The following is a 115,343-nucleotide window of genomic DNA, read 5'->3' on the forward strand; positions in this document are numbered from 1 at the left end:
GATGGGACCGGCGCACGAGTCGGTGCGCCGGTTCCTGCTCGGAGTGTTCGACCTGGCCCTGGCGCGTGAGATCGTCGCGGACGCCGTGTGGGCCGTGCTGAAGCCCTGACTGGCCATAGAACACACGTTCGATTATTCTGCGGTTCATGCGCCAGGGATCACTGTTCGACCTGGACGCGGAGCCGGAACTGGCTCCGCTCGCCCCTCGACGCACCGAGCTCGGCCACGGCGCGTGGATCGACGTCCAGCCCGGTTGGCTCGCGGGCGCCGACGCGCTGTTCGACCGGCTCGTCGACGAGGTGCCGTGGCGCGCCGAACGCCGCCAGATGTACGACGCGGTGGTCGACGTGCCGCGCCTGCTCTGCTTCTACAGCGGCGCCCTGCCGTTCGACGTCCTCGCCACGGCCCGCGATGTGCTCTCGAACCACTACCTGGCCGAGCTGAACGAACCGTTCACGACCGCAGGCCTCTGTTACTACCGCGACGGCCGCGACAGCGTGGCCTGGCACGGCGACACCATCGGCCGTGGCCAGACCGAGGACACGATGGTCGCGATCCTGAGCGTCGGCACGCCCCGCGCCCTGCTGCTGCGGCCACGAGGTGGCGGCGAGACACACAAGTACGCGCTGGGGCACGGTGATCTGCTCGTGATGGGCGGTTCCTGCCAGCGCACCTGGGAGCACGCCGTCCCGAAGACTTCGAAGGTCGTCGGGCCGAGGATCAGCGTCCAGTTCCGCCCGCGCGGAGTCCGCTAGCGACCAGCTCTTCGGAGACCTGCCACACGCGCCGGGCCTCGTCGGTGCTGCGCAGCCGGCTGTAGAGGGCCTGCTCGGCGGGCGGGCCGCTCAGGTGGCCGACGCGGCTCGGACCGTAGAACACGCCGGCCTCGGGCGCCGTCGCGGCGAGCAGGGCCGGGAGCTGGGCGGACTCGACGGTGCCGAGGACGCCCACGGACGACAGGACCCGGATCGCGCGCTCACCGGCGACGCGACCCGGCACACCGGTCCGGCGAGGAGCCTCGGCTACCGGTGGTTCACCGACCCGGCGTCCCGCGCGCTGTACGAACCCGCCGACCACGAGTTCCTGGGCAGGATGTTCGCCTCGGGCCTGCGCGAGGCCCTCACCCGGCGCGGCCCGGGCTCCCGGGCCGCGCGGTACTGCGAACTCCTGCTCGCCTGCAGCGAGGAGTTCCGGCGGGTGTGGGACGCCCAGGAGGTCGGCATCCGCCCCAAGGAGGTCAAGCGCTACGTCCACCCGAGCATCGGAGCGCTCGAACTGCACTGCCAGACGTTGCTCGACCCCGACCAGCACCACTTCCTGCTCGTCTACACGGCCACGCCGGGCACCGAGAGCTACGAGAAGCTGCAACTGCTGTCCGTCCTCGGAGCCGACGCACCAACGGGCTGAGCAGAGGTCAGATCACGTCGACGAACACCGGGTTGGCGTAGAACCAGAGGTCGGCCCACGGGTCCGAGTCGGCGATCACGTCGATCATCGGGTCACCGGCCGAGGTGAGCCGGTTGCCGTCGCTGCCCCGCAGCCGCAGGTAGAACGACCGCTCGACGTTCTTGAAGGTGTACGAGAACCGGATCTTGCCCGTGCGCGGCACCTCGAACGTCTTGGCGACGGTGGTCTCCGGCGCGAGGAACAGGTCGCGGTCGGCGGACGGACCGGTGACCGGGCCGGCGATCAGGTCGACCTTGGCCAGCACCGGCCTGGTGCCCGCGAAGTTCGGGCCGGACGCGCGGTCGACCTCGATGGTGACCTCGACGTCGCTGCCCCGGCGCACGAACGTCCGCCCGCCCAGCGTCACGCCGCGCAGGTCGTCGCGCGAGCGCACGCGCAGTTGCAGGCCGTCGATCAGGCGCCCGTGCACGGTCAGCACCTTGCCTGCCTGCAGGCCGCGCATGATGTCCACATAGGACTTCGACCGGGAGCCGACGATGTTCGAGCCGTACTGGCCGGGGAAGAAGTCGCCGTAGGTGGTCTGCTTGACCCCCGAGTCGATCGGCGCGCCCTTCGAGCCTGTCGTGGCGTAGTCCTGCAAGCCCTGCGTGAGGGTGTCGTTGAAGACCTGATGCACGTCCGAGTTCGCGGTGATCCACCACGGGCGTCCCTCGGCGAGCAGGGAGTCCCACAGGCCACCGACCTTGGCGGTCATCCAGTCGAACCCGCCGTGGGTGCGGTAGGACTCCGGCGGGTAGCCGGGGAACGACTCCGGGCCCGGCGCCGCCGTGTCGTAGTAGCCGCGCGCACGGCCGGAGCCGCCCGCGGACTTCGGCGTGCCGGCGGCCTGGTGACCGGGCGCGCCCTCCATGCCGACCGCGACACCGGGAGCCGCGTCGCGCCAGCCGCGGATCTCGTGCGGGCTGTCGACGCCACGCCGGGACGGGTGGTTCGCGAACATCAGCGCGATCTCGGTCCGTCCGGAGAGGACCTGCGCCTCCAGGTACCGCAGGGCGGCCAGGGCGAGGGACTCGGTGTTGTTCGCGATGCGGCCGTCGTAGGACAGCTCGAACGCCTTGAGGATGTCGACGGTGTGCTTGCCGGGCGGCATGAACACGGTGGCGTGCTCCGCGCCGGGGATGTTCCACTCCAGGCCCTGGTACACCAGCACGTCGCGCTGCGACCGGCGGACGCGCTCGATGTCCGGCGTGATCTGGTCGATCGAGAACTTCTGGTGCGCGACGCCACCGTGGTCGGTGATGACGACCCAGTCGAGGCCGAACTCGTGCGCCTTCTGCACCTGCTGCGCGATCGTGTACTGGCCGTCGTCGGAGTACTGGGTGTGGATGTGGTGGTCGCCCGCGTACCAGCGCTCACCGCCGCCCCAGGGGTTGACCGGGACGTGCGCCTCGGCCCTGCCGGTACCGGCGGCCACGGCGACACCGGCGGCGCCGGCCGCGATGCCCAGGCCGGCCAGGAACTTGCGGCGCTCGACTGACGACGGGCGGTCGTCCGCGGGGTCGAGCCAGCTGCCCTCGACCGGCTCTACCTCGTGGTGGTGGTGCGTGTGATCACCGTGCGAGTGATCGTGAGAGTGGGACATGCGCAGATCTCAACCGGTCAAGCTGTCCAGGGAAACGAACGGAGCATGAACCCTTGTACCGGGAACTTCACTCACACGGCCTGGACGGCCAGCAGGGCAAGGTCGTCGTGGTCGTCCCGGTCCAGCCACTTGAGCACGGCCTGCTCGCAGTGCCGCGCGATCTCCTCCGCCGACAGGCCCTTGCACTCCTTCAGCACCGCCTGCAGACGCTGCTCGCCGAACAACTCCGTGCGGTTCGTGTGCGCGCGGGCCTCGGTGAAGCCGTCGCTGTACAGCACCAGCGTGTCGCCCGGCGCCAGCGTGATCTGCTCGCCGGAGAACCGGACATCCGCCAGGATTCCGACGATCGCCCCCGTGGCGCTCACCTCGTCCACGCTGCCGTCCGCCCGCAACACCAGCGGCGCGGGATGGCCACCGGACGCGAGGGACAGCCGTGCTCCCCCGTTGGCCAGCGGCACCAGTTCCCCGACGACGAGCGTGGTGAAGAGCTTCGAGCCGGTGGCGCGCAACGAGGTGTTCAGCAGGTGCAGCAGCCGCACCGGGTTCGTCTCGACCAGGGAGAGCGCCTGCAGCGACTGCCGGACGCGTCCACTGTGGACCGCGGCTTCCAGGCCGTGCCCGCAGACGTCGCCCAGCACGAACGTCGCCGAGCCGTCCGTGCGCGGGTGGACGTCGTAGAAGTCGCCGCCGACGAGCGCCCGCTGGTGGGCGGGGATGAACACCGAGGCCAGCGTCACACCGTGCACCTCGGGCAGCGGCAACGGCAGCAGCGCCGACCGCAGCACCTCGATCGTCCGCTGCTGCTCCGTCAGCTTCGACGACGACTCCAGCGCCACGGCGGCGTGCTTGCCGAACAGCCGGATCCGTTCCACGTCGTTCGGCGCGAAGTCGCCCTTCCGCACCACGACCAGCGCGCCGCCGACGCCCAGCGGCACGGCCAGCGCACAGCCGAAGTCCTCCGGCACGCCCCAGCTGCCTTCACCCAAAGAGGTGATCCTGAGCAGGCTGGACGTGCCGGTCAGCACCTCGGAGATCTCCGAGACACGGCGAGGCGTGCGCGTGACCGTGGGCTCGCCGCCATCGCAACGCCACCACTCCAGCCGGTCACGGGTGGCGGGCACGACGGCGACGCAGTGCTCGCCCAGCAGTTCCGCCGCGAGCTGCACGATCGTCTTCAGGGTCAGTTCGCGCGACCCGCCGCCGGCGAGCCGCAGATGCGCGTGGTCGAGCGTGGAGTCCGTGAAGTACCAGGCACTCCAGCCCTCGCCGAGGTCGTGCCGGCGGCCCACGACGTGCTTGTCGAACTGCGCGCCGAGGCCGAGGCGGGGGAACCTGTCGGCGGCCGCGGCGTTGCGCACGCGCACCACTCCGGCCGCGTCGACGACGAAGACGGCTTCGCGCAGCCCGTCCACCAGGCGCTGCCAGCCGTCGAGGTCGATGCCCACGACGCTGCTCATCCGCTCTTGTCCTGCGCAGACGGCCGGGTCATCACGGCCTCCTGCGGGTCGTTTGCGTGCATCGCGGCTTCAAGTTACCTCGCTCCAAACCTAACGTGGCAGTCTTGGCTGTGACCACCGAGGCACGGAGGCTTGGAGTGACCACGGCCAACGAAGAGACGGACGCGACCCTCGAACGGGTCCTCTCCGCCATGAGAGACCTGCGTGACGGCAATTTCCGCCGCAGGCTCGTCGTGCCGGGGAACGGGCCTGTGTCAGCGCTCGCGGACGTTTTCAACGAGATCGCCGAACGCAACCAGTGGCTCGCTGGTGAACTGGGCCGGGTCCGCCAGGCGGTGGGCCAGGAGGGCCGGCTGACCGAACGGGTGGCGCCCGCGGGCACCGCCGGCGGCTGGTCGCTCATCGCGGACTCGGTGAACGGCCTGGTCGAGGACCTGATGCGGCCGACGACGGAGCTGAGCCGCGTGCTGGCCGCCGTCGCCGAGGGCGACCTGACCAAGCGCATGTCGGACCAGACGCTGCGCGGCGAGTTCGCGACGCTCGGCTCGACGGTGAACGGCCTGGTGGACCAGCTGTCGTCGTTCGCCGACGAGGTCACCCGCGTCGCCCGCGAGGTCGGCACGGACGGCCGCCTGGGCGGTCAGGCGAAGGTGCCCGGCGTCGCCGGCACGTGGCGCGACCTGACCGACAACGTCAACTCGATGGCGAACAACCTGACCAACCAGGTCCGCAACATCGCCCAGGTCGCGACGGCCGTGGCCACCGGCGACCTGACCCAGAAGATCACGGTGGACGTCTCCGGCGAGATGCTGGAGCTGAAGAACACGCTGAACACCATGGTCGACCAGCTCAGCTCGTTCGCGGACGAGGTCACCCGCGTCGCCCGCGAGGTCGGCACGGACGGCAAGCTCGGTGGCCAGGCGAAGGTGCCCGGCGTCGCCGGCACGTGGCGCGACCTGACCGACAACGTGAACTTCATGGCGGACAACCTGACGACCCAGGTCCGCAACATCGCCCAGGTCACGACCGCGGTGGCGCTCGGCGACCTGACCCAGAAGATCACCGTCGACGCGCGCGGCGAGATCCTGGAGCTCAAGTCCACGATCAACACGATGGTCGACCAGCTCTCGTCGTTCGCCGACGAGGTCACGCGGGTCGCGCGTGAGGTCGGTTCGGACGGCCGCCTGGGCGGGCAGGCACAGGTGCCCGGCGTCGCCGGTACCTGGCGCGACCTGACCGAGTCGGTGAACGTCATGGCGAACAACCTGACGACCCAGGTCCGCAACATCGCCTCGGTCACCACCGCCATCGCGCGGGGCGACCTGACGCAGAAGATCACGATCGACGCCCGCGGCGAGATCCTCGAGCTCAAGACCACGATCAACACGATGGTCGACCAGCTCTCCTCGTTCGCCGACGAGGCCACCCGCGTGGCCCGCGAGGTCGGCACCGAGGGCCGCCTCGGCGGTCAGGCGACGGTGCCGGGCGTCGCCGGCACGTGGCGCGACCTGACCGACAACGTCAACTTCATGGCGAACAACCTAACCAACCAGGTCCGCAACATCGCGCACGTCGCCACCGCCGTCGCGAACGGCGACCTGTCGCAGAAGATCACCGTCGACGCGCGCGGCGAGATCCTGGAGCTCAAGTCCACGCTGAACGTGATGGTCGACCAGCTCAGCTCGTTCGCCGAGGAGGTCACCCGCGTCGCCCGCGAGGTCGGCACCGACGGCCGGCTGGGCGGTCAGGCCCGCGTGCAGGGCGTCGCCGGCACGTGGAAGGACCTGACCGACAACGTCAACCTGATGGCGGACAACCTGACCAACCAGGTCCGCAACATCGCCGCCGTCGCCACCGCCGTCGCGAACGGCGACCTCTCGAAGAAGATCACCGTCGAGGCCAAGGGCGAGGTCGCGGCCCTCGCCGAGACCCTGAACGGCATGGTCGACACGCTCCGCGCGTTCGGTGACGAGGTCACCCGTGTCGCCCGTGAGGTCGGCACGGAGGGCATCCTGGGCGGCCAGGCCCGCGTGTCCGGCGTCGCCGGCACGTGGAAGGACCTCACCGACTCGGTGAACTTCATGGCGGACAACCTGACCAACCAGGTCCGCAACATCGCCCAGGTCACCACCGCCGTGGCCCAGGGCGACCTGACGAAGAAGATCGACGTCTCCGCCCGCGGCGAGATCCTGGAGCTCAAGACCACCATCAACACGATGGTCGACCAGCTCAGCTCGTTCGCCGACGAGGTCACGCGGGTCGCCCGCGAGGTCGGCACCGAGGGCAAGCTCGGCGGTCAGGCCGAGGTCGACGGCGTGGCCGGCACGTGGTCGAAGCTGACCGACAACGTCAACCAGCTCGCGTCGAACCTGACCACCCAGGTCCGCGCCATCGCCGCCGTCGCCACCGCCGTGACCGCGGGCGACCTGACCAGGCAGATCACCGTCGACGCGTCCGGCGAGCTCGCGGAGCTCAAGGACAACGTCAACCAGATGATCGCGAACCTCAAAGAGACCACGCGCGCCAACCGCGAGCAGTACTGGCTCAAGACCAACCTGGCGCGCCTGTCCGGTCTGATGCAGGGCCACCGCGACCTGCGCGCGCTGGCCTCGTTGATCATGAGCGAGCTGACGCCGCTGGTCAGCGCCCACCACGGCGCGTTCTTCCAGATCGAGGAGGCCGACTCCAAGCAGTCCCTGGAGCTGACCGCCACCTACGGCTTCCGCCTCGACGCCGCCCGCACCACCCGCGTGGCCATGGGCGAGTCGCTGGTGGGCCAGTCGGCCCTGGAGAAGAAGACGATCCTGGTCACCCAGGTCCCCGGCGGCTACCTGACCGTCTCCTCGGCACTGGGCGAGTCGGCCCCGGTCAACCTGGTGATCCTGCCGGTCCTGTTCCAGGGCGAGACCCTCGGCGTGATCGAGCTGGCGTCCCTCAACGAGTTCTCCGACGTCCACCTCGACCTCCTGGACCAGCTCAAGGAGGCCATCGGCGTCAACGTGAACACGCTGCTGGCCAACTCCCGCACCGACGCGCTGCTGGTCGAGTCCCAGCGCCTCACGACGGAGCTCAGGGCCGGTTCCGAGGAACTGGAGGACCGCGCGCGCCAGCTCCAGACGGCCTCGAAGTACAAGTCCGAGTTCATGGCCAACATGTCGCACGAGCTCCGGACGCCGCTGAACTCGTTGCTGATCCTGGCCAAGCTGCTCGCCGACAACCTCGACGGCAACCTCAACCCCAAGCAGGTCGAGTTCGCCCGCACGATCCACTCGTCCGGCTCGGACCTGCTGCAGCTCATCAACGACATCCTCGACCTCACCAAGGTCGAGGCGGGCCACATGACGCTGCACGAGGACCCGGTCCGCTTGGAGGAGCTCGTCCGCTACGTCGAGACGTTGTGCCTGCCGCTGACGGCCGAGAAGAACCTCGAGTTCTCCGTGCGCGTGGACCCGAACGTCCCGGAGACCCTGCACACCGACGAACACCGCCTCCAGCAGATCCTCAGGAACCTGCTCTCGAACGCGGTGAAGTTCACCCATGACGGTGGCATCCGCCTGCACGTGCGCATGGACGACCCGTCCACCGTGGCGTTCGACGTGCACGACACCGGCATCGGCATCCCGGCCGAGAAGCTGGCCGTCATCTTCGAGGCCTTCCAGCAGGCGGACGGCACCACGTCCCGCAAGTACGGCGGCACGGGCCTGGGTCTGTCCATCAGCCGTGAGCTGGCACAACTGCTCAACGGCGCGCTACGGGTCCGCTCGGAGCCGGGTATCGGCTCGACCTTCACCCTGTGCCTCCCGCTGGGCAAGGTCACCCCGGACACGATCGTCCTGCCGGAACCGACCCCGATCGTCACCCCGGCGCCGGTGCTGGCCGCCTCGGGCTCGATCCGCTTCCACGGCGAGAAGGTCCTCGTGGTGGACGACGACCTGCGCAACGTCTTCGCTCTCACGAGCGTGCTCGAGCTGGTGGGCCTGGAGGCGATCTTCGCCGACAACGGCATCACGGGCGTGCGGGCCCTCGAACAGTACGACGACGTGGCCATCGTCCTGATGGACATCATGATGCCCGAGCTGGACGGCAACGCCACGATCTCGGCGATCCGCGCGATGGAGCGCTACGCCGACCTTCCGGTCATCGCCGTCACGGCCAAGGCCATGAAGGGCGACCGCGAGAAGTCCCTGGCCTCGGGTGCCACCGACTACGTCACCAAACCGGTGGACACCGAGCACCTCATCCGCCTGATCGCCTACTACCTGGGCGTGTCGGCGGAAGCCTGAGGGCCCTACCCGCGCGGACGGGGCGCAGCCGAAGACCGGCCGCCCTTCCGCGCGCACCGGCTGTCAGTGAGCCGAGTCCACCGCCTCCTGCACGGCCACGTCCACCGACTCGTGCAGGCTCAGCACCTCGGCCACGTCGGCCAGCTCGAACAACCGCCGGACCGGCGCCTGAGCAGCGGCGATCCGCAGCTGCCCGCCGGCCTCGGCCAGCCGGCGGTGCCAGTCCAGCACCAGCGCCAGCCCGGTCGAGTCCATGAACGCGAGTCCGGCCAGGTCGAGCACCGCGTGCGCCCCGGTCACGTCCTCGTCGAGCCGGGCGGACAACAGGGGGACGGTGTCGATGTCCAGCTCACCGGCGACGGCGAGCACTCGCCATCCCCGCTGGACCTCGCTGCCGACGTTGAGCTCCATCGTCGCCGTTTCCCTTCGCCACGCCCGACTCGTGCGACCCAAATCGTGCAGCACGACGTCCGACCATGCGACCACCGGGGGGCTGAAAGATCCGGACGACGCGCCGGATGTGCGACGATGCGTCCTGTGTTGAACGACCCACTGGCAGAGGTGCGGGTGATCCTGACCGCCGAGGGCGGTTCCTGCGCTCGCGCACGTCAGGTGGTGCGCGAGGTCGCGGCGTCGTGGGAGCTGTCCGAGGACCTGGTCGACGACGCGCAGCTCGTCGTGACCGAACTCGTGTCCAACGGCATCGACCACGGTGAGGGACCGATCACACTCACGGTGAGCCGGAAGGCGGGCGGCATGCTCGTCGAGGTGCACGACGAGTCGTCGAAGCTGCCCGAGCTCAGACCGGTCGATCCCAGCAGCCCACGCGGGCGCGGCATGCAGCTCGTGCGGGCGCTGAGCGTGAAGTGGGGCACCACGCCGCAAAGCGGCGGCAAAGTGGTCTGGGCGCAGCTAGAAGCGTGAAAACGGGGTACCTCAACCCGTATGACCGCCCTTCCGCCCGACCCTGAACCCGACCTCACACCTGGGCCAGAACCCGGCGGCGGGGTGAATCCAGGAGAAACCCCTCCGGACTCCGGATCGACCACCACGGGCCTGTCCCACCACGAACGGACTCCGCCCAAGGCGACCGCCGGACGCATCGTGATCGCGATCATCGTGCTGTTCGCGCTGCTGGTGGCCGCGATGCTCCTGACCCGCGCTTTCCTGCTGGTGTAGCCGCGGCTCCGAACGTTTCAGGTTGTGAGCGTCCGGCGATGGCGCGTACGGTCGGTGCGGACGGGAGTCCTATGAACCAGCTTCGGCAGAGAACCACCTACGTACAGTCCATCCCGATCGTCGCTCTCACCGGCGAGATCGACATGATGTCGTCGGCACCGGTGACCAGCAGGCTCGCCGAACTGCTCGACCGCAAGCCCCCCGCGTTGGTCCTCGACCTGCGGGAAGTGCGCTTCTTCGGCTCCGAGGGCATCCGCACGCTGGTGGAGACGCAGCACCAGGCGGACGAGCTCGGCGTCAGGTTCGGCGTCGTCAGCGACAGCAGAATCGTGCTGCGTCCGCTGGAGATGACGGCCGTCGACCAGTTGTTACTGTTGTTCACCGACATCGACGACGCTGTCGCCGCTCTACGCGGCTGACGAGCTCAGCGCTCGGGAGCGTTCCACCAGGGAGAGCAGCAGGCCTTCCTTGGTGGACCACGGGGAGATGTCCACGACGTCGTGGCCCGAGACCTTCATCAAGCCCTCCGCGACCACCGCACCCGCCAGCGACTGCTGGGCCCGGTGGCGTGAGATCCCCGGCAGAGCCGCGCGTTCGCGCACCGAGAGCTTCGCAAGGCGCGGAATCCACTTCTCCAGGTCCTTGAGCCGCAGCTGGCGCGGCGCGTAGGTGCCGTTGCGGGCGCCGGCGAGGCGGGCCAGCTGTTCGAACACCTTCGAGCACCCCACCGCGTGCGCGCTCTCGCCCCACGGGAACGCGGACTTCAGGCGCTGCGCCACCTCCACGCGCATCTCCGTGACGGTCAGGCCGGTGCGCGTCAATGTCCTTGCCCCCAAAGGCAACGACACCGCGCGTTCGGGTTCGGCGCCGGATCCCGCGGCGAGTTCGACGGTGCCACCGCCGACGTCCAGCACCACCATGGGCCCCGCGCTCCAGCCGAACCAGTGCCGGGCCGCCGCGTACGAGAGGCGCGCTTCTTCCTTGCCAGACAACACCTTCAGCTCGACGCCGGTGCGTCTGGCCACCTTGCGGATGACCTCCTCGACGTTCGCCGAGTCACGCACGGACGACGTGGCGAAGGGCAGGAACGAGACGTCGCCCGCCTTCTTGCGGGCGGCGAGCACGGCGTCGCAGAGCGAGTCGACACCGTCGCGGCTGATGGCCCCGTCCGCGTCGAGCTCCCGGTCCAGCCGCAGCCGGACCTTGTGGGACACCAGCGGACGCAGCAGGTCTCGTTCCACGACCACCAGGTGTGCGCTGAAGCACCCGACGTCCAGAACTCCGACCGCCATCCGCCACCTTCCTTCTGCCAAGTCTTCTTTACCTTATCGGCAGCCATTGTGCGGAACTCAGGCCCCGAACGAGCAATCTTGACCCGATGAGATGCGTTACAGTCACCGAATGTCACTGGCGGAGATACCTTCCCGGCTCGAACGCGCCCTCGGCAAGGCACATTCCGGCGTAATCGTGCTGGCGGTGGACGGTCTCTCGTCGGACGTGGCCAAACAGTCCTGGTTGTCGGCTTCCGTCTCCACGCTGTCCTCGACCGTGCCGCCGACGTCCGCGACGGCGTTGCTGACGGCGCTGACCGGCGTTCCCGCCCACGTCCACCGGGTGCCGGGATCGGTGTACCGCAACGGATCCGGGCTCGTGCACGCCATCAACGGCATGCCCGCGATCCCGGCCCTGCCGACCGTGCTCGAACGGCACGGCGCGACTGTGCTCGCCCGCGAACTCGACCTCCTCGAAGGAACCTGGGCGCAGGCACTGCTTCGAGGGTGCATTCGGATACCCGCGCCCGCGAAGCACAAACTGGTGGCACAGTCCGAGGACCCGCCGCTGCTCGTCGCCAACGTCGTCGCCGATCTGGACAAAGCGCTCAAGGACGCCCGTTTCCTCTGGACGTACGTCAACATCGACGACCACGTGCACCGTCACGGTTACGACGAGTCGGTGTACGAGGCCATGCTCCGCCTGGACGCGCACGCTTCCCGTTGGGCCGCACAGGGTTGGACCGTCGTGGCGCACTCCGACCACGGCATGGTCCCCGTCGACCCCGATCCGGAGCTCACCGAGGCCTGGGACGCGATCGTGCGCGAGGAGTGCGTGATCCCCTCCGGTGGCGCGGGACGCATGCGGTGGCTCTACCCGAAGGCCGACCGCCTGGAGGTCGTTTTCGACCGCGTGGCAACGGCTCTGGGCGACACGGCGACCATCCACCACGCCACCGATCTCGGTCTGCCGCAGCCGGAGGCCGGCCCGGTCGTCGCGGTGGCCGCGTCGCCGCGGTTCCCGGTGCCGGACCCTTCGGTGCGCTACGAGCACGGTGGCCTCAGCCGCGACGAGATCGACGTCCCCTTCGCCGTCTGGCAAGCCGTACAGTGAGCGCGTGCACGTCGAATTCTCCAACAGTATAAGGGAAATCGATTCTGCCGATTGGGATTCGGTGGTGCACCAGGCAGGTGCACCGGTGTTCTACCGGCACGCGTACGTCAGTGCATACGAGCAGTCGCCGCTGACGGCCGTCGACGCGTTCGCGTACTTCGTGGCGCGCGACGGCGGCAAGCCGGTCGCCGTCATGCCCGCCTACCTCCAGACGGCCGTGAATCCGTTGTGCCGCCTGCACGAGGTCTACCCGGAGGCGGTCGGCGAGCCAGCGCTGCTCAGCCACACCTGGCACTGCTACGACGCGCACGTACCCGCCACCGCGCAGGTGCTGCCGAGGTTGCTGGACGCCATGATCCGCACGGCGTCGATCTTCGGGGCGCGCTGGTGCGGGTTCACGAACGTCCAGCGCGGCGGCACCCTGTCGCAGGCGTTGCGCGCGGCCGGCCTGCCCGCGCGCCACCTGACGGACAGGTGGGCCACCGGCCTCACCACCTACGAGCAGTACCTCGCGAGCCTGAGCCTGCGAGCCAGGGCGAACCTGCGCCGCAACGAACGAAGATCGGCCGAGGCCGGCGTCACCATCGAGGCCCTCCCCGTCGACCACGCCTCACTCGACGAGATCACCCTGCTGTGCGTCAAGACCGCCAGCCGCTTCGAGAACAACGGGTACTACCCCGGTACCACCTTCGCGAAGTTCGTGACGGCGCTGGGCGACCTGGCGCACGTGATCGAGGTGCGCCAGCACGGCAAGCTCGTCGCGGCCGGCGTCTGCCTCACCGACGCCACCCGCTTCCACACCTGGACCTGCGGCGTCGACTACGCCGTGGACGGCAACTACAGCCCGTACGGCGCGCTGTTCGCCGAGTCGGTCCGGCTCGCGATCCGCCTGGGCCTCTCCACGCTCGAGGGCGGCCGGGGCAACGCTTCGTTCAAACGGCGCCACGGCCTGAGCCCACGCCATCTCGACGCCGTTCTCTTCCGCGCCTGAACACCGAATTGTTCACAAGGGTGAACAATTCTCTTTACAACGTCGGAATCCAGGAAGTTCATATATCTGATCATCCGCGACAGCGCTCTTTACGCTGTTCAGCGGCATCGGACAAGACCACGGAATCAATTCTCGACGCACCTTTACACGCCTTGATCCGATCTGGCAGTGTGGCGCCGGGCGCAAGACGAAGAAAGGGACTGGACGGTCTCGTGAATCTGTCTCGACGCACCCTTCTGGCGACCGCGGCGGCCACTCCCCTGCTCACCGGAGCAGGTATGGCCATCGGTGCGGGAGAAGCCACCGCTTCGCCCGCGACCCTCCGTGCGGCCCTCGACTACGGCAACGCCAAGCTGAAGGCGGTCGCCCCCGGCATCACCTCGTTCCCGGAGATCACCAGGGCCGAGAAGTGGACCTACGTCGCCGACGGCGGCTGGGTCGGCGGCTTCTGGCCGGGCACCCTGTGGCTCGCGCACCTCGACAGCGGCGACGCGCGGTTCCGCGTGCTCGCCGAGGCCGCCAACGACCGGCTGGCACCACGGCGCCTGGATCCGCGCGACCACGACCTGGGGTTCCTCTTCTATCCGTCCTGGGTCACCGCGTACCGGCTCACCGGCGACACGAGGTGGCGTGACGGCGCGATCGACGCCGCGAACACGCTGATCCAGCGCTGGAACGCCACCGGCAGGTTCATCCGCGCGTGGGGCAGGCTCGGCACGCCGGGCAACGCGGGCCGCGTCATCATCGACACGATGATGAACCTGGACCTGCTCGCGTTCGCCACCGAGCAGACCGGCGACCGCAGGTTCCTGGACATCGCGATCGCCCACGCCAGGACCACCCAGACGCACTTCCTGCGCCCGGACGGCTCGACCCCGCACGTGTTCGACTTCAACCCGGACACCGGCGCGGCCATCGGCCCGAACACCGTGCAGGGCTACAGCCCGACGTCGTGCTGGGCGCGTGGTCAGGCGTGGGGCATCTACGGCTTCACGACCATGTACCGGCGCACGGGCCTGCGCGAGTTCCGTGACACCGCACGCAAGATGGCCGACTACGCGCTGTCGGTGCTCACCCCGGACAGCGTGCCGGTGTGGGACTACCGCTCGCCGCTGGGCGTCAACGACATCAAGGACTCGTCGGCGGGCGCGATCATGGCGTGCGGCCTGCTCGACCTGGCCAAGGCCACCGGCACGACCCGCTACCGCGACCGGGCGCTGAGGATCCTCGACGGCCTGGTCGCCACGTGCCTGACGAACAGGTCGACACGCGCCGAGGCGATCCTGGCGCGCGGCACCCGCAACCGCCCGTCCGAGGACGGTGTGGAGATCTCGCTGCCGTACGGCGACTACTACCTGTACGAGGCGATCCTGCGGGTGCTCAAGCCCACGCAGATCGCCAGGGCCATCGGCCTGTAGAGCCCTACTGCTCGATCACCTTCGCCGTCGGCCCGTTGCTCCAGGTCGCTTCCAGCCTGGACAACCGGCCGGCGGCGTTGCGGAAGTTCACCACCAGCGGCCCGCCGGGCTGTTCCACGGCCACCGAGTACCCGTCCGCGGGTGTGGCCGACAGCGCCTGCACCCCCTGCGGCCGGTAGCGCACGACCACGTCACCGCCCTGCAGGTGGAACGCGTGGACGTAGGAGCCGTCCGCCTGCCATTCCCCCTGCGGAGATTGAGCCGAGGTGGGACGCGCATCCGTACTACTGGGAGGAGCCGGAACAGATGACGTGGTGACGACAGGAGGCCTGGTGGACGAAGGCGCGACAGGCGGCGACGGGGTGTCGGCGGAGGCACCGGGCTCGGGCACCGGGACGGTCAGCGAGGTGACGGTCGGCATCGGCAGCACGGCCGAACCCGTCGTGGACCCCGCGGCGGCGACCGGCGCGGGTTCCATCGCCCACCGGATGCCGAACCACGACAGGCCGACGGCGACCGTGGTCACCACCGCCCAGGCGACCAGGTACCCGACGGACCGTCTCACTGCGGCAATCCTCCTGTAGCGGCTCATGGCATCAGTACTGCTGGTCGAAGACGACCCGGTGGTGCGGGCGGCGATCACCCGCGCTCTCACCGGCCAGGGCCACATCGTGCACGGTGTGGCGCTCGCGATCGAGGCTTTGCGGGAAGTCACCGCGAACGACTACGACGTCGTGGTGCTCGACCTCGGGCTCCCCGACCTCGACGGCGGTGACGCGCTGCGGATGATCCGGGGCGTCACGAACACCCCGGTGGTCATCGCGACCGCCCGTGACGACGAGGCCGGCATCGTCCGGCTGCTCAACGCGGGCGCGGACGACTACCTCGTCAAACCCTTCTCCAGCGAACACCTCGAAGCCCGCCTGCAGGCGGTGCTCCGGCGGGCCCGCGACAGCAGGCAGCTCGTGATCGGCGGCCTGGAGATCGACGTGAACCTCCGCAGGGCCACAGTGGACGGCCAGGAGCTCTCCTTGACGCACAAGGAGTTCGAGCTGCTCTCCTACCTCGCGGCACGGCAGGGGGAAGTGGTGCCGCGGGCGGAGATCCTCGCCAGCCTCTGGCCGTCCCACCGCGACGACCAGACGCTCGACGTCCACCTGTCCTGGCTGCGCCGCAAGCTCGGCGAACGGGCCGCGCAGCCGCGTTATCTGCACACGGTGCGAGGGGTCGGCGTGCGCATGGTCGCTCCGCAATGAGGCGGTCACTGGTGCTGGTCGCTCTCGCGGCGACCAGCATGGTGGCGCTGGCGTTCCTCATCCCGCTGGCGATCGTCGTGAAGGACTCCGCGTACAACCGCGCTCTGAGCGAGGCCGAGAAGCAGGCCGGCGCGATGACGCAGACGTTGCTGATCACCCGCAAGCCGCAGGAGATCCGCCAGGTGATCAGGAGCACCCGGTACGGCGGTCAGCAGCGGCTGGCCGTGCACCTCAGCGCGCCGGCCGGCACCTACGGCTACTCGCACATCACCGCGGCGGACCTGCAGGAGGCCCAGAAGCTCGCGACGGCGTCCACGGTCGAGAAGCCCGACGGTGTGGCCTATCTGCAGCCGCTGGCCACCAGCGAGAGCGGGATCGCGATCGTCGAGGCGTTCGTGCCGCACGAACAGCTGACCCACGGCGTGATCGGTACCTGGTGGGTGCTGGCGGGCGTCGCGGTCGGCTTGGTCGCCGGTTCGGTGCTCGTGGCCGACCGACTGGGCGCACGGGCCGTGAAAGCCACCAGGGCGTTGGCCGAGGGCGCGCGCCGGATGGGCCAGGGCGACCTCACGGCGCGTGTCGCGGTGAAGGGGCCGCCGGAGTTCGAGGAGGTCGGCAAGGCCTTCAATGCCATGGCCGAACGCGTCCGGCACCTGCTCGCCGCCGAACGCGAGGTGGTCGCCGACCTGTCGCACCGCCTCAGAACGCCTCTCACGGCCCTTCTCCTGGACGCGGACACTCTCGGACATGGACCGGGGGCGGACCGCGTCCGAGAGGCCGTCCAGGGCCTCGAGAGGGAGGTCGACGAGATCATCAAGATCGCCCGCTCCGGTCTGCAGCCCGACGACAGCGGCGCCGACGCGGCGGAGGTGGTGCGCGACCGGCTGGTGTTCTGGTCCGCGCTCGCCGACGACCAGGAACGGCCCTGGACCGTCCGCGGCGCCGATCGCCCCGCCCCCGTGCCGCTGTCCCGCGCCGATCTCGCGGCCGCGCTGGACGCGTTGCTGGGCAACGTCTTCCGCTACACGCCGGAGGGCACGCGCTTCGCCGTGACGCTGGTGCACCAGGCCGATCTGGTGGCGCTGGTGGTCGAGGACGCGGGTCCCGGCATCGCGGACTCCGCACGGGCGGTGCGGCGTGGCGCCAGCGGCGGCGGTTCCACCGGGCTGGGGCTCGACATCGCCCGCCGTGCCGCGGAGACCACGGGAGGTTCTCTCCACGTCGACCGCGGTCCGCTGGGCGGTGCACGCGTGCAATTGAGGCTCCGGAGGGTCTAGTGGTGTGGCCCGGAACGTTGCCGGGGGAATTCGGGGTCAGACGGGTGCATCGTGGTGTCGCCCCCACGTTCTCGTACTGGTAGTACGGGGGCGTGGGGGCGGCGCCGCGAGGTGCCCTGCTGAGCGTGGATTACCTCGCCAACGTTCCGGGTCGCGCCACTAGGTGGCGCTTGTGGGGCCGAAAGACGAACTCCGCCGGCGGCGCGGACCGTGGGACGGGTCCTGCGCCGCCGGCGGGCACCGGCCGGCTGCGCGGCACCGCTGCCGCACCACCGAGTCCCGAGCAGGAGGGAGGAACCCGATGAGCAGTGCGCGCTTGCCTTTCCCACACCGGTGTAACGAGGTGGATCAGCCGGGGCTCTCGGCGCCAGGTGTGGGGACCAGCGTATTCAGTCGGTCCGGGTCGATCTTTTGTGATCTGACATGAAGTTAGCCGACCACCGATCGTCGCCAATCCCCCATTTAGACGATTAATCCGTTTTAAATATATTTAAGTTCGCCCGGTCGGTCGTCCACGACTTAAGTGAATTTAAGATAAGGTCACCCGCACGCCGCCATCCCCGCACAATTCGGAAGGCAACTCATGCTCAGTGCGATGGCAGCCGCGGGTTTGGCACTTTCCCTCCTCGTCGCCCCTGAGGCGCCGAGCACGGCCGATGTGGTTCCGCCCGGCAAAATCACGGTCGACGTCGTCACGGTGAACGGTTCCGGCTGCCCCGCCGGAACGGCCGCGGTAGCGGCCTCTGACGACAACACGTCATTCACGGTGACCTACAGCGACTACACCGCCCAGGCCGGTTCCGGATCGACACCGACGCAGTTCCGCAAGAACTGCCAGCTGAACCTGCGCGTGCACTACCCGCAGGGCTTCACGTTCGGGATCGCGAAGGCCGACCACCGCGGGTTCGCGCACTTACCCGGAGGGGCACGCGGCATGCAGCGCGCGGGCTACTACTTCTCCGGCTCGTCGTCCACGGGAACGAGCACGCACGACATCGCGGCACCGACGAGCGACAACTGGCAGTTCACCGACACCACCGAGGTCGCGGAGATCGTGTTCGCGCCGTGCGGCGCGGTGCGGCACCTGAACGTGAACACCGAGCTGCGGGCTTTCACGAACTCGGCGAACCAGCCGGCGTTCGTTTCGATGGATTCCACGGACGGGAGCGTCAAGACCCGTTACCAGTTCGCCTGGAAGCGATGCTGACCCTTAGATGATCACGGAGGGGGCCCGGCGCTATACTCACAGTAAGCAACGGGCCTTCTCTTCGTGACCCACACGTGACTTTTGACGGGTGAGTCAACCGGACCATTGCTTCCCGCGTATACCCATGTAGATTCCCGCTCACCGTGACGGCCATTCGGGTGACTGTCACGGACTCGCGCGCCCACGCGAAACGGAGACAGCATGCAGGCGAACGCCCAGACCGCCCAGGTCGACGACCTGACACTCATCGCGCTGCCCACCGCGGTGAACTGCGCGGAGCTGTTCGTGCGATTCACCCTTGGTGAGTGGCGCCTGCGCAACATGACCGCGGAGTGCTCGGCCGTCGCCTGCGCGCTGGTCGAAGCCGCCATCGAGTCAGCCGATCCGAAGACCTCGCGGCTGATCACGCTGCGACTGCGACTGAGCGGCGACTACCTCGTCGTCGAGCTGGAGGCAGCCAGGTTCGTCATGCCGCCCACCTCCCCGGACCTGCGCACCGGCGAGTTGCAGCTCGGCAACGGCGTCAAGCTGATCTGGTGCGAGCTGGCCCTGCCGACGGGCGTGAACGCCAACGCGGTGCCGCTGCCCCGGCGCGAGAAGCGCCGCTCCCCCGCAGCCGAGGCGCTGGGCGACGAGCCGGAAGTCGATCCCGAGCTCATCCAGCGCATCCTGTTCGGCCTCGGTGGCTCGATGGGCAACGGCCACCAGCGCTAGATTTCCCCAGGTTTCACCCAAAGGCGCATCCAGCCACGGATGCGCCTTTGTCGTGTGCACGGCCGGTGGACGCTTCACCGATAGACTTCGCAACCCAGAAATAACCGCTTCCCGCCAATCCTGGGCGCCAATTCACCCCAGCACCGCGGAAACATTTCTTGGTGCTCTCGCCTGCAATGTTGGGCTGCTTGGCGGACGATTCGTCAACTACCTTTCCGATACGGTCACGTACCACGCCGCCCGAACTGTCCTGCACATTCGGAAAGGTGTAGCAATGATCAGCATGATGGCCGCAGCCGGCTTGGCTCTGTCCACCATCGTCATTCCCCCGGTCGCCGACCCGCCCCCGCCGGGCCAGATCACCATCGACGTCGTCACGGTCAACGGCTCCGGCTGTCGCGCCGGTACGGCCGCCGTCGCCGTCTCCCCCGACAACAAGGCGTTCACGGTCACCTACAGCGACTACCTGGCGCAGGTGGGCCCCGAGTCGCGGCCGACCGATTTCCGGAAGAACTGCCAGCTGAACCTCAAGGTGAACGTTCCCGGCGGATTCACCTACGGCATCGCACAGGCCGACTACAGAGGATTCGCACACCTCGAGAGAGGAGCGAAGGGCACGCAGAAGGCGAGCTACTACTTCCAGGGGATGTCCGACAACGACCAGCGGTCCAAGACCTGGAACGGCGCGTTGAGCGACAGCTGGCAGGTCACGCACAGGACCGACGTCGCCTCGATCATCTACCACCCGTGCGGTGCGAAGCGGAACTTCAACATCAACACCGAGCTTCGGGTGGACAAGGGCACGTCCGACCCGAAGAAGACCAGCTTCATGGCGATGGACTCGACGGACGGCTCGATCGAGACCATCTACCACTTTGCCTGGAAGAAGTGCCCCAGGTAGTCCGTCAGGTCAGCTGAACCGCGCCCTCGCACGGCAAGGCCGGAGCCCAGGAGGCATGGGCTCCGGCCTTGCCGGTTCTTCTGCTGCCGTAGATCAGATGTTCTGGTTCGCGAACCCCTTGGTCGCGATCTTCGACAGCATTCCCTGCCACACCGAGGAGCTGGTGTGCGGGTCACCGGTCACACCGAGCGCCGACTTGAGGCCGTTGAACGCGCTCGTCGTGGCAGGGCCCCAGGCGCCGTCGATCACGAGGCCGGAGCCGCGGAAGTTGTTGCACACGGCCTGGACGAACTTGGTGTCGGACTCGGAGGCCTTGACCGCGCGGACCGGCATGCCACCGAAGTCGGCGTGGATGTGGTCCTCGTGGGCGGCGTTGTACCAGCCGTCGAGCACGTAGCGGAACCGGCGGCGGCACACGGCCTCCGTTGCGAGGTAGCGCTTGCGGATCGAGGCGGTGCCCGACGCGTGGTGCCTGTCGAGCGGCGAGATGGTGTTGCCGCCGGACCAGCGGACGTGGTCGAGGTCCATCGCGGTGCCGGCGCCGTGCTGACCCGCCTTGTTGACGTAGAAGCCCGCCGAGACGATGTAGCTGATCGAGCCGTAGCCCGACGAGAGGGAGCGCAGGTCGCGGATCCAGGCGACGAGCGCGTTGTAGAACGCGTCGGTGGCCTGCCAGTTGCGCGCGGTCGTGTTGCCGCGGTTGGAACGCCAGTAGTAGACGGGAGTGCCGTCGATCTTCTGGAACGTCTTCAGCGCCAGCACGCCGGCCTCGGCGGCCTCGATCTCCGCGGGCGTGTGCTGGTCGTCGGGCGTGGGGGCGGCGCCGGCAAGCCCCGGCGCGATGGTGGACAGGCCGGCGAGACCGGCGACGGCCGCCGCGCCCGTGACGAAGCCGCGTCTGGTGACGTTGTTCTCGAACACCCCAGTACTCCCTCTGTGTCCAAGCCGGCGGCGGCAGGAGGAAGGGCCTGTCTCACCCACCGGCCCGAGGGAGTCTAGGGATCGCACGCGAACGGCGGAATCGGGCCTGACCTGCGTTTTTCCTTTGTCTTTACCGGCGTGGACGGCTGTCCGCGGTCTAGCGGACGGGCCCGAGCACGCGGATCAGGTTCTTCTCGGTGCCCGTGCCCAGCTTCTCCAGCGCGAGCTTCGCCACGGGCGCCCCGAACTTCGCGAGCCCGTTGAACTCCACGTGCGCGCGATAGGCGATCCTGGCCGTGCCCGGCGCTTCCCCCGCCGTGATCGAGATGTCGTCGGTCGAGGTGGCGGTGTCGTTGCGCCCCACGAACTGCAGGCCGCTCGCGTCGTCACGGGTCAACTCGTAGACGAGCTCGGTCTTGCGGCCGAGGAACGACGACACGTTGCGCCAGCGCGAGCCCACCTCGACCGGGCCGTCGTCCAGGCGCGTGCACGACACGGTGCCCGGATCCCACTGCTCGGCACGGGAGAAGTCGCGCAGGTACTCGATGACACCCTCGGGCGTGGCCGCGACGGTGAAGGTGCGCTCCACGTCCACCCCGGACACGTTCAGTGAGTTGAACGCCTGCGGCGTGAGGTCCAACCGGTACTGGTCGACGAGCTCGGCCTGGCTCTCCGCACGACGTGTCAGCCGCTCCAGCCGCGTCTCGTCGAAGCTGTTCAGCTTCAGCAACGTCCGCCACAGCACGGCCTTGCCCTCGATGCCGACGCGCAGGGTCTCCAGTTCGAGCACGTCGCTCAGCGGCGAACGGCCGAGCACCCTGCCGTTGAACTTGAGCCTGCCCGCCTTCTCGGTGAGCCAGCCGAGCGCCTCCCTGTGCGGACGCGGCTCGACACCGGCCTGACGCATGAAGTCGAGCAGCTCCTTGCGGTCCGCCTCGATGTCGTCCGCGAGCGCCCGCAGTTCGGGGTGCGTGCGGCTGATGCGGCGGGCGAGCTCGGTGCCCGCCATCGCCCCGGTCAGGTGGTCGTTGAGGTAGATGCTCAGCAGCTCCGTGTTCACGCCTTCCGGTTACCCGCCGCCAAACCTTCCCGGCGCTCGAACGCCCGCATCGGCTCCAGGATGATCGGCTGCGCGCGACGGCCGGTAAGCAGGTTCCACGTCCACTGCGCGAGCACCGCGACCCGGTTGCGCCAGCCCACCAGGAACGCGATGTGCACGCCGGCCCACGCCGCCTTGCCGATGATCCCCTTGAGCCGCAGCTTCCTGATGTCCGCGACGGCGTCACCGGGCGAGATCGTGGCCATCGTGCCGAGGTCGAGGTATTTGAACGGCTTGGCCCTGCGCCCGTCCAGGCGTGCCTTGATCACGCGGGCGACGTGGTGACCCTCCTGGATCGCGGGCTCGGCGATGCCGGGCAGGTCGTTCAGGTTCACCATGTCGCCGATGGCGAAGACGTCGTCGGCGACAGAGCAGTCGACGGGATTCACCACGATCCGGCCCTTGCGGTCGGTCTCGGTGCCGGTCGCCTCGGCGAGCTTGCGCGCCAGCTGCGAGGCCTGCACGCCCGCCGCCCAGATGATCGTGCGCGCCTCGACCCGGTCGCCGTCCTTGGTGGTGAGGCCTTCCGCGTCGATGGACTCGACCATGGCGCTCGTCATCACCGTGACGCCGAGCCGTTCCAGCTTCACCCGCGCGTGCTCGCGCAGTGGCGCCGAGAACGGCGGCAGTACGTGCGGCACGGCATCCATCAACGTAATGCGGACGTCGCGCGGGTCGATCTCCCGGAACTGGCCCTTCAACGCCCGGCGGGCCAGGTCGGCGAGCTGCCCGGCCAGCTCGACACCGGTCGGTCCGGCCCCCACGACCGCGAACGACAGCCACTGCTTCGGATCCTCGGCCGCCACCGCCGTCTCGAACGCCCGCAGCAGCTTCGAGCGCAGGGCGACGGCCTGTTCGAGGGTCTTCATGGGTGACGCGGACTCGGCCCACTCGTCATGGCCGAAGTAGCTGTCGCGAGAGCCGGCCGCCACGACCAGGGTGTCGTACCCGAGCTGGCGCGACCTCCCGTCCGGCAGGTCGACGTGCACCCGTTTGGCGGCCGTGTCGAAGCCGGTCACCTCGCCCAGCAGGACGTGCGCGTTGCGTTGCCTGCGCAGGATCGCCCGGAACGCCGGCGCGATGTCACCGGCGGGCAGCAACGCCGTCGCCACCTGGTACAGCAACGGCTGGAACAGGTGGTGGTTCGTGCGGTCGATCAACGTGACCTCGGCGTCCGCGCGCTTCAGGCCGCGCACCACGCCCAGTCCGCCGAACCCACCTCCGACAACGACTACCCGGTGCTTGCTCATGGGAGTCGCATACCCACTTGGGCGGGACGGTATCCAGCCGCCCTCGCATACTCGCCCGGAACGGGGGTATCCGCCGCCATGACCACCACCGCTGACCAGTCGCTCTGGCTTGCCGCCCTCCCAGCGAAGTCGCGTCCCCCGCTGACCGGACAGCACACCTTCGACGTGGCGGTGGTCGGCGGCGGCATCACCGGCCTGACCACCGCGTTGCTGCTCAAGCGCCGTGGCCTGAACGTCGTCGTGCTGGAGGCCGAGCGCGTCGCCTCTGGCGTGTCCGGCAACAACACCGCCAAGGTCACCGCGCTGCAGTCCACTGTGTACTCACAGATCCGGCAGGCCCACGGCCTGGCCGCCGCCACCGACTACGCCGCCGCGTCCGTGGCCGCCGTGGCCCAGGTCGCCGACCTGGCGAAGGACATCGACTGCGACCTGCGCCGCTCCCCCGCGGTCACCTACGCCTACAGCGAGTCCGAGGTGCGCGACGTCGACCACGAGCTGATCGCGGCTCGTCAGGCCGGCCTCCCGGTGCGCGAAGCCAAGAACGTCGACCTGCCGTTCGAGGTGCACGCGGCGGTCTGGCTCGACGACCAGATCGGCCTGCACCCGGTGAAGTACCTGCAGGGCCTGGCCGGCGAGATCGACGGCGACGGCAGCCGGGTGTGCGAACACAGCAGGGTCGTCGACGTGAGCGGGCACCGCGTGTCGACCGACGACGGTCACGTCACCGCCGACAAGATCGTGATGGCGACGCACTACCCGACGCTGGACCGGGGCCTGTACTTCGCCCGCCTCGAACTCACCCGCGCCTACTGCATCGCGGCCCGTGTCAACGCACCGACGCAAGCGCTCGCCATCAGCACCGGCAGCCCGTCCTGGTCGATCTCGGCGCACGAGGACAAGCTGATCATCGCCGGTCAGAGCCATCAGACGGGCAAGCCCGCGGTGGAACCGTTCCGCCGGCTGGAGGATTTCGCGCGCAGGCACTGGCAGGTCGAGGAGATCACGCACCGCTGGTCGGCGCAGGACCCGACGGCCTACGACCACCTGCCGATGATCGGGAGCTACACGCCGGGCAACACCACGCTGTTCACCGCCACCGGCTACATGAAGTGGGGCCTGACCAGCGGCACGTTCGCCGCGACCCTGCTCGCGGACCTGGTGACGGGCAAGCCGAACGAACTGGCCGATCGGTTCAGCCCGCACCGGCTGTCCCTGAAGTCGCTGCCCACGCTGGTGAAGAAGAACGCCGAGGTCGCGGCGGAGATGGTCGGCGACCGGATCATGCCCGCCGACGCCACCTCCAGCGAGCACCTGCCGCGCGGCCATGCCCACGTCATCCGCGACGGCCTGGGCAAGACCGGCGTCTACCGCGGCGAGGACGGTGAGCTGCACGGGGTGTCGATGCGCTGCACGCACCTCGGCTGCCTCGTCCGGTTCAACTCCGCCGAACGCAGCTGGGACTGCCCGTGCCACGGTTCGCGCTTCGACGTGGACGGCGCGGTGCTGGAGGGACCGGCGACCCGGCCCCTCCCCCGCAAGGAACCGCGTTAGCTCTTGGCCACGAGCGTCAGCACGTCGTACTTCGCGACCGACTCGCCCTTCTGGTTCGTCACGTCGGAGTCCCAGCGGACCTCGCCGTACTCCTGGTCCTCGCGCGGCGTGATCTGCTTGACCGTCAGGGTCACCGTCAGCTGGTCGCCGGGGAACGTCGGCGTGACGAACCGCAGGTTCTCCAGCCCGTAGTTCGCGAGCACCGGTCCGGGCTCCGGCGAGACGAAGAGCCCCGCCGCGAACGAGACCACGAGGTAGCCGTGGGCGACCCGGCCGCCGAAGAACGGGTTCGCGGCGGCGGCTTCCTCGTCCATGTGCGCGTAGAACGTGTCGCCGGTGAACGACGCGAAGTGCTCGATGTCCTCCAGCGTCACCTCACGCGGACCGGCCACGACCGTGTCGCCCAGGCGCAGTTCGGCGAGCGTCTTGCGGAACGGGTGCACCGCGTCCTCGCGGCGAGGCGCGCCCGTCACCCAGCGGTTCGTGATGGCACTCAACGCGCGCGGGCTGCCCTGCACGGCCGTGCGCTGCATGTGGTGCAGCACGCCGCGCATGCCACCCATCTCCTCACCGCCACCGGCCCGGCCAGGACCGCCGTGCACGAGCATCGGCAGCGGAGAACCGTGCCCGGTCGACTCGCCGGCGTCCTCTCGGTCGAGCACGAGCAACCGGCCGTGCCACGGCGCCGCGCCGATCACGACGTCGCGCACGAAATCCGTGTCGGCCGAGACGATCGATCCGACCAGCGAACCCGCACCGCGCGCGGCCAGTGCCACGGCGTCGTCCACGGAGGTGTAGGGCATCAGCGTCGACACCGGCCCGAACGCCTCGACCTCGTGCGGCTGCACGGCGTCGGCGGCGGCGCGCAGCAGCATCGGCGACATGAACGCGCCACGCTCGGCGTCAGCGTCCACAAGAGACAGAGCGCCGTCGCCGTAGACGACCGATGCGTTCTCCTGCAACGCCTTCAGCGACCGGCGGACCTCCTCGCGCTGTTCCAGTCCGGCCAGCGCGCCCATCTTCACCGACTTGTCGGCCGGGTTGCCGATGACCACCTCGGCCAGCTTCGCCGCCGTCGCCTCGGCCACGGCGTCCATCAGCGACTCGGGCACCAGCGCGCGCCGGATCGCCGTGCACTTCTGGCCGGCCTTGGTCGTCATCTCGGTCACCAGCTGGCCGACGAACAGGTCGAACTCGGGCGTGCCCGCGACGGCGTCCGGGCCGAGGATCGAGCAGTTCAGCGAGTCGGCCTCGGCGTTGAACCGCACCGACGACCGGATCACGGCCTGGTGCGTGCGCAGGTGCTGGGCGGTGGACGCGGACCCGGTGAACCCGACCAGGTCCTGCGGGGTCAGGTGGTCGAGCAGGTCGCCCGCCGAACCGCAGACCAGCTGTAACGACCCCTCGGGCAGCAGACCGGAGGCGAGCATCAGCTCGACCAGCTTCTCGGTCACGTACGCCGTCTGGGACGCCGGCTTGATCAGCGACGGCACCCCGGCGATGAACGCGGGCGCGAACTTCTCGAGCGGCCCCCACATGGGGAAGTTGTAGGCGTTGATCTGCACCGCGACCCCGCGCAGGGGCGTGCAGATGTGCTGGCCGACGAACGTGCCGCCCCGCCCGAGCGGCTCGACGGGCCCGTCGACGTAGACCTTGTCGTTGGGCAGCTCACGCTTGGCCTTGGACGCGTACCCGAGCAGCACGCCGAAGCCGCCGTCGATGTCGATCCACGAGTCGGACCTGGTCGCGCCGCTGCGGGCGGACAGCGCGTACAGCTCGGCCTTGTGCTCCTTGAGGTAGAGCCCGAGGGCCTTCAGCAGCTGCGCGCGCTGGTGGAACGTGAGCTCGCGCAACGCGGGCCCGCCGACCTCTCGCCCATGTCGCAGCGCCGCCCCCATGTCGACGCCCGCCGACGAGATCCGGGCGATCTCCTCGCCCGTCACGGCGTCGTGCAACGGCGCGCCCTCCACCGAAGGCGTGTGCCACCCACCCGACACGTAGCTGCGCAGCAAGCTCATCGAGCCAACCCTTCTCGCGGGGGTGCTGGATCCTCAGCAACCCGACCACCAGGCAACGTATCAGCCGCCGGGTAGCGTCGCGGGGGTGCAGGCTCTGCTCAGCGAGCTCGCCTCAGCGCGTTCCGAGGTTCTGCGTCCAGTACCCGGCCGGGCAGAGCTCCCTCAAGGACGCCGACCGGGTGACCGGTGCGGTCGAGGAGCGAGAATGGCAGTCCGACGTCTGTCCACTGAGGACTTCGGGTCGTCGCCCGCCGTCCAGCCGGGGGCTTTACGCCTGCCCGGCCGACTGTAGGCGGCCATCGCTGTTCAGCACAACGACGCCCGTCGTCAGGCCGAACAGCTAAAGTACGGCCCGAAATGAGCGACGAAGAGATCTCCGAACCCGCGCCGCCCCGGCTCCTCAGCGATCGGCGTTTCCGGTTCCTGTGGACGGCAGAGACCATCGGCCAGCTCGGGACGGCGATCAGCAGCGTCGTCATTCCCCTCGTGGCCATCGACGTCCTGCACGCCACGGCGTGGGAGGTCGGCCTGATCGAAGCACTCGTGTGGCTGCCGTGGTTGCTCATCGGGCTTCCCGCAGGCGCGTGGGTCGACCGAGGGCGGTCCAGGCGCATCATTCTCGCCGGCAACATCTCGTCGCTGCTGCTGACCGCCAGCATCCCGCTCGCCGCATGGGCCGGTGTGCTCAGCACGAGCCAGATACTCGTGATCGCCTTCCTGCTCGGCGTCTCAGCCGTCTTCACCCTCGTCGCGTTCCAGACGTTGCTGCCGTCTGTCGTGGATCATCGGCTGCTGCCTGAGGCGAACGCCAAGTTCTACATCAGCGAGTCGATCGCGCACATCTCCGGCCCTGGCATCGCAGGCCTGCTCGCACATGTCCTCGGCACCGTCTACACGCTGCTCAGCCATGCGGCGAGTCTCGCGATCTCCGTGTTGTGCCTCCTCCAGGTCAAGGTCGACGACAGGCCGCCCCCACGAGCGCCGAAGCAGTCATCGCTGGTTCAGGAGGTGAAGGAAGGCGTCCGCTTCACCGCCTCCGACAGCTATCTGCGGCCGATCGCCCTGTACAGCGCGGCGGCGAACTTCTGGTTCGCCGCCCTGCAAGCCGTGATCATGTTCTTCCTGGTGCGGACGGTCGGAGTCAGTGCCTCGACGGTGGGGGTACTGCTCACCGCGGGCGGGCTGGGCGGGATCACCGGCGCGTTGCTCGCGACGAAGATCGCCAGCCGGTTCGGCAACGCGAGAGCCCTGGTTCTCACCGAACTCTTCACGGCGCCGTTCGGCCTGTTGATCCCTTTCACCACCAAGGGAAGCGGGCTCGTCCTGTTCATCGCCGGCATGATCATCACCGGGCTGGGCGTATCGGTGTCCAACGTGATCACCAGCAGCTTCCGCCAAGCCTACTGCCCGCCGCACCTGCTGGGACGGGTCATCACGAGCACCCGCTTCCTGACCTACGGCGTCCTGCCCGTCGGCGCGATCACCGGCGGGACACTGGCGACCGCGCTCGACACCCGCACCGCTGTGTTCGTCGTGTGCCTGGGGCAGGCGCTGATCGTCAGCTTGCTCCTGGCGAGTCCCATCCGGAAGCACCGCTCGCTGCCGGAACGTCCCTCCTGAGCGTGTTCCGCCACGAGTCCAGAGCAGACGTCAGCGCGGACACGTCCGGACCGTGCCGCAGAACGCCTGTCGTGACGGTGAAGAGCGCCCGTCCCCCGATCACCTCGGCCGAGCCGATCACCTCGGCGCTGCTGCGGTCGGCCCGGCCGAGACCGGGTACTTCGACGAGACTGCGGCCGAGCCGGCGGTAGAGGGAGCCGGACTCGGGCGCACGGGCACCCACCACCGCGGCCACCGGTCCGGTGTGCACGCCGGGCGCGTACTCGGCGTTCCAGCCGGTCACCTGGTCCGCGATCACCGCGGAGACCGGCAGGCCGTCGTGGTCGGCGCACTGGACACCGGCTGCGGCGTGGTTCGACGTCCGCACGAGCACGAACACCGCAGCGCCGACCTCGTTCGCCCTGCGCAGCAAGGGATCGAGCGACTCGAACCCCATGAAGCAGTTCGCCGTGACCGCGTCGCCTCGAAGGACGCTGTCCGGTCCCAGGTAGAGCTGCGCGTAGGACTCCATGGTGTCGTCCGCGTCACCGATCTTGGTGTCGAGCAGGACGAGGGTCCCCGCGTCCCGCAACCTGCCGATGAACCACCGCAGCACCGCCACGCCCTCCTCACCGAAGCGGAGGAAGAAGGACGGCTGGATCTTGGCGACGGCGACCGACTCCCGCATCGCGCTGAGCACCACGTCGCAGTACTCGCGCGCTCCGCGGGCGTCATCGGGCAACCGCCAGTTCGCCAGCCACTTCCGCGAGGGCGCGACTCCCAGGCACAGCGGCGACCGGTGCTCGGACAGGTCGAACCACCGGTCCGCGAAGCTCGTCGAGGACCGGGTGCTCTGAGTCTTTCGCATCATGATCTCCCTTTCTGCCGGCTGTCCGCGAGAAGGCCCAGCAGCGGCGCGAGGCCCGCCAGGTCGCCGATGACCGGGAAGTCTTCTTCGGACGGTCCGGTGCGACCACGGTCCAGCCACACCCCCTGCAGTCCTGCCCGTGACGCGGCCCGCGCGTCAGCCTCCTTGTTGTCCCCCACGTACACCACGGCCGGGGCATCGACTCCCAGCGCGGCGCAGCCGGCCGCGAAGATGCGCGGATCCGGTTTGGCGACGCCATCGACGTCGTCGCAGCACACCAGCACCTCGAACCGGTCGCGAATCCCGAGCAGCCGGAGCTTGTAGTCCTGGTACTCGTGCTTGCTGTTGCTCAGCGCGCCGATCCGCAGGCCCCGCTCGCGCAGCAGGTCCAGTGCGGCGACCACGTCGTCGAAAAGAAGGAACTCCTGCTCGCAGTGCGACAGGTACTCCCCCACCCACGCATCCTGTTCCTCGACGCCCTCTCCCAGTTCCAGTCCGTGGGCCCGGCAGAAGTCGGCCGCCCTGGCCCGCCGTTGCCCCTCGAAGGTGGTCTCGCCGCGGAGATACCGTCCGAAGTGGACTTTCTCGACCGCGTGCCACGTCGCGGAAGCCGCCGTGATTCCGGCGTCGGTCCACTGGGGTGCGATCCGCGCGAGGTGGCGGACCAGCCCTCGCGTCATGGCGCCCTTGAAGTCCACCAACGTGTCGTCGATGTCGAACAGCACAGCTGTGATCATGTTTCCGTTCCCGTGCCTGCCATGGCGTGCGCACGCACCTCTACGGCGGCCGCAATGGCGACTTCGACCATCGCCAGGTATCCGCGCTCGCGGTCCTCAGCGGACCACCGGGCGCGGCTCTCGAGGTTGTCCGTCACCGTGAGCACCGCGAGGGAATGCCTCCGATAGCGGGACGCGACGGCGTACAAAGCGGCGGTCTCCATGTCGAGACCGAGCACACCCATGTCGGCCAGGTCGAGCATCCGGCCTGGGTCCGCGTGATAGAAGACGTCGCTGGTCATCACCTGCCCGACGTGCGCGCGGTGAGACCTTTCGCGCGCGATTCGCTCCGCCGCCACCAGCAGCGGGAAAGACGCCGTCGGCGCGTAGCTCAGGCCGGGCAGAATGTTGCTGACCACGGCCGAGTCAGTCACCGCGCCCATCGCCAGGATCAGGTCACCGAGCTCGATGTCCGCCCGCATCGCCGCGCAGGTACCGATCCGGACCGCCACCTGCACATTGTGTTGCTCGAACAGTTCCGTGGCGTAGATGGCCATCGACGGTGCGCCCATTCCACTGGCCTGCACGCTGATCGGCACACCGCCGGACTCGCCCGTGAAACCGAACGCATTCCTGATTCTGTTGTAGCAGCTGACATTCGTGAGCATTTCCTCCGCGATGCGCCGGCCACGCACGGGGTCGCCCGGCAACAGCACGATGTCAGCTACATCTCCGGGCTCGCCGTCGATGTGGAATGCCGCCATGTCTCTCCCCGTCCAGGTGATCGCAGTACCACCGCACTAGCCGGCCATGAATTCACGGACACTGCGCGGCCGCATGTCGGTCCACACCTCGTCGATGTGAGCGAGACATTCCTCCCTGGACCCGGTCTTACCTGCGGCCACCCATCCTGCTGGAATCTCCCGCCCTACCGGCCAAATGGAGAACTGCTCCTCGCCGTTACGGACCACGACATATTCGCGGGTGTCGTCCTGGGTCATTTCGAAGTGCTCCTCATCCGTCTCGGACCGAACCCGACCATAAGTCAATAGCCGACACTGTTGCAACGCCGCGCTCATCCTGTTTGACTGCCACTACCAGCACTTTTCTGGTTCGACGACCTCCCCGCGCCCAATTGGAGGCCAAGGTGCACTCAGTGCGACCATTGCCCGATTCCCTCTTCGCGAAGGTGGAACAACTCGCAGCGAAGAATCAGGTGTCCGTCGCCGGCGTACTCGGTGCGGCGTTCCGGGTGATGACGCTGCGGTGCGGGTCCGGCGAGCCGGTCGACATCCGGCTGACGGCCGATTACCCGGTCCGCCGGGCGTCGTGCCCGGCCCCCGGCTCCCCCTTCACGGTCCTGCTGTCGGAGCCGCACGCCGAGGCCGCGCAGGACGACACGGCCGGGGCTCGCTTCAGCGGGTATCGCCGCGGCACCGCGGCGCACGTCGACCTGCACCTGGAAGCCGACCTGTCGAACGGCGGGGCGGTGCTCCACTGGCACCAGGAAGGGGAATGGGGGAACCCCGTGCTGGCGCGGTTGCTGCCTGGCTACTTCGAGACTCTGCTGGCCGCCGTCGTCACCCGTCCTGAAGCGTGGGTGGCGGAACTGCCGCTGATGACCTCGGCACAGGAGGCCGCGCTCGAACGGATCTGCGTGCCGCTGGACCGGTTCCCGGTGACGACACCCGCCCACGAGCGGGTGGAAGAGCAGGCGCGGGAGCGGCCGGACGCCGAAGCGGCGGCCGACGGCGCCGAGTCACTGACCTACCGGCAGCTCAACTCCGCGGCGAACAGGCTCGCGCGGGTACTGCGGAGCCAGGGGGCAGCACCGCAACGAACGGTCGCGCTGCTGATGGACCGCTCGACCGACATGCTCGTCGCCTTCGTCGCGGTGATGAAGACCGGCGCGGCGACCGTGCTGCTCGATCCGGCGCACCCGGTGGCCCGGCTGGAGCAGGTTGTGCGGGACACCCAGCCGATCGCGGTGGTGTCGTTGGCCCGCTTGGGAATCGCCGCCTTCGCCGGGCAGGTTCCAGTGCTGTGCGTCGATGCCGAGCGCGACCGGATCGCGGCCGAGCCGGACGGCGATCTTGGTGTGCGGATCCATCCGGACATGGTCGCCTACGTCGTGCACACGTCCGGTTCCACGGGCGTGCCGAAACGTGTGGCGGTGACCCATCGGTCCGTTGCCCACTCGTTGCAGACGCACGAGGAAGGCCATCGCGCCGTCCCGGACGACCGGGCTTCGTGGTTGTCCCCTCCGGGATCGTCGGTCTCCGTCGGCGAGCTGTGGCCTTACCTGGCCGCCGGTGCCGGCGTTCACGTGGCCAAGCCCGACGTCGCGGCAGCACCGGAGGCGCTGCGGGACTGGCTCGTCGCCGATCGCATCACCAAGACGTACGTCAGCATGCCCATGGCGGAAAGCCTCTTCACGCTTCCGTGGCCGGACACCGCGGCGCTGCGTTTGCTCACAGTCGGCAGCGACACGGTCCGCCGATGGCCGGCTGCCGACCTGCCGTTCGAGGTCGCCGTCGCCTACGGCTCCTCGGAGGCGAACGGGATCACCAGTTGCCTGGTGCCGTGGGACGACCGGGTGACCAGCCGGACGGCCACGCCGGCTCAGCGGCAGGCCGTGCCGCCCGTCGGCAGGCCGTGGAGCGGTGTCCGCCTTCGGATCCTCGACGACGACATGCGGCCGGTGCCGCTCGGCGTGCTCGGCGAGGTGTACGTCGGCGGACCCGAACTCGCACTTGGATATCTGGGAGCACCGGGCCTGACGGCGGACCGCTTCGTGCCGGATCCCTTCGGACCGGACGGAGAACGGCTGTACCGCACAGGTGATCTCGGCTGGCTCGACGACGACGGCCTGTTCCACCACCGCGGGCGGGTCGACCGGGAGATCAAGGTTCGAGGGTTCCGGGTCAACCCGGCGGAGATCGAGGCGGTGCTGCTGGCACATCCGGAGGTCGACGACGTCGTCGTCGTCGCGGTGCCCCACCCGGACGGCAGCCGTCAGCTCGCCGCCTACGTCGTCGGCCGCGCGGAAGCGGACGAGCTGCGTGGCCATCTCACCGCCAGGCTGCCTGCACACCTCGTCCCCGCCGCCTACCGGACCGTCGGCGACCTGCCCCGGCGGGTCAACGGGAAGGTCGACCGGCAGGCGTTGCCGCCGGTCGAATGGGTGTCCGCGAACGCACAGGCGCCCCAGGACGAGTTCGAGGAGGTCGCCGTCCAGTGCTTCACCGACGTCCTCAAGATCGACCGCATCGGCGTCGACGACGACTTCTTCGTGCTCGGCGGGGACTCACTCGCCGCAGCGCGGGTGGTGGCACGCATCAACGAGACCGTGCGCCGCCGGGTGTCCGTCCGCGACCTGCTCAAGAACTCGACGCCGAAAGCACTGGCCGGCGTCATGCGCACCGGGAAGACGAGGCACAGGGCGTGATCATCGAACTGCGGCCGGGGACGAGCGCCCCGGAGATCCAGGCGGTCACGAGCCGGCTGGCCGCCCACGACGACGTGACGGCCTGGCCGGTTCGCCTGGCAGACCGGGTGTTCGTCGCGGTGAGCGGGGACGAGGACCTGGTGCCGGAGATCGGCTCCGCCGCCGTCCTCGCCCGGCACTCGACGCGAGAAACCGGCTGCTGGCTCGTTGCCGGTGCCAACGACGTGGCGCCGTCGCAGGTGTCCATCGGGGACAGCGTGGTCGGCGGCGGATCGCTGTGGTGCGCGGCGGGTCCCTGTGCGCTGGAGGACACCACCGACGCGATGGACACCGCGCTGCTCGCACGGGACCAAGGCGTCGCCGCCATCAGGATGGGGTTGTTCAAACCGAGATCGAGTCCGTACCACTTCCTCGGCCAGGGCAGGAGGGGACTGGCGGGGCTCGCCGAGATCAAGGCCGCGACCGGGCTCCCGGTCGTCACCGAGGTGCTCGACCCGCGCGACGTCGAGCACGTCGCGAAGGTCGCCGACTGCCTCCAGGTGGACACCCGGAACATGACGAACCGCGCACTGCTGGCCGAGCTCGGCGGTGCCGGGCGACCGGTCCTGCTCATGCGCGGGCTTCGCTCGACCGTCGCGGAGTGGCTGCGCGCGGCAGAGTTCGTCCTCGCCAACGGAAACTCCGATGTCGTCCTCTGCGCGCGGGGAATCGTGTCGTTCGACAACTCGCTGGCGTTCCAGCCGGACTTCGGCGCGATCGCCGAAGTCCGGCGGCACACGGCACTTCCGATCATCTTCGACCCGAGCCACAGCACCGGACGGGTCGCCGCGGTCGCACCCGCGGCGCTGTCCGCGGTCGCGTTCGGTGCCGACGGCCTGCTGCTCGAGACCCATGTCCGGCCGGAACGGATGTACCGGCCGGGCGACGCGAACCAGATGTACCCCGTGTCCGGGATCAGCCGGCTGCTCGCTGCCTGTGCCGAGATCAAGGCACTGATGCCGGCGCTGACGCCCTAGGCGTCCCGTCGCTCGATTTCGTCGAGCAGGTCCTCCAGCGACACCTCTCCGCCGGAGTCGACCTCGGCGACAGCACCGTGGTCCGCGGTGAGAAGACCCGCGAGGTGCGCGACCGTGGGGTTGCCGAAGAACTCCGCAAGGCTGACCTCCCGGTCGAACTCCTCCCGGATGCGCGCGATGAGCTGGTACGTCAGCAGAGAATGCCCGCCGAGGCGGAAGAAGTTGTCGTGCGGGCCCGCCGAGACCTCCAGCACCTCGAACCACAGGGCCGCGACGCGTTCCTCGACCGGCGTGAGCGGCCGATCGTGGACGCCCGAGTGCGTCACGGGTGCGGGCAACGCCGCCCGGTCGATCTTGCCGTGCGACGTGACCGGCAGCCGGCTCAGCACGGTCATCGTGTTCGGAACCATGTGTGCGGGCAGCTTGGCGGCCGCGTGCTGGAGCAGGTCCGTACCGGTCGCTGTGCCGTGTACCGCGACATAGGCGTCGAGGTGCTGGCCGTGTGCGTCGGTCCGAGCGGTCACGAACGCGCGGGTGACCTCCGGGTGCCTCTCCAACGCGTTCTCGATCTCGCCGGGCTCGATGCGATGACCGCGGATCTTGAGCTGGTGGTCGGTCCGGCCGTGGAACGCGATGTCTCCGGTGGACAGCCACCGGGCTCGGTCACCCGTGCGGTACAGGCGCGCGTCCAGCCCGAACGGGTCCGGCACGAACCGGTCGGCCGTCAGTCCCGGCTGGTTCAGGTATCCACGCCCGATGCCCGGTCCGCCGAGGTAGAGCTCACCGGTGACACCGATGGGGACCGGGTTCATCAGACGGTCGAGGATGTACACCTCCCCGTTCGGGTACGGCTTTCCGATCGGCACGTCCTCGCCGCCGAAGCCGGACACCCGATCGTCCCTGAGGTACACGTTCGTCACAGACGTCTCCGTCAGCCCGTAGACGTTGATGGCCGACCCACCGTGGTCCCTCCACTTCAACCACACGTCCGGGTCGATGCGCTCACCGCCCACCAGCAACAACCGGAACGGCTCCGGCAGGGTCTCCGCAGCCCGCTCCAGGTGATCCACGAGCACCGCCCAGTACGCGACCGGCAGCTCGCACGCCGTGATCCCCTGCCGCGCAAGGAGATCGAGGAACGCGGCTGGAGTGAGCTCCGCCAGGTCCCGGTCCGCGAGCACCACCGCGCCTCCCGCCGCCCAGACCGGGAAGACCTCCTCGACCAGCACGTCGAACGTCACCGCGGCGAGTTGCAGGAACCGGTCCTCCGGGCTCAGGCCGAACACCGCTACCGCCGGCACGGCGAAGCTCACCGCGTTGCCGTGCGTGCACATCGCACCCTTCGGTTCCCCGGTGGAGCCCGAAGTGTGGAAGACGTACGCCAGGTTGCCCGCCACGAGCGGGACATCGGGATCGTCGTCGCCGAACGCGCCTGCCCCTGGCCGATCGATCTCCACCACATCAGCCGCGCCGGCGACGAGGTCACGGTGTCCGCTTTTCGTGACCAGCACCCGCGCACCGCTGCGATGGATGATCCCGGCGATCCGGTCCTGCGGCTGTCCGGGATCCACCGGTACGAACGCGCCACCTGCCTTCAGGACACCGAGCAGCGCGACCATCAGCTCGGCGGAGCGGTCCAGGCAGACCACCACGCAGACGTCCGGACCGACACCGAGCGAGCGCAGTTCGTGCGCCAACCGGTTCGCCCGCGCGTTCACCTCGCCGTAGGTGAGCTCGCCGAAGGCGCCGCCGATCGCGATCCGCGAAGGTTCCCGCGCGGCCCACTCCTCGAACGAACCGTGCAACGGCAGGTTCGGAACCGCGGTCTGCGCACCGCGGCTCAATTCCTCGACGACGGTCAGCCGGGCGTTCTCCGACAACAACGGAAGCTCTCCCACACACAGGGTGGAACCAGCGGTCACCGCATCCAGCACAACGCGGAACTCGTCGGAAAACCGCTGCGCACCAAGGAGATCGAACAACTCGGGGTCGAACTGAACCGACACCACGGCCTCTTCGGGGAAGTCGAGCACGGTGACGTCGAGGTCGAACTCGGTCGCCGTGAACCTCGTCTCCGGCGGATGTACGGTGACATCCCCGCTGACGATCGGTGTCCGGTCGCCTTGCTCGTAGCTGAACATGATCTGGAAGACGGGGTGCCGCCCCGCCAGCCGTTCCGGCCGCAACTCCTCCACCAGCCGGTCGAACGGGACGTCCTGGTGGTCCAACGCGTTGACCACCCCGGCACGCACCTGCTCCAGCACGTCGCCGAAGTCGCCGGACCACTCCGGACGCACCCGGACCACCACGGTGTTCACGAAGCAGCCCACAACGTCCTCGAGCGCATGCCCGCCGCGGCCCCACACCGGCATGCCCACCACGAGGTCTTCCGCACCGGAGCGCCGCGACAACAGGACGGACAGCACCGACAACAACACCATGCTCGGCGTCACGCCGTTGACACGTGCGTACTCCACCATCCGCCGATGCAACCGACCGTCCACTGTGAACTCGTGGACACCGCCGGCAGCAAGTTCGGCGACCAGCGCACGGTCCTGCGGGAGCGGCAACAGCTCGGGTGCACCCGCGAGGTGGTCGAGCCAGTAGCCGAGCTGCTCCCGGACCAGCTGCCGGGCATCTGCACCGCGCTCCCACACCGCGTGGTCCACGACCTGAACGGGCAGCTCCGGCAACCCGGCCTCGATCCCGTCGACAACCTCGCGGTACAACGCCACCAGGTCCCGCACCACGACCCCGGCCGACCACCCGTCGAAGACCAAATGGTGCACCACGAGCAGCAGCACGAACTCATCCACGCCGACCCGGACCACGCGCACCCGGAAGACACCCTCGTCCAGCCTGAACCCGCGGCGCCCCTCTTCCGCCGCCACACCGCGCAACTCGGCGTCGTCCAGTGCCCGCTCGACGTCGATCACGCACTCGACCTGGGTCCCGGGCAGGACCACCTGCAGCGGACCGTCGGTGAACACGGTCCGCAGTGCCTCGTGCCGCGCGACCAGCCGGCTCAGCGCGGCGCGCAGGCCGTCCTGCTCCAGCGCACCGACCCACCGGATCTCGCACACCACGTTGTGCACACCCGAATCCGGCGCGGCACGTTCGACGAACCACATCCGGCGCTGCGCCGACGACAACGGGAATCCCTCGGCGCCACGATCCGCCGCGAGCACGTCACGGCTCGGACGCGGGCCACGATCGTGCTGCGTGGCAAGAAGTGCGGCGGTACCGGCGATCGTCGGGTCGGCGAAGAAGTCCGAGAGCGCGATGTCGGCGCCGAGCACCTGCCGGATACGCGCGACCAGCTGGTAGGTGAGCAGGGAATGACCGCCGAGCTGGAAGAAGTTGTCCTGCGGGCCGACGGCCGTGACGCCGAGCAGCTCGCACCACAACGCGGCCAGCCGTTCCTCCACCGGTGTGAGCGGACGGTCGGCAACCGACGCGTGCGCGGTGGGCGTGGGCAGCGCCGCGCGGTCGATCTTGCCGTGCGGCGTCACCGGCAGCCGGTCCAGCACGGTGACCGTGGCGGGAACCATGTGCGCGGGCAGTCGGGCGGCAGCGTGCCGCACCAGATCCACGACGGTGACTCCGAGATCTCGAACGGCGACATAGGCGTCCAGATGTTGCTGCCCACCGACGTCCGTGCGGGTCGTGACGAACGCACGGGTAACGTCCTGATGCCTCTCCAGCACGTTTTCGATCTCACCCGGTTCGATCCGGTGACCCCGGATCTTGAGCTGGTCGTCGGACCGGCCGCAGAACACGACCTCCCCGGCGGAGGTCCAGCGAGCGCGGTCACCCGTGCGGTACAGCCGGCCACCCTGACCGAACGGGTCCGGGACGAAACGTTCGGCGGTCAGCGCGGGCTGGTTGACGTACCCCCGGCCCGTGCCCGGACCACCCAGGTACACCTCGCCGACCACGCCGATCGGAACCGGGTTCAGGAAGGCGTCGACGATGTACACGGTGGCGTTCGGGAACGGCCGCCCGATCGGCACTTCCCCACCGCCGAAGTCGGTGACGCCGTCATCCCGCAGGCACGTGCTCGTCACCGAGGTTTCGGTGAGACCGTAGACGTTGACGGTCGTCCTGCCGTGGTCACGCCACCTCGACCACACATCGGGGTCGACTCGCTCGGTGCCTACCAGCAACAGCCGGAACAACTCCGGCAGGCGATCCTCGCCGTGGTCCAGATGGTCGACGAGCACGGTCCAGTACGCGGCCGGCAACTCACACGCCGTGATCCCGCGCCGCGCCAGCAGGTCCAGGAACGCCTCCGGGGTGAGCACCGACAGGTCCTGGTCCGCGAGCACCACCGCACCGCCCGCGGTCCAGACCGGGAACACCTCCTCGACGAGTACGTCGAAGGTGGCGGCGGCCAGCTGGAGGAAGCGGTCCCCGGAGACCAGACCGAACGCGGGCACCGCGGCGACCGCGAAGCTGACGGCGTTGCCGTGCGTGCACATCGCGCCTTTCGGTTCCCCGGTCGAGCCCGAGGTGTGGAACACGTACGCCAGATTTCCGGCGGACAGCGGCACATCCTGATTCCGGTCGCTGAACCGGCCGGGCCCCGGCCGGTCGATCCGGATCACCTCGTCGACGTCACCGAAGATGTCGCCGGTCCCGGTCGTGGTGATGCCGAACCGGATGCCGGCGCGCGTCGTCATCCTGGTGATCCTGTCCCGCGGTTGTCCGGGATCCACCGGTGCGAACGCGCCGCCCGCCTTCAGCACGCCCAGCAGCGCCACCATCAGGTCGGCGGACCGGGGCAACCCGACCGCGACCAGCACGTCCGGTCCGACGCCGAGCGACCTCAGCTCGTGGGCCAACCGGTTCGCCCGCGCGTTGACCTCACCGTACGTGAGTTCGGTGTCCCCGCACGCGACCGCGATGCGCTCCGGTTCCAGCGTCGCCCAGTACTCGAACAAGCCGTGCAGCGGGACGTCCGGGATCGCGATCCCGGCGCCCTTGCTCACCTGGTCGAGGAGCGAGCGGCGGGCGGCGTCCGACAACATCGGCAGCTCGCCGACGCACGCGTCCGTACCGGCCAGCACCGCTCCCAGCACGGCGCGGAACTCGTCGGACAGCCGCCCCACACTGTCACGCCCGAACAGCGACGCGTCGAACCGCACCGAAACGGCGACCTCGTCGGAGAAATCGACGACGGTGATGTCCAGATCGCAGCCCGTGTCCGCCTGCAACGCCTCGCTGGGACCGTGGACCTCGAACCTGTTGCCCGTCAAGGGCTTCCGTGATCGTCGTTCGTAGCTGTACATCACCTGGAACAACGGGTGGTGCCCGGCCCGCCGCTCGGGCCGCACCTCCTCCACCAGCCGGTCGAACGGAACCGCCTGGTGATCCATCCCGTCGATGACGCCCGCGCACACCTGGTCCAGCACATCGTCGAACCCACCGGTCCACTCCGGACGCACCCGGACCACGACCGTGTTCGCGAAGCAGCCCAGCACCCCCTCGGCGGAGCGACCCTGCCTGCCCCACACCGGCATACCGACCAGCACGTCGTCGACGCCGGCCCGGCGCGACAACACCACGGACAACACCGACAACAACACCATGCTCGACGTCGCGGCGTTGACCCGCGCGTACTCCGCGAGCGACTGAACCGTACTGCTGTCCAACGAGAAGCCGAAGGTGTCCGGCATGCGGCCCGTGTCAGCCCGTGGGCGTTCCGCGACGAGAGGCAACACACTCGGTGCGTCAGCGAGATAGTCGAGCCAGTAGCCGAGCTGCTCCTGCACCACCGCCTCACCGGCCTCACTTCGCTCCCACACGGCGTGATCCACCACCCGCACGGACAACGCGGGCAGCTCGGCCGGAACCCCGTCGACGATCTCGCGGTACAACGCGACCAGATCCCGCACCAGTACCCCGGCGGACCACCCGTCGAAAACCAGGTGGTGCACCACGAACAACACCGCGAACTCGTCCACGCCGGTCCGGAGCACCCGCACCCGGAACAGGCTCTCGTCCAACGAGAAGCCGCGCTGCCCCTCCGCCAGGATCACGGCACGCAGCTCACCGTCGTCCACCACCCGGTCGACGTCAGCGACGCAGTCGATGTCCGCCTCGGGCCGGACCACCTGCGCCGGCGCGTCCGTGAAGACCGTCCGCAGCACCTCATGGCGCGCGACCACCCCGCGCAGTGCCGTTCGTAGTGCCTCGGGCACCAGCTCGCCGGCCCATCGGATCTCGGACACGACGTTGTACGCGCCCGCCTCTGGTGACACGCTCTCGGCGAACCACATCCGGCGCTGGGCCGACGTCAGCGGGAACCCGGTGGCGTCACGATCGGCCACGACCAGCTCATCCATCTGCAGAACCTCTCAGATCCGTTGCCGCACAGTGGTAGTGCGGGAAAGGCGCGCCGCCGCGCCGAACACCACATCGGGTGTGACGCCGCAAGCGGGCTGTGCGTCGAGCTCGGCGTCCGCGAGATAGCGGGAAGACGCCGAAGCGGGCGCGCAGACGTGCAGCAGGGGGATGCCGTGCCTGCGCCGCCACAGGTCCAGGTTCCGGTTGCTGACCGGTCCGGCCCCGGTGACGATGACCAGCCGCACAGTGGCGGGCACACGCCAGGGGCGCGTGCCGGACATGCCGGCGAGCACCGACCAGGCCTGCGCCCGCAACGTGACCACGGTGGCCTTGGACGCCCTTGCGTGGTCGAGGAACACCGCGACATCCCTGGTGCACCGGTCGTCCTGAGCGAGTGCGACCGTTCCGCCGCGCAGCAACACCGGAACGATCTCCTCGAACACGCTCGGGTCCGCGGTGTCCGCGGTGGTCAGCACGACATCGCCGGAGGTGAGAGCCAGCTCGTCCGCAACCTTCGAGGTCAGCGCGTGCAATCCGGGACCGGTGACCAGACGCCCGCGCGTCACCGCGGAGCCCTTGTCACGCCACACCGCAACGCCGGCGGGGCGCGACGTCACGGAAAGGCCGGAAAGGACGTCGACGACCGGGGGATCCTCGATGCTCAGCGCGTGACTCGGCATCGGAACGGTCACCGCACCCGCACGGAGTGTTCCGATCAGCGCTACCACCAGGTGCCAGGACGAGCTCAGCCGGACACCCGCGACCGCGTCGTCGGCAAGGTCCAGGGCACGGACGCGATCCGCGAAGTGCCACGCGTACCCGTCGAGTTCCGCGTAGCTGAGGCGGTGGGTGCCGTCAACGACCGCGATCGCTCGCGGGCTGGCCTCCGCAAGACGGCTGATGGCCGCGTCGACGCTGTTCGGCGGCACCGCGGTCACGGCATCGAGCTCTTCGGCGACCAAACGGGCCTGCCGCATGCCGCTACGAGTCACTTGCCGGCCGCTGTCGGAGGGCGACCGCGCCGATGAACCGCTGCAGTGCGCCGGCCAGGTCTCCGGCGAACGGTTCGCGCAGCATCGAGTAGTGGTCGCCCTCGACCGGGACGAACATCAGGTCCGCACAGATGTTCTGCCACAACGTGTTCGGTGCGCCGGCGGCCGGGGCGAACAGCGCGGTCGGCACCGTGATCGTGCCCGCCATGGTGTGCGAATGAATCGCGTCGATGCTGGAGGTGAAGCGGTAGAACGCTTCCGGGACGTCATCGGCGCCGCGGTACCGGTCGGCCAGCGACGTCCGGGCGACGTGGTCCGCCACCACGGACAACGCCTCGGTCTCCGTGAGCCCGTCCAGAGTCCGGGGCGCAATCTCCAGCGGGCACTGGGCAGAGGCTTCGAGGTCCTCGATGAAGGCCGCCATGCGGTCGGTGGAGGCTTCCTGCGCGATGTCGTCGGGCGACGCCGGGTCGAGCAGAACCAGCCCCGCCGGAGCACGGCCGTTCTCGTGCAGCACCCGGACCGTCTCCGCCGCCACCAGGCCTCCCAGCGACCAGCCGCCCAGCAGGTACGGCTCGTCCGGCCAGTCTCCCAACGCCGTCGCGCAGTGCTTGGCGAGTCCGGATATCCCGTCCCGGACGTCGGCTGGAGGATGGTGCGAAAGGCCGTACACCGACGTCTCGTTCGTCAACGCTCGGGTGACGTCCTGATAGCTGAAGAGGTTTCCGCCGGATCCGGGTAGGAGCAGAAGCGGGAGATCACCCGCGGCGGCGCGCAGCGTGGCCCAGTCCGGACCTGCGGCGTCCCGGGTCACGGCGACGGCGATGCGCGCGGCCGTTCGTTCCTGCAACACCAGCACGGGATCGACCCTCCTGGGCGTGCCCAGCCTGCTCTCCAGCTCGTGTGCGAACCTGACCGCGGCCAGTGAGTGGCCACCGAGTTCGAAGAAGTCCTCGTGCGGACCGGCATCCGGGCTGTCGAGTACCGCTCGCAGGACATCAAGCACCACGCGCTGTCCCTCTGTCAGGTCGCGGTCGTCGGGCGTGCGAGCCGAGACGTCAGGACGCGCGGTGATCTCAGCCAGCAGCTTGCTGTCGACCTTGCCGTTCGCGGTCAGGGGCAGAGCCGGAACCAGGATGATCCTGGCCGGAACCAGGTACTCCGGCACGAGCCTGCTCAGCTCTGCCCGCAGGTTCCCGGCCGTGACCTGTTCCCTGACCACCACGTAAGCCGAGATCTGACCCTCTCCGAGGCCATCATTGAAGTCCACATAGGACTGGGTGACGGCGGCGATCCGGTCGACGGCGTTCTTCACCTCGCCGAGCTCGACCCGATGGCCCCGAATCTTCACCTGGTCGTCGTTGCGGCCGACGAACTCCAGTTCGTGCTCTCCGGTCCACCGGGCCAGGTCACCCGACCGGTAGAGCCGAGCACCGGGCACCGTGCCGAACGGGTCGGGCACGAACCGGCTCGCGGTCAGGCCGGGCTGGTCGTGGTAGCAGCGAGCCACTCCCGCACCACCGACGTGGATCTCTCCTACGATGCCGATCGGCACATGCCTGCCCTCCGGGTCCAGCACGTGCACGGAGACGTCGCTCAGCGGGCGCCCGATCGGCGAGCGTGAGGTGCCGCGCAGGCTGCCGGCATCGAGCACCCGATGAGTGGTGTGCACGGTCGTCTCGGTGATGCCGTACATGTTCACCAGCCGAGGGATTCGTTGCTCTGGTTCGCTCAGCCACGGTGCCAGGCTCGGCAGGTCCACGGCCTCGCCACCGAAGACCACGATCCTCAGGTCCAGATCCGCGGCCGAGACACCACTGCGGCCGAACTCCGTCATCAGGGAGGCGAACGCGCTCGGCGTTTGGGCCAGAGCGGTCACCGACTCCTCGCGCAGCAGCCGCACCAGGCTCGCCGGTGATCGCGCGACGTCGTCCGGCACCACGACCAGGCGGCCGCCGTGCAACAGGGCGGACCACATCTCCCAGACCGAGAAGTCGAACGAGTACGAATGGAACAACGTGCTGACGTCCGCCGGGGAGAAGCGCATGTCGTCCGAAGTGGACTCGAACAGCCGGACGACATTGGCATGGGACACCAGCACGCCCTTCGGCTGCCCGGTCGACCCCGAGGTGTACATCAGATAGCACAGACCATCCGGATGGACCGCCGCGGACGTGAACGGCTCACTACCGGTCGCGTCCGTCTCCCCGATGTCCAGCACCTCGACGTCGGCGAGCGAGGTGTACCGGCCGGCCAGCACCGCATCGGACAGCAGCAGACGCGCACCGCTCCGGCGGACGAGGGACGTGAGACGGTCCTCGGGATGCCGCGGATCCAGTGGCAGATAACCCGATCCGGCCTTCAGCACGGCGAGGATCCCCACGATGAGCTCGACCGATCGTGGCAGCGACACCGCGACGACGTCCTCCGGTCCGGCTCCGGCGCGGCGCAGCCGGCGGGCCACCTGGCCGGCCCACCGGTCGAGCTCTGCGTAGGTGAGATGCCGCTCGCCGCAGGACACCGCGATCGAGCCGGGCCGGGCCCGCGCCTGCCGCTCGAACAGGGCGTGCAGGGACTCGGCGGGAGGGGGTACGGCCCTGGCAGGGCCACTGAGCTCGGTGATCAGCTGTTCCGTCGCGTTGCCGACGAGCGTCGACTCCCGCATCGGACTCGCCGACGAGCCCACGCCCGATGCCAGCACGACCTTGAAGGTGTCGAGCAGTGTCCCGGCATGCTCAGCGGTCACCACCGTGGGATCGAACTCCAGCCGCGCGTGCAGGGTGCGGCCTGCCACCGAGACGAACAGCAGCAGATCGACCTTCGCGGCACCGGTGTCGACGTGCTCGAACGGATGGAAGGTGACATCCGGCAGCCGCACTGGCGTCGGGTCGTCGTTGCTATAGGCGAACATCACCTGGAACAACGGGGTTCGCTTCCCGATCCGCTCGGGCCTGACCCTGTCGACCACCTTGTCGAGAGGCACGTCCTGGTGCGCAAGACAGCGGAACAGGGTGTCACGCACCTGGGCGACCAGCCCTGCGAAACCGGCGCCGTGGTCTACCGCGACCGGGACCGGGATCGTGTTGACGAACAGGCCCATGACGTCGTCGTAGACCGAGTCCTGCCGGTTCGAGACCGGTGTACCGATGATCACGTCATGGGTGTTCGTGAGCGACGACAGCGTGGCTGCCCATGCGCTGAGCAACACGACGAACGAGGTCGCGCCCTGGCTGCGAGCCACTGCGTCGACACCGTCCAATGTGGATTCGTCGAGGATCGTCCCGACCGAGTTACCGGCGGCCAGGACGGACCTGGGACGTGCCCACTCCTGGGGTAGGTCGAACACCGGTGACACGCCGCTCAGCACGTGCTCCCAGAAATCGAGGCCTTCCTCGAACCGCCCGGTGTGCGCGCGGCGCCGCTCCAGTCTCGCGTAGTCCGCATAACGGGCCCGCGGCGGTGACGGAGGAGAGTCGCCGTACCGGCGTGCCCGGTAGAACGCCACCAGGTCCTGGTGCAGAAGCTCGGCCGAACGGTCGTCGAACGCAATGTGGTGGATGTCGATGTAGAGGACGTGCAGCCCGGCGGCCATGCGCACCAACCGCGCTCGAAGCGGTGGTTCCGCCAGGTCGAAAGGCTCAGGTGGAGCACTGACCACTGTGGACAGTTCCTGGGCGCCCGAGCAGTCCACCACCACGACGTCGAGGTCATGCTGGTCCGCGACGACCTGGATCGGACTGCCGGCGAGAGAGACGATCCTGGTGCGCAGCGCCTCATGGCGCACCACGACGTCCTTGATCGCGCCGACCAGGTCAGCCACCACGACATCGCCCTCGATGGCCAGCGTCATCGGCACGTTGTACGCCGGCGAACCAGGTTCCAGCTGGGTGAGAACCCACATGCGTTCCTGTGCGAACGACAGAGGTGCGATGCCCTCCGCCGTCACCGACCCGTTCCCGATCCTCGCCAGCACCTCATGCCGCCGGTCGGGTGGCATGGACTCGATCCGGGCGAGCAGGTCGTCCTGTCCCATCGTTTCCTCTCCAGCCGGAGCACCGGCGACCGCGGCTCAGTGGAGTCAGGTGATGATGCGCGACTCGCTGCGCACCCGGCGCGATCGCGACTTGCGCAGATCCCTGACCACGTTGCTGCGCTTGAGCCAGCGGCGGGTCGCCTCCGAGTGGGCCTTGAACGGACGGCGCCCGTGTACCGCCGTGAAGTTGTCGAGGAACAGCGTCTCGCCCGGCTGGAGCGTGTAGCCCTGGATCACCCGGTCGATCTCGGCGCAGATGGTGTCCAGGGCCTTGTGCGAGTCGGCGCACAACGAGTCCGTCTCCATGAAGTACGGATCGATCCGGAGGTAGGGGCGCTGGTCATCGCCGAACAGCACCGCGATGCTCTCGGGCTTCTCGTCCAGCCTCGTGATCCACTCGTAGCTGCGCTCCAGCAACACCTTCTCCTCGTCGCTCAGCGACCGGCCGCCGCCGAAGTGCGCCGGCAGGTGCGACCGGTCAGGGCGGATCGGAAAGCTCTCCTCGCGCAGCACGTCCGCGACCTCGAGTGCGAGCCGCAGATCGGCGACCGGAGCGAACGTGGTGTCGGCCTGTTCGTTGTTGCGTAGACACATCAGGCCGATGTAGTCCGCCCGCATCGGGTGGAACGCGTCCTCGGTGTGCCACGCCAGCAGCTGCTCGCTGCCGCTGCCCATCTGTTCGTCCTCATGGCCCTTGATGGGAAGGACGTCGTGCAGCACCCTGCCGTCCTGCTGGGTCGCCCAGCCGATCGGGTCGCCGAGCAGTGATGAGCACAGGAAGAGGTAGATCTCCTCTTCCAACGTACGGTCGTTGCCCGTGTACTTGTTCCAGTGTGCGGGCGTCGGGCCGATCTTGTCCTCGTCGATCGGATAGCCGGCCAGCACCAGCAGGCAGTCGTCCTCGAGGAGCTTGAAGGCGTGGAACTCCTCACGCACGCGCCGCGGCAGGTCGTGAGCAGCGACGGGGGCGTCCCGGAGGAATTCAGGACTTTCGCTCGACCCGTACTCCCGCGCGAGCTCTCCGGCCAGCAAGACGGCTGATTGCGCCTCCTCGGCGCTCATGGTGATCCTACGCATTGCGACCTCCCACTGAGTTCGACCCCAGAAGCGACAGTTCCTCGCCGAGGATCTGGATTCCTTCACGAAACTCGGACTGCTTTCCACCGAACCCGAGCCGCACCCGGTCGCTGTGACCGAACGCCGTTCCGGGAACGAGCATGGTGCGACGTTTACTGCTCAACATCCGACAGAATTCGGTGGTGTCCTCGAGCCCTTCCAACCGAGCGAAAACAGTCACCCCGCCGACCGGTGGCGCATAGGAGAGCACAGTGCTGTCCGCTGTGTACTTCGCCAGGAAAGTCAGATTGTCCCTGGCCTGTTCCAGTCGCCTCGACACGATCCGGTCCGCGTGCCGGATGACTTTCTCGCCGATGGTCTCGACGAGCGGAGAGAGGTGCAGGGTCATCGCGTCGCGCAGTGTCACGAAGCCGGCGAGTGTCTCCGGGCTCGCGATGCACCACCCCAGACGCATGCCCGGCAGGCCGAAGGCCTTCGACAGCGTGCCGATCGAGATCGCCCTGCGATACAGCGTGGTCGGATCCGGAAGTGGCGAGGTGTCGTAGGTCAGCTCGGCGAGCGCGGTGTCCCACACCAGGTGGGCGCCGACGGACTCGGCCGTCTCGATCAGCCTTCGCTGCCCGGCGACGGACAGGCTCGCTCCGGTCGGGTTGTGCGGGAAGTTGACGACGATCGCCTTGGTTCGCGGCGTGACCAGCGCCGCCAGCTCATCGAGGTCCGGCTCGAAGCCTGTCTCGGGACGAAGCCGCCATGGCGTGACCTCGCACCCCACCGTCCTGGCGATCGTCTCGTACCCGTGGTAGATCGGGTCGAGCGCCACGACGTGGTCACCCGGTTCGAGAATCGAGTTCATCGCGAGGAAGATCGCCTCGCTCGCTCCGTGGGTGGCGATCACCCACTCGGGATCACCGTCGCGCCACCTCTCCGCGATCGTGCGGCGCAGGTCGTCGTGGCCGAACGTCGGGCTGTCCCGCATGACGAGCCGGTCGAGTTCCTCGTTCCGCAGGCCGATGATCTCCCGCAGCTCACCGAACCCGAAGTCCTGCACGCCACTGCTACCGATGTCAACGAGCGCGTCGAAGTAGTGCTGACGCATCCATTCTTCCAACACGACTTCAGGGAAACGCAAAATAGACCTTCCCTTGCAGTAGCTTGCCGAATCAGGCCACCTGGAACGCGGCCGCGTGCAGATCAGTCTGCTTGCCGCCGAACCGAACAAGTTTTTCCCGGAGCTGCGCAGGATCATCACTGGCGACAGTCAGTCGCGACGTGGCGAAGACCTGGTCCTCCGGCGCCGAGAAATGCTCGCCCCCATAAGGCACCTCGGCCGCCCAGCGGACCGGAAAAACGCGATCGGGCAATGCGCCGAGCCGACGCGAGGAGAACAACATCACATTCGTCGCCATGGCGACGATTCTCATCGTACCGGAAATCCTCGGATTCAGTTCGAGAACGGTGACCGCACCTTTGTCGGTGACCAGATACTCGATCTCCAGGTAACCGCAGGTGTCGGCCGCATCCGCGATCGCGGTGGACAGGTGGTGCATCTCCGTCGCCACCGGCTCCGGGAGTCGGTGGTACGGGCACAGCCGCAACCGCCTCCAGGGCGGAACCAGGTCGAGAGACGTGCGTCCCTTCCACACCGGCGGAAACGTGATCACCCGGTCGCCGTCGCGGTGCACGATCACCGAGTACTCGGTACCCGGCTCGTACTCCTCGTGCAGCACGTCCGGCGCCGACGGGCGCTCGCCTGGAAGCGCCAGCCGGGTGTTCTCGCTCTGCGTGCCATGGCGTGCTTTGACCACCTGATGTCCCGTATCCGCACCGAGACCCCACCGCGCCGCGGAACTCCAGCGCGGCGTGGCGAAGCCGTGCCGGTCGAGGAATCTCTTCATCAGCACTTTGTCGGCACCGATCGCGACCGACGCGTGCGACTGGCTGGCGACGTCGAACCCGAGCACCCGGAGCTCGTCAGCCAGTCGCCGGTCTCGGACCAGGGTGTGATGGCTCGACTGGATGACCACCTGACCCTCGTCCGGCCCGGTGAGATCTCTCGCGATTTCGACCGCGTCCAGCTGTGCTGCCTCTCCGATGTACCCGACCCTGTCGTGCTCGCGCAGGTCGGAGAAGTGAGAGAACCAGCTCTTCAGGCTGACCGGCGAGACAAGATGGTGGGTAGCACGTCGCCTGTCAGCGGACTGCTGCGACGGAGCCTGCGGACTTGCGTCGAAGACCCGATAGCGCTCGTTCGATTGCGTGGACATAAGGCTGGACCAGCACCCCCTCGTCGTCGTTGAAGTAGGTGGCCGGCAGACTCACCCAGCTGTCGTGCAGGGAAGAACTTCGCGGGAAGTCCTTTTCCCCGTAGGAGAAGTACGCGTTCCGCACGGCTGCCGGATACTTCAGGAGGCCGGCGGCGACCGGGTCTCCGCGGAACACCGACCTCACGTGCAACGGCCCGGTGCGCGGGACTCGTGCCTTCACCCCCTCTGCGCACAGCGCGTCCACGAGGTCCGCCCGGGTGAAGCCGGCGATGTCCGGGTCCACCGCGACCACCGCGTCGTACCAGCCGCCCATCGTGCGACCACGGGTCAAGGCCTGCGTCGTAACGCCCGGATGCGCGACGAGGGCTTCCATCAACCTGCTGATGTTGCGCCGCTTCGCTTCCACGAGCTGCGGAAGACGACGCAGATGACTCGTCGCCAGCACCGCGGCCATCGGCGTGATGCGGAGATTGCCACCGAGGCCGACGTCCGCCAGCCCGCGCAGGCCAGGGTCGGTCACGGTGATCTGGCTGCGTTGCTGGAAACTGGTGAGCAGGCAGGCGATCTCGTGGTGCCGGCGTTCGCGCGCCAGCAGGATCCCGCCCATCCCTCCTGACACCAGTTTCAGCCCGCCGATGCTGAAAGCGGCGAGATCGCCGAACACACCGACGGGACGTCCGCGGTACGTGGAACCGTGCGCGTGGGAACAGTCTTCGACCACCGGCAGCGAGACCTCACGCGCGAATCGCATGATCTCGTCCATCGGACAGGGACAACCGAACAGATGCGTGACCACGATCGCCTTCGTCCTCGGCGTGAGCCGGGACCGCAACGTCGCGGCGGTGACGTTGCCGCTGCTCTCTCCCGAGTCGCACAGCACCGGCACCGCACCGAGAAGGAACAGCGGTGAAGCCGTCGCGAGGAACGTGCTGGCCGGCACGAGCACCTCGTCGCCCGGCTCGATGCCCAGGGAGTGGTAAGCCGCGAACAACGCCGAGGTGCCCGAGTTGACGGCGAGGGCGTGCCGGTTCTCGTGCAACGCGGAGAACTGGTCTTCCAGTGTGCGGATCTCTTGGCCGTGCCGGTAGTCGAACGTGCGGCCGGACCTCACCAGGTCCGCCACCTGCAGCGTGACGGACTCGTCGTAGACCGGCCATTCCGCCGGATGCGGTATCTCGGTCGTCGTCATGAGCAGCAGGTCAACTCACGCGCCGGACGAGGAACTTCGTGACCGAGTGGTTGTGCGGCTGCGGCACGTCGGCGTGGGAGGACGTGATGTCCTCGTCGATCACCCGGACAGCCGACCATCCCTCGGCGTAGAGGTTCAGGTAGTCCTCGTGCGCCAGGATGATTCGGGGCGGATTCACGTGATTTCCCAGTTCCTGCTTGCGGTCGTTGAACGCACAAACCACGTGCAGGCCAGACGCGCTGGTGGCCTGCTGCAGGGATTGGACGAGCTCCGCGACCTGCGTCCGCCCTGGCATCCAATGCAGCACGCTGTCGCACACGACGACGTCGTAGGCCCCGGCGCGTGGCGGCTCAGCCACAAGGTCTGCCAACTGCCAGGTGATGCCAGGCTCGTCCGGCCACATCGCCCGTGCGTTCTCGAGCGCGAGGGCGGACACGTCGACCGCCGTCACCTCGGCACCCTGCCGCGCCAGCCAGGCGGCATTGCGGCCTTCACCGCAGCCCGCGTCCAGAACCCGGGCACCGGCGAGGTCACAGTTCTCGAGCAAGTCGTCCAGTAGAGGTTCGTGGTCCGTGCCCCACAAGCATGTGCTCATGGCGTACCCGGTGTCACATCCACCGTCCATTGTGGCCCCTCGTAGATAGTAGGATCGCGTACCGACCAGCGGTGGCGAGCTTCAGGAAGCAGTGCGTCCGTCGACCGTCTGGGCGAACCGCAGCCAGACCTTGGCATAGCTGCGCGCCAGTCCGACCACTGTGGACAGACAGTGGGGCGGGAGCCCAGCCGCGATGCGGTCCAGCTCGGTGTCCGCGAGCTGGAAGTTCAGCAGGCGGAGCAAGATGCGGCTCGACTCGTTGAACCGGACCGCCGGATCGAGGCGCAACCGGTGCAGGTCCACCAGCGGGTCCGCGCTTTCCACCAGGTCTCCCGTGGAGCGCGAACCGGGTTCCGGCACGACCGGCAGCTCGCCCGACCGCATGCTGTCCCGCACCTTCTTGGCGGTCGCAGGCGACAGCCCGGCCGCTCTGGCGACCTCACGCAGTGACGCGCCCGGATTCTCGGTCAGGAACTCGGCGGCGAGCTTGCGCGCCCCTTCACCGTTCACCGGGTAGGTCCGGCCGTCGAACCCCACGCGAGTGTTCAGGTGCGCAACTTCCGCACCTGAACACAGGCGGAGCGAGGCGACCGTCCGGCCCGAGAGACCGGTGACGGTCGCGATCCTGCGGTCGGACCAGTGCGGATGTGACCGGATGATGCGCAGAGCGGCGTTGCGGCGGTCCGCCAGCGACAGCGGCAGGCCGTTCTTGGCGTTCATCTGCACGGCGAGGACGAACGCGTCTCGTTCGTCGCCGTCGAAGTACGACACCTCGATGTGGGTCTGCCCGCGCAGCAACGCCGCACGACAGCGGTGGGTCCCGTCGATGATCCGCCTCGTGGACCGGTGGACCAGGATCGGCGGCAGCACGGTGCCCGACTCCGCCAACGTCTTGGCGTACTCCCGGTTCTCTCCTGTCAACCGAGGAGAGTCTGCGGAGAGCAGTGAGCTGATGGTGGCCTGGACAGTGGCGGGCTCGTCATCCTGCGATGCGAGGAGGGCCGGCGCCACCGGCAGGCTGTGACTCAGGACCACCGCGCCGACACTCCCTGCGCAGCACATTTCGTGATGTGCATGTCCATCCCCCAATGGCATTTCATGCGGTTCTCGATGAACTCCCTCCGCCAGACTGGGCGAAGTGCGTTGCGCCAGCGTTGTTTCGCAGGTCAACCAGCCTGTGGCCGAACCACCTCAGCCGAGGACAGCGCCCTGCGCAACGAAGGGCTCGACAACAGTTCGATCGCCGGTGCGGGCAAGGCGACGTGCGCGCGTTCCGGAAGGAGCGTGCTGCGGTCGCTGTGCCCGCAGTGGTCGGCAACTCGGCGAAGCGCGGCCACACGTTCGTCCTCCGGCAGCTGCCGGCTTCGCTCCACCGCGTACAGCCTGACCAGATCGGGCATGCGATAGCGTCCGGGGCGGTGCTGGATGAGCAGGTGCGCCTGTTCCAGCCGGCGCAGCACCACTCGCGCCTCTGCGACCGGAAGAGCGATGAGCGACGCCGCCGGCGCGAGCCCGATGTCGAGCTCTCGGCGGAGACCGAGCAGCCCGAAGGCCTTGACGGTGTCCGCATCGAGAGCACGCAGCGACGAGTAGAAGACCGTGCGCAGACTCGTGGTGACCCCGCCCAGTTCGAGGGCGTCCAACCGGTCGCTCGGCTCGGAGAGCTCGTCGGTCAGCCTGGCCAGGGGCAGCGCGGCGTTGCCGAGCGCACGAGCGGCCGCGAGCGCGAGCGCGAGCGGCGACCCCGCACACGCTGCGATCAAGCCCGCCATCGCGTCGGGCTCGGATGTGGTCTGCTCGCGCCCGAGGTACGCGGTCAACAGCTCCGAGGCGTCCTGGTCGTCCAGCACATCCATCGCAACCAGGCCCGCGCCGTGTGCTGCCACGAGACTGCCGAGCTGAAGCCTGCTGGTGATCAGCACTCCACACGACCGGCCGCCCGGCAGCAACGAGGTGATCTCGTCGCCGCAGCGCACGTTGTCCAACACCACCAACAGCCGCTTGTCTGCGACAAGACTGCGGTACAGACCGATCTGCTCGTCCAGCCCGTCAGGCAGATCGGCCTGAACGACGCCGAGCCCGTCGAGCAGGCTCCGCACCACGGAGGCTGTCGGCATCGGATCATCAGCCGGGTCGAAGCCGCGCAGGTTCACGAAGAGCTGCCCGTCGGGGAACCGGCCGAGGTTCTCGTGCGCCCATTGCAGCACCAGCGTCGTCTTGCCGATGCCGCCGGCGCCGGTGACCACGCAGATCATCCCCGTGGACTCGTCAGCCAGCGTCGTGATCGCGGAGAGCTCACGCGTGCGGCCCGTGAACAGGCGTGGCGCCGCGGGAAGCTGCTTGGGAACGGGACGCCGGGAGCCCGCCGCCGCAACAGGAACATCATCGTCGGCCGCGAGGATCTTCCGGTGCAGGTCCTGCAGCGCCGGATTGGGATCGACGCCCAACTCGTCCGCCAGCCGCAGCCGCAACCGGTCGTAGTGGGACAGCGCTTCCGCCTGGCGGCCACAACGGTACAGAGCGAGCAGGTACTGGCCGGCCAGGCGTTCGTCCAGCGGACGGCGGGCCATCTCGGTCGTCAGCGCCGCGATGATCGAGGCGTGCCTGCCAAGCCTGAGTTCGATGTCGCACAGCTCGAGCAGAGCCGACTGCCTCTCGGCCTCGAGTTGGTCGCGAACCTCGTCGAGCCACGGGCTGCTGACCCCGGCGAACGGTTCACCGCGCCACAGCTCGCGCGCGCTGGACAGCAACTCCGCCGCCAGCTCGTCATCCTCACTGGCGAGCGCTTCAGCTGTGCGGTCACGGAACTTTTGAACGTCGACGCTGCAGCCGTCGGTCTGCAACACATACCCGGACGCGGTGTGCACGATCTCAGCCGAGCTCCCGAGCGAGCGGCGCAAACGAGAGACGTAGGCGCGCAACGCCCCCTCCGCGCTTCGCGGCACCCGGTCACCCCAGACCCGGTAGGCCAGCTGATCCACCGACACCGCGCGCGGGCTGTCGAGCAGCAACACGATCAGAACACATGTCTGCCGGGCAGGCCCCAGTTCGATCACGGCGCCGTCCGCGGCCGCCCGTACGTCTCCTAGTAGTTCGAACTCCACTCCCATGAACGCCCCCAGCGTGTCGTCCCCTTGATCACGGAACGTCCACGTAGCGCGTCCGCCGCGACAAGGGCCCCCAGTCCGGCAAGGCCGGCTCGACTTCGCCCGGTGCTCCCGTTCGCACCAGAACGAACGACTTGCAACCTAGTCGGCGGTACGTTGTCCAAGCCGAAAACCGATCATCGGACGACAACAGTTGCACAACCTGGGGGAGAGCCCGGCGCCGCGAGCCGGACGACCGCTGGAGTGCGACGGGCCGGTGATCACCGAGGTCGCGGCCGAACTTCGCTGGGTGGGCGAGAAGCGGGTTGTCCTCCTTACCGGGAGCCGGCGCGGGGCGCGCACGTCTCCGCGTCGTCACTCGGGGAAGCGGCGGGGCAGGAAACCTGCCCACTCCCGATGTGAAGCTCGCCTACGTGCAGGCTTGCGGCGCGGACGCACCTCGCCCACTGCCAGCGGTGACCGGACCGTGCAACTGTGTGACCTGCGGACTTCGAGGACGCTGACACTCACCGGTCACACCAGTGCTCAGCGCGTTCCGAAGTTCTGCGTCCAGTAGTGGCCGTACTTGGTGTTCTGCCGGTACTGGTGGCCGACACCGATGTCACGCAGGGCGCAGTTCAGGATGTTGGCGCGGTGCCCGGAGCTGTTCATCCACCCGCGCACGACGTCGGCGGCCGTCTGCGACCCGGCTGCGACGTTCTCGGCGGCCCTGGTCCAGCGGGTGTAGCCCGCCCGTTCGATCCGGGTGACCATGTTGCTGCCGTCCGAGCCCGTGTGGCTCATGAAGTTGTGCGTGGCCATGTCCACCGAGTGGCGCTGTGCCGCGGTGTTCAGGGACGCGTTCGACCTCAGAGCGGGGCATCCCACCTTGGCGCGTTCGGCGTTCGTGCGGGCGATGACGTCCTCCTGCACGGTGGCCGCCGTGGCGTGGGGTGTGAGGGTGGCCGCCAGTGCCAGGGTCGCGGCGGCGAGCAGGGAAGTGCGCAACACGAACATGGTTGATCTCCTGTGGAGAAGGGAGGAGCCGGGTCCCGGCTCCTCCCTTGGCTTGGACGAGGTCAGACGATCTGCCAGGTCACCGAGATGATGCCGAGCGACGTGTCGGCCAGCCGGGAGAACGCGGGCTGGCTGAGGTCGATCTTGTTGCTCGCGCAGCTGGGGCACTTGTCCTTGATGGGCACGGTGATGGTGCGGCCGTTGTGCGTGACCCGGATGGACTTGCGGCACAGCGGGTCGTTGTTCGGGTTGGGCGTGGTCCACAGCGCGGCGGGTGCCGCGACCAGCAGCTCGGTCGCCGCGTTGATCCTGGTGCCGCAGGCGCCGTAACCGGCGTCGTTGTAGTAGCTGGCGGTGCCGTTGACGGCGGAGGCGGTGCCGGAGAAGACCAACGACAGGACCGCGGCCGACGCGACGGCGCCGAGCACCTTGAACTTCATGGTTTTCCTTTCAGGGATGGAAAACGTTTCAGGCCACGGAGTTGAACGTGACCCTGAAACCGCTGCAGTTCGCACACTGGTAAACGGTCTGGTTGCCGGGCTCGGTGTCCTGCTTGGACCACGCGTAGGCCTTGGGGCAACGGGACTTGATGGTGTTGCTGTAGTCGGTCGGCGCGTCGCGGTTGGGGTTGACGCAGTTGATGCGCTGACCGTTGGCGCCGTACTTGACGTACGCGGGGTTGCAGTAGGGCAACAGGTTCTCTGGGCAACCGGCGGTGCCGCACGAGGTGGAACCCGGTGGTACGGACGCGTTCACCGGGGTGATGGTCACCGGCACGGAGAAAGCGTTGACGTAGCTGACGTTGTACCAGGGTGCGAGCCGGTCGCGGGTGTCGAAGTTGAACTCGGCGAGGCTGGCCGGCTGTTCGCCGGTGACGCACCGGGCGGCCTGGACACCGCAATCTCCGACCGCGCAACGGAAGTTCGAACCGGAGGTCCCGGTGCACCCCTGCCGGGCGAAGAACGTGCCGCGCCAGTGGCCCGGCGAGGCGGTCTCGGGGATCGTGATGGTCGCGGACTGGCCGTGGCGCAGCGTGGGCAGGTTCGTCAGTGCCCGGGAGCCGTCCGCGTTGACGGTGCTGCCGACCCAGATCGTCTGACCGGTGTTGTTGACCAGGGTGACCGTGTGGTTGATCGCCGCGTTCGCGGTCGGCACGCCGCCGACGGCGAAGGTGAGCGCGAACAAGGCCGCTAGTAATCGTGTGAGCATCTGCGGGCTCCCTCCGTCAGGGCTCCACGATCACCCGCAGGGACCTCCCAGGGCACCACGGTCGGTCCGCAAAGTTCCCTCGTGGAGCCAGGCCCACCTGGTGGCCCGCAACTCCCGGCGGCCCGACAGCCCGAGCTTGCGGTAGACCCTGGTCAGGTGCAGCTCGACGGTCCGCGTCGCCATCGCGAGCCGTGCCGCGATCTCCCTGTTGTTCAGGCCCGCGCACACGAACCGGGCGACCTCGGCTTCGACGGGGGTCAGCACCGGTGCCGCGACACCGCACAGGGCTTCGTCGGCCCGCCGCAGCAGAACGGTGTCGCCGACGTCGAGGGCCGTGGCACGGGCACGCGTGTAGATCTCGTGCGCTGCAGCCTGTTTGCCGTGCGCGGTGAGGCGATCGCCGTAGTCGCACAGCACTTCCGCGAGTTCCATCCGGGCTTGTGCCATGTCCAGCAAGCGAATCGCACGTTCGTAGACCACCAGGTCCTCGCCGTCGGGCGGACTCGCCGCCGCGATCGCCGACAGGCTCCAGCCGAGCGCTCTGGGCTCGCCCCAGCGAGCCGCGGCTGTGTGCTCCTCCAACGCCAGGCGCAGGGCTGCCCCGATGTCACCGCACGCCAGCGCGGCGCGCGCGGCCAGCGAACGCCACGGCAGCACAGCGGGGTTGCCGACACCGGCCTCCCTGCCGCACGCGAGACAGCCGTCCAGGGCGTCTCGCGGGCGGCCCAGCGCCATCGCCACCGCCGCCTCGGCCGCGAGGAACAGCGGACCATCGGCATCGTGGGCGAGCAGCAGGACTTCGGCCTCCCGGGGTTCCCCACGGGCTATGAGCAGTTCCACCGTCGACAGCAGCACGACCGGGCGGATCTCGGCTGCGATGTCGTTGTGCCGCAGCAGGCCGAGCAGCGACGAGCACCTCGCGAGGTCACCGGTGCGGCGCGCGACGCACGCCTGGGCGAGCACCACGTGCTCCGCCAACGCCTGGTCGCCGGGTCTCTCTTCGAGCAGGGCGAGGCTGTGGGCGTCAGCGGCGACGAGCTCACCCGCGCAGACCAGCGTGCCCAGCGCACGCGACACACACAGCGCGTTCGCCCGGCAGTCAGGGGACTCCAGCGCCTGCTCGGCCGCCTGAACGGCGTCGGTCCAGTTCTCCCCCGCCGCGAGCAGACCGGCCGCGACGGCCGCCGGGCACTCGTGGCCCGACCCGCGGACCGGCGGCGGCGCGTTCACGCCGTCGGGACGAACGCCCGGCGCAGCCCGGGCCTGCCCGCCACCCCCATCTTGCGGTAGACGCGCGTGAGGTGGAACTCGATGGTGCGCAGCGTCAGGCCCAGCTCGGCGGCGATCTCGCGGTTCGACCTCCCCGCCCTGGCCAGCAGGGCGATCCTGCGTTCCTGACCGCTCAACGCGGACTCTCCGTCGTTGCGCAACAGCCGCGATGTCAGCACGTCCGCCGCCTGAGTCCATTGTGGACAAGATCGCAGGTGCCGCGCGTGCCTGCGGGCGCGCTCGACCTCTCCGCGCGCCAGCAGGAGCTGCGCCAGGTCGTGCCGCGCGCGAAGAGCCTCGGAACTGTTCCCCAGAAACGTGATCGCTTCTTCGAGCAGGACGTCGTCACCGCCGCGCGCCAACGCCGAGGCGTGCAGCGCGAGTCCGATGCCTCTCGGCCCGCCCCAGCGTCTCGCCGCGACCAGGTCCTTGTCGGCACAGATCCGTGCGAGCACGAGGTCTCCCCGATCCGCCGCGGCCAGTGCGGCCCAGGACCGCCACGGCAGCACTGCGGGGTTCAAGCCGGCGAGGAACCGTCCGCATTCGAGGAACTCGTCCAGTGCCGCAGCGCTTTGTTCTTCCGCCAGCAGGAGGCGGCCGCGGGCGAAGTGCAGTTCGGCGCTGTCCGGCGCGCGTTCCGCCTCCAGCACGGCGCGTGCTCTGCCGAGTTCCCCGGCGTCGATGAGCGCGAGCACCAGCCATGCGGCCGCGACGACGCGCAGCCGTGGACGAACATCCCGGCCGAGCAACCGGACCGCCGCACGAGGATCGCCACGCAGCAGCATGATCCGGCCGCCGAGCAGGTCGTGCACGTCGCGGCTGACGCCGGTGGCAGAGATCCAGTGCTGCTGGGCCAGCTCGAGCTCGTCGGCGTAAGTCAGGACCAGCACCGCCTGCCAGAACGTGCCGTCGTCCAACGGCTCCGCCGTCAGCGCCTGGCGTGCGATGGCGACTGCCTCCGCCCGGCCGGTGAGGGCACCCGGCACCAATTCGAATCGCGTACGCCCGAGCTCGTCGAGCGGGCCGTTGTTCGTCATTCGACGGCGTCCTTCCCTGCCCGGATTACGCCAGCTCGCAGTCGTCCAATTGATACGCGGCCCGGCTTTCAACCACCATTGTTCCCGCCTGGAACATTGACTTGATCAATAGCCCTGAGCAGCAGAAACACGGCATTCCTGACTCCTCCGCGCACTGTCTCGATTGGACGTCCACCTGGTCTGGACCATACCGCCGATCACATCTCGACTGAACCGGAATTTCTCTTTTCTTCTTCACTTGGCAAAACGGATTCACAGGAGTATTCAGGGCAGCCGCCACCTCTTCGACTACCACGGCCGGACACGTCAGGGGAATTGCCGGCCGAACCAGACGATCAGGCGGTCCCAGCTGATAATTCGTATTACAGCCTTGTTTCACCGCATCTTCACCCCCTACCCTCCGGAACTTCCGAGTCCTCGTCCAAGGGAGCGTTCCCATGACACCGAACCGCCGACAGCTGCTGCTCGGGACCGCGGGCGCGGCCTTGCTGGCAACGAGCGCGGGGGCAGCGCCCCAGGCCGCCGCCGCACCCGCGGGGTTCCCGGACTACCGGTACCGCAGGCTCGCCCTGATCAAGAGCAAGCTCCGCTACAACCCCACCGGCGAACTGATCTTCCCCACGATCCGCGGCACGAAGAACCGGATCCCCGGCGCGCTCGCCGCGTACTACCTCTACTACGCACCGCACGACGCCCCCGGCGGCATCTGCCTGGCGTACGCGAACTCGCTGGACGAGGAGTTCACCGAGTACGCCGGCAACCCGATCATCACGCGGAGCTGGCCCGGCGAGTACACCGTGTCGCACGTGTCGTCGCCGCACGCGATGTGGAACGACGACGCCAAGCGCATGTACCTGTACTTCCATGGCGAGAACACCGTGACCCGGCTCGCCAGCTCCGCCGACGGCATCCACTTCTCCTACGAGAAGGAGGTCCTGTCCACGCGTCTGTTGCCTTCAGGCACCACGGAAACCTCCTACGCCAGGGTGTTCCGGCACGACCTGCCGTCGCGCAACGCCCGGTACGTGATGGTGTTCATGCTGAACAACACGACGAACCGGCGGGACATCGGCTGGGGCTGGTCGGCGAACGCCCGTGACTGGAGCTTCGCGCAGACCCCGCTCGTCCGGCACCAGGACGTGGGCGCGGTCAACGTCGGTGGCCCGCATCTGTTGTTCCGCAACAACAGCGTCTACGTCGTGTACAACACCGACCGCGGCAGCGGCGGCAACATCCTGATCACCGAGGTGGGCCTGGACTTCAGCAAGCGCAACCACCTCGGTGTCTTCCACGACTCGTTGTCCGGAGCGCCGGACAACGGCAGGTCGGCCGCGCCCTCCTTCGGCACGTACCAGGGCCGGGAGTACATGATCTACGAGGCCGGCGACCGGCTGGCGGGCAACATCGCCATCGCGCGAGCGGTCTAGGCGAACAGTGTCGCGCAGTGGCCGGCGAACGCTTGCGCGCGACGGGTGAGCGGTCCGCCGGCCGCCCAGCCGAGCACCACGGGCGTGGTGGGCACGTCGTCACGCAACGCCACCGCGATGACCTCCAGCCCTTCGTAGGACGTGGAAAGCGCGGGCTGCTGGACGGTGATCGAGTAGCCGATGCCGCGTGCCACCAGGGATCGCGCGAGTTCGAAGCTGCGCGCCCGATGCGTCACGACCATCTCGGCCCCGGCCGCCGTGAACACCGAACGGAAGTAGCGCTCACTCGGCGGGACGTCCAGCAGCACGAACGGATCGTCCGCCAGTTCGCGCAAAGCCACGGAACGCCGGCGGCGCAGTCGATGTCCGGCGGGCAGCAGCACCTTGGGCGGCTGGTCGTACAACGTCCGGGTGGCGATGCCGGGCACCAGGTCCTGGTCGTAGAGGAACGCGATCTCGCACCGCCCGGTGATCAGGTCCTCGCCGATCTCCGGCAGGCTGCCCTCCACGAACCGCACGGACACGTCCGGGTGTGCGCGCTCGAACGTCGCGATCGCCGCGGGCAGGTGGAACGGCGCGATCGGCGCGTAGCAGCCGACCGTCAGCACACCGCTGACCTGCCGGCTCAGACCGCGCGCCTCGGCACCGAGGTCGCTCATCGCCCCGACCACGCGGCGGGCGTCCGCGAGCACCCGCACGCCCGCCGCCGTCAGCGCCGCTCCCCTGCGCGGCGAACGCACGACCAGTCTCAGGTCCAGCACCCGTTCCAGTTCGCTCAGCGCCAGCGAGATCGCGCCCTGCGACACGTGACACCGCGCGGCGGCCGCGGTCAGCGAACCCGTCTCGGCCACCGCGACCAGGTATTCGAGCTGCCGCAGCGTCACGTTGGGCAGATTCATGAGCTGAGCTTATAACTGACCCGAGAAACGTGAACTGGCCAAAAGAGTGGGGCACGGGCATCGTCCGGACGGTGACCCGACCGCACACCCACCCGTTCATCCCGTTCACCCCGCCCCGGCTGCCGATCGAGGAAGGACTCGACCGCGGCAGGGCTTTCTACCGATTGCTCGACGCGCGCCGGTCCGTGCGCTGGTTCTCCCCCGATCCCGTGCCCGCCGAGGCGATCGAACTCGCGGTCCTGGCCGCGAACACCGCACCGAGCGGTGCTCACCAGCAGCCGTGGCGGTTCGTCGCCACCGGCAACCCGGATCTCAAGCGCCGCATCCGGGCGGCGGCCGAGGAAGAGGAACGCCGCTTCTACCACGAGCGCGAGCTACCGGAATGGCATGCGGCGCTGGCACATCTGGAGACCGACGCGAACAAGGAGTTCCTGGAGATCGCGCCGTGGCTGGTGGTCGCGTTCGCCCAGAAGCAGCAGGACGGCAAGAAGACCTACTACACCAACGAAAGCGTCGGCATCGCGTGCGGGTTCTTCATCGCGGCACTGCACTCGATGGGCCTGGCGACGCTGACCCACACGCCGAACCCGATGACGTTCCTGACCGACCTCCTCGGGCGTGAAGGCGAGCGGCCGTACATCCTCTTCCCGATCGGCTACCCGGCCGACGACTGCGAGGTGCCGGACCTGCGCCGCAAACCGCTCGACGAGGCGCTCACGTTCGCCGACGGGCTTGCCTGATCGTCCCACCGCCGTGGACCATCGGGGACGTGGACGAGCTACGCGCGCTGATCGCGAAACATGCCCGGCCGGACATGACCACGATCATCGACGACGTCCTGGTGTCGAGGACGACGGCAGGCGGCCCGCCCGCGCCGTCGATGTCCGGCACGATCCTCGCGTTCGTCGCCCAAGGCCGCAAACGCATCGCGTTGGGCGAGCGCGTCTACGACTACCGGGCCGGCCAGTACCTGGTGGCCTCGATCGACATGCCGATCACGGGCAACTACGTCGGCATCAGCCCGTCCGAACCGGCGCTCGGCCTGGGCCTGGTCCTCAAGCCGGATCTGGTCGCCGAACTGCTGCTGACAGGCGACCTGCCGAAGGCCGCGGGCACCCCGGAGGGCCTGGCCGTCAGCGATGCCTCCCCCGATCTGATCGACGCCGTGACCAGGCTCGCCCGCCTCCTCGACCAGCCGAGGGACGCGCGGGCGCTCGCCCCGCTGATCAAGCGGGAGATCCTCTGGCGGGTCATGACCGGCGAACAGGGCGCGGTCGTCCGTCAGCTGGGCGCGCAGGACAGCAGCCTGAGCCACATCGCCAGGGCGGTCCGGTGGATCCGGGAGAACTACGCCGAGTCGTTCAAGGTCGAGGACGTCGCGCGGATCGCGGGCATGAGCGAGTCGGCGTTCTACCGCAACTTCCAGGCCGTCACGGCGATGAGCCCGATCCAGTTCCAGAAGCAGATCCGGTTGCAGGAGGCCAGGTTGCTGCTCGCGACGAACTCCGACGTGACGAGCGTCAGCCACCGGGTCGGCTACGACAGCCCGTCGCAGTTCAGCCGCGAGTACCGGCGCCAGTTCGGCGCACCGCCCAGCAGGGACGCGAAGCTCACGCTCCAGCCCGCTCTCTGACGTCCAGGTACACCGCGCGGACCTCCAGCGTCCGCTCGACCTTCTCGATCACGGGCGCGAAGAACTGGCGCCGGTGCTCGGCGTCGCTCATCGAGGTCACCGAGAAGTACATGCTGCCGAACGCGGCGAACAACGTGGCGTTGCGCAACATCGCCGACGGCACACCCGGCCACGACATCTTCGGCCGCTGCCCGATCCACAGCTCGGCGATCGCGGGCGTCACCACGATCAGGCCCAGCACCACGAAGAACGCGAACAGCGCGAGCCCGATCACCGCCGCCTGCACCAGCTGCCGGATCGCGAGCATCACCAGCAGGTTGCGCGACTGACGACCGTTCAACCGCTTGGGCGGCAAGGGTTCGGCGATGTCCACTGCGGACAGTGGCGTGCCCTTGCAGGCGAGCTTCAGCACCTCGGGCCGCAGGTCCTGCTCGACGCGGCCGATCTCGTCACGCAGCCGGGCGGCGGCCGCGAGCACGGTGATCGAGGCGAACAGCAGCACGACCAGGCTGACCCTGGGCCACAGCAGCTGGTTCATCGCCTGCCACAGCTCGCCGGTGAAGAACAGGAACAGCGTCACGAACAGCATCGGCGGCAACGCCCGGCCGATCAGGTGGACGCTGTTGCCCAGGTCGGCGATCACGTGCCGGATGGCGGCTTTGAGCAGTGCGCCCAGCCCGTAGGTGGTAGCCAGCATCGTCGCCACGAAGGCCACGCCGAAGAAGACGACGAACCACAACGCGGTGACCCACCATTCCGTCTCGGGGTCGTCGGCTCCAGGCGTGGTGACCTTGTCGTTGATGGCGAGTTGCAGCAACGGCACGATGACCGGCATCGCCGCGTACGCCACCAGCACCACCACGGTCGTGCGCGGGGAGAAGCTCGGCAGCCGTCGCACGAACAGCGACAGCAGGATCCACGCGGACACCATCACCGCGACGATCACGCCGAGCAGCACCCACTTCGACAGGCCGGTGGACTTGAGCAGCACCAGCCACGCGAGGCTGCCGACCGCCACGAACGTCAGCGCCGGCAACATCCTCGGCAGCACGTGCGACCGGAACCCGTAGCCCTCGATCATCGTCGGCGCGCCCTGCTGGACGAACCACTGCTCGGTCCGCCGCACGACCGTCTCCGAAGCCACGGCAAGGATCATGCCTCACCGTTCGAAAAGGCGCGCCATGACGGAGTAGTAGTGGGTCGGCGTGATGCGGGCGAGGATGTCGAACACGTAGGCGTCCGGCCCGACCAGCACACGGGACTTGCCGCGTTCCACACCGCGGTGGATGACCTCGGCGGCCTTGTCCGGGGTGGTCAGCGCGATCTTGTCGAAGTCCGCCGCGATCTGGTCGAGCGACCGGCCCTGCTCGTCGAGCTCGGTGTGGATGCGCCCGTTGCGGATGATGTTGGTCTTGATGCCGCCGGGGTGCACGGCGACCGCCGAGACGCCGGTGCCGCGCAGTTCCTGGCGCAGCGAGTCGGTGAAACCGCGGACGGCGAACTTCGCGGCGCAGTAGGCACTCTGGTTCGGCATCCCGCACAGGCCGAACACGCTGGAGGTGTTCACGATGACGCCGTAGTTCTGCTTGAGCAGCAACGGCAGGAACGCCCGCGTGCCGTGCACGACGCCCCAGTAGTTGATGTCGAACAGCCAGGAGTCGTCCTCCGCCACGGAGTTCAGCACGCTCGTGGACGTGGCGACGCCCGCGTTGTTGAACACCGCCGCGAGCGGCAGGTCCAGCCAGTCCTGCACCTCCTTGGCGAACCGCTGCACGTCGTCGGCGTCCCGCACGTCCAGGATCCGGCTGAGCACCGGGCCTTTCAGCGACGCGGCGGTCTCCTCCAGCCCGATCTCGTCGACGTCGGCGATGACCACCGGCGACCCGTGGTGGGAGAGCCGCCGCGCGAGGCTGCGGCCGATTCCCGAGGCCGCCCCGGTGATCACCGCTGGTCGCCCTGAGATCCTGCGGACCATGTCTGCTCCCTGTCGTTGGAAGCACCTCACGTTTCCAGTGATGGCTCCGCCACGCCAGAGTCGATCAGCTTCGCCCGAACGCCCGCCAGGTCGAGATGCGCGAACTGGGGAATTCAACCGCTTCCAGCCGAGTGTTCGACACAAAGGCCACTCCTGGACACTGTTCAGGAACGGTGCACAACAGAACCGCCGCCGTCCACGCGGCGAGGTCGACGGGAGCGCTCTGGATGTCCTGGCAGGAAAAAGCCGTGATCGGCACCGATCGCCTGCTCTACAAGCTGACCGGCGGCAAGTTCACCCTCGTGTCGATGTCGAAGCAGACAGGCCTGACGCTCATCACGGTCGGTGCCAAGTCCGGCGAGCGGCGCGAGAACCAGGTCCAGTACGTGGCCGACGGCGACTCGATGCTGGTGGTGGGTTCCAACTGGGGCAAGCCCCACCACCCCGCGTGGACCACGAACCTGCTGAAGAACCCGGACATCCAGGTGAACGTGCGCGGTGACGTCCGCGACGTGCGGGGCACGCTGCTCGAAGGGGCCGAGCGCGAGGCCGCCTGGACTCGCATGGTGGCGGCCTGGCCCGCGTTCCAGGACTACGTGGAGCGCTCAGGCGGCCGCGAACTGCGGGTCTTTCGCCTCACTGCGCGCTGAGTCCCACGCCAGCCACACGCAGCCCACGACCATGAGGACACCGTGGGCGATCCGTGCCGCCGGTGGCGTGAAGAACTGCGGCAGGAACAACGCGAACCCGGCGGCGAACACGATCGCCGCCGTGGTGCGGAGTTCCAGCGCGACCATGACCGCCGCGATCCCCATGGTGACGAGACCGATCGCGAAAGTCGTGACGGCGAACGGGTTGTAGCGCACGGACTCGGCGAGCTCGAGGACGTTCGGCTGCTGCGCGACGGCGTGCAGGCCGAAGTCCTCGGCGCCGTAGTACGGCAGCGTGAGGCCCGCGCCGACCCAGAACGTGATCGCGGCCGTGCGGTGGATCTGCAGCAACGCGATCGGCACGAGGATGAAGCCGATCATGGCGAACAGGTGCGACAGCACCCACGCGGTCGATCCCATCGAGGCCGCGGCGCCCGCCGCCGTCGTCTCGTCGTGCCACGGTCTCAACGCGGGATACAGCAGGAAGAGCAGGCCTGCGGCCGAAAGCGTCCACTTCACGATTGCCCCCTGAGGTCGTCGAGGTACATCCGGACGAGCTGGTCGTAGGTATCGTCGAGGCCTTCCGGCAGGCCGAACCCGCCGCTGGACTCGATCGACGCGAAGCCGTGCACGATCACCCGCAGCCGCCGCGTGGCGTGGATGGCGTCCGAGCCCTCCAGGCCGTAGCTCCGCAGCGTGGCGAGGACGAGTTCCATGAACTTCAGGCCGGCCGCCCGCTGCAGTTCGTCGTGCAGCGGGTCCATCGGGGCGGCCGTGTAGCGCTTCGGGTGCTCCTGGACGTACGCGCGGTACGCGTGCATGAGCGCGCTGACAGCGTCGTCGCCCGACCGGCCCACAACGGTTTCGGTGAGCCGGGCGGTCATGTCCTCCATGACCCTCAGACCGACCTGGCCCCGGAGGTCGCCGAGGCTCGCGACGTGCTTGTACAGCGAGGGCGTGGCGACACCGGTCCGTGCGGCGACGGCGGCGAGCGTCAGTGCCTCGACGCCCTGCTCGTCGACCAGCTCCAGTGCGGCGTCCACGACCTTGGCGGTGGTGAGACCTGCTCGAACAGCCATAGCCCAAAAGCTAAAGCCATTAGCCTACTGCGTCAAGCGGGGAGATTTCGTGAAGATCTTGCCGATCCCCGGCGGTGGCGGCCCCTGCGCCGATATGAAGGGCAGGTCACTCGCATCGGCAAGGAGAAAGCATTGCGTATAGCCAAGATCCTGGGGGCGGTCACCGCGAGCCTGCTGTTCGCGTCGACCGTCACGGCTGCACCGGCGACAGCCGGGCCGGCGTCGCACACCACGATCGACCCGAGCTCCGTGAAGGAGTCGATCGACTACCTGGTGCAGACCTACCGCGTCACCGAACGCGAAGCGCTGCGGAGACTCGAGCTCCAGAACGACGCGGCCAAGCTCGAAGCGACGCTGCGGAAAGAGGCCGCCGGTGAGTACGGCGGCATGTGGCTCGACCAGCAGACCGGTGAGCTCGTCGTCGCGATGACGAAGCCCGCCGCCGCCCAGCGGCAGATCGCCGCCATGCCCGACCGCGCCAACGTCGAGGTCCGCACGGTCAAGCACTCCCTGGCCTCGCTGAAGTCGGCGCACGACCGGATCAGCAGGCAGGTCGGCGCCGGCGCCGAGTCGGTGTACCTGCCCGCCATCAGCACGACCGAGAACCGCGTCGTCGTCTGGGAACGCGCGTGGCTCAGGGAGAACAAGGTCGGGGCGGCCGCGCAGGCGGAGATCCGCACCTTCGACGCCGACCCCGGCATGGTCTCGGCCCGCGTTCTGCGCGAGCCCACCCCGTACTCGGCCGACCCGGTCGACTGGGGCTTCTGCCACCCGCTCTACTGCACGAACTACGGCCCCATGCGCGGCGGCCTGCGCCTGGACATGAGGCGTGACAACGGCACCACCGGCGGCTGCACGAGCGGCTTCAACCTGCGCACGACCGGCGGCGCGTTCCCCGGTGTGCCGTGGGTGCTGACCGCGGGCCACTGCATGGCCACCAAGACGAACAACGTGCCGACGCAGCACAACCGCCAGGTGGTCCTGAACCAGCACGGCATCGAGAAGAACTCCTACCCGTACGACTACGCCGCCGTGCGCTACGTCGACGCGGCCACCGCCACCACGTGGCTGGAAGGCCAGACCAACCGCAACACGGTGCTCAAGTACTGCCGCAACGGTGGCCTGGACAGCAACGGCGACACCCCGTGCGGTCCGCAGGTGACGTCGCAGAACCAGGAGATCACCTCGGTCACCCCGCTGTCCGGGATCCTGACCGGTGCGATCGTCTGCGCCAGCGGGTCCGGGTCGAGCGCGGTGAACTACCCGGACTCCTTCGACAGCGGCGCCGGTGAGGGCTACCTCGTCGGCACCCGGTGCGGCCGGGTCCTCTCGACCGACGTCGGCATCAACACCGACGTGTGCGCGCGGAACGGTGACAGCGGCGGCCCGCTGTTCAGCCAGGTCACCAAGGCGGGACTGGGCATCCTCAACGGCAGCCAGCAGGCCCGCAGCGGCGCCTGCCAACTGGGCGAGCTGAACAACTACGCCCCGCTCTCGACGATCCTCGAGGACCTCAGCGCCCGCCAGGCGAGCGGCGGGTCGGTCTTCAACGTCATCACCACCCCGCAGGGCTGATCCCTGTCGCCTGGAAGACCGGTTTTTCGGTCTTCCAGGCGACAGCGCCGCTGGCAGAGCGCTTGATCCCTTGAGAGCGCTCTCATCTGACAAATTCGTGAAAACCTTTACACGTTGACCATGGGTCACGTCGCGACAACACTTCCGAACCACTGGGCGCCCAACTCAACACCCGGAAAGGTCGGTTCGATGCAGCGACGCATCGGGACGGCCCTCGCCGCCGCCTTGATGGTGGCCGCAGGGATCACCGTCGCCACCACCAGCCAAGCTCCCCCTGCCAACGCGGCGGTGACCTGGGCCGACGAATTCAACGCTCCCGCCGGCACCGGTGTCGACGGCGGCAAGTGGAACATGGAAGTGGGCAACAACAACGGCAACAACAGGGAACACCAGTGGTACCAGTCGGGTACCTCGAACGCGGCGCACGACGGCCAGGGCAACCTCGTCATCACCGCGAAGAAGGAGAACCCCGGCAACTACAACTGCTGGTACGGCCGGTGTCAGTACACGTCCGCGCGCATCAACACCGCGAACAAGTTCACCCAGACCTACGGCAGGTTCGAAGCGCGCATGAAGATGCCGCGCGGCAAGGGAATCTGGCCCGCGTTCTGGATGCTCGGCGCTGACATCAACACCGGTAACCCGTGGCCGGGTTCCGGTGAGATCGACATCATGGAGTTCCTGGGACACCAGACGAACACCGTGTACGGCACGATCCACGGCCCCGGTTACTCCGGTGCCGGTGGCAAGTCCCACGCCTACAACGGCCCGAACTTCTCCGACGGTTTCCACAACTTCGCGGTGGACTGGAAGCCAGGCGAGATCACGTGGTCGGTGGACGGCAACGTCTACGCCCGCAACACCCCCACTGATGTCAACGGCAACCCGTGGGTGTTCAACAAGCCGTTCTTCATCATCATCAACCTCGCGGTCGGTGGTGAGTGGCCGGGCTACCCGGACGCCAGCACGACGTTCCCGCAGCAGCTCGTGATCGACTGGGTCCGCGCCTCCAACGACAGCACCCCCATCGGTGGTGGCTCGGAGATCCGCGGCATCGGCGGCAAGTGCCTCGACGTGCCCTGGGCGAACACCGCCAACGGCACGCCCATCCAGATCGTCGGCTGCAACGGCAACGCCGCCCAGAAGTGGAGCCGTCCCGGTGACGGCACCATCCGCGCGCTGGGCAAGTGCCTCGACGTCAGCGGTAGCCGTACCGCGAACGGCACGGTGGTCCAGCTATGGGACTGCAACGGCACGGGTGCCCAGCAATGGGCTGTCAGCGGGGCTCGGGACATCGTGAACCCGCAGGCCAACAAGTGTCTGGACACCGTGGGAGGTTCCTCGGCCGACGGTACAAGAACCCACATCTGGGACTGCCTCGGCGTAGCCAGCCAGAAGTGGCAGGTCTGAGGTCTCTCCCCGTCCGGTTGCGCATGGCCTGACAGGGAGATCCGAGAGCGCTGGACGTGAACCCCCGCGGCGGAGGGTCCACGTCCAGCGCTTTTCTACACCAGAAGCCTTGCGACAGCCCAGTCCTGCACCGCGACGCCGACCGACTTGAACACCGTCCGGCCTTCGCGCAGCGGTGGGTTCCCCAGCGCCGCACCGAGTTCGACGAGCGACTCCAGCCTGAGCACGCCGGACTGAACCGCGCGGATGATCTCGCCGGCCTCGCTCAGCGCCGCCTCGACCTGGTCCACCACCACGACTCCGGCGGTCGCCAGCAGTTCCTCGGGCAGCTCGCGCATCACCGGCCGATACGACCCGATGGCGTTGACGTGCACGCGTTCCTTGAGCGAGTCGCACCGGAACAGCGGCACGGTCGACGCCGTCGCACAGCACACGACGTCCGCGTCCCGCACGGCTTCGTCCGCATCGTTCGCCACGTCCATGACCGTGTCCGGCAGCTCGTCCTTCAGGCTCTCCAGCAACGCCTCGGCCTTCTTGGCGTTCCGGTTGAACACGACGAGCTTCTTCAACGGCCGCACCGCGTGCACGGCCCTGACCTGGTCCACGGCCTGCGCCCCGGCACCCAGCAACGCCAGGTGCGACGCGTCCTCGTCCGCCAGCAGATCCGTTGCCACACCGACGACAGCACCCGTGCGCAGGGTCGTGAGCGACACCGCGTCCGTGACGAACTGGCCGTCCGAGTGCGAGTACACGACCGTGCCCGTGATCATCGGATCCCGTTCGACCTCGATGCTGATCACCTTGACCGCCGTCGACCCCGTGGGCCGGTGGTGCACGGCCATGACGAGCGACCGGCTGTCGCCGAACGCCTGCCGCGGCGGCAGGTCGAACTCCTCCGCGGCCAGCCCGACGAACGCTTCTCGCACGGCCTTGATCGCTGCGGGCATCGTCATGGTTCGGATGGTAACGACCTGCCGGTCAGTGCTTCCGCGTGACGCCCGCCAGGAACGCGGTCCACGCGGCGGCGCCCACCTCGACGTGGGCGGCGGGCGCCTTGCTGTCCCGGATGCCGATGCCGATGGCGACCTCAACGCAGTCACTTGCGTTCGCGCTGTAGCTGCTCTTGCGCCATTCGGCCATGTGCGTCTCCTCAACCGGCGATGTCCTTGATCAGACTCCTCGATTGTTCCTCGTCCAACGCCGTCCGGGCGAGTGATTCGACCACCGCGTCGTAGCTCTTGATGGGCAGCGGCGCCTCGATGATCAGGCTGGCGTTCTCGCTCTCCACGAACACCACCGGCTCGATCTTGTGGAACCGCAGCAGGCTGAACGGTCCCGAATGCCCGGCGTGTGCGCCCAGCGACGTCGGAATGACCCTGATCACGACATACGGCCGCATCGACACCTTCTCCAGGTGCTGCAACTGGGCCCGCATGACCTCTTCGCCACCGACCGGCGTCCTGAGCACGGACTCGTGGATGTAGAAGGTCGCCTTCAACCCCGGCCGGAGCGCCTCCTTGCGCATCGCCCGCGCCGCGACGCGCTCACCCACCTCGTCTTCCGGCACGTTCGCATTCGCCTCGACCACTGCTCGCGTGTAGTCGGGAATCTGCAACATGCCGTGTACAACCAACGGCTGCCAGCTCACGAGGGTCTTCGCGATCGCCTCGTGCTGGACGAGTGTGCGCGGCAGGATCGGCTCGGCGGCCCCGTGTTCCTGGAGCCACCCCTTGACGTTCGTCGCGCGGAACAGCTTCATCAAATGTTCCCGCTCCGGCGACGGCGTCCGGCACACACCCAGCAGGAGCGCAAGTTCCAGTTCGGTGGCACCGCCCTTGCCATTGATCAGGTCGGAGAGCTTGGCTTCCTGCCAGTCGGCGAGTTCGGCGACCTTGCGCGAGGTCATGCCCGTGGCGGCAATGGCCGCGCGAAGCCCGTCACCGAACTCCCGGCCCCTTGCAGTGGAGAATCTTTTCGGCATGACTAGGACCGTAACCCCATTCCTGGGGCCTCCAGAACATTCGGAGCCAACACAACCCAAAAGGGCGTTAGCTTGGAGCTCATCCAAGCTGCAGAATAATCCTGTGAGATTTCGATGGACGCCCCACGAAGGGCGGCGACATGCCATCTCCGAGGAGCCGGCCAGGGGGCGGCTCCTCGAGACACTATGCGGTAGTCCCTTTGTGCCACAAGAGCTCGACCTGTGGTCGAACAAGAACGTGTGGCCCACGTGCTGGGACTGCGACGGCATCTGGCGAGAGAGCGAGGGGATCCTGCCATGGCCGCGGAAATCCTGACGGAAGACCTATTGCGCGTATCTCTTCAGCGCCTCTCGCGTGAGGTGGTGAAGACTTATCCACAGTTCGGTGAGTTGCTCGCGCAGAACATGTTGCGCACGTGCGGCCTGATTCCGGACCTGGAACGCGCCGAGCACTATCGCGAGCTCGGAACGTTGCTCACCGACCTCGGCCGCCTTTACCTGGCCGAGGCCGACATGCTCTCCACGGTGGACGGGTCACCACCTGGCTGAGCGGCCATGTCGTCAACGCGAGGTGTCGTCATCCTCGGGAGGAGGCAGTTCAGCGCCCGATCCCCGCTTGCCGGGGGTCTCGGCGGCGTCGTCGCCGGCCAGGCGCTTCTTCAGCCCGTCGATCCAGCCCTCAACGATGATCTTCGTACCTTCGAAGCCGTCCCTCATATAGGTCGAGACCGCATCGCTGACCGGCGCACCGCTGTCGCCGAGTTCGTTCACCGCCTTGATGAACTGCGAGGCGAGTTCTTCGATGCCCTTGATGGCGGCCTCGGTCGCACCGTCCTTGGCTTCGTCGTTCGTCTTGAACCTGTCGATGTAGTCCTCGACGTTGCCCTTCTGGTCCGCGACGGAGTCCTTGAAGTCCTGGCCTTGGCGCTCGACCTGGTCGTACATGTCCTGGGACCGCTGCTTGAAGTCCTCGCTCTGCCGGTCGCCCTGGCTGTCCTCGGCCTGGGCCTGCTGCTCGGTCTCCGACTCCTGCTGCTCGGATTCCTTCTGCTCGGCCTCCTGCTGCTGGGCGTCCTCTTCCTGCGCCTGCTCCTGCTCCCGCTGCGCGTCCTCTTCCTGCCGAGCCTCGGACTCCGCAGCAGCCTCTTCCTGGCGCGCCTCGGACTCTTCCGCGGTTTCCTCCTGACGGACCTCGGAGTCCTTTGCGGTCTCTTCCTGACGCGCCTCGGAGTCCTCCGCCGTCTGTTCCTGACGCGCCTCCGAGTCGTCCGCAACCTCTTCCTGACGCGCCTCCGAGTCCTCCGCCGTCTCTTCCTGACGGACCTCGGAGTCCTCCGCGGTTTCCTCCTGACGCGCCTCGGAATCCTCCGCCGTCTGTTCCTGACGCGCCTCCGAGTCGTCCGCAACCTCTTCCTGGCGCGCCTCGGAGTCGTCTGCGGTCTCTTCCTGACGCGCCTCGGAGTCCTCCGCGGTTTCTTCCTGACGGACCTCGGATTCTTCCGCCGTCTGTTCCTGACGCGTCTCCGAGTCGTCCGCCGTCTCCTCCTGACGGACCTCGGAATCCTCCGCCGTCTGTTCCTGACGCGTCTCCGAGTCGTCCGCCGTCTCCTCCTGACGGACCTCGGAATCCTCCGCCGTCTGTTCCTGACGCGCCTCCCGTCATCGGCCTGCTCGGCCGAAGCGGGCGCGGCCTCGGCACTCTCGACGTTCTCCACCTCGTCGTCCCCGGCTTCCTGCACCCCGTCGCCCTCATCGCCCTCGCCGGACTCCCCGGACTCCGCCGAGCCGGCTTCCGAACCCGCCGCGGGCTCCTCGTCTTCCTGGACCCCGTCCGCGTTCGACTCCTCCTCAGACCCCTGCGACGTCTCGGACGTCTCCGGGGTCTCGGGCGGCGTGGGAGTCTCGCTGGTCTCGCTCACGGTGCGCCCTTCGAGTTGTCCGTGCTCTTGATCGTCAGCACTGCCGGGGCCCATCCGGTGCGGAGGCGGAGAAAGGCGGAGGCCTGCCGGAAGCGCTGCAGCGGGTCGGTCGCGGCGCTCAGCCTCTCCACCGCGACGTCGATCGCCGCCGGGGTGGCTGTTCCGCGGGCGGTGACCTTGCCGCCGCGACTGCCTTCCGGGCGTGCCTTCAGGTCGGCGAGCTGCTCGGCGCGCGTGCGGCCGCTCACGACGAGGCCCCTGGCCGCCCAGGCGGCGGTGTCGGGGTGCGGTGCCGCATCGGGCACGACAGCGGGCTTCAGGGCGCGCTGCACGTCGTACCAGCGGTAGGGGCCGGACTGCCAGCGGAACTCGCTGCCGTCGCAACCGTGTGGCGAACCGGAGAGCGTGCGGCGTGCGCTCTCCATGAGATGCGTGATGAGCTCTTCGGCCGAGTTGTGGGTGGTGACGATCGCGTAGCGGGAGTCGACTGCGGCCTGCACGCGGTGCGCGAGAGCGCAGTCGAGCGTTCGCGGGTCGAGTGCGCGCAGGGTCGCGAGCCAGGCCGGATCCGGGTCCGGGGCGGGGCGGCCGGTCAGATGAGCCACCGTGAGCAGTTCGATCCACAGCACCAGGCGTGCGTCCTCGTCGGCCCGGTAGACCGCGTCGCCGAGCTCGGCCAGCGTGCACGGCCGGGCGGAGCACAACTGTCCACACGCGACACTGCGCAGGCCGGCGAGGACCGGCTCCTTCGACACCGGCGACGCGTCCTCGGCACTTTCGTTCAACGGCACCAGCACTCGCAGTGGCCGGTCCATGCCGTCGGTGAACACGGCCGCCCGGCCCGGCGGCAGGGTGACGACGTGCCGGGACTGCGCCTCGCTGAGGTTCATCGTCGCGCCGACCGCTTCCCGGTCGTCGGCGGCGGGGAGGCGGTGCAGGATCTTGCACGCCGTGTTCTTCACGACGTCGGGCACGATCTTGCCGGGGATCTGCTCGGCGACGATGATGCCCTCGCCGTACGCGCGGATCTCGGCGAGCAGTGAGGTGAACAGCTCCACCGCGTGCTCGGTCTGGCTGCCCGGTTCGGCGCGTTTGAGCAGCCGGTGCGCCTCCTCCAGCACCAGCACGTGCTTCAGGCCGCGCGCACCGGGCTGGTGGTTCACCCGCAGGTGCTCGAACAACCGGATCAGCACCGCGCCGATGAAGAACGCCTTGTCCACATCGGACCCGATGTCCTCGATCTCCAGCACCACGTTGCCGCGCAGCAACGCGGCGATGTCGAGCGGGTGGCCGCCTTCGAAGAAGCGGCCGGGCGTGCCGAGGCGCAACGACCCGATGCGCACGTCGACGAAGCCGCGGATGTTGTCCGCGACCTCCCGGCCGTACCCGATCTTGTTCACGACCTCGACGGCCGCGGTCTGCAGATCCCCGAGCCCCGGGTACTTCACCGGTCCCACCCGGCCGCGCGGCACGCCTGTCACCGGGTCCCAGCCGTAGCCGGTGTAGCAGCGCGTCAACGCCTGCGCGAGCACCTGGGGAAACGGCTCGTCGGCGTCGAACGCGGCCAGGAACAGCGCGCGGGTGAGGTCGAGGTGGGTCTGCAACGGGAATCCGGCGACCGGTTCCAGGGGGTTCAGCCCCGCCGGGTAGGCGTGGGGGTCGCCGGGACGGATCACGGTCACCCTGCCGCGGTCGCCCAGCCTGCCCGCCATCGCGGCGTACTCGGCCTTCGCGGGTTCGATCACGAGCCAGGGCACGCCCGCGTCGTTCAGCCCCTCCAGGAGGGTCCTGACGGTCTGGGACTTGCCGGAACCGGTGGCACCGGCGACGAAGGTGTGCCGGTTGATCGTGTCCAGCGCCACCCGGTACTCCCCGACCGGCTGGTCGGCGTCGTCGAGCACCAGTCCCAGCGGCACGTCCCCGGCGACCTCCGGGGTGACGTCGAACAGCGGCGGTTCGACCACGCGGATGCCCGGCAGTTCGCGGCGCGGCGGACGGGCGAGGGCCGCCACCAGCTCGGCGGTGGCGGAGAAGGGCGAGCTCAGTTCGCCGTTCTTGCCCCGGTCGCGCCAGACGCCGGCGAAGTCGCCGCAGTCCTGTCCCGGGGTCAGGACGTACGGCAGGACGTCCAGATCGCTGGCGCCGCACAGCAACGCGGCCGCGGTGCGTGTGCTCACGTCGTCGGGGCCGCCGACCAGCACATGCACCGCCCACATGCCGACGGCCTGAGCACGGGACAGTTCCCGATAGCGCGCTTCGGCCCGCAGCAACGCGATCCGGTCGGGTTCCGAGTTCTCCCGCTGCCTCAGGCGGGGCATCGTCGTCTCCAGGCCGAGCAGCTCGCGTTCGACGGTCTCCGCCGGCAGCGGTTCCGCCACGACGAGCCAGACGAACTCCCCCGGCAGGTGCGTGACGTAGTCGTCGAAGCCGCCCCTGCCCGGCGCGGCGGAACCGGCCTGGGGTGTCCACAGCGGATCCGGCCCGCCGGCGCAGCGGGTCCACGAGCTCAGGCCCGCCCACCGCTCACCGAGCTCCGCGACCGGCACGACCTCGCCGAGACTGCCCGGCGGGTAGAGCAACGGCACGCCGGTGTCCGCGCCGGAGCGGACCACCGGCGAGTACGGACGTCCGCCGACGAGGATCCGCAGACCGCGTCCCTCCCGCGGCCGTTCCCACGCCACCGCGAACGCCGCGTCGGTCCGGCCGCGCAGTCCCGCGTGCGCCGCGGTCAGGGCGGCGAACAGCTGCGCCGGTGCGCGACCGCCCGACTCGTCCGGGCGGTCCGCCATCGTGGCCATGTCGTCGCCGCGGGGGACGACGGTCATGCGGTGGAAGACGAAGCCGTCGAGCACCTGCTCAGGAGACCCGTGCATCAAGGGCCACCCGGTCGAGGAGCACGATCCCGGGATTGCAGTCGCCGAGGACGACCCTGCGCCCGGTGGGGCCGGTCTCCACCATGACGAACGCCGTGGGCGCGAGACCCTGCAGCGTCGTCGGCTCCACCGCGAACTCGTAGACGCGGGCGTCGGTCCGTCCGACGGTCTGCGACTTGGCCTCCGACCTGCTGCGCGTGTCCGACCAGTTCGACTCCCTGGTCTCGGCCCTGCTGCTGGTCGTCGACCACGAACTGCCCGACGACGAGTTGCCACCGTTGGGAGACCAGGAACTGCTGGAGCTGCCACCCGAGCTGTGGCCCCGGCTGGTGGTGACGCCTTCCGAGCCGCCGTCGGTCTGCGAAGTGCCCTCGGTGAGGGTCTTGCCGATCTGTTCGGTCAGCTGCGACATCACGAACTTGTGCCCTCGGCCGATGAACTCCGCGGCGGCCGCGGCCTCCTCGCCGTTGCCCAGCTGCATGAGGAGGGTGGCGGTGCCGCCGGCGCCGAGGAGCTTGCGCAGGTCGTCCCGCAGGTGCTGGATCAGGAAGATCAGCCGCACGCCGGACCGCCGGGCCTGCCTGGCCATCGCCTCGAGCGCTTCCAGGCCGATCTGGTCGGCGCCCGCGACGACCAGCGTCTCGCGCCCAGTCACCTGCCGCGAGTGCAGTTCCTGCAGGGCCCGGTGGAACACGACGTGGTCGAGGAACCGCCGGTGCCTGCCGGTCCGGGCCTTGGTCGCGATCATCGCCAGGCCGCGCACCGGCCACACCGCGCCGAAGCCGGTGGAAACTGCCGGGGCCGCGTCCGCGTCCTGTTCGGCACGCGCCAGCGAGCGCAGTTCCCCTTCCAGGGACTGGAGTTCGTTGCGCACCTGGTCGGTGTTGCCGACGGTGTCGACGTACGAGTTGAGCTTGCGCAGCTCGTCCGCCGCGAGCGTCTCGTCCGAGCCGGCGTCGTAGACGCGGCGCAGCACCTGCAGGCCGGCGACCAGCTTGGTGAACGTGATCGGCTCGGACAGTCGCTCGGCGATCGCCGTCAGCAGGTCGATGTGCAGGCCGCGCAGGTCCGCCGCCATCGCCGAGCGGTTGAGGTTGTGCATGGACTCGGCCAGCACCTCGGCCAGTTCCGCGGGATCGAGTCCGGCCAGCAGGCCGAGCCGCGTGAGGTCGCGGGGCGCCTCGTGGGCGTGGACCTCGTAGCCCTGGCGCGCGGCGGCGTGCGTGAGGTTCTCGCCGACGAACATGTCGGTGAAGTCCAGCAGCAGCATCGACGACCCGGACGCGAGCTGGGCGGCACCGATCGTGGTGAGCAGGCTCGCCCACCCGTCCTCGGTGCCGCCGAAGACGTCGATCCGGCTCGGCCTCGACGTGAGCCGCAGCGGGTGCCACAGCATCGCCGTCAGGAACCGTTCGGCTTCCCGGCGGTTGTGTTCCTCGATGCGGGCGCGCCACGCCGCGTAGGCGTCGTTGTAGCCCTGGACGGCGCCGTTGTACTCGGCGTCGTAGCGCCGCTTCATCACGCTGAAGCGGCGCCTGGTGCGGAAGAACGTGAAGAACGCGAGCACCACGCCCGCGATCAGCACGATCCACGTGGCCCACTGCACCAGCGCGGGCATGGCCGCCTCGGTCGGCTTGAGCACCGAGCCCGTCAGCGCCACCGCGAAGAACGTCACGACGAGCCAGCCGATCAACGCGAGCCAGGCCTTCTTGCTGCGTTTCTGCTGGAGCAGGTAGTCGTGAGGGGCGTACACCTGTTCGGCCACCGGTTCGTGGGCCGCCTCCGGGCTGATCGCGGGCAGCGCGGGAGCGGTGAACTCCCAGCCCCACCTCTCCTGGCCGCTGAACAGCCGCTGCCACATCTCGTTGGTCCCGGCCACGACGACGTCCTGCCCCTGCACAAGCCCTCCCCAGTACGCTCTGAAGATCGAGCATCAACGATTGTGCCGGACGGCCTAGCGCGCTGTGACACAATCGCGAACTGTGTCGGTCAATTCATCGGGGGAACCGCCGCAAGGACCCAACCCGCCCGCGTACCTGCAGATGGAGCAGGCGCCTCCGCAGCAGTACACGGGGCCTGGGCGCAATGGCTGGGCGGTCGCCTGCTTCGTCTGCGGCCTGGTCGGAATCCTGGGCTTCCCGATCATGCTGTGCTGGATCTTCGGCTTCATCGCGCTGGTCCAGATCACGCGGACCGGCCAGACGGGTCGTCTCCTGGTGCGCCTCGGGTTCTCGGCGTCCGGCATCTGGATCCTGATCATCATCGCCAAGGCCGCACAGCTGACCCCGACGCTCTGACCTCACCTCTCCGACATCACGACCGCGCGGCCGCTGGTGTCGAACTCGTGCGCCAGGGTCACCAGCGGCTGACCGCCCGCGGCCCAGGCGGCCGTCCAGGTGAGGCATTCGGCGGCGCCGTTGCCGCCGCGCTCGACCAGGTCGGTGCCGATCTCGTCGAGCCAGTCCCACGACGTGCCACCGATGCCGGCCAGGAATGCCTCGTCCCAGGTGCGCACGAGCTCGCGAACGGTTCCCTCACGCCGTGCGCGCTCGTTGACGTCCTTGATCCACGCCTGGCGCTCCTCCTCCGTCAGCACCGCCCCGGTCTCGGGCTCGCGGAACCCCGGCAGGTCGTGCGCCAGCCCACCCGAGCCGACGTAGAGCACGCGGCGGTCGGCGAAGAACTCCCCGACGCGACGTCCGAGAGACGCCGCGCGGCGGAAGGTCGCGTGCGGAGGGGAGGCGCAGTTGACGAAGATCGGCAGCACGGGCTTCGCGGAGATCGAGCCCAGCAGGTCGCGGGTCGTGTGGCCGAACGCGTGGTCCAGCGCGGCCTCGTAGGCCGTGGCGACGTCGAACTCACCGGCCACGAGGTCGGCCACGAGCGAGCGGCCCAGAGCCGAGGGGACGTCGTAGGAGCCGATCGGGCCGGCGACGTCACCCTGGGCGGTGGCCTCCAGGACGACGGCGAAGGTGGGGACCACGGAGCGGAAGGCGCGGCGGTGGTCGGTGCCGAAGAAGACGACGAGCTCCGGGTCGAACGCCGCGACGGCGTCCCTGGCCGTCGCGATCGCCTCGCGGACCGGGCCGAAAGGCGCGCTGGGCAGGGTGATCAGGTGCGAGGCGCAGACCGTTAGGCGGTTCTTCACCGGGCCAGTCTAGGTTCCGGCGCGTGACGAGACGTGCACTTGCCGTGATCATCGCCGCCGCCCTCCTTGCGCCCGTTTCCCCAGCGCACGCCGACTCCCCCGGACGCGTCGAGACCGAGCGGGTCGAAAGACCCGTCGCTCCTGGCGTCACGCTCAGCTCGTTCGACTGGTACCGGCCCGACGGCTGGGTTCGCGGGGACACGCTGGCCGTCGACCTCACAAAGGCGCAGGTCGGGTACGTCGATCCCGGCACCGTCTCGCAGGCGGTTCCGCTCTCGCAGCAGACCGCGAGAGCCGTCGCGGCGATCAACGGCGACTTCTTCGACATCAACAACAGCAACGCGCCGGAGGGCGTCGGCATCCAGGACGGCCGCCTGAGGAAGTCCGGCGAGGGCCGGGCGATCGGCATCGACGCGGCCGGCGTCGGGAGCGTCATGGAGACGTTCTTCGAGGGCACGCTCAACGGCACGCACGAGCTGACACAGCTCAACAGCTCGCGGATCGACGTTGACGGCATCGGTGTCTTCAACTCGTTGTGGGGCACGTACAGCAGAGCGCGCGCTACGCAAGGTGCGGCCAACACGGCCGAAGTGATCGTCAAGGACGACGTTGTTCAATCGGTCGGCAGCCCGAGCGACCGGCCTGTCGAGGGATACGCGCTGGTCGGCCGCGACAAGGGGGCCGACATCCTCAAGGCTCTGAAGCCGGGCGACAGAGCAGAGGTCAGCTACCAGAGCCGCACCAGCGACGGCAGCAAGCCGAAGACCGCCATCGGCGGGCGGCAGTTGCTGGTCGAGAACGGCCGGAACGTCGCGCCGGCGGCCCCGCTGCACCCGCGCACCGCGGTCGGGTTCTCGCAGGACGGCAAGAAGATGTACATGCTCACCGTCGACGGACGGCAGAGTGCCTACCTGCAGGGCCTGGACCTGGACGACCTCGCCGACGCGATGATCGAGCTCGGCGCGCACAACGCGCTCAACCTCGACGGCGGCGGTTCGTCGACCATGCTCGCCCGCGAGCCCGGCACCACGGAACTGAAGGTCGTCAACACGCCCTCGGACGGCGGCGAGCGCCCGGTCCCGAACGGCCTCGCGCTCTACGCCCCCACCGGCACCGGCAAGCTCGTCGGCTTCGACGTCGAGGCCGCGAGCACCCGCGTCTTCCCCGGCATGACCCGCCGGCTGACGGTGCGCGGCCACGACGAGACATTCGGACCGGCGAGCGACGCGCACCTCTCGCGCGCGACGGGCGGCTGGGCCATCGGCGACACCTTCCACGCCGCACCTCACTCGGGGCCCGCGAGCTTCACCGCCTTCAAGGGCCTCACGACCAGGACCACGCGGCTGACCGTGCTGGGCAGGCTCACGCGGATCGCCCCGGCCGAAACCCGGATCAGCCTGACCGAGCACGAGCGCAAGCCGTTGCGGATCAACGGTTTCGACGCCAAGGGCTTCAGCGCGCCGATCGAACGCGCCGACCTCGACCTCAGCTACGACCGGAGGATCATCGAGGTCACCCCTGACCTCCAGGTCAGGGCGCTGAGCATCGGCGCGACTACGATCAGGGCACGCGCCCAGGGCAGGGAGACGCACGTGGCGGTCACCGTCGGGGTGACGGACCAGCCGCTCGCCACGTTCGATGACGCTCCACAGTGGACGTTCGGCTCCGCCCGCGCGACCGGGAAGGTGGAACCGGCACCGGACGGCCACACCGGCGCGGGTCTGAGGCTCAGCTACGACTTCACCCAGTCGACCGGCACGCGCACCGCCTACGCCGTTCCGCCGAAGCCGATCCGGGTCGACGGGCAACCCCTGTCACTCGCCGCCCAGGTCCACGGCAGCGGCCAGGGCGAGTGGACGGCGTTCACCGTCACGGACTCGACGGGTCAGTCACGGTCGCTCTACGGCCCCCACGTCACCTTGCACGGCTGGCAGCGGATCGAGGTCGCGGTGCCGCCGGAGCTGAAGTTCCCGGTCCAGGTCACCAGGTTCACCGCGATCGAGACCAAGGCCGGTCGGTCCTACCGCGGCGAGGTGGTCGTGGACGACATCGTCGCGAGAGTGCCACCGGCGGTGACCCTGCCACCCGTCCCGGACCTGCGCGAGGACGTGATCGGCCCGGCGCGGGGCTGGAAGTTCGCGGTCATGTCCGACGCCCAGTTCGTGGCCCGCGCCCCGGACAGCGACCTGGTCAGATCCGCCCGCCGCACCCTTCGGGAGATCAGGGCGTCCGGCGCCGAGTTCGTCGTGGTCAACGGCGACCTCGTGGACGAGGCGGCACCGGAGGATCTCAAGCTCGCCCGCCGGGTCCTGACCGAGGAGCTCGGCGACTTCCCCTGGTACTACGTGCCGGGCAACCACGAGATCATGGGTCCGGGCACGATCGACAACTTCCGCCGCGAGTTCGGCGTCACGAACCGCACGTTCGACCACAGGGGCACCAGGTTCGTGCTGCTCGACTCGTCGACCGGCACGATCAGGGGCGGCGGCTTCGAGCAGATGGAGATGCTCCGCAACGCGTTGCGCACCGCCGAAGGCCAAGCCGTCGTGCTGATGCACCACCCGCCGCGCGATCCGACGCCCGCGCGCACGAGCCAGCTCGACGACCGCCTGGAAGCGTCCTATCTCGAGCGGTTGCTGTCCGAACGGGACCGACCCACGGCCTTCATCGGCGGGCACGTCGGCGGGTTCTTCGCGTCCACTGTGGACGGCGTCCCGTACGTGATCAACGGTAACTCCGGCAAGGCACCCGCGGAGCCGGGCGGGTTCACCGGCTGGACGCTGGTCGGTGTCGGCGAGGACGGCCTCAAGGCCGAGATCCGGCCGCACGTGGACGCGCTCCAGGTCCGGGTTCCGGCGACGCTGCGGCCCGGCGCGACGGAAACGGTTGCGGCGACGGTGAAACAGGGTGCCCGGTCGGTGCCGGTCCGCTATCCGATGAGCGCGGTGTGGGAAGGGTCACGTGGTTTGCACGTGGGCACCGGGAGCGGAGTCCGGCCGTGGCACGTCGCCTGGCTCGAACCGGACACCGGCGTCCTCACGGGCATAAGGCCAGGTCAGGCCAAGATCACGGTCACCGTGAACGGCGCGACGAGCAGCGCGGACGTGCACGTGAGCCCGTAAGAGTTGTCTTGACCTGGTCTGAGTGAGTGCGGTGTGAGGCGGTGGGGGAAGATACTCGTCATGACCACCGCCGACAACGGTTCCGCCGACAACGGTTTCGCCGACCTGGGCCTGCGGCCCGACCTTCTCAACGCCCTCAACGCTCTGGGCTACGAGGAGCCGACGCCGATCCAGAGTGAAGCGATCCCGCCGTTGCTGGCGGGCAATGACCTGCTGGGCCAGGCGGCCACGGGCACCGGCAAGACGGCGGCGTTCGCGCTCCCGCTGCTCGAGCGCATCGCCGACAGGATCGGCAAGGGCGAGAAGCCACTGGCTCTCGTGCTCGCGCCGACCCGTGAGCTGGCCGTGCAGGTGTCGGAGGCGGTCCACCGCTACGGCCGCCACATGGGCGCCCGTGTCCTTCCCATCTACGGCGGCCAGCCCATCGGCCGCCAGCTCCGCGAGCTGTCCCGCGGTGTCGACGTGGTGGTCGCCACCCCGGGCCGCGCGATCGACCACCTCCAGCGCGGCACCCTGCAGCTGGGCGACCTGCAGGTCGTCGTGCTCGACGAGGCCGACGAGATGCTCGACATGGGCTTCGCGGAGGACATCGACGCGATCCTCAGCGAGACGCCCGCCGAGCGGCAGACCGTGCTGTTCTCGGCCACGATGCCGCCGCGCATCGACCGCATGGCCAAGAGCCACCTGCGCGAGCCGGTGCTGATCCAGATCGAGCGCGAGAAGACCGAGCCGGGCGAGGCCCCGCGCGTCCGGCAGACCGCGTACCTGGTGCGTCGCGAGCACAAGCCCGCCGCACTCGGCCGCGTGCTCGACGTCGAGTCGCCGACCGCCGCCGTCGTCTTCTGCCGCACCCGCGACGAGGTCGACCAGCTCACCGAGACGCTCAACGGCCGCGGCTACCGCGCCGAGTCGCTGCACGGCGGCATCAGCCAGGAGCAGCGCGACCGCGTCATGGCGCGCCTGCGTTCCGGCACCGCCGACCTGCTGGTGGCCACCGACGTCGCCGCCCGTGGCCTCGACATCGAGCAGCTCACGCACGTCGTGAACTACAACGTGCCGTCCGCGCCCGAGGCGTACACGCACCGCATCGGCCGCGTCGGCCGCGCCGGCCGTGAGGGTGTCGCGATCACCCTGGTCGAGCCGCGCGAGAACTCGATGCTCAAGACGATCGAGCGCGTGAGCAAGACCAAGATCCCGGTCGAGAAGGTCCCGACGGTCGCCGACCTGCGCGCCCGCCAGCTGGAGCTGACCCGCTCGTCGCTGCACGAGTCGCTGCTCGAGGACGACCTGTCGCGGTTCCGCGTCGTGGTCGAGACGCTGGCCGACGAGTTCGATGTCATGGAGATCGCGCTCGCCGCGGTCAAGCTCGCGCACGAGGCCTCCGGTGCCGCCGCCGACGAGGAGGAGATCCCGGAGGTGCGCCCGCGTGAGGACCGCCCGCGCCGCGACGGTGTCCCCGCAGGCCCGCGCCGCGAGCGCCGTGGCCCGTCCGAGGGCATGACCAGGCTGTTCCTGGGTGCCGGCCGTTCGTCGGGCATCCGTCCGCAGGACATCGTCGGCGCGATCACCGGCGAGACGGGCCTGAAGGGCCGCGACATCGGCGCGATCGAGATCGCCGACAGGTTCTCGCTGGTCGAGGTGCCCGGCGACTCCGCGAACGACGTGATCGAGCAGCTGCGCGACGCCACGATCAAGGGCAAGCGCGTGACGATCCGCCGCGAGCGCCAGCCCCGCTAGTCCCCAAGCGAACGCGGCCCCTCCGGAAGTTCCGGAGGGGCCGCGTCGCTTTTCGGATCAGGCCTGGGGAACCAGCGTCCACCGCTGGTTCGCGAAGCCGTTGTAACCGGACGTCTTGATCAGGGCGCCGTTCTCGGAGGCGTTCCCGTACGCGTCCACGTACAAGAAGGTCAGCGCGCTCTGCAGGCCGTAGGAGTTGTCACCCTCCTGCGTGAAGACGAACTGCTGGGTACCGCCGTAGTGGCAGGTGTACTGGATGAGCGAGGTACCCGGCTGCCAGGAGCCGAACCTGACGTCGAGACACTTTCCGGACTGCGCGTTCTCCAGCGCGTACTTGTTCTCGCCGAGCGGGATGATCTTCCACTTCATCTTGCCGCCACCGACGCAGTCCCACAGCTCCTGGCCGGCCAGGTCGGCGTTGGCGCCCTCGCCGGGCACGTCCCACAGGCCGGCGGTCTGCATGCAACGGCCGGAGTGGACACCCTTGACCCAGGTCCAGCCGGACTGCACGGGCACCACCGACTCGCGGTGCGTCGGGTCGATGATGCGCCAGAGCTGGTCGGCCGCCTTGGTGTTGGTGTGCTGGACGATCAGGGCCGCGTTGGCGGTGCCGCCTTCCTTCACCGTGGCGAACCGGCCGGTGGCGACGTTCTGGATCTGGAACGAACCGTTGGCGGGGTTCTCGATGAACTTCCAGCGCAGAGTCGCCTGGCCGCTGTCGCAGGAGTTCTGCACGACGACGTCGCCGGTGGCGTCCAAGCACATGTTGGAGTACATGTTCCGGATCAGGTACTGGTCGTCTTCGTACTTGAAGAGCTCGTAGATCTGCTTGGGAGCGACGAGGCAGTCCCACAGCTCCTGGTACATCCCGGGGTCGTCCGCCTGCTCGATGCCGACGACCTGCATGCAGCGCTGGGAACCGATGCCCTGGAGTTCGACCACGCGGCGGTTCGACGGCTTGATCTGGTCGCGCTTGAGGGCCTCGTGCTGGCCGACGTTGAGGAACGCGTGGCGGGCGGCCAGGTCGGAGGCGAGCGCCGTACGGGCCGCGATGACGACGTTCGGCAGGAAGCCGTCGCGCAGGGCGCGGTCGAGGATCTCCTTGATCCGCGTCTCGGTCTCGATCGCGTCCTGGCGGTTCTGCTCCTCCAGGTCCTTCTGGTACGCGGCGTGCACGCCGGTGAAGATGAAGGCCTTCCAGACCGCCGGGTCACGGCTGTCCGCCGCGGCCTGTGCATCGGCCTTGCGCCACTTGCTGTTCTCCATGGTGGAGGCCTTGCGGAACAGCTCGTAGACGAACTCGCGGTCGGTGATGAGCTTCAGGTCGTCGATCATGACCGTCCTGGCGACCACGTTCCACGCGCTGGCCCTGGCCTGCTCGTTGGCCAGCCGTTCCTGCCGCTCGCGCTCGATGCGCTGCGCCTCTTCCAGCGCGCGCTGCTGGTCGATGTCCGCGGCGGCGCGGATGCCCGTGACGATGAAGGTGGTGCGCTCGGCGTCCGTCGACGTCGGGGTGAGGACGGCAGCGGCCTTCGCCTTCACCTCGGTGCCGGCCGCGGCGCGCGACCAGATGCGGAACACGAAGTCCTTGAGCGAGCAGTTGAGATCGTCCTGGACGAGGCCGGTCCACTGGACCAGTGCCGCGGCGGCGACGCGCTGCCTGTCGCGCTCCGCCTTCCTGAGGCGCTCGACGACATCGGCCTGGTGCGCGGTGAAGACGGTGTCGGTGATGAACCGGTAGCACGACTCCGGATCGGACTCGTTGGTGGTGAAGGCCGTCGCGGCCGCCTCCGCCACCCTGCTGTTGGCGTCGACCCTGGAGGAGTCCGAAGCCCAGCTCCACACCCAGATGGTGAAGGAGCAGTCCTTCATCGACCACTGGGTGGGCGTGACGTTGAGGCCGAGTTCCTGACCCACCGCGAGCTTCTGGTCGGTGGTCGACTCGCGTGGTGCGGCCTGAGAAGCGTTGGCAGCGGCGGGTTCTGCCGTCGCGACGGCCGCGAGCGGACCGGAGACGAACGTGGAGACGACCGCGAGCGCGGCGATTGCGCGCATGCAGCGGCCACCCAGACTGGATCTGGACAAGTGCGAATCCCCCAGGACTCATGGCATCAACAACGGTTTGTGGCCAGACCCCCCAGCCTGCCGGATGCCGTGTGGGACTTTCGCACGGCGACGACACCGACCGCAACGGAAGTGACCTGCGTCACGTTTGAAGACCAACCGGGCCGTGCTAGAAACGCCCTGGGCAACTCTGCCCATCGCCTTGACCTTTTTCTGGGGGGAAATGTATGGGGCGTCATACTTTGCTGCGCTCAATTCTGGTGGCAGCACTGGCTTTCGGTGCGGTGGTGGCGATTTCGGCCACGCCGGCGATGGCCGAGACGACGATCACGAACAGCAGCGGCACCGCACTGGCCGCGCTGGCTCCGTGGAGACGCGACGCCGTCAGGCGGACGGCCACGTCCGCTGACGCGTCGGCCGAACTTCGCGCGGAAGCGATGCACGCGTTGCTCAGCACCCGCGGCGACAAGGCCATCGACGAGTACTTCGCGACCGGCAGGAACAAGGCCATGGCCCGGGCGCTGGAGCGGGAGGGGAACAACCTCCGTTACATCCAGGAGATCAACAGGTACGCGCCGACCGGAAGCGCGGTCAGGTTCACCTCGGCCAACGCGCTCACCGGCTCGGCGAACGCGCAGGACGAGTACGTCCAAAGTGGATACCAGCGCGCCCTGGACGCCGACGAGGCGACGAACAACCAGCACCAGGAACACCTCGCGCGCCTGGCCCGCGAAGACCGTGACTACGTGACCTACCTCGCCGCCAACGATCCCGGCGTGCAGGTCCGCGCCGCGGCCAAGCGCGCGCTCGAGAGCGGCGACGACGTCCAGGTCGGCCTGTTCTTCAAGTACTACTGGGGCATGGGCGCCGACCTCGACAGGGAGACGTTCCGGCGCAGAACGCTGCACCAGAACGAGATCTGGCACAGCAGGATCTACGCCCTCACCCAGGCCGCCCTGGCCGCGGAGAAGGCCGAACGCGAGTCGAGCGGCGAACTCGCCCGCAAGGCCCGCCTCGACGCGATCGCCAACTGGGACCAGATCGACGAGCAGTCCGCGCAGTCCTCAGTGGACTGGAATGCCGAGAAGGGCAGGGCCGACGCGCAGGCGGCGATGTGGGCGCTGATCGCGCAGCACGCCCGCGCGGCGCAGAGCGAACAGGACTGGGCCGCCATCCTCGAGCGTGCCGACAGCTCGAACGCCTCCTGGGCGGACGAAGCGGCCTGGGCCGTCGCTCAGGCGAAGTTCTGGCAGGACACCGCCGCCAACGCGAAGAAGAACGCGGAAGACGCACGCGGCCGGGGTGACCGGTAACCATGAACAGCACGCCTCCCGGCGCCGCCTCGCTGCGGCGCCGGTCAGTCCTGGCCTTGGTCACTTCGCCCACGTGACGCCGTCACGCCCGGCGCTCGACGATCCGTCCCTCGTCTGTCGCCGTGGACGGACGAGCAGGGCGACCTGCACGAGGAGCAGTACACGGCCGCCCTGCGCTGGCAACGCGGCTACACCGTCAGCAACGTCCGCAGCGGCAACTCGCGAACGACCATCTCGACGGCGACGCCGTGGGCATCACGGAAGAGCAGGTCGAGCACTACCAGGAGCTCCCCGACCGGAACTACCTCGAAGCCACCCGCTTCATCGACTACCGCTACTTCGCGATCATCACCGAAGGACATCCGCTGAACGACCCGCAGGCGGTCGTGCGGCAGTGGAAGGAGAACGGTGCGTTCAAGGAGGAGCAGTACGTCATCGGCCTGAAGTGGGAACCGTCGGACCTCATTCGGCAGCAGGACGTCCAGGCCGTTCCCATCGACGCTTACGCCGTGGACGTGTTCAAGTTCACCCAGCTGAAGCGGTCGAAGAACGACTAGGGCCTCAGGGTTTCCTGGCCTCGACCAGGAACCGCGTCGACGTGCACACGAACTCCCCGTACTCCTGGATGTGCGCGTGCATGGCCAGGAGCCGATCCCGATACCCCTCCACAGCGAACCCCGGAACGGTCCACAACACCTTCCGCAGAAAGTGCACCACCGCCGCAACGTCGAAGAACGCCACCCGCAACGCCACGGGCTCCAGCCGCAGCACCTCCAACCCGGCAGCCACGGCCGAAGCACGGGCCACAGCGACACCGCGAGCCTCGCTCACCGGCTGCGGCCCCATCATGAAATCGGTCAGCTCCCGGTTCGTCCCGGCCCCGATCTGCTGCGAGAAGTAGGTCCCACCGGACCGCAGCACCCGCGCGATCTCGCCCCACGGCGTCACCACGGGATGCCGCGAGATCACCAGATCGAACGAAGCGTCCCGGAACGGCAGCGGCCCGGCGTCCGGAGCCCGCACCACCAGCGGCAGGTTCTTCGAGGCGACCAGAGCGTTCGGTGGCCACGACTCGGTGGCGGCCATCAGAGGCGGCAACACCGGAGCCGACGCTGTCACCTCTCCCCCGCCGGTCTGCAGGTCGAGAGCCGATGAGACCGCTCCCAGCCGCGCGGCGATCAGCGCGGCGTAGCCCCACGGTGGGCGTTCCTCGGTGGCACGACCCTCGAACCAGGAGAAGTCCCAGCCCTCCAGCGGCACGGCCGCGCCCTCGGCCACCAGCTCTTCGAATGTCCCCATGAGCAGAAATGCCACCACAGGCGCGCCGAACCGGCCACCGAGAATGGCGGCACCTGCCCTGGGCGCAGAGACGCCGCGTCCCTGGATCGTCTCGCGCACGGCGGGGCAGGTGCCGCAGGGGGTTACAACGACCGAACGGCCGTGCGGTTACGCCCTAAGACGTAACAGAAGCACGACCGTTCAGCCTATTACAGCAACATCACTCGGTAAGGGGAACAATCAGCGCAGCCGGTAGGCCCTCAGCACCGTCTGGTCGACCGTGTTGCCGTCCGCGTCCGCCGCCACCACGCGCAACGACACGAACCCGCCCGCCTTCCCGCCGGGAGGAACGATGGACTTCACCGGAGTCCAGGTGACGCCGTCGTCGAACGACGCGTAGGCCTGCAGTGAGCGCACGGTCGCCTTCCCCGCCTGACGCGTCGCGGTGAACTTCACCGGCATCGGCGCCCCGGCCTTCCAGCTGTTGCGCAGGTCGAGCGGCACCGAGTAGCCGACCTCCAGCAACGGCAGCTTGCCGTCGGCGGAAGCTGAGAACTCCCATGTCGTTTTCACGTTGGTGGACAACGCGAGCGACTCACGGGACGCGTCGAGCACCAGCTTGTACCGGCCGTCGCGGGCGGGGGCGTGGAACGAACCCTGCCGCACGTCGGAGAAGCCCAGCGTCACCCCGTCGCGGAGCAGCTCCACGTAACCGCCGCCGGTCTGCCGCCAGTTCTCCACCCACCCCGACCCGCCGAACGGCGAGATCCGCGTGGTGATGAGATCGCCCGCCCGTTCGACGCCACCGCCGTCGGCCCACGGCACGAGCGACGCGCCACCGAGCCGGGGCGAGGTGACGGCACGCAGGTTCGTCCGCTCGTACCTGCCGCCGGCCTGGAAGGTCACCGGGACCACGTGCGCCCACGAGGTCGTGATCGGGTCGTCGCCGCCTCCGAACGCGCGCCCGTCGAAGCCCTCCTGGAACCAGGTGCCCGGGGTGAAGTACTCGGTGCGCTCGGCCGGAGCGGAGAGCCGTTCGTCCAGCGTCACGCCGATGGCGCCGTTGACGACCGGGTTGTTCCGCTGGTTGACCGAGCCGTCTCCGCCGGACGTGTGGTAGCGCGCCTTGACCTGCGCGAGCTCCGAGTGCCGGAACTTCTTGACACCGAACGGAAGCGCGCCCTTGTTCTGCAGGAACAACGTGTACGAGACCGGTGAGCCCGCGATGGCCCGCAACGTGAGCTTCGCGGGTGTGACGGCCACGTGGTGCTCCGCCGCGGCGATCACCGGGATCGCCGTCTGCTCCCCGTACGCGAACGGCACCGGCCCCGCCCACAGCACCGCGACCGCACCGGCGTCCTTCATCGCCTGCGCGACCGCGTAGACGTCCTCGCCGGCGGTCCTGACGAGAGCAAGCTTGCCGCGCACGTCCGAACCGCGTTCGGCCACGTCGAGCCGGTGCTCACCGGGCGGCAGGTACCTGCTGCTCTCGTAGTACCGCACCGGGAACCCGCCGGGGACCGAGACCAGCGGCTGCCCGCCCTTGAGCCCGGAGTCGTAGGTCAGCTCCGGCAGCGGCGCGCCGAACGACAGGCCGTACAACGGAACCCGGCCGTCGATGATGCTCGCGACACCGCTGATCTTGCCGGGCGCGAACGGGACGCGCAGCTGGGCGTCGCGGTACCAGACCTCCGAGTCGCGCTCGGGCAGTTCGACGCCGATCTGCTTGCCCTGCCTGGCGTCCAGCGTCACGGACACGTCCGCCGCCAGCGAGACGCGGCCGGCCACGTCGGTCGCGGCGACCGGCACGAACCAGTCGTAGTTCGGCGTCAGCTCGTCGATGCGGCTCAGCACCGCGTAGTCCGCGACGGGCAGCCGTGCCGAGCCGGTCCCGTCCGGCCCGATGCTGAGCACCGACGCTTCCTTCGTCGTCATGTTGACCACGACGGCGAACTCGTTCGGGACGGGCTTGCCGTCACGGCCGATCATCGACAGCGTCAGTGCGTGCCGTTCCTCCTGCACGTACGCGCCGACGGAGGTGGTCAGCTCGACGCCTGCCCCGGATGCCTTGACGTGCCCGAAGAACGTGCCGTTGCCCTTGCTCGGGTCCAGGACGACGTCGACCCCCACGCTGCCCTTCGGCGGCACGGTCACCGACGACGGCACGGCGAAGTCCGCACCCAGGTTGTGCTGCACCGTCAGCGAAACCGGCTCGGCACCCGCGTTGGAGTAGGTGATGGTCTTCGTGAACGTCCTGGTGTGCGGCCATTCCAGCAGCCCGAACGACAGGCTTCCGGTGGAGGCCCGCACCTGCTGGGTCACCGCACGGCCGACGTCGAGCAGACCGGTGCCGACGCTCACGGGAGAGTCCGCGACCGGTTTCACCGTCGCCATCAGGTGTGCCTTGAGCTCAGCCGCGGTCCAGGACGGGTTGCGTTGCGCCAGCACCGCCGCCGCGCCCGCGACGTGCGGCGCGGCCATCGACGTGCCGGTCAGCCGCGCGTGCAGGTCGTCGACGACGTGTTCCCACAACGTGTTCTCGGCGCGGGCGGCGACGATGTCCGTGCCCGGCGCCGCGATGTCCGGCTTGACCGCGTGGTCGCCCAGCCGCGGGCCGCGCGACGACATCTCCTCCACCGCGCCGTGCTTGGTCAGGTTGGCCACGGCCAGCGCCGAGTCCGCCACGGCCGGCGAGGACACCTTGCGGAACGTCCCCGCGTTGCCCGCCGCGACCACGAACAGTGCGCCTGTCTCGGCGGTGAGCTCGTCGACCTTGCGGGACAACGGGTCCGAGCCGTCGGACTGGTCACCGCCGAGCGACATGTTGACGACCTTGGCCTTGACCTCGCGCGCCGCCCACTCCATGCCGGCGATCACCGCGCTGTCGAAGCAGTACGAGGCCTCGCAGACCCGGCCCACGGCAAGGGAAGCGCCCTTCGCGACGCCGACGTACTGGCCGCCGCGACCGGCGACCGTGGCCGCGACGTGCGTGCCGTGACCGATGTCGTCCTGGATGCCGGACGGCGTGAAGTCCTTCGACACGGAGACGACGCCCGCGAGTTCCGGATGCTTCTGGTCGTACCCGGTGTCGAGCACGGCGACCGTGACACCGGTGCCGTCGAACCCTGACTGCCACGCGGCCGGCGCGCCCACCATCGGCACGCTCTCGTTCAGCGAGATCTGAGACTTGCCGTCGAGCCACAGCTTCTCGGCACGCAACGCGCTCGTGCGCCGCGCCGTCCACTGCTGCGCCGCGTCCTTCTTGGGCACCGCGCCCGCCGCACGGAAACCATTGTTCAGCAAAGGAATCCGGTCGATCTTGTCATCGGTGTACCCGTAGGCGTGCAACGAGGTGATGTCGAAGAAGCGCTTGTCGACGCGATCCTGGCTCACCGCGTCGATGGCGTCCGCCGGTACCACGTACTGGTGGTCGTTCTGCACGTACTGGGCGAACTGCACGCCGGGCCGCCCCTCGACCCGGACGAGTTCCCCGCGCTCGTCGACGACGACCTTGTCACCGCTGATCAGCGTGATGGCCGACGTCTTCTGCGTGGTTCTCGATGGTTCCGCCTGCGCCGCCGTCGCCGGGCTGAGCAGCCCGGCGGCGAGAGCGGTGATCACAAAACATCGTGCTAAGCGCACGTGTCCTCCCCTGGGTGTGGACCTCTCCACCCAGGAAGACTCAAAACGGTGCGTGCGGGTTGCTTCACGCTCCGCGATAGGTGCCGAAGCTCCAGCGGTTGCCCTCGGGATCGGCCACCGTGAAGCCGCGCGAGCCGTAGTCCTCGTCGCGCAGGCCGCGGATCTCGATGGCTCCACGCGCGAGACTTTGCGCGTGGATCTCGTCGGGCCGGTCGGTCACCACGTAGATCGATCCGGCACCGGCCTTGGTCGCCTCGACCTCGCCGACCGACCGCACGGCGGACCCCAGCATGACGCCGCCGCCCTCGGGCCAGACCATCTCGCAGTGCACGACCTCGCCGTCGGCCTCCCCCGGCACGACGAGATGTTCGGAGAACCCGAACGCCTCCACGAGGAAGCGGATCGCGGCAGGAGCGTCCTGGTAGGACAGACAGGGCCAACAGGTAGGTGTGGGTGTACTCATGACAGCAACTCTGCGCCCTCACCGTGTTCGCTGCCTTGTACGAATGGAAGCTCGGCCGCGATCCACTCGGTCGGGGTCGCCCCGCACAACGCGCGCCAGTCGCGGTTGAAGTGCGCCTGGTCGGTGTAACCGCAGGCAGCGGCCACCTCGGTGAGGGTGGGCCGCCGCTCGCCGCGCAGCATCCGGTTCGCCCGCTCGAACCGCATCACCCGGCCCATGACCTTGGGCGTGAGCCCGTACTCGGCCGCGAACCGCGCGCTCAGGTGCTGCCTGCTCCACCCGACCTCGGCGGCGATCTCGGCCACCGGCGCCCCCGCCGCGAGCCGCTGCCACGCCCACGCCACCTCGACCTGCTGCCGCACCGGCCTGACCAGCCCGCCGAGCACCTCGTCCAGGCGCGCGAACCGATCCGTCCACGTCGGCGCGTCCCGCAGCCGTTCGCGCAGCTCGGCGGCCGGAGCGTCCAGGCAGTCGAGCCCCACGGTGGTGGCTGCCAACTCACCCGCCGGCATGCCGAAGAACGCCCGCATCCCCAGCGGCGTGAGGTCGCACTGGACGCCGTGCTGGAACCCGTCGTGGGTGATGATCACGGCCTCGTCGTGCAACCCGCCGCACAGCGTGGCGAACCGGCCCTCGGACATGTCGACCGTGCCGTCCATCGTGACCACGAGCGCCAGCGAGCGCGACGGCAGGCCGCGGTGGATGCCGGGCTCGGTGCGCACCCGATACCCGGAGTACCGCGTGACGAACGGCCGCAGCCGCGGGTGCGGCAGGCCGACGACGTACTCGACGTCCATGCCGCTGATGTTAGCGGCGTGGCCCAGAACCTTGGCTGGGTAATTCACGCTCAGCAGGACGTGGGGGCGGTACAACGATGCGCCCGTCTGACCGCGAATTCGCCCGGCAACGTTCTGGGCCACGCCGCTAAAACAACTCGCCCAGAACCAGCAGCCCGGCGCCGACGGGCACCAGGTCGGGACCGTACGACGTGACGCTGACGTCCACGTCCGGCATCGCCCGCAGGTAGAGATCCGGCGACTCCAGCACCTTCCGTCCACTCAGGACGATCTGGTCGAGGTCCAGCAGCTGCACCAGGTTCGTCACCGCGGCGGCGAGCACCCGTGCGGCCTCGACGCCCGTGCTGGCCGCGTGCACCGCCTCGACGCACCCGCGCCGTCCGCACACGCACAGCGGTCCGTCGAGCTGGATCGTCGTGTGCCCGAACTCCCCCGCACCTGACCGTGCGCCCCGATACACCTCTCCTCCGAGGAGCAGCCCCACGCCCAGACCGGTGCCCACGAACACGAGCGCCGCATCTTGGAGCGGTCTCCGCCACGCCTCGGCGAGCACTCCCGCGTTGGTGTCCTTGTCCACGGCGACCGGCAGCCCGAGCCGTTTCTCGGCCAGCGCCTTCAACGGGACCGAGGACCAGCCCGGAAGACCGTTCGGCGACACCACCCCGCCTCGGTGCTCCAGCGGGCCGGCGATGCCGATGCCGAGCCCCAGCACCTCGTCGCCGGCCTCGACCAACGGCGCCAGGGCGTCCAGCACGTCGGCGGGCGTGAACATCGGGGGCAGCGGCACGACCGACGCCGACACCACCTCGCCGGTCAGGTCCAGCCTCACCACCCGCAGTTCGTCGCGGTCGACGTAGGCGCCGTACGCGTACGCCCCGCCGGGCGCGAGCCGCAACGACATCCGGGGCTTGCCGCGGCCGCCGTCACGCACGGCGCCGGTCTCCTCCAGCAGACCGGCCGACATGAGCCGCGCCACGATCTTCGAGATCGCCTGCGGGGTCAGTCCGGTCTCCGCAGCGAGGGAAGCCCTGCTCAGCGCCCCGGAACGGACGAGCCTGAGCACTGCCCTGTCGTTGTGCGAACGCAGCGCGGTGAGGTCCACGGTCGCAATTATTCAACAGCGTTGCTTTAATTGGAAGCATGACTCGAGTCGGACTTCTGGGCTACGGCATCGCGGGGCGGGTCTTCCACGCCCCGCTGATCTCCTCCACCGAGGGCATGGACCTCGTCGCGATCGTCACGGCGAACCCGGAACGGCAGGCGCAGGCCCGTACCGCCCACCCGGACGCGAAGATCGTCACCGCTGACGAGTTGTTCGAGCTGGACCTCGACCTGATCGTGGTGGCCACGCCGAACAGGACGCACGTGGAGTACGCGAAGCGCGCCATCGCCAAGGGCGTCGCGGTCGTCGTCGACAAGCCGTTCGCGCCGACCTCCGCCGAAGCCGAGGAACTCGTGGCCGCCGCCCAGGCCGCGCGGGTGCCTCTCACCGTCTTCCAGAACCGCCGCTGGGACAGCGACCTCCTCACGGTTCGCAAGATCGTCGACAGACTGGGTGAGGTGCGGCGGTTCGAGTCCCGCTACGAGCGCTGGGTGCCGGAGATCTGGGACAACTGGCGCGAGTTCGGCGCCCCCGAGGAGGCGGGCGGGCTGCTCTACGACCTCGGCGCACACCTCGTCGACCAGGCGCTGCAGCTGTTCGGGCCGGTCAGCACCGTCTACGCGGAACTCGACCGGCGCCGCCCCGGCGCACAGGTGGACGACGACGTGTTCGTGGCGCTGACGCACAAGAACGGCGTCCGCTCCCACCTGTGGGCCAACGCGCACGCGGCGAACACCGGACCGCGCTTCCGCCTGCTCGGCAGCGAGGGCGCGTTCGAGATCAGCGGCCTCGACGAGCAGGAGGACGCGCTCGACGCGGGCCGTCGCCCGACCGATCCGGACTGGGGACGCGAGGACCGCACCGGACGGCTCGGCATCCTCGGCGAGACGACCGAGGTCGCCGTCGAACCCGGCGCGTACCAGCACTTCTACACCGAACTGCAGGCCGGCCGGATCCCCGTCGACCCGGCGGGCGCCGTGCACGCGCTGCGGGTCATCGAGGCCGCTTTCCTGTCCGCACGAGAGAACAAGGTGGTAGCACTGTGAACTCCGAAGAGCTTCTCGCCCAGGAACGACAGCTGCAGTTCACCCGATTCGGCAACGACGTCGCGATCGAACTCGGCCTGCACCTGCTCGACGCCGCCCGCGAACAGGGCCTGCCGATCGCGATCTCCGTGCAGCGCAACGGACACCGGCTCTTCCACGCCTCACTGCCCGGCACGGCGCCGGACAACGACAGGTGGCTGGAGCGCAAGGCCCGGGTCGTCGAGCTGTTCGGCCACAGTTCGTTCTACGTCGGCACGACGTTCCGCGAGAAGGGGTCGACGTTCGAGGAGGAGTCCCGCCTCGACCCCGATCTCTACGCGGCGCACGGAGGCGTCTTCCCCGTGATCCTGCGCGGGACCGGCCCGGTCGGCACCGTCGGCGTCTCCGGGCTGCCCCAGTCGGAGGACCACGCGTTCGTCGTGACCCAGCTGGAATCATTCCTGAACTCACGCGATTCGTAATCACGAATAGTCGTCAATACAAATGCACACACACCACTTCGAGTGGTTTAAGCCCCACTCGGAGTGGTGCCGTATAACATCCATACAACACGGGCCGGCGCACACCAAAGGGTGATCCTATTGGGCCAAACGAGTGGCTTTATTCCATACTCTTTCGAATAGCGCCCCATCACCCGCCTGCCGACACAACGAAGGTTGCGTAGAGCAGAAGTTGCACGCTCAGTAGCATCCACAGGCGTAAGCCACCCACCCGAATGTCGCCTTCTTGGTCTCTTCACAGCCATCGGCAGTGCGAACTAACGTCCGTTCCGGCTTATCGGTTTGGTCCATTAGCGCATTGAGATAGGTGGGTACCGGTTGTGACTGTGACGGATTCTGACCTCAATGAGGGCCGTCAGCAGCTGAGTTTGGGCACGGCCGCCGCACGAAATCTGGCCACTACCACCAAGTCCATCCCGCAGATGCAGGGAATCACCTCCCGCTGGCTGCTCAAGGTGCTCCCCTGGGTGCAGGCGGCAGGTGGCGCGTACCGCGTCAACCGGCGCCTCACCTACACGCTGGGCGACGGCCGCGTCTCGTTCACGAACATCGGCGCGGACATCCGCGTCGTGCCGATGGAGCTCACCGAACTGGCCCTGCTCAAGGGCTTCGACGACGAAGAGGTCCTCGCGGCGCTCGCCGGCCGCTTCACGCAGCAGGAGTTCGGCGCCGGCGACGTCATCGTCGAGAAGGGCCGCCCGAAGGACAGCGTCGTGCTGATCGCGCACGGCAAGGTCGACAAGATCGGCACAGGTGAGTACGGCGGCGACACCGTGCTCGGCAACCTCGCGGACGGCCAGTACTTCGGCGAGACCGTGCTGGCAGGGCCGCAGGGCGAGTGGGAGTACACCGCCAAGGCGGTCACGCCGGTCACGGTGCTCACGCTGTCGTGGGCCGACTTCCAGGCGCTCAACGGGGAAGCGGGCGGCCTGCGCGCACACATCCAGCAGACGTTCAACAGCCGCAACAAGCCTCAGGACGAGCACGGCGAGGCGGAGATCGGCATGTCGTCCGGTCACGACGGCGAGCCCGTCCTGCCCGGCACGTTCGTCGACTACGAGCTCACGCCGCGCGAGTACGAGCTGAGCGTCGCCCAGACCGTGCTGCAGGTCCACAGCCGGGTCGCGGACCTCTACAACAACCCGATGGACCAGGTCGAGCAGCAGTTGCGGCTCACGATCGAGGCCCTGCGCGAACGCCAGGAGCACGAGATCGTCAACAACAGGTCGTTCGGCCTGCTGCACAACGCGGACCTCAAGCAGCGCATCCACACCCGCACCGGCCCGCCGACCCCGGACGACTTCGACGAGCTGCTGTCGATCGTGTGGAAGGACCCGGGGTACTTCCTCGCCCACCCGCGCACGATCGCCGCGTTCGGCCGTGAGCTCAACAAGCGCGGTCTCTACCCGCAGCACATCGACTTCAACGGGCAGCAGGTGCCGGCCTGGCGGGGCGTCCCCGTGCTGCCGTGCAACAAGATCCCGGTCTCCGACACCCGCACGTCGTCGGTGATGCTGATCCGCACCGGCGAGCAGAACCAGGGCGTCATCGGCCTGCACCAGACCGGCATCCCGGACGAGTACCAGCCGGGCCTGTCGGTGCGGTTCATGGGCATCAACGACCAGGCGATCATCAACTACCTGGTCAGCGCCTACTACTCGGCCGCCATCATGGTGCCGGACGCGATCGGTGTGCTGGAGCACGTCGAGCTCGGTCGCGAGGGATAGGTCTTGGCGTCCTTCACCATGCCGGAGTTCTACGTGCCGCACCCGGCGCGGATGAACCCGCACCTCGAACGCGCCCGCGCCCACTCGACGCAGTGGGCGCGGGACATGGGGATGCTCGACACCGGGGTGTGGACCGACGAGGTCCTCGCGGGCGACGACTACGGGTTCATGTGCGCGTGGACCCACCCGGACGCGCCCGCGGAGATCCTCGACCTCATCACGGACTGGTACGTCTGGGTCTTCTACTTCGACGACGAGTTCTTCGCGGAGTTCAAACAGGGCAAGGACGTGTCGGGGGCGAAGGCCTATCTCGACCGGTTGCCGGCGTTCATGCCCCTCAACGGCACGGACCCGTGGCCGGAGCCGCAGAACCCGACCGAACGCGGTCTCGTCGACCTGTGGCAGCGGACGATTCCGCTGATGTCGCAGGACTGGCGGAGCCGGTTCACCACGAGCACCCACAACCTGCTGCTCGAGTGCATGTGGGAGATCAAGAACATCGAGAGCGGCACGGTCGCCAACCCGATCGAGTACATCGAGATGCGCCGCAAGGTCGGTGGCGCACCGTGGTCGGCGAACCTGGTGGAGGTCTCCGAGGCAGCCGAGGTGCCCGCGTCCGTCGCGGGCACCCGGCCGCTGCGGGTCCTGTCCGACACGTTCTCCGACGCGATCCACCTGCGCAACGACATCTTCTCGTACGAACGGGAAGTGTTGCGGGAGGGCGAGAACTCCAACGGGGTGCTCGTGTTCGAGAAGTTCTTCGGCCACGACACGCAGACCGCCGTCGAGGCCGTGAACACCTTGCTGACCTCACGGCTGCACCAGTTCGAGAACACGGTCTTCACCGAGCTGCCGCAGCTGTTCGCCGAGAACGCCCTGGGCCCGGAGGACCAGGCGCGCGTGCTCAAGTACGTGAAGGGCCTGCAGGACTGGCAGTCCGGCGGGCACGAGTGGCACCTGCACGCGGGCCGCTACACCAAAGTTGATCATTCTGGGGTGGAGGGCGAGGCCGGCAACTCGGCGTTCTTCCGCACGGTCCTGCGCGGGCCGACCGGCCTGGGCACGTCCGCGGCGTGGCTGGGGGTGCCTCGTGGTTGAGGTTCCCTCGTTCGACATGCCTTTCGCCGCAAGGCTTTCACCGCACGTGGACCGCGTCCGTCAGCACACCAGGACGTGGGTGCGGGACATGGGCATGCTCGGCGGCGCGCCGTGGACCGAGGCGTTCTACGACGCCGCGGACTACGGCGGCTTCGGCCCGCTGACCCACCCGACGGCTTCCCTGGACGACCTCAAGCACATCAATGACTGGCACACGTGGGGCTTCTACGTGGGCGACGCGTTCCGGGACGGCTTCCTCCGGCCGCGCAACGTCGCGGGCGGCAGGGCGTTCGTGGCGGCGCTGAAGTCGGTGCTGAGCGGCTCGCCTCCGTCGCCGAACCCGGCGGAGAGAGGCCTGGCCGACCTGGTCTCGCGGTCCACCCTGGACGACGAGGACCAGGAACACCTGGCCGAGTTCTTCGACGCGTTGCTGTGGGAGCTGCACAACACGGCACAGGGCCGCGTACCCGACCCGATCGACCTCGTGGAGATGCGGCGCCGGTCGATCGCCGCGGAGCTGTCCGCGAAGCTCGCCCGCAAGTCGGTCGGCGCCGAACTGCCGGCGGAGTTGTTGCGCAACAGCACGATGCGGGCGCTCGTCGACTCGTTCGGCGACGTTCCCGCGTTGCGCCAGGAGATCGTCGGCTTCGATCACGCCTACGCGACCGGCGGCAGCACGACCAGCGCGGTGCTGGCCGTTCAGCAGTTCTTCGGCTGCGAGGTGCAGCAGGCCGTCTCGGTCGTCGCCGACCTGATCGCGGCCCGGCTGCGGCAGATCGGCTCGATCATCGGTGAGCTGCCGTCGATCGCCGACGAGTACGGCCTCGACGCGGAGGCCAAGGCCGGGCTGCACCGGTACGTCGAGGCCCTGAAGTCGTGGCTCGCCGGAGAACTGCTGTGGACGCAGAGATCCGGCCGATTCAGCTTCTCCCCGGTCCCCACCCGGAAGTCGTTCCACAGACCGTCAGGGCTTGGCACGGCCGCATTGCTCGTTCGCTAGTTCCAACCTCGCACCAACAGATTGGCAGGACTTCCAGTGACTGTTACCGATCCGGGCCTTGGGGTCGAGGGCGGGCAGCTGAGCCTTTCGACGAAGGCGGCACGCAACCTCTCGACCACCACCAAGTCCGCACCGCAGATGCAGGGGATCTCGCCCCGGTGGCTGCTGCGCATGCTGCCCTGGGTCGAGGCGAAGGGTGGTGCGTTCCGCGTCAACCGCCGGCTCACCTTCGCGATCGGCGACGGCCGGGTCACCTTCACCTCCGTGGGTTCCGAGGTGCGGATCGTGCCGCAGGAACTGGCCGAGTTCGTGCTGCTGCGCGGGTTCGAGGACGAGGCGGCGCTGACCGCCGTCGCGAACCGCTTCGAGCAGCGCGAGTACCTGCCGGGCGAGGTGATCACGCACCGCGGCGAGTCCGTCGACGAGATCATCGTCATCGCGCACGGCAAGGTCGCCAAGACCGGCCGCGGCGAGTACGGCGACGACGTGGCGCTGGGCACGATCGCGGACGGCGAGTACCTCGGCGACGAGCCGGTGCTGTCCGGTTCCGACAAGAGCTGGAGCTTCACCGCGCGTGCGCTGACGCCGACGACGGCCGTGGTGCTGACGCGGGCCGCCTTCGCACAGCTCAACGGGCAGATCGAACCGTTGCGGGAGCACATCGCGCAGCAGCTGGCGAACCCGGCGAACGCGTCGAACAAGCACGGCGAGGCCGAGATCGACATCTCGTCCGGCCACGACGGCGAGCCGACGCTGCCCAGCACGTTCGTCGACTACGAGCTGCGGCCCCGCGAGTACGAACTCTCGGTGGCGCAGACGATCGTGCGCGTCCACACGCGTGTGGCGGATCTCTACAGCCAGCCGATGGACCAGGTTGAGCACCAGTTGCGGCTGACCATCGAGGCGCTGCGCGAGCGCCAGGAGTTCGAGCTCATCAACAACAAGGAGTTCGGCCTGCTCGCCAACGCCGACCTCAAGCAGCGGGTCAGCACCGGCTCCGGCCCGGTGACGCCGGACGACATGGACGAGCTGATCTCGCGGCGCCGCAACACCAAGCTGATCCTGGCCCACCCCAAGGCGATCGCGGCGTTCGGCCGGCAGCTCAACAACCGCGGCCTGTACGTGCCGACCGTCGAGGTCGAGGGCAAGCAGCTGCAGTCGTGGCGCGGCATCCCGATCGCGCCGTGCGACAAGATCCCGGTCAACAAGAACGGCACCACGTCGATCATCGCGATGCGGCTCGGCGAGGAGAAGCAGGGCGTCGTCGGCCTGCGCCAGACCGGCATCCCGGACGAGTACGAGCCCGGCCTGAACGTCCGCTTCATGGGCGTCGACGAGCACGCGATGCTCAAGTACCTCGTGTCGACGTACTACTCGGCCGCGGTGCTGGTGCCGGACGCTCTGGGCGTGCTGGAGAACGTGGAGATCGGGCGCTAGCGATGACAGCCGAGATGACCGAACCTCTCGCCGCCGGGCGACCGTCCGGCGAGGTGCTCGCGTGGAGCCGGAGCTTCGTGCTCCCGGCTCTGCGCAAGGCAGTCGACCAGTTGCCGCCGTCGATGCGCACGATCGCGGAGTACCACCACGGGTGGCGGGACGAGTACGGCAACCCGGTGCTGGAGAACGGCGGCAAGGCGATCCGTCCCGCGCTGGTGCTGCTGGCGGCCGAGGCCGTCGGCGGCACCGCCGCCGACGCGGTACCGGCGGCGGTCGCGGTGGAGCTGATCCACAACTTCTCGCTGCTGCACGACGACGTGATGGACCGCGACACGACCCGCCGCCACCGGGCGACGGCGTGGACCGTGTTCGGCGTCAACGCGGCGATCCTGGCCGGTGACGCGTTGCAGGCGCTCGCTGTGGACGTCCTTGCCGCGTCAGGACATCCGCGTGCGATCGAGGCGATCCGGACCCTGGGCGACGCCACCGTGGCGTTGCTCGAAGGCCAGGCCTACGACCTGGACTTCGAGACGCGGTCCGACGTCGAGGTGTTCGAGGTCGAGCGGATGGCGCGAGGCAAGACGGGTGCGCTGCTGGGTGCCTCCACGGCTTTGGGCGCGCTGTACGGCGGCGGGTCCGACGAACAGGTCGAGGCGATGCGCGGGTACGGAACCGAGCTGGGGCTGGCGTTCCAGCACGTGGACGACCTGCTCGGCATCTGGGGCGACCCGGCGGTGACGGGCAAGGCCGGGCACTCGGACCTGGTGAACCGCAAGAAGTCGTTGCCGGTCGTGCGTGCCCTGACCGCCGGGGTCCCCGCCTCCGCCGAGCTGGCGTCGTTGTACTTCGGGTCGCAGGAGATGGACGCGGAAACGCTTGCGCGGGCCGCACATCTGGTCGACGAGGCCGGTGGGCGTGCCTGGAGCCAGACGGAGGCCGACGAACTGCACACGCAGGCGCTGGTTCATCTCGGCGAGGCCTCCCCGACCGCTCGTGCGGCAGTGGAGCTCGGCACGCTCGCCCAGCTCGTCACCCACCGAGATCACTGAATCCGTTTTGGGAAGGCGCTCGATGACGGAACACCCGCCGCGTTCGGTGCTGCTCGCCTCACCCCGGTCGTTCTGTGCCGGGGTGGAGCGCGCCATCGAGATCGTGGAACGACTGCTCGACCAACGCGGCGGCCCCATCTACGTGCGCAAGCAGATCGTGCACAACGTCCACGTCGTGCGCGCGCTGGAAGCTCGTGGCGCCGTGTTCGTGGAGGAGCTGTCCGAGGTGCCTTTCGGTGCCACGGCGGTCTTCTCCGCGCACGGCGTCTCCCCCGCTGTGCGCGCGGAGGCCCAGGCACGGTCGCTGGACGTGCTCGACGCGACGTGTCCTCTGGTGACGAAGGTGCACGCCGAGGCACGGCGCTTCGCGGAACGCGGCGACACGATCGTGCTGATCGGGCACGCCGGGCACGAGGAGGTCGAGGGCACGCTGGGCGAGGCGCCCGAGCAGATGGTGCTGGTGGAGACCGTGGCGGACGTCGAGGCGCTGGAGATCACCGGCCCGGTGTCGTACCTGACGCAGACGACGCTGGCCGTCGACGAGACGGCCGAGGTGGTCGAGGCGCTGGAGCGGAAGTTCCCGCAGGTGCGCGGCCCCGGTTCCGACGACATCTGTTACGCCACCACGAATCGGCAGATCGCCATCCGCGAGGTCGCCGCGCGGTCGGACCTGGTGCTGGTGGTGGGCTCGAAGAACTCGTCCAACTCGGTGCGGATGGTCGAGCTCGCGGAACGCGGCGGCACGCCCGCCCACCTGATCGACGACGCCTCGGAGATCGATCCGGCGTGGCTGGCCGGGGTGACGTCGGTGGGCCTGTCCGCGGGCGCGTCGGCACCTCCCGAACTGGTGGACGAGGTCGTGGCGGCCTTGGAAGCGTTGGGCACCGTCTCGGTGTCCACGCACACGACCGCGACGGAGACGATCGCCTTCACCCTCCCGCTGGCGGTGCGCCGTGCTGGCTGACATCAGCTCGCCCGCGGACGTCCGGGCGCTCTCGTCCTCCGAACTTTCCCCGCTGGCCGCGGAGATCCGGTCGTTCCTGATCTCCAAGGTGCGCCGGACCGGCGGCCACCTCGGCCCGAACCTGGGTGCCGTCGAGCTGACGATCGGTGTGCACCGGGTCTTCGACTCCCCGGTCGACGTGGTGCTGTTCGACACCGGGCACCAGTCGTACGTGCACAAGATGCTGACGGGCCGTTGCTCGGACTTCGACTCGTTGCGGCAGGCCGGCGGCATGTCCGGCTACCCGTCCGCGGCCGAGTCGGCGCACGACGTCATCGAGAACTCGCACGCCTCCACGGCACTGTCCTATGCGGACGGTCTGGCCAAGGCGTTCGAACTCGGCGGCGCCGACCGCCGGGTCGTCGCCATCGTCGGTGACGGCGCGCTGACCGGCGGGATGTGCTGGGAGGCGCTGAACAACATCGGCGGCTCGTCGCGTCCGGTCGTGGTGCTGCTGAACGACAACGGCCGCTCCTACGACCCGACGACGGGTGGCTTCGCCGCGTCGTTGCTGAACGGCTCGGCTCGTGGGCTGTTCGAGGCGTTGGGCCTCGCGTACATCGGCGAGGTCGACGGGCACGACGTGCACGCCGTCGAGAACGCCCTGTGGGAAGCCAAAACGCTCGGCCGTCCGGTCGTCGTGCACTGCAAGACCGTGAAGGGCAAGGGGTACACCGCCGCCGAGACCGACGAGGCGGACCGCATGCACGCGGTCGGCGCGTCCGGTGCCACCGGCGGGCGGACGTGGACCGACGCGTTCTCCGACGAGATCGTGGCCATCGGCGCGGAACGCCCGGACGTCGTCTGCCTGACCGCCGCCATGCTGGAACCGGTGGGGCTGCGGCCCTTCTCCGAGCGCTTCCCGGCGCGCGTGTTCGATGTCGGGATCGCCGAGCAGCACGCCGTGACGTCCGCCGCCGGCATGGCGATGGGCGGCCTGCACCCGGTCGTCGCGGTCTACGCGACGTTCCTGTCCCGCGCCTTCGACCAGTTGCTGATGGACGTGGCCCTGCACCGGCTCCCGGTGACGTTCGTGCTGGACCGAGCCGGCGTGACCGGGCCGGACGGCGCGTCGCACCACGGCATGTGGGACGCCTCCGTGCTGCCCGTGGTGCCTGGTCTGAGGCTGGCCGCCCCACGCGATCCGGCTTCCCTGGCCGCGCTGCTGCGTGAGGCCGTCGAGGTCTCGGACGGCCCCACGGTGGTGCGCTACCCCAAGGCCTCCATCGGACCGGACGTGCCCGCGGTGCGCCGCGTGAGTCACTTCGACGTGCTCCGCGAGGTCCCGGGCGCCGAGGTGCTCCTGATCTCGGTGGGGCCGCTGGCCGGCCCCTGCCTGGCGGCGGCGGAGGAACTCGCCTCGCACGACGTCCGCGTGAACGTCGTGGACCCGCGCTGGACGGCTCCCCTGGACCCGCACCTCGTCAAGTACAGCGGCCAGCACCGCCTGGTACTGGCCGTGGAGGACACGACGTCCACCGGTGCCCTGGGCGCACGCCTGGGTCAGGCCCTGGCCGGTTCGCCGACCTGCGTGGCGACTTTCGCACTGCCCCCGCGTTTCCTGCCGCACGACTCCCGCGCCCGCATCCTGCGCGCGCACGGCCTGGACGCCGCCGGCATCACGACGAGCGTGCTGAAGCGCCTCGCCGCGAAGTGACGTACCAGCCGATCCAGAAGGACAAGACGATCGCCCCCGCGCCCACCAGCGGTGCCTTCACCTCCGCGGCAAGGTCGAGCGGACGCAGGCCGGTCGCGAGCGCGAGCAGGATCGGCCCCTGCACGACGAACGCGACGTAGGCGGACCGCGCCAGCCCCTCCGCGAAGGGCCCCTGGCGCGTCAGCCTCCGCTGCGCCAGCCCGATGAGCCACAGACTCCCCGCCACCACCAGGATTCCCTCGATCAGCGCGAGGGCGGCGGCCTGCCACCTCCAGCCACCGAGGAACGGTTCCGCGTTCCTGGCCAGATCCAGCACGCCCATGAACGCCGCCGCCACGGGCAGCACGGCGATCGTGCCGATGACGACGTTGCGGGTCATGCGGTAGATCTCGTCCGGCACCCGTTCCGCGAGCTTGCGGCCGCCGATCGCCCCGAGCAGCAACATCCCGAGGCACTGCGGCCACCACCACAGGTGCAGGTCCCCGACCTGCCCGCTGCGCGCCGGGAACACCAGTCGCGTCAGGAACGTCGTCCCCGCCACGATCATCGTCATGCCCACCAGCGTCCGCGGCGTGATGGCACGTTCCTTCATCGGTGGTGCCAGGGCGATCGCGATGCTGAAGATCAGCAGCACGCCGACGAACCACAGCGACCCGCTGTCCAGGAACGGCCGCCGGTCCGTGAACGCCTGCCACCACGAGACGTCCCGATCGGCCCCGTTGTAGGCGATCCACACGAACGTCGGCCACACCACGACGGCACTGACCACCCAGGGCGTACCTAGCCGCACGAGCCGATCGGCGATGAACCGCCGCCGGCCTTTGCGCTCGACGGAACCGGGCGTGAAGATCCCGGCCATGAAGTAGAAGGTGCCCATGAAGAACAGTCCGGACGGCCCGACCAACGCCGCCAGCACCGTCTCGACGCCGGGGTGGAACGTGACCTCGTTGACCTCGTCGTACGGCCAGCCGCCGATCGCGGCGTAGCCCAGCAGCGCGTGGCCGCCGATGACCCACGCCACCAGGATCACCTTCAGGTTGTCCACTGCGGACAATCTCATGGATTTCATGGTCCGCTGTCGGACGCGATCACGCCAGCAGCCAAGAGGGGCGGACGACCCGCACGGACCGGCTACGGCCTGTCGCCCGTGTACACACCCATCGTCCGGAACCGCAATCCCGGCTCCTTGTACTCCTCCATCGCGTGTGCGATCCACCCCGCGATCCGCGCGATCGAGAAGATGGCCTCCCCCGCCGTCGGCGGCATCGAGAACGTCAGCCCGAACTGCGCCAGCGCCAGGTCCATGTTCGGGAACGTCTTCGGCTGGGTGGCGATCACCTTGTCCGCCACCAGGTCGCCGTGGCCGCGCAGCAGGGCGAGGAAGTGGTCGGCGCGCGGGTCGCGGGACTCGTAGATGCGGTGGCCGAAGCCGGGGATCGGCTGGCCGGCCCGCAGGTGCTCCGCGACGGTGCCCATCGGGTCGGACGCGGCCTGGGTGAGGAAGCGGTGCGCGATCGTCGCGGCGGCGCCGTGGCGCTGGCCCTCCATCGCGCCGAGGCCCGCTGAGACGACGGCGTACGGGTGGGCGTGCGCCGACGCGGCCACTCGGGCGGCCATGGTCGAGATGGCCAGGTCGTGGTCCGCCAGGAGGATCAGGGCGGCGTTGAGCAGGTCCGGCTGCGGAGGTTCCGGGGAGAGGCGGGCCCAGAGGCGGTCGGCGATGTCGGTGCCCGCGGGCCTGCCCAGCAGCGGCAGCGACTCGACGACGTCGGCGATCAGCGACATGGCCGTGGTGATGGCCCGGTCGAGGTCGAACCTCAACGGGTCGCCCGCGCTCGCGAGGACCACGGCCACCCGGACCCGGTCGGTCAGGGTGGCGCTCTCCGGGAGGGCCATCCAGATCTCCTGGCCCTCGGGGAACTGCACGCCCTCCGAGTCGATCCCCGTCCACAGCCAGTGCGCGACGTCCTCGAAACGCTTGGTGCTCGCGAGACCGGGGACAGAGCGGCCCCGGTAGTGGAGACGGTCCTTCTCCAGCAGGGAGATGCGGGTGCGGATGCGATCCGTCACAGCGGCCACTGCGCCGCGGGCACCAGTGCGTTGCGCCAGGGCTTCTACCTCGGCGACGTCGAACATGCTCTGGCGGTTGACCTTCTTGCTGGTCAGGAGATTGCGGCTGACGTACGAGTAGACCGTCGCCGGTTTCACTCCGAGTCGGCGCGCGGCTTGGTTCGTCGTCAACATTGATTCCATCAACGTTGACTGTACAAGACATGTTGACGGAGCCTGTCATCCATGTTGATTGATGCACCCAAAGGGCTTAAAGACGTCGTCGTCACCACGACCCTGATCGGGGACGTGAACGGTGCCGCGGGCTACTACCACTACCGCGAGCACGACGCGATCGAACTGGCCAGGACGCGGTCGTTCGAGGACGTGTGGTTCCTCTTCGCCGAGGGCCGGCTGCCGAGCCAGGACGAGGCCGCGCTTTTCACCGCACGGACCGCCGCGTTGCGACCGCTGCCGGCGACCGTCAGCGAGGTGCTGCCCGCGATCGCGCGATCTGGCTGCACGGCGCTGGCCGGGCTGCGGACCGCGCTCTCGATGCTGCCGTCGCAGCCGATGTGGGATGCGCCGATGAGCATCCGTAAGGCGGACGCTTTGAAGGTCAGCGCGATGACCCCGACCATCCTGGCGGCACTGCACCGGCTCAAGCTCGGGCTTGATCCCGTCAACCCCAGGGTTGATCTGTCCACGTCGGCGAACTGGTTGTACATGTTGACTGGACAGGACCCGTCAACGTGGGCGAGTCGTGCCGTCGAGCAGTACTTGATCGCCACGATCGACCACGGCTTCAACGCGTCGACGTTCACCGCACGCGTGGTCGCGAGCGCGGGAGCGGACGTCGTGTCGGCGGTGACGGCGGCGATCGGGACGTTCTCCGGGCCGCTGCACGGTGGCGCGCCGGACCGGGCGCTGGAGGCGCTCGACCTCATCGGGACGCCGGACAACATCGACGCCTGGGTGCTGGAGCGCATCGAGCGGGGCGACCGGATCATGGGGTTCGGACACGCCGTCTACAAGACGGAGGACCCGCGGGCGCGCCTGCTCAAGGACATCGCCCAGGAACAGCCGACCCGTCTCACCGAGTTCGCGGTCACCGTCGAGCGCCGGGTCACGGAGCTGCTGGCCGAGCTCAAGCCCGGCCGGCAGCTGTACGCGAACGTGGAGTTCTACGCCGGCGTGCTGATGGAGCAGTGCGGCATCCCACGCGAGATGTTCACGCCGACGTTCGCGTGCAGCCGGGTGGTCGGATGGTGTGCCAACGCGCTCGAACAGTCCGAGGACACGAAGATCATCCGTCCGGTCGCCCGCTACACGGGACCCGCACCGCTTATCAGGTGAGGTACCGGAGGTCGCTGCGCACTCGGGCGCGGTCGCGGTCATTGACGTCGGATGAACCGGCCAGACCGGCGGTGCGGTCGCGGTGCCGGTCGAGCCAGACGGAGAGGGCGGCTACTGCGAGGACGATCGCTGCAAGAGTCATGTCAGTAAGTTTGCGGCCAGCAATATCCCGCCAAAAGTGGCAGATCTGACGCTGTGCGCTAATATCCTGCCATGCTGCGATCGGTAGCGGTTCCCCTCATCGACGGCGTCGCGCCGTTCGAGTTCGGTCTGCTCTGCGAGGTGTTCGGCTTCGACCGGACCGACGAGGGCGTGCCGCTGGTCGACTTCCGGGTGTGCGGGGAGATCCCGAACCAGCCGGTGCCGACGAGCATCCGCGGCGTGAGCATCACGCCGGAACACGGGTTCGACGCGCTGCAGAGCGTCGACCTCGTCGCACTGCCCGCCGCACGCGTCCGCGACGAATACCCGGAGAAGCTGGTCAAGGCGCTCCGCGAGACCGGCGCGACGCTGCTCAGCGTGTGCAGCGGGGCGTTCATCCTCGGCGCGGCCGGGCTGCTCGACGACCGGCACTGCACCACGCACTGGCGCGAGGCGCGGCAGTTCCAGGAGCGGTTCCCGAAGGCGCGGCTCGACGCCGACGTGCTGTTCGTGGACGACGGGAACATCATCACCAGCGCCGGCACGGCGGCGGGCATCGACGCCTGCCTGCACCTGGTCCGGCGGGAACTCGGCACCAAGATCGCCAACACGATCGCGCGCCGGATGGTCGTGGCGCCGCAGCGCGACGGCGGGCAGCGGCAGTTCGTGGAGCTCCCGATCCCGGAGTGCAGCTCGGACAGCCTCGAACCGGTGCTGGAGCACGTGCTCGACACGATCGCGGACAACCACACGGTGGCGACGATGGCGAAGCTCGCCGTCATGTCCGAGCGGACTTTCGCGCGCAGGTTCGCCGCGGAGACCGGCACCACTCCGAACAAGTGGCTGTCACTCCAACGGGTACTTCACGCGCGCAGGCTGCTGGAAGAGACCGACCTGGACGTCGACACGGTCGCGACCAGGTCAGGCTTCGGGACAGCCGCCCTCCTGCGGCACCACTTCCATCGGGTCGTCGGCATCGCACCGAGCGATTACCGCCGCACATTCTCCTGTCGTTAGGCGCGTGAAGATCTTCTCGGAGATCGACCCCAGCGCCTCGACCTCGGCCTCGGTGAGCAGGTCGAACACCAGCCTGTGCACCGTCTCGGCGTGCGCCGGCGCGGCCTCCTCGATCGCGGACCGGCCCTGGTCCGTCAGCACGACGAACGACCCGCGCCCGTCGCTGCTGCAGTTCTCCCTGCGCACCAGGCCGCGCTTCTCCATCCGTGCGACGTGATGCGAGATGCGGCTCTTCTCCCAGTGCAAGGACCGTGCAAGCTCCAACACGCGCACGCGTTCATCACGCGTGTCGGTGAGCTGCACCAGCACGGCGAAGTCAGCCATCGAGATGTCCGAGTCGACCGACATTTGCCTGCTCAGATGCGCATTGAGCTCCCCCTGCATGCGGACGTAGGCACGCCACGCCCGCTGCTGCTCAGGTTCCAACCATCGTGTCACCGCTTCAGCATACGGGAATAGTTGACACATCACCCACGTTCGGGCAAGGTGAGTGACAGTTCAACCAAATCGAGCAACCGAAGGACTTGACACCATGACCACCGCCACGAACCTCACCGAACTGACCGGCGACTACGTCATCGACGCCTCGCACTCCCGCATCGGCTTCGTCGCGCGCCACGCGATGGTCACCAAGGTTCGCGGTGCGTTCAACGAGTTCGACGGCAAGATCTCCATCGATGGTGACAAGCCGGAGAACACCACCGCCGAGGTGACCGTGAAGGTCGCCACCATCGACACCCGCAACGCTCAGCGCGACGGCCACCTGACGACGAACGACTTCCTCGCCGTCGAGGAGTACCCGGAGATCAAGTTCGTCTCGACCTCCGCGAAGCAGGTCGACGACGACAACTTCGAGATCACCGGTGACCTCACCATCAAGGACGTCACCAAGAGCATCACCATCCCGTTCGCCTTCGAGGGCGTGGCCGTCGACCCGTTCGGCAACACCCGCGTCGGCTTCGAGGGCTCGCACGCCATCAACCGCAAGGACTACGGCGTCACCTGGAACGCCGCCCTGGAGACCGGTGGCGTGCTGGTGAGCGAGAAGATCGTCCTCGAGTTCGAGATCTCCGCGATCAAGCAGGCCTGACGACGGCCACCGGGCACGGGGCGTGGTAGATCTGGGCCTGCTAGGTAGATCCGAGCAGTATCCGGCGTATCCGCCACGCCCCCGCGACCCGATCGTCACAGTGAGCCGTGCACTGTTGGCCCCCTCAGGTCAGCGTCTTTGGGGCTACCGTGACTTCCATGGCGACGCGTGTGTTCCTCGTCGACGACCACGAGATCGTCCGCCGCGGCATAGCGGACCTGCTCGGCGAGGAGTCCGATCTCGAGGTGGTCGGTGATGCGGCATCGGTCACGGAGGCCCTGGCCAAGGTGCCGGGCGCGCAGGCCGACGTGGCGGTGCTCGACATCAGACTCCCCGACGGCAACGGCATCGAGCTGTGCCGCGAACTGCGCAGCCGCATCCCCGGCCTGCAGTGCCTGATGCTGACGAGCTTCGCGGACGACGAGGCCCTGTTCGACGCGATCATGGCGGGCGCCTCCGGCTTCGTGCTGAAGCAGATCCTCGGCGCGGACCTGGTCAACGCCGTCCGCACCGTCGCGGCAGGACAGTCCCTCCTGGACGCCCGCACGACTTCCGCGCTGCTCAACCGGATCCGCCGCGAGCGCGAGGAGGGCGACCCGCTGCGCATGCTCAGCGAGCAGGAGCGCACGGTGCTCGACCTGATCGGCGAGGGGCTGACCAACCGCCAGATCGCCGAGCGCATGTTCCTCGCCGAGAAGACCGTCAAGAACTACGTCTCGCACCTGCTGGCGAAGCTGGGCATGCAACGCCGCACGCAGGCCGCCGTGTTCGCGTCCCAGTTCCGCAAGGACGGCGACAAGCTCCGCTAGCCGAGCGGAACGCGCCACACCACGCACGCCCCGCCGCCCTCCGGCACCGTCACCGCCAGCGACCCGCTGAACTTCGATGCGCGGTGTGCGAGGTTGCGCAGACCGCTACGCGGGGCGTCCGCCGAGATGCCCACGCCGTTGTCCTGCACGGTGATCACGACGTCCTCACCGGCGTCGACGAGCACCGTCAGTTCGGTCGCGGAGGCGTGCCGCACGCAGTTCGTGACGGCCTCCCGCACGACGGCCTCGACGTGCTCGGCGAGTTCGGGCGGCACCGAGTTGTCCACGGTGCCGGACATGCGGATGGACGGCTTGAGGTGCGTCGACTCGGTCAGGCCAGCGACGAGGTCGAGCAGGCGGCGGCGCAGCGACGTGTTGTCGTTCGAGTGCAGGTCGAAGATGGACGTGCGGATCTCGCGGACCGTCTCGTCGAGCTGCTCGACGGCGGTCCGCAGGCGGGTGGCCACCTCGGGCTCGGTAATGCGGCGCAGGGTGGCCTGCAGGGTGAGGCCGGTGACGAACAGGCGCTGGATGACGTGGTCGTGCAGGTCGCGGGCGATGCGGTCGCGGTCTTCCAGCACGTCCAGCAGGCGTTGCGAGCGTTGCTGCTCGGCGAACTCCAGGGCGACGGCCGCCTGGTCGGCGAACGAGGCGAGCATCGGGACCTGGTCGGGCAGGAAACGGGTGCCGCCGCCGCGGCGCAGCACGACCAGCGCGCCGGTCACGCCGATCTCGGATCGCAGCGGGACGGCCAGGGCCGGGCCGAACTCCGAGCCCAGGTCGTTCACCAGGAGCGGGACGCCGGAGCGGATCACCTCGTCGACGACGTGGTCGGCGGCGGCGAAGTCGCCGATCTGCACTCCCGCGCTCGCGGCGACGGAGAGCGGGGTGTGCAGGCCGTCGCCGAGGACGACCAGGGCCGAGTCGGCGCCGGCGAGTTCGACGGTGCGCTGGGTGATGAGGCGCAGCGCGTACTCGCCGGAGGCGCCGCCCAGCAGTTCGGAGTTGACCTCGCCGATCGCCTCCAGCCACCGCTCGCGCGTGCGGGAGCGTTCGAACAGGCGGGCGTTCTCGATCGCGATGCCCGCGGCGGCGGCCAGGGCCAGCAGGACGGTCTCGTCGTCGGCGGTGAACTCGGCGGCATCGATCTTCTCGGTCATGTAGAGGTTGCCGAACACCTCGTCGCGCACGCGCACGGGCACGCCCAGGAAGCTGTGCATCGGCGGGTGGTTGGGCGGGAAGCCGACCGACGTCTCGTGTTGTGCGAGGTCGCGCAGGCGCAGCGGCGTCGGGTCCTTGATGAGCAGCCCGAGCAGGCCCTTGCCCTCGGGCAGGTGACCCATGGACCTGCGGGTCACCGCGTCCACGCCGACGTGGAGGAACTCCGAGAGGTCGTCACGGGTGCCGAGCACGCCCAGAGCGCCGTAGCGGGCGCCGACCAGGTCCACGGCCGCCTGGACGATGCGCAGCAGGGTCGGTTCGAGTTCCAGACCGGACGCCACGGCGAGCATCGCGTCCAGCAGTTCCTGCATGTGGTCGCGGGTGGTCACGATCTCGTCCATGCGGTCCCGGACCTCGTCGAGCAGCTCGTCGAGGTCGCGGCGACCAGGCACGTCAGGCACGCCGCCTAGATTCGCACATTTCGACCAACTCATGGCCCTGGGAAGTGGGGACCTTCGACCGTGGCTCGGCCGTCGCTCCGGCCGGAGAGTGTGCCCATGACCGTCACCGTGCCCGGCTCACTCGGCCTCGCGAGTGAGGACGTGCGCGGCGTCCTCTCCCTCGCCAGAGCCTCCGCTCCCGACGTGCGGTTCGAGGTACGTCCCGAGCAGATCGAGCTGCACACCCCTGGGCCGCACAGCCGGGAGACGCGACTGGCCTGCGGGGCGGCGCTGCTCAACGCACGGCTGGCACTGCAGGGACACGGCATCCGTCCACTGGTGACGCTGCTGCCCGGCCAGAGCGCGCACGACGCGGCGGCGGCCATCAGGCTCGGCGGCTATCAGGAACCGAGTCCGGACGTGCTGGCGTTGCTGCGGTCGCTGCGCGCGAACCGTCGCACGTGGACGACGTTCCCCGAACCCGCCGCCTGGCGCGGGTTGCTCTCGCGGGCGGCCGAAGTGGAGCGGGCCTGGCTGCACCTGCGCAGCCGCACCGAGCTGGTGCTGTGCACGTTCACCCAGGGTGCCGCGGCCGAAATCCGTGCGGGGCAGGCGATGCAGCGCGTCGTGCTGGCCGCGGGAACGGCAGGGTTCGCCGTCTCCCCCGCCCACGACCCGGTGAGCCTGTCCGCGTTGCGCGCGGACCTGCGGCCCTGCCTGGGCAACACGCTGGTACCCCAGATCGTGCTGCAACTGGGCGCCTAACGCGCCATCACCGCCTTCCACAGCAGCCGAGCCAGCTCCGGGTGGCAGATGTCGTTGTGAGCGCCCGCGATCCCGTCGATCCGGCGGATCACGGACGTGCAGTCGACGTTGTGCACCTGCCCGCGCTGAAGCTCGCCGGGAGAGCCGATGTTGTGGCCGTGCGCGTAGGTGCCCTGCACGCCGTGCGAGCCGAGGCCGCCGTACTTCGGGTACTCGTCCAGGTCGACCTGCCGGCCCGATCGCGCGGCCAGCGGGTAGAAACGGCCGATGGCGTAGTCGTTCGACGACGTGGTGACGATGATCGGGCCTGGCACGCGGCCGAGCACGCCGCGGAAGTAGCCGGAGCCGGGTTCGCCGGGCAGCCGTTCCGCGAACGACCACAGCGACATCGCGCCCTGCACCAGGGTCAGTGTCGCGGCGGGCACCACGTTCGCCATCGCCGTGGCGGTGATGCAGCCGAAGCTGTGGCCCATCAGGTGGATGCGCGCGTCCGGCGCGGCCTGGGCGACGTCACGGGCGATCCTGGCCGCACCGCTCTCGCCGAACACCTTGGCGCGCCGCTTCATCTTCCAGAACGTCAGGATCCGCAACGGCGACAGGATGCCGCCCAGGGCCGGATCCTCCAGGCATGCCCGGTAGAGCTGCTCGGCGTCGAACGCCATCCCGTCCTCGCCCGGCAGGTCCGGAACCGAGCTCTCCAGGTAGTCGTAGGCCTGTTTGACCGTGGGCGACATCCGGCACGGGTGCTGCCGCGCGGCCTGGACGATCGTGCGCACGGCGGCCGTGCGTCCGGCACCACCGCCGAGACGGCCGGCCTGTGCCTTGATGAACTCGTCCGACCGCACGTCCTCGTCGCCCCACGCCTTCGACGGCCAGTGCAGACCGACGAGCAGGGACTTGAAACCGCCCGGAAGCCGGTGTGCCGCTTCACGTTCGGCACGGCAGCCGGCCATCGTCGCGACCCACCGCCCGTACTGCTCACGGGCGGCCGGCACGTCGCCGTTCCACCCGTGGATGAAGAAGAAGACGTCGGTGACACCTTGGCGGGCGTCGTACAGCACGTCCGCGCTGTCCCGCCCCCGCTCGTTACCTGTCTCGTCGAAGCAGACGAGGTGATAGCTGATGTCGTGACCTGGCACGGATTCTCGGGACATCGCGGATCACCACCACACAGAACGCGCCCAACTGTTGT

99 protein-coding genes (1 of these 99 running past the window's edge) are annotated in these 115,343 nt (G+C 68.9%); 47 read left to right on the forward strand and 52 right to left on the reverse strand.

Translation table 11 applies throughout. From position 1 onward, the window contains the following. From IG04_RS0123810 to IG04_RS0123820, 3 genes are all read left to right on the forward strand, one after another. A protein-coding gene (locus IG04_RS0123810; RefSeq protein WP_051770521.1) for a TetR/AcrR family transcriptional regulator crosses the window boundary here: on the forward strand, nt 1-109 show its end. It extends 431 nt beyond the left edge of the window; the window shows 109 of its 540 coding nt (coding positions 432-540); its start codon lies off the left edge, out of view; it ends in the stop codon at nt 107-109. A 37-nt stretch (nt 110-146) separates the two neighbouring features. Beyond that, entirely contained in the window at nt 147-755 is a 609-nt protein-coding gene (locus IG04_RS0123815; RefSeq protein WP_030478920.1) for an alpha-ketoglutarate-dependent dioxygenase AlkB, read from the forward strand. Nucleotides 756-849: 94 nt separating this feature from the next. Beyond that, on the forward strand, nt 850-1,407 hold the full coding sequence (locus IG04_RS0123820; RefSeq protein ID WP_245816072.1) for an MmyB family transcriptional regulator: 558 nt from the start codon (nt 850-852) through the stop codon (nt 1,405-1,407). Nucleotides 1,408-1,414: 7 nt separating this feature from the next. On the opposite strand, the gene IG04_RS0123825 is transcribed toward IG04_RS0123820, so the two are convergent. Continuing rightward, a complete protein-coding gene (locus IG04_RS0123825; protein WP_030478922.1) occupies nt 1,415-3,049 on the reverse strand; it encodes a PHP domain-containing protein in 1,635 nt (544 codons plus the stop codon). A 71-nt stretch (nt 3,050-3,120) separates the two neighbouring features. Beyond that, a complete protein-coding gene (locus tag IG04_RS0123830) occupies nt 3,121-4,506 on the reverse strand; it encodes a PP2C family protein-serine/threonine phosphatase (protein WP_030478923.1) in 1,386 nt (461 codons plus the stop codon). 137 nt (nt 4,507-4,643) lie between these two features. On the opposite strand from IG04_RS0123830, the gene IG04_RS0123835 reads away from it, so the two are divergent. Continuing rightward, nucleotides 4,644-8,789: a hybrid sensor histidine kinase/response regulator gene (locus tag IG04_RS0123835; protein WP_030478924.1), complete on the forward strand. Its 4,146-nt coding sequence runs from the start codon at nt 4,644-4,646 to the stop codon at nt 8,787-8,789. Between the two features lie 63 nt (nt 8,790-8,852). On the opposite strand, the gene IG04_RS0123840 is transcribed toward IG04_RS0123835, so the two are convergent. Continuing rightward, complete coding sequence (locus IG04_RS0123840) at nt 8,853-9,200, reverse strand: STAS domain-containing protein (RefSeq protein ID WP_036015532.1); 348 nt, start codon at nt 9,198-9,200, stop codon at nt 8,853-8,855. Between the two features lie 117 nt (nt 9,201-9,317). Here IG04_RS0123840 and IG04_RS0123845 point away from each other — a divergent pair, with 117 nt between their 5' ends. The 3 genes from IG04_RS0123845 (at nt 9,318) to IG04_RS0123855 (ending at nt 10,387) form a co-directional block, all read left to right on the forward strand. Beyond that, a complete protein-coding gene (locus tag IG04_RS0123845) occupies nt 9,318-9,713 on the forward strand; it encodes an ATP-binding protein (RefSeq protein WP_036015535.1) in 396 nt (131 codons plus the stop codon). A 21-nt stretch (nt 9,714-9,734) separates the two neighbouring features. Further along, nucleotides 9,735-9,968: a DUF6480 family protein gene (locus IG04_RS0123850; protein ID WP_030478927.1), complete on the forward strand. Its 234-nt coding sequence runs from the start codon at nt 9,735-9,737 to the stop codon at nt 9,966-9,968. Nucleotides 9,969-10,039: 71 nt separating this feature from the next. Continuing rightward, nucleotides 10,040-10,387 (forward strand): STAS domain-containing protein, encoded by a 348-nt coding sequence (locus tag IG04_RS0123855; RefSeq protein ID WP_030478928.1) that lies wholly within the window; start codon nt 10,040-10,042, stop codon nt 10,385-10,387. Here IG04_RS0123855 and IG04_RS0123860 read toward each other — a convergent pair. Continuing rightward, the gene (locus IG04_RS0123860) at nt 10,376-11,260 is read right to left on the reverse strand and encodes a Ppx/GppA phosphatase family protein (protein ID WP_030478929.1); all 885 of its coding nucleotides are present in this window, start codon (nt 11,258-11,260) and stop codon (nt 10,376-10,378) included. The two genes, IG04_RS0123855 and IG04_RS0123860, sit on opposite strands and share 12 nt — an antisense overlap. A 109-nt stretch (nt 11,261-11,369) precedes the next feature. Here IG04_RS0123860 and IG04_RS0123865 point away from each other — a divergent pair, with 109 nt between their 5' ends. From IG04_RS0123865 to IG04_RS0123875, 3 genes are all read left to right on the forward strand, one after another. Then, nucleotides 11,370-12,353, forward strand: a complete 984-nt coding sequence (locus IG04_RS0123865; RefSeq protein ID WP_030478930.1) for an alkaline phosphatase family protein — start codon at nt 11,370-11,372, stop codon at nt 12,351-12,353. 85 nt (nt 12,354-12,438) lie between these two features. After that, the gene (locus IG04_RS44185) at nt 12,439-13,344 is read left to right on the forward strand and encodes a GNAT family N-acetyltransferase (RefSeq protein ID WP_157512977.1); all 906 of its coding nucleotides are present in this window, start codon (nt 12,439-12,441) and stop codon (nt 13,342-13,344) included. A gap of 212 nt (nt 13,345-13,556) precedes the next feature. Further along, a complete protein-coding gene (locus tag IG04_RS0123875) occupies nt 13,557-14,762 on the forward strand; it encodes a glycoside hydrolase family 88 protein (protein WP_030478932.1) in 1,206 nt (401 codons plus the stop codon). 4 nt (nt 14,763-14,766) lie between these two features. On the opposite strand, the gene IG04_RS46655 is transcribed toward IG04_RS0123875, so the two are convergent. Next, the gene (locus IG04_RS46655; RefSeq protein ID WP_144065300.1) at nt 14,767-15,327 is read right to left on the reverse strand and encodes a hypothetical protein; all 561 of its coding nucleotides are present in this window, start codon (nt 15,325-15,327) and stop codon (nt 14,767-14,769) included. Between the two features lie 25 nt (nt 15,328-15,352). On the opposite strand from IG04_RS46655, the gene IG04_RS0123890 reads away from it, so the two are divergent. From IG04_RS0123890 to IG04_RS0123910, 5 genes are all read left to right on the forward strand, one after another. Further along, a complete protein-coding gene (locus tag IG04_RS0123890; protein WP_030478935.1) occupies nt 15,353-16,018 on the forward strand; it encodes a response regulator transcription factor in 666 nt (221 codons plus the stop codon). Beyond that, a complete protein-coding gene (locus IG04_RS0123895) occupies nt 16,015-17,295 on the forward strand; it encodes a HAMP domain-containing sensor histidine kinase (protein ID WP_030478936.1) in 1,281 nt (426 codons plus the stop codon). Before IG04_RS0123890 ends, IG04_RS0123895 begins: the two co-directional genes overlap by 4 nt. Nucleotides 17,296-17,878: 583 nt before the next feature. Next, nucleotides 17,879-18,502, forward strand: coding sequence for a DUF4360 domain-containing protein (locus tag IG04_RS0123900; protein WP_030478937.1), 624 nt, complete (start codon nt 17,879-17,881; stop codon nt 18,500-18,502). A 201-nt stretch (nt 18,503-18,703) separates the two neighbouring features. After that, nucleotides 18,704-19,216, forward strand: coding sequence for a hypothetical protein (locus tag IG04_RS0123905; RefSeq protein ID WP_030478938.1), 513 nt, complete (start codon nt 18,704-18,706; stop codon nt 19,214-19,216). Nucleotides 19,217-19,490: 274 nt separating this feature from the next. Further along, nucleotides 19,491-20,117 (forward strand): DUF4360 domain-containing protein, encoded by a 627-nt coding sequence (locus IG04_RS0123910; protein WP_030478939.1) that lies wholly within the window; start codon nt 19,491-19,493, stop codon nt 20,115-20,117. A gap of 93 nt (nt 20,118-20,210) precedes the next feature. Here IG04_RS0123910 and IG04_RS0123915 read toward each other — a convergent pair whose 3' ends face one another. The 3 genes from IG04_RS0123915 to IG04_RS0123925 all read right to left on the reverse strand — a co-directional run bounded on the left by IG04_RS0123915 (nt 20,211) and on the right by IG04_RS0123925 (nt 23,387). Next, nucleotides 20,211-21,038, reverse strand: coding sequence for an extensin family protein (locus IG04_RS0123915; RefSeq protein ID WP_030478940.1), 828 nt, complete (start codon nt 21,036-21,038; stop codon nt 20,211-20,213). Between the two features lie 157 nt (nt 21,039-21,195). Further along, a complete protein-coding gene (locus IG04_RS47710) occupies nt 21,196-22,098 on the reverse strand; it encodes an SRPBCC family protein (protein ID WP_245816070.1) in 903 nt (300 codons plus the stop codon). Next, entirely contained in the window at nt 22,095-23,387 is a 1,293-nt protein-coding gene (locus IG04_RS0123925; RefSeq protein WP_051770523.1) for an NAD(P)/FAD-dependent oxidoreductase, read from the reverse strand. Before IG04_RS0123925 ends, IG04_RS47710 begins: the two co-directional genes overlap by 4 nt. A gap of 78 nt (nt 23,388-23,465) precedes the next feature. On the opposite strand from IG04_RS0123925, the gene IG04_RS0123930 reads away from it, so the two are divergent. Further along, the gene (locus IG04_RS0123930) at nt 23,466-24,938 is read left to right on the forward strand and encodes an FAD-dependent oxidoreductase (protein WP_030478943.1); all 1,473 of its coding nucleotides are present in this window, start codon (nt 23,466-23,468) and stop codon (nt 24,936-24,938) included. On the opposite strand, the gene paaZ is transcribed toward IG04_RS0123930, so the two are convergent. After that, complete coding sequence (gene paaZ / locus IG04_RS0123935; protein ID WP_030478944.1) at nt 24,935-26,956, reverse strand: phenylacetic acid degradation bifunctional protein PaaZ; 2,022 nt, start codon at nt 26,954-26,956, stop codon at nt 24,935-24,937. The genes IG04_RS0123930 and paaZ overlap by 4 nt on opposite strands. A gap of 357 nt (nt 26,957-27,313) precedes the next feature. Between paaZ and IG04_RS0123940 the strand changes: the two genes are divergently transcribed. Then, nucleotides 27,314-28,576, forward strand: coding sequence for an MFS transporter (locus tag IG04_RS0123940; protein WP_051770525.1), 1,263 nt, complete (start codon nt 27,314-27,316; stop codon nt 28,574-28,576). On the opposite strand, the gene pyrF is transcribed toward IG04_RS0123940, so the two are convergent. From pyrF to IG04_RS0123960, 4 genes are read right to left on the reverse strand one after another with little or no spacing between them, the layout of a single operon-like run. Beyond that, nucleotides 28,515-29,423 (reverse strand): orotidine-5'-phosphate decarboxylase, encoded by a 909-nt coding sequence (gene pyrF, locus IG04_RS0123945; protein WP_051770527.1) that lies wholly within the window; start codon nt 29,421-29,423, stop codon nt 28,515-28,517. The two genes, IG04_RS0123940 and pyrF, sit on opposite strands and share 62 nt — an antisense overlap. Continuing rightward, the gene (locus IG04_RS0123950; RefSeq protein ID WP_030478947.1) at nt 29,423-30,160 is read right to left on the reverse strand and encodes an HAD family hydrolase; all 738 of its coding nucleotides are present in this window, start codon (nt 30,158-30,160) and stop codon (nt 29,423-29,425) included. Before IG04_RS0123950 ends, pyrF begins: the two co-directional genes overlap by 1 nt. Next, nucleotides 30,157-30,903 (reverse strand): purine-nucleoside phosphorylase, encoded by a 747-nt coding sequence (locus IG04_RS0123955; protein ID WP_051770532.1) that lies wholly within the window; start codon nt 30,901-30,903, stop codon nt 30,157-30,159. Before IG04_RS0123955 ends, IG04_RS0123950 begins: the two co-directional genes overlap by 4 nt. A gap of 36 nt (nt 30,904-30,939) precedes the next feature. Beyond that, nucleotides 30,940-31,140: an MbtH family protein gene (locus IG04_RS0123960; RefSeq protein ID WP_030478949.1), complete on the reverse strand. Its 201-nt coding sequence runs from the start codon at nt 31,138-31,140 to the stop codon at nt 30,940-30,942. A 188-nt stretch (nt 31,141-31,328) separates the two neighbouring features. Here IG04_RS0123960 and IG04_RS0123965 point away from each other — a divergent pair, with 188 nt between their 5' ends. Beyond that, entirely contained in the window at nt 31,329-33,587 is a 2,259-nt protein-coding gene (locus tag IG04_RS0123965; RefSeq protein WP_157512979.1) for a non-ribosomal peptide synthetase, read from the forward strand. Further along, nucleotides 33,584-34,603 carry a hypothetical protein gene (locus tag IG04_RS0123970; RefSeq protein WP_051770535.1) on the forward strand — a complete coding sequence of 340 codons (1,020 nt, stop codon included), beginning with the start codon at nt 33,584-33,586 and terminating at the stop codon, nt 34,601-34,603. Before IG04_RS0123965 ends, IG04_RS0123970 begins: the two co-directional genes overlap by 4 nt. Here IG04_RS0123970 and IG04_RS0123975 read toward each other — a convergent pair. The 15 genes from IG04_RS0123975 to IG04_RS0124045 all read right to left on the reverse strand — a co-directional run bounded on the left by IG04_RS0123975 (nt 34,600) and on the right by IG04_RS0124045 (nt 58,719). Next, nucleotides 34,600-40,950 carry a non-ribosomal peptide synthetase gene (locus tag IG04_RS0123975; RefSeq protein ID WP_030478952.1) on the reverse strand — a complete coding sequence of 2,117 codons (6,351 nt, stop codon included), beginning with the start codon at nt 40,948-40,950 and terminating at the stop codon, nt 34,600-34,602. The two genes, IG04_RS0123970 and IG04_RS0123975, sit on opposite strands and share 4 nt — an antisense overlap. Nucleotides 40,951-40,962: 12 nt before the next feature. Then, the gene (locus IG04_RS0123980) at nt 40,963-41,943 is read right to left on the reverse strand and encodes an AMP-binding protein (protein ID WP_144065298.1); all 981 of its coding nucleotides are present in this window, start codon (nt 41,941-41,943) and stop codon (nt 40,963-40,965) included. Continuing rightward, nucleotides 41,933-45,976 (reverse strand): non-ribosomal peptide synthetase, encoded by a 4,044-nt coding sequence (locus IG04_RS0123985; RefSeq protein ID WP_030478954.1) that lies wholly within the window; start codon nt 45,974-45,976, stop codon nt 41,933-41,935. The genes IG04_RS0123980 and IG04_RS0123985 overlap by 11 nt, the downstream gene beginning before the upstream one ends. 45 nt (nt 45,977-46,021) lie before the next feature. Then, complete coding sequence (gntD, locus tag IG04_RS0123990; RefSeq protein WP_030478955.1) at nt 46,022-47,053, reverse strand: guanitoxin biosynthesis L-enduracididine beta-hydroxylase GntD; 1,032 nt, start codon at nt 47,051-47,053, stop codon at nt 46,022-46,024. Further along, the gene (vioD, locus tag IG04_RS0123995) at nt 47,046-48,299 is read right to left on the reverse strand and encodes a capreomycidine synthase (RefSeq protein ID WP_157512981.1); all 1,254 of its coding nucleotides are present in this window, start codon (nt 48,297-48,299) and stop codon (nt 47,046-47,048) included. Before vioD ends, gntD begins: the two co-directional genes overlap by 8 nt. Continuing rightward, nucleotides 48,214-49,077: an ATP-grasp domain-containing protein gene (locus IG04_RS0124000; RefSeq protein ID WP_159460445.1), complete on the reverse strand. Its 864-nt coding sequence runs from the start codon at nt 49,075-49,077 to the stop codon at nt 48,214-48,216. The genes vioD and IG04_RS0124000 overlap by 86 nt, the downstream gene beginning before the upstream one ends. A 166-nt stretch (nt 49,078-49,243) precedes the next feature. Beyond that, nucleotides 49,244-50,506 (reverse strand): DegT/DnrJ/EryC1/StrS family aminotransferase, encoded by a 1,263-nt coding sequence (locus IG04_RS44190; RefSeq protein ID WP_051770538.1) that lies wholly within the window; start codon nt 50,504-50,506, stop codon nt 49,244-49,246. A 10-nt stretch (nt 50,507-50,516) separates the two neighbouring features. Further along, on the reverse strand, nt 50,517-51,131 hold the full coding sequence (locus tag IG04_RS44195; RefSeq protein WP_084401082.1) for a class I SAM-dependent methyltransferase: 615 nt from the start codon (nt 51,129-51,131) through the stop codon (nt 50,517-50,519). A gap of 51 nt (nt 51,132-51,182) precedes the next feature. Beyond that, the gene (locus tag IG04_RS0124015; RefSeq protein ID WP_245816066.1) at nt 51,183-52,022 is read right to left on the reverse strand and encodes a ParB/RepB/Spo0J family partition protein; all 840 of its coding nucleotides are present in this window, start codon (nt 52,020-52,022) and stop codon (nt 51,183-51,185) included. A gap of 245 nt (nt 52,023-52,267) precedes the next feature. Then, a complete protein-coding gene (locus IG04_RS0124020) occupies nt 52,268-54,211 on the reverse strand; it encodes an AfsR/SARP family transcriptional regulator (protein ID WP_084401080.1) in 1,944 nt (647 codons plus the stop codon). A 522-nt stretch (nt 54,212-54,733) separates the two neighbouring features. Next, nucleotides 54,734-55,204: a CAP domain-containing protein gene (locus tag IG04_RS42820; protein WP_063758305.1), complete on the reverse strand. Its 471-nt coding sequence runs from the start codon at nt 55,202-55,204 to the stop codon at nt 54,734-54,736. Nucleotides 55,205-55,266: 62 nt separating this feature from the next. Then, complete coding sequence (locus IG04_RS0124030) at nt 55,267-55,644, reverse strand: cysteine/serine endopeptidase inhibitor (RefSeq protein WP_030478963.1); 378 nt, start codon at nt 55,642-55,644, stop codon at nt 55,267-55,269. A gap of 28 nt (nt 55,645-55,672) precedes the next feature. After that, nucleotides 55,673-56,413, reverse strand: a complete 741-nt coding sequence (locus IG04_RS0124035) for a thaumatin family protein (RefSeq protein ID WP_030478964.1) — start codon at nt 56,411-56,413, stop codon at nt 55,673-55,675. A gap of 30 nt (nt 56,414-56,443) precedes the next feature. After that, nucleotides 56,444-57,643, reverse strand: a complete 1,200-nt coding sequence (locus IG04_RS0124040) for a helix-turn-helix domain-containing protein (protein ID WP_030478965.1) — start codon at nt 57,641-57,643, stop codon at nt 56,444-56,446. Then, nucleotides 57,640-58,719, reverse strand: coding sequence for a helix-turn-helix domain-containing protein (locus tag IG04_RS0124045; RefSeq protein ID WP_030478966.1), 1,080 nt, complete (start codon nt 58,717-58,719; stop codon nt 57,640-57,642). Before IG04_RS0124045 ends, IG04_RS0124040 begins: the two co-directional genes overlap by 4 nt. 437 nt (nt 58,720-59,156) lie before the next feature. Between IG04_RS0124045 and IG04_RS48220 the strand changes: the two genes are divergently transcribed. Further along, nucleotides 59,157-60,146, forward strand: coding sequence for a glycoside hydrolase family protein (locus IG04_RS48220; protein WP_030478967.1), 990 nt, complete (start codon nt 59,157-59,159; stop codon nt 60,144-60,146). Here IG04_RS48220 and IG04_RS0124060 read toward each other — a convergent pair. Beyond that, the gene (locus tag IG04_RS0124060) at nt 60,143-61,045 is read right to left on the reverse strand and encodes a LysR family transcriptional regulator (protein WP_036015541.1); all 903 of its coding nucleotides are present in this window, start codon (nt 61,043-61,045) and stop codon (nt 60,143-60,145) included. The two genes, IG04_RS48220 and IG04_RS0124060, sit on opposite strands and share 4 nt — an antisense overlap. Before the next feature lie 71 nt (nt 61,046-61,116). Between IG04_RS0124060 and IG04_RS0124065 the strand changes: the two genes are divergently transcribed. Both IG04_RS0124065 and IG04_RS0124070 read left to right on the forward strand, forming a co-directional pair. Beyond that, nucleotides 61,117-61,785, forward strand: coding sequence for a nitroreductase family protein (locus tag IG04_RS0124065; RefSeq protein WP_030478969.1), 669 nt, complete (start codon nt 61,117-61,119; stop codon nt 61,783-61,785). A 29-nt stretch (nt 61,786-61,814) separates the two neighbouring features. Then, complete coding sequence (locus IG04_RS0124070; RefSeq protein WP_030478970.1) at nt 61,815-62,678, forward strand: AraC family transcriptional regulator; 864 nt, start codon at nt 61,815-61,817, stop codon at nt 62,676-62,678. Here the strand turns inward: IG04_RS0124070 and IG04_RS0124075 are convergent. Together IG04_RS0124075 and IG04_RS0124080 are read right to left on the reverse strand one after the other, a co-directional pair. Next, the gene (locus IG04_RS0124075; protein WP_030478971.1) at nt 62,656-63,822 is read right to left on the reverse strand and encodes a hypothetical protein; all 1,167 of its coding nucleotides are present in this window, start codon (nt 63,820-63,822) and stop codon (nt 62,656-62,658) included. The two genes, IG04_RS0124070 and IG04_RS0124075, sit on opposite strands and share 23 nt — an antisense overlap. Before the next feature lie 15 nt (nt 63,823-63,837). After that, nucleotides 63,838-64,653, reverse strand: coding sequence for an SDR family NAD(P)-dependent oxidoreductase (locus IG04_RS0124080; protein ID WP_030478972.1), 816 nt, complete (start codon nt 64,651-64,653; stop codon nt 63,838-63,840). Between the two features lie 227 nt (nt 64,654-64,880). On the opposite strand from IG04_RS0124080, the gene IG04_RS0124085 reads away from it, so the two are divergent. Further along, the gene (locus tag IG04_RS0124085) at nt 64,881-65,303 is read left to right on the forward strand and encodes a nitroreductase family deazaflavin-dependent oxidoreductase (RefSeq protein WP_036015716.1); all 423 of its coding nucleotides are present in this window, start codon (nt 64,881-64,883) and stop codon (nt 65,301-65,303) included. Here the strand turns inward: IG04_RS0124085 and IG04_RS0124090 are convergent. Together IG04_RS0124090 and IG04_RS0124095 are read right to left on the reverse strand one after the other, a co-directional pair. Further along, nucleotides 65,259-65,822, reverse strand: a complete 564-nt coding sequence (locus IG04_RS0124090) for a hypothetical protein (RefSeq protein ID WP_051770542.1) — start codon at nt 65,820-65,822, stop codon at nt 65,259-65,261. The genes IG04_RS0124085 and IG04_RS0124090 overlap by 45 nt on opposite strands. Continuing rightward, nucleotides 65,819-66,382 (reverse strand): TetR/AcrR family transcriptional regulator, encoded by a 564-nt coding sequence (locus IG04_RS0124095; RefSeq protein ID WP_030478974.1) that lies wholly within the window; start codon nt 66,380-66,382, stop codon nt 65,819-65,821. The genes IG04_RS0124090 and IG04_RS0124095 overlap by 4 nt, the downstream gene beginning before the upstream one ends. Before the next feature lie 132 nt (nt 66,383-66,514). On the opposite strand from IG04_RS0124095, the gene IG04_RS0124100 reads away from it, so the two are divergent. Both IG04_RS0124100 and IG04_RS0124105 read left to right on the forward strand, forming a co-directional pair. After that, a complete protein-coding gene (locus IG04_RS0124100; RefSeq protein WP_245816064.1) occupies nt 66,515-67,957 on the forward strand; it encodes a trypsin-like serine protease in 1,443 nt (480 codons plus the stop codon). Between the two features lie 189 nt (nt 67,958-68,146). Continuing rightward, nucleotides 68,147-69,367 carry a glycoside hydrolase family 16 protein gene (locus tag IG04_RS0124105; RefSeq protein WP_030478976.1) on the forward strand — a complete coding sequence of 407 codons (1,221 nt, stop codon included), beginning with the start codon at nt 68,147-68,149 and terminating at the stop codon, nt 69,365-69,367. A 95-nt stretch (nt 69,368-69,462) separates the two neighbouring features. Here IG04_RS0124105 and IG04_RS0124110 read toward each other — a convergent pair whose 3' ends face one another. Genes IG04_RS0124110 through IG04_RS0124120 form a run of 3 tightly spaced genes read right to left on the reverse strand, consistent with a single transcriptional unit; the run spans nt 69,463 to nt 71,348 of the window. Beyond that, the gene (locus IG04_RS0124110; RefSeq protein ID WP_030478977.1) at nt 69,463-70,320 is read right to left on the reverse strand and encodes an ornithine cyclodeaminase family protein; all 858 of its coding nucleotides are present in this window, start codon (nt 70,318-70,320) and stop codon (nt 69,463-69,465) included. Nucleotides 70,321-70,345: 25 nt separating this feature from the next. Then, nucleotides 70,346-70,507, reverse strand: coding sequence for a DUF397 domain-containing protein (locus IG04_RS45495; protein WP_084401077.1), 162 nt, complete (start codon nt 70,505-70,507; stop codon nt 70,346-70,348). Between the two features lie 10 nt (nt 70,508-70,517). Then, nucleotides 70,518-71,348, reverse strand: a complete 831-nt coding sequence (locus IG04_RS0124120; RefSeq protein ID WP_159460443.1) for a DUF5753 domain-containing protein — start codon at nt 71,346-71,348, stop codon at nt 70,518-70,520. Here IG04_RS0124120 and IG04_RS45500 point away from each other — a divergent pair. Beyond that, entirely contained in the window at nt 71,347-71,664 is a 318-nt protein-coding gene (locus tag IG04_RS45500; RefSeq protein WP_144065296.1) for an HC3 family zinc finger protein, read from the forward strand. The two genes, IG04_RS0124120 and IG04_RS45500, sit on opposite strands and share 2 nt — an antisense overlap. Then, complete coding sequence (locus IG04_RS0124125; RefSeq protein WP_143027901.1) at nt 71,646-71,897, forward strand: hypothetical protein; 252 nt, start codon at nt 71,646-71,648, stop codon at nt 71,895-71,897. Before IG04_RS45500 ends, IG04_RS0124125 begins: the two co-directional genes overlap by 19 nt. A gap of 12 nt (nt 71,898-71,909) precedes the next feature. Here IG04_RS0124125 and IG04_RS0124130 read toward each other — a convergent pair whose 3' ends face one another. Further along, nucleotides 71,910-72,293, reverse strand: a complete 384-nt coding sequence (locus tag IG04_RS0124130; RefSeq protein ID WP_030478980.1) for a hypothetical protein — start codon at nt 72,291-72,293, stop codon at nt 71,910-71,912. Between IG04_RS0124130 and IG04_RS0124135 the strand changes: the two genes are divergently transcribed. Then, nucleotides 72,270-73,298: a hypothetical protein gene (locus IG04_RS0124135; RefSeq protein WP_030478981.1), complete on the forward strand. Its 1,029-nt coding sequence runs from the start codon at nt 72,270-72,272 to the stop codon at nt 73,296-73,298. The genes IG04_RS0124130 and IG04_RS0124135 overlap by 24 nt on opposite strands. Here the strand turns inward: IG04_RS0124135 and IG04_RS0124140 are convergent. Together IG04_RS0124140 and IG04_RS0124145 are read right to left on the reverse strand one after the other, a co-directional pair. Beyond that, nucleotides 73,264-76,140, reverse strand: coding sequence for an ATP-binding protein (locus tag IG04_RS0124140; RefSeq protein ID WP_030478982.1), 2,877 nt, complete (start codon nt 76,138-76,140; stop codon nt 73,264-73,266). The genes IG04_RS0124135 and IG04_RS0124140 overlap by 35 nt on opposite strands. Then, nucleotides 76,124-78,040, reverse strand: coding sequence for a hypothetical protein (locus IG04_RS0124145; protein ID WP_051770546.1), 1,917 nt, complete (start codon nt 78,038-78,040; stop codon nt 76,124-76,126). Before IG04_RS0124145 ends, IG04_RS0124140 begins: the two co-directional genes overlap by 17 nt. Nucleotides 78,041-78,122: 82 nt before the next feature. On the opposite strand from IG04_RS0124145, the gene IG04_RS42825 reads away from it, so the two are divergent. Next, the gene (locus IG04_RS42825; protein ID WP_144065295.1) at nt 78,123-78,437 is read left to right on the forward strand and encodes a DUF4190 domain-containing protein; all 315 of its coding nucleotides are present in this window, start codon (nt 78,123-78,125) and stop codon (nt 78,435-78,437) included. A 2-nt stretch (nt 78,438-78,439) separates the two neighbouring features. Here IG04_RS42825 and IG04_RS0124155 read toward each other — a convergent pair whose 3' ends face one another. Continuing rightward, nucleotides 78,440-79,288 carry a DODA-type extradiol aromatic ring-opening family dioxygenase gene (locus IG04_RS0124155; RefSeq protein WP_051770548.1) on the reverse strand — a complete coding sequence of 283 codons (849 nt, stop codon included), beginning with the start codon at nt 79,286-79,288 and terminating at the stop codon, nt 78,440-78,442. A gap of 23 nt (nt 79,289-79,311) precedes the next feature. On the opposite strand from IG04_RS0124155, the gene IG04_RS0124160 reads away from it, so the two are divergent. Then, nucleotides 79,312-82,410: a phosphodiester glycosidase family protein gene (locus IG04_RS0124160; protein WP_030478985.1), complete on the forward strand. Its 3,099-nt coding sequence runs from the start codon at nt 79,312-79,314 to the stop codon at nt 82,408-82,410. A 60-nt stretch (nt 82,411-82,470) separates the two neighbouring features. Continuing rightward, nucleotides 82,471-84,147 (forward strand): DEAD/DEAH box helicase, encoded by a 1,677-nt coding sequence (locus tag IG04_RS0124165; RefSeq protein WP_030478986.1) that lies wholly within the window; start codon nt 82,471-82,473, stop codon nt 84,145-84,147. Nucleotides 84,148-84,204: 57 nt separating this feature from the next. Here IG04_RS0124165 and IG04_RS0124170 read toward each other — a convergent pair whose 3' ends face one another. Further along, on the reverse strand, nt 84,205-86,202 hold the full coding sequence (locus IG04_RS0124170; protein WP_030478987.1) for an RICIN domain-containing protein: 1,998 nt from the start codon (nt 86,200-86,202) through the stop codon (nt 84,205-84,207). Nucleotides 86,203-86,471: 269 nt separating this feature from the next. Between IG04_RS0124170 and IG04_RS44200 the strand changes: the two genes are divergently transcribed. Further along, nucleotides 86,472-87,524: a hypothetical protein gene (locus IG04_RS44200; protein ID WP_051770550.1), complete on the forward strand. Its 1,053-nt coding sequence runs from the start codon at nt 86,472-86,474 to the stop codon at nt 87,522-87,524. Between the two features lie 248 nt (nt 87,525-87,772). Beyond that, nucleotides 87,773-88,081 (forward strand): hypothetical protein, encoded by a 309-nt coding sequence (locus IG04_RS0124185; protein ID WP_030478989.1) that lies wholly within the window; start codon nt 87,773-87,775, stop codon nt 88,079-88,081. 4 nt (nt 88,082-88,085) lie between these two features. On the opposite strand, the gene IG04_RS0124190 is transcribed toward IG04_RS0124185, so the two are convergent. The 5 genes from IG04_RS0124190 to IG04_RS0124210 form a co-directional block, all read right to left on the reverse strand. Next, complete coding sequence (locus IG04_RS0124190) at nt 88,086-88,823, reverse strand: methyltransferase domain-containing protein (protein ID WP_030478990.1); 738 nt, start codon at nt 88,821-88,823, stop codon at nt 88,086-88,088. A gap of 219 nt (nt 88,824-89,042) precedes the next feature. After that, nucleotides 89,043-92,423, reverse strand: coding sequence for a S8 family serine peptidase (locus IG04_RS0124195; RefSeq protein WP_030478991.1), 3,381 nt, complete (start codon nt 92,421-92,423; stop codon nt 89,043-89,045). Between the two features lie 85 nt (nt 92,424-92,508). Next, nucleotides 92,509-92,907 (reverse strand): VOC family protein, encoded by a 399-nt coding sequence (locus tag IG04_RS0124200; RefSeq protein ID WP_030478992.1) that lies wholly within the window; start codon nt 92,905-92,907, stop codon nt 92,509-92,511. Beyond that, on the reverse strand, nt 92,904-93,704 hold the full coding sequence (locus IG04_RS0124205; protein ID WP_051770552.1) for a helix-turn-helix domain-containing protein: 801 nt from the start codon (nt 93,702-93,704) through the stop codon (nt 92,904-92,906). The genes IG04_RS0124200 and IG04_RS0124205 overlap by 4 nt, the downstream gene beginning before the upstream one ends. A 127-nt stretch (nt 93,705-93,831) precedes the next feature. Then, nucleotides 93,832-94,806, reverse strand: a complete 975-nt coding sequence (locus IG04_RS0124210; protein ID WP_211257800.1) for an ROK family transcriptional regulator — start codon at nt 94,804-94,806, stop codon at nt 93,832-93,834. Nucleotides 94,807-94,844: 38 nt separating this feature from the next. Here IG04_RS0124210 and IG04_RS0124215 point away from each other — a divergent pair, with 38 nt between their 5' ends. The 9 genes from IG04_RS0124215 to IG04_RS0124250 all read left to right on the forward strand — a co-directional run bounded on the left by IG04_RS0124215 (nt 94,845) and on the right by IG04_RS0124250 (nt 105,323). Then, nucleotides 94,845-95,852: a Gfo/Idh/MocA family oxidoreductase gene (locus IG04_RS0124215; RefSeq protein ID WP_030478995.1), complete on the forward strand. Its 1,008-nt coding sequence runs from the start codon at nt 94,845-94,847 to the stop codon at nt 95,850-95,852. Next, nucleotides 95,849-96,313, forward strand: coding sequence for a heme-degrading domain-containing protein (locus IG04_RS0124220; RefSeq protein ID WP_030478996.1), 465 nt, complete (start codon nt 95,849-95,851; stop codon nt 96,311-96,313). Before IG04_RS0124215 ends, IG04_RS0124220 begins: the two co-directional genes overlap by 4 nt. A gap of 359 nt (nt 96,314-96,672) precedes the next feature. Further along, the gene (locus tag IG04_RS0124225) at nt 96,673-98,079 is read left to right on the forward strand and encodes a family 2B encapsulin nanocompartment shell protein (RefSeq protein ID WP_030478997.1); all 1,407 of its coding nucleotides are present in this window, start codon (nt 96,673-96,675) and stop codon (nt 98,077-98,079) included. A 3-nt stretch (nt 98,080-98,082) separates the two neighbouring features. Beyond that, entirely contained in the window at nt 98,083-99,177 is a 1,095-nt protein-coding gene (locus tag IG04_RS45505; protein ID WP_036015547.1) for a terpene synthase family protein, read from the forward strand. Nucleotides 99,178-99,193: 16 nt separating this feature from the next. Continuing rightward, nucleotides 99,194-100,177, forward strand: a complete 984-nt coding sequence (locus IG04_RS45510; protein ID WP_144065293.1) for a terpene synthase family protein — start codon at nt 99,194-99,196, stop codon at nt 100,175-100,177. A gap of 36 nt (nt 100,178-100,213) precedes the next feature. Next, nucleotides 100,214-101,614 (forward strand): family 2B encapsulin nanocompartment shell protein, encoded by a 1,401-nt coding sequence (locus IG04_RS0124235; RefSeq protein WP_030478998.1) that lies wholly within the window; start codon nt 100,214-100,216, stop codon nt 101,612-101,614. Nucleotides 101,615-101,628: 14 nt separating this feature from the next. Continuing rightward, nucleotides 101,629-102,663, forward strand: a complete 1,035-nt coding sequence (locus IG04_RS0124240; RefSeq protein WP_036015723.1) for a family 2 encapsulin nanocompartment cargo protein polyprenyl transferase — start codon at nt 101,629-101,631, stop codon at nt 102,661-102,663. Nucleotides 102,664-102,685: 22 nt separating this feature from the next. Then, nucleotides 102,686-103,627 carry a 4-hydroxy-3-methylbut-2-enyl diphosphate reductase gene (gene ispH, locus IG04_RS0124245; protein ID WP_036015549.1) on the forward strand — a complete coding sequence of 314 codons (942 nt, stop codon included), beginning with the start codon at nt 102,686-102,688 and terminating at the stop codon, nt 103,625-103,627. Then, complete coding sequence (locus tag IG04_RS0124250; protein WP_030479001.1) at nt 103,617-105,323, forward strand: 1-deoxy-D-xylulose-5-phosphate synthase; 1,707 nt, start codon at nt 103,617-103,619, stop codon at nt 105,321-105,323. Before ispH ends, IG04_RS0124250 begins: the two co-directional genes overlap by 11 nt. On the opposite strand, the gene IG04_RS0124255 is transcribed toward IG04_RS0124250, so the two are convergent. Then, entirely contained in the window at nt 105,286-106,383 is a 1,098-nt protein-coding gene (locus IG04_RS0124255) for an acyltransferase family protein (protein ID WP_159460442.1), read from the reverse strand. The genes IG04_RS0124250 and IG04_RS0124255 overlap by 38 nt on opposite strands. A gap of 71 nt (nt 106,384-106,454) precedes the next feature. Beyond that, nucleotides 106,455-107,576, reverse strand: coding sequence for a citrate synthase (locus IG04_RS0124260; RefSeq protein WP_030479003.1), 1,122 nt, complete (start codon nt 107,574-107,576; stop codon nt 106,455-106,457). 42 nt (nt 107,577-107,618) lie between these two features. Here IG04_RS0124260 and IG04_RS0124265 point away from each other — a divergent pair, with 42 nt between their 5' ends. Beyond that, nucleotides 107,619-108,728, forward strand: coding sequence for a citrate/2-methylcitrate synthase (locus IG04_RS0124265; protein WP_030479004.1), 1,110 nt, complete (start codon nt 107,619-107,621; stop codon nt 108,726-108,728). On the opposite strand, the gene IG04_RS46660 is transcribed toward IG04_RS0124265, so the two are convergent. Then, on the reverse strand, nt 108,721-108,870 hold the full coding sequence (locus IG04_RS46660; protein ID WP_157512984.1) for a hypothetical protein: 150 nt from the start codon (nt 108,868-108,870) through the stop codon (nt 108,721-108,723). The genes IG04_RS0124265 and IG04_RS46660 overlap by 8 nt on opposite strands. 71 nt (nt 108,871-108,941) lie before the next feature. Between IG04_RS46660 and IG04_RS0124275 the strand changes: the two genes are divergently transcribed. Then, complete coding sequence (locus IG04_RS0124275; RefSeq protein WP_030479005.1) at nt 108,942-109,886, forward strand: GlxA family transcriptional regulator; 945 nt, start codon at nt 108,942-108,944, stop codon at nt 109,884-109,886. Here the strand turns inward: IG04_RS0124275 and IG04_RS45515 are convergent. Beyond that, nucleotides 109,791-110,324 carry a MarR family winged helix-turn-helix transcriptional regulator gene (locus IG04_RS45515; protein WP_084401070.1) on the reverse strand — a complete coding sequence of 178 codons (534 nt, stop codon included), beginning with the start codon at nt 110,322-110,324 and terminating at the stop codon, nt 109,791-109,793. The two genes, IG04_RS0124275 and IG04_RS45515, sit on opposite strands and share 96 nt — an antisense overlap. Before the next feature lie 94 nt (nt 110,325-110,418). Between IG04_RS45515 and IG04_RS0124285 the strand changes: the two genes are divergently transcribed. Together IG04_RS0124285 and IG04_RS0124290 are read left to right on the forward strand one after the other, a co-directional pair. After that, the gene (locus IG04_RS0124285; RefSeq protein ID WP_030479007.1) at nt 110,419-110,976 is read left to right on the forward strand and encodes a YceI family protein; all 558 of its coding nucleotides are present in this window, start codon (nt 110,419-110,421) and stop codon (nt 110,974-110,976) included. A gap of 158 nt (nt 110,977-111,134) precedes the next feature. Next, nucleotides 111,135-111,785, forward strand: coding sequence for a response regulator transcription factor (locus IG04_RS0124290; protein ID WP_030479008.1), 651 nt, complete (start codon nt 111,135-111,137; stop codon nt 111,783-111,785). Here IG04_RS0124290 and IG04_RS0124295 read toward each other — a convergent pair. Next, on the reverse strand, nt 111,782-113,440 hold the full coding sequence (locus tag IG04_RS0124295) for a sensor histidine kinase (RefSeq protein ID WP_030479009.1): 1,659 nt from the start codon (nt 113,438-113,440) through the stop codon (nt 111,782-111,784). The two genes, IG04_RS0124290 and IG04_RS0124295, sit on opposite strands and share 4 nt — an antisense overlap. A gap of 63 nt (nt 113,441-113,503) precedes the next feature. Here IG04_RS0124295 and IG04_RS44205 point away from each other — a divergent pair, with 63 nt between their 5' ends. Next, a complete protein-coding gene (locus IG04_RS44205; protein WP_030479010.1) occupies nt 113,504-114,151 on the forward strand; it encodes a hypothetical protein in 648 nt (215 codons plus the stop codon). Here the strand turns inward: IG04_RS44205 and IG04_RS0124305 are convergent. Beyond that, nucleotides 114,148-115,305 carry a hypothetical protein gene (locus tag IG04_RS0124305; RefSeq protein ID WP_030479011.1) on the reverse strand — a complete coding sequence of 386 codons (1,158 nt, stop codon included), beginning with the start codon at nt 115,303-115,305 and terminating at the stop codon, nt 114,148-114,150. The two genes, IG04_RS44205 and IG04_RS0124305, sit on opposite strands and share 4 nt — an antisense overlap. Between the last annotated feature and the right edge of the window lie 38 nt (nt 115,306-115,343).

This window comes from Lentzea albidocapillata (genome assembly GCF_000719115.1).
In the GTDB taxonomy this organism is placed as follows: Bacteria; Actinomycetota; Actinomycetes; order Mycobacteriales; family Pseudonocardiaceae; genus Lentzea; species Lentzea albidocapillata.

Bases quoted from the DNA above. Each gene is read 5' to 3' on its own strand.
- IG04_RS0124305 (WP_030479011.1), bottom strand. From the start codon at position 115,305: ATGTCCCGAGAATCCGTGCCAGGTCACGACATCAGCTATCACCTCGTC.
- IG04_RS0123985 (WP_030478954.1), bottom strand. From the start codon at position 45,976: ATGGGACAGGACGACCTGCTCGCCCGGATCGAGTCCATGCCACCCGAC.
- IG04_RS0124020 (WP_084401080.1), bottom strand. From the start codon at position 54,211: ATGGGAGTGGAGTTCGAACTACTAGGAGACGTACGGGCGGCCGCGGAC.
- IG04_RS0124110 (WP_030478977.1), bottom strand. From the start codon at position 70,320: ATGACGATGCCCGCAGCGATCAAGGCCGTGCGAGAAGCGTTCGTCGGG.
- IG04_RS0124120 (WP_159460443.1), bottom strand. From the start codon at position 71,348: ATGCCGAAAAGATTCTCCACTGCAAGGGGCCGGGAGTTCGGTGACGGG.
- IG04_RS0123925 (WP_051770523.1), bottom strand. From the start codon at position 23,387: ATGAGCAAGCACCGGGTAGTCGTTGTCGGAGGTGGGTTCGGCGGACTG.
- IG04_RS0123855 (WP_030478928.1), top strand. From the start codon at position 10,040: ATGAACCAGCTTCGGCAGAGAACCACCTACGTACAGTCCATCCCGATC.
- IG04_RS0124130 (WP_030478980.1), bottom strand. From the start codon at position 72,293: ATGTACGACCAGGTCGAGCGCCAAGGCCAGGACTTCAAGGACTCCGTC.
- IG04_RS0124095 (WP_030478974.1), bottom strand. From the start codon at position 66,382: ATGGCTGTTCGAGCAGGTCTCACCACCGCCAAGGTCGTGGACGCCGCA.
- IG04_RS0123910 (WP_030478939.1), top strand. From the start codon at position 19,491: ATGATCAGCATGATGGCCGCAGCCGGCTTGGCTCTGTCCACCATCGTC.
- IG04_RS0124295 (WP_030479009.1), bottom strand. From the start codon at position 113,440: ATGAGTTGGTCGAAATGTGCGAATCTAGGCGGCGTGCCTGACGTGCCT.
- IG04_RS0123900 (WP_030478937.1), top strand. From the start codon at position 17,879: ATGCTCAGTGCGATGGCAGCCGCGGGTTTGGCACTTTCCCTCCTCGTC.
- IG04_RS44205 (WP_030479010.1), top strand. From the start codon at position 113,504: ATGACCGTCACCGTGCCCGGCTCACTCGGCCTCGCGAGTGAGGACGTG.
- IG04_RS0124215 (WP_030478995.1), top strand. From the start codon at position 94,845: ATGACTCGAGTCGGACTTCTGGGCTACGGCATCGCGGGGCGGGTCTTC.
- pyrF (WP_051770527.1), bottom strand. From the start codon at position 29,423: ATGCGAAAGACTCAGAGCACCCGGTCCTCGACGAGCTTCGCGGACCGG.
- IG04_RS0124205 (WP_051770552.1), bottom strand. From the start codon at position 93,704: ATGGACGTCGAGTACGTCGTCGGCCTGCCGCACCCGCGGCTGCGGCCG.
- IG04_RS0124255 (WP_159460442.1), bottom strand. From the start codon at position 106,383: ATGAGATTGTCCGCAGTGGACAACCTGAAGGTGATCCTGGTGGCGTGG.
- IG04_RS44195 (WP_084401082.1), bottom strand. From the start codon at position 51,131: ATGGACGGTGGATGTGACACCGGGTACGCCATGAGCACATGCTTGTGG.
- IG04_RS0124030 (WP_030478963.1), bottom strand. From the start codon at position 55,644: ATGAAGTTCAAGGTGCTCGGCGCCGTCGCGTCGGCCGCGGTCCTGTCG.
- IG04_RS42820 (WP_063758305.1), bottom strand. From the start codon at position 55,204: ATGTTCGTGTTGCGCACTTCCCTGCTCGCCGCCGCGACCCTGGCACTG.
- IG04_RS48220 (WP_030478967.1), top strand. From the start codon at position 59,157: ATGACACCGAACCGCCGACAGCTGCTGCTCGGGACCGCGGGCGCGGCC.
- IG04_RS0123975 (WP_030478952.1), bottom strand. From the start codon at position 40,950: ATGGATGAGCTGGTCGTGGCCGATCGTGACGCCACCGGGTTCCCGCTG.
- IG04_RS0123825 (WP_030478922.1), bottom strand. From the start codon at position 3,049: ATGTCCCACTCTCACGATCACTCGCACGGTGATCACACGCACCACCAC.
- IG04_RS0123950 (WP_030478947.1), bottom strand. From the start codon at position 30,160: ATGATCACAGCTGTGCTGTTCGACATCGACGACACGTTGGTGGACTTC.
- IG04_RS0124140 (WP_030478982.1), bottom strand. From the start codon at position 76,140: ATGCACGGGTCTCCTGAGCAGGTGCTCGACGGCTTCGTCTTCCACCGC.
- IG04_RS0124105 (WP_030478976.1), top strand. From the start codon at position 68,147: ATGCAGCGACGCATCGGGACGGCCCTCGCCGCCGCCTTGATGGTGGCC.
- IG04_RS0123850 (WP_030478927.1), top strand. From the start codon at position 9,735: ATGACCGCCCTTCCGCCCGACCCTGAACCCGACCTCACACCTGGGCCA.
- paaZ (WP_030478944.1), bottom strand. From the start codon at position 26,956: ATGAGCTTGCTGCGCAGCTACGTGTCGGGTGGGTGGCACACGCCTTCG.
- IG04_RS0123955 (WP_051770532.1), bottom strand. From the start codon at position 30,903: ATGGCGGCATTCCACATCGACGGCGAGCCCGGAGATGTAGCTGACATC.
- IG04_RS0123865 (WP_030478930.1), top strand. From the start codon at position 11,370: ATGTCACTGGCGGAGATACCTTCCCGGCTCGAACGCGCCCTCGGCAAG.
- vioD (WP_157512981.1), bottom strand. From the start codon at position 48,299: ATGATCCTGCGCAGCTCCGGGAAAAACTTGTTCGGTTCGGCGGCAAGC.
- IG04_RS45510 (WP_144065293.1), top strand. From the start codon at position 99,194: ATGCCTTTCGCCGCAAGGCTTTCACCGCACGTGGACCGCGTCCGTCAG.
- IG04_RS0124060 (WP_036015541.1), bottom strand. From the start codon at position 61,045: ATGAATCTGCCCAACGTGACGCTGCGGCAGCTCGAATACCTGGTCGCG.
- gntD (WP_030478955.1), bottom strand. From the start codon at position 47,053: ATGCGTAGGATCACCATGAGCGCCGAGGAGGCGCAATCAGCCGTCTTG.
- IG04_RS0124190 (WP_030478990.1), bottom strand. From the start codon at position 88,823: ATGGGGACATTCGAAGAGCTGGTGGCCGAGGGCGCGGCCGTGCCGCTG.
- IG04_RS0124045 (WP_030478966.1), bottom strand. From the start codon at position 58,719: ATGACGAACAACGGCCCGCTCGACGAGCTCGGGCGTACGCGATTCGAA.
- IG04_RS0123890 (WP_030478935.1), top strand. From the start codon at position 15,353: ATGGCATCAGTACTGCTGGTCGAAGACGACCCGGTGGTGCGGGCGGCG.
- IG04_RS0123830 (WP_030478923.1), bottom strand. From the start codon at position 4,506: ATGAGCAGCGTCGTGGGCATCGACCTCGACGGCTGGCAGCGCCTGGTG.
- IG04_RS0123840 (WP_036015532.1), bottom strand. From the start codon at position 9,200: ATGGAGCTCAACGTCGGCAGCGAGGTCCAGCGGGGATGGCGAGTGCTC.
- IG04_RS0124265 (WP_030479004.1), top strand. From the start codon at position 107,619: ATGTTGATTGATGCACCCAAAGGGCTTAAAGACGTCGTCGTCACCACG.
- IG04_RS0123930 (WP_030478943.1), top strand. From the start codon at position 23,466: ATGACCACCACCGCTGACCAGTCGCTCTGGCTTGCCGCCCTCCCAGCG.
- IG04_RS0124260 (WP_030479003.1), bottom strand. From the start codon at position 107,576: ATGGAATCAATGTTGACGACGAACCAAGCCGCGCGCCGACTCGGAGTG.
- IG04_RS0124240 (WP_036015723.1), top strand. From the start codon at position 101,629: ATGACCGAACCTCTCGCCGCCGGGCGACCGTCCGGCGAGGTGCTCGCG.
- IG04_RS0123815 (WP_030478920.1), top strand. From the start codon at position 147: ATGCGCCAGGGATCACTGTTCGACCTGGACGCGGAGCCGGAACTGGCT.
- IG04_RS46660 (WP_157512984.1), bottom strand. From the start codon at position 108,870: ATGACTCTTGCAGCGATCGTCCTCGCAGTAGCCGCCCTCTCCGTCTGG.
- IG04_RS0124080 (WP_030478972.1), bottom strand. From the start codon at position 64,653: ATGGTCCGCAGGATCTCAGGGCGACCAGCGGTGATCACCGGGGCGGCC.
- IG04_RS0123895 (WP_030478936.1), top strand. From the start codon at position 16,015: ATGAGGCGGTCACTGGTGCTGGTCGCTCTCGCGGCGACCAGCATGGTG.
- IG04_RS0123905 (WP_030478938.1), top strand. From the start codon at position 18,704: ATGCAGGCGAACGCCCAGACCGCCCAGGTCGACGACCTGACACTCATC.
- IG04_RS0124200 (WP_030478992.1), bottom strand. From the start codon at position 92,907: ATGAGTACACCCACACCTACCTGTTGGCCCTGTCTGTCCTACCAGGAC.
- IG04_RS0124085 (WP_036015716.1), top strand. From the start codon at position 64,881: ATGTCCTGGCAGGAAAAAGCCGTGATCGGCACCGATCGCCTGCTCTAC.
- IG04_RS0123845 (WP_036015535.1), top strand. From the start codon at position 9,318: ATGCGTCCTGTGTTGAACGACCCACTGGCAGAGGTGCGGGTGATCCTG.
- IG04_RS0124290 (WP_030479008.1), top strand. From the start codon at position 111,135: ATGGCGACGCGTGTGTTCCTCGTCGACGACCACGAGATCGTCCGCCGC.
- IG04_RS0124165 (WP_030478986.1), top strand. From the start codon at position 82,471: ATGACCACCGCCGACAACGGTTCCGCCGACAACGGTTTCGCCGACCTG.
- IG04_RS0123960 (WP_030478949.1), bottom strand. From the start codon at position 31,140: ATGACCCAGGACGACACCCGCGAATATGTCGTGGTCCGTAACGGCGAG.
- IG04_RS0124170 (WP_030478987.1), bottom strand. From the start codon at position 86,202: ATGCGCGCAATCGCCGCGCTCGCGGTCGTCTCCACGTTCGTCTCCGGT.
- IG04_RS45500 (WP_144065296.1), top strand. From the start codon at position 71,347: ATGACTAGGACCGTAACCCCATTCCTGGGGCCTCCAGAACATTCGGAG.
- IG04_RS0124035 (WP_030478964.1), bottom strand. From the start codon at position 56,413: ATGCTCACACGATTACTAGCGGCCTTGTTCGCGCTCACCTTCGCCGTC.
- IG04_RS45495 (WP_084401077.1), bottom strand. From the start codon at position 70,507: ATGGCCGAATGGCGCAAGAGCAGCTACAGCGCGAACGCAAGTGACTGC.
- IG04_RS0123860 (WP_030478929.1), bottom strand. From the start codon at position 11,260: ATGGCGGTCGGAGTTCTGGACGTCGGGTGCTTCAGCGCACACCTGGTG.
- ispH (WP_036015549.1), top strand. From the start codon at position 102,686: ATGACGGAACACCCGCCGCGTTCGGTGCTGCTCGCCTCACCCCGGTCG.
- IG04_RS0124285 (WP_030479007.1), top strand. From the start codon at position 110,419: ATGACCACCGCCACGAACCTCACCGAACTGACCGGCGACTACGTCATC.
- IG04_RS0124125 (WP_143027901.1), top strand. From the start codon at position 71,646: ATGGCCGCGGAAATCCTGACGGAAGACCTATTGCGCGTATCTCTTCAG.
- IG04_RS0124275 (WP_030479005.1), top strand. From the start codon at position 108,942: ATGCTGCGATCGGTAGCGGTTCCCCTCATCGACGGCGTCGCGCCGTTC.
- IG04_RS0123940 (WP_051770525.1), top strand. From the start codon at position 27,314: ATGAGCGACGAAGAGATCTCCGAACCCGCGCCGCCCCGGCTCCTCAGC.
- IG04_RS44190 (WP_051770538.1), bottom strand. From the start codon at position 50,506: ATGACGACGACCGAGATACCGCATCCGGCGGAATGGCCGGTCTACGAC.